This window comes from Streptomyces sp. NPDC048196, from assembly GCF_040652715.1.
Classification (GTDB): Bacteria; Actinomycetota; Actinomycetes; order Streptomycetales; family Streptomycetaceae; genus Streptomyces; species Streptomyces siderophoricus.
Genome location: NZ_JBEZMM010000036.1, coordinates 1 through 82102, shown reverse-complemented (window position 1 = coordinate 82102; position 82102 = coordinate 1). Strand labels below are relative to the sequence as shown.

At 72.2% G+C, this 82102-nt stretch carries 62 protein-coding genes, 2 tRNA genes and 1 riboswitch; of the genes, 34 read left to right on the top strand and 30 right to left on the bottom strand.

Annotation, left to right across the window (positions count from 1 at the left end; translation table 11 throughout):
- Window positions 1-601: 601 nt before the first annotated feature.
- Window positions 602-1639 (bottom strand): LacI family DNA-binding transcriptional regulator, encoded by a 1038-nt coding sequence (locus AB0E02_RS28300; RefSeq protein ID WP_362144026.1) that lies wholly within the window; start codon window positions 1637-1639, stop codon window positions 602-604.
- A 454-nt stretch (window positions 1640-2093) separates the two neighbouring features.
- Between AB0E02_RS28300 and AB0E02_RS28295 the strand changes: the two genes are divergently transcribed.
- The 4 genes from AB0E02_RS28295 to AB0E02_RS28280 all read left to right on the top strand — a co-directional run bounded on the left by AB0E02_RS28295 (window position 2094) and on the right by AB0E02_RS28280 (window position 5670).
- Window positions 2094-3062, top strand: a complete 969-nt coding sequence (locus AB0E02_RS28295) for an amidohydrolase (protein ID WP_362144023.1) — start codon at window positions 2094-2096, stop codon at window positions 3060-3062.
- The gene (locus AB0E02_RS28290) at window positions 3059-3637 is read left to right on the top strand and encodes a cysteine dioxygenase family protein (protein WP_362144020.1); all 579 of its coding nucleotides are present in this window, start codon (window positions 3059-3061) and stop codon (window positions 3635-3637) included. The genes AB0E02_RS28295 and AB0E02_RS28290 overlap by 4 nt, the downstream gene beginning before the upstream one ends.
- Window positions 3638-3782: 145 nt before the next feature.
- Window positions 3783-5204 (top strand): cytosine permease, encoded by a 1422-nt coding sequence (locus AB0E02_RS28285; RefSeq protein ID WP_362144018.1) that lies wholly within the window; start codon window positions 3783-3785, stop codon window positions 5202-5204.
- Window positions 5205-5244: 40 nt separating this feature from the next.
- Complete coding sequence (locus AB0E02_RS28280; RefSeq protein WP_362144017.1) at window positions 5245-5670, top strand: hypothetical protein; 426 nt, start codon at window positions 5245-5247, stop codon at window positions 5668-5670.
- 326 nt (window positions 5671-5996) lie between these two features.
- Here the strand turns inward: AB0E02_RS28280 and AB0E02_RS28275 are convergent, their stop codons facing one another.
- The gene (locus AB0E02_RS28275) at window positions 5997-7385 is read right to left on the bottom strand and encodes a cystathionine beta-synthase (RefSeq protein WP_351534816.1); all 1389 of its coding nucleotides are present in this window, start codon (window positions 7383-7385) and stop codon (window positions 5997-5999) included.
- 195 nt (window positions 7386-7580) lie between these two features.
- On the opposite strand from AB0E02_RS28275, the gene AB0E02_RS28270 reads away from it, so the two are divergent.
- The 3 genes from AB0E02_RS28270 to AB0E02_RS28260 all read left to right on the top strand — a co-directional run bounded on the left by AB0E02_RS28270 (window position 7581) and on the right by AB0E02_RS28260 (window position 11535).
- The gene (locus AB0E02_RS28270) at window positions 7581-8597 is read left to right on the top strand and encodes an SGNH/GDSL hydrolase family protein (RefSeq protein WP_362144014.1); all 1017 of its coding nucleotides are present in this window, start codon (window positions 7581-7583) and stop codon (window positions 8595-8597) included.
- Window positions 8598-8827: 230 nt separating this feature from the next.
- Window positions 8828-10048: an acetyl-CoA C-acetyltransferase gene (locus AB0E02_RS28265; protein ID WP_362144013.1), complete on the top strand. Its 1221-nt coding sequence runs from the start codon at window positions 8828-8830 to the stop codon at window positions 10046-10048.
- Window positions 10049-10581: 533 nt separating this feature from the next.
- Window positions 10582-11535: a hypothetical protein gene (locus AB0E02_RS28260; RefSeq protein ID WP_362144011.1), complete on the top strand. Its 954-nt coding sequence runs from the start codon at window positions 10582-10584 to the stop codon at window positions 11533-11535.
- A 373-nt stretch (window positions 11536-11908) separates the two neighbouring features.
- Here the strand turns inward: AB0E02_RS28260 and AB0E02_RS28255 are convergent, their stop codons facing one another.
- Window positions 11909-12268 carry a hypothetical protein gene (locus AB0E02_RS28255; RefSeq protein ID WP_362144008.1) on the bottom strand — a complete coding sequence of 120 codons (360 nt, stop codon included), beginning with the start codon at window positions 12266-12268 and terminating at the stop codon, window positions 11909-11911.
- A gap of 98 nt (window positions 12269-12366) precedes the next feature.
- On the opposite strand from AB0E02_RS28255, the gene AB0E02_RS28250 reads away from it, so the two are divergent.
- The gene (locus AB0E02_RS28250; protein ID WP_030414336.1) at window positions 12367-12594 is read left to right on the top strand and encodes a DUF4287 domain-containing protein; all 228 of its coding nucleotides are present in this window, start codon (window positions 12367-12369) and stop codon (window positions 12592-12594) included.
- 123 nt (window positions 12595-12717) lie between these two features.
- Here the strand turns inward: AB0E02_RS28250 and AB0E02_RS28245 are convergent, their stop codons facing one another.
- Window positions 12718-13596, bottom strand: coding sequence for a Bax inhibitor-1/YccA family protein (locus AB0E02_RS28245; protein ID WP_362144004.1), 879 nt, complete (start codon window positions 13594-13596; stop codon window positions 12718-12720).
- A 426-nt stretch (window positions 13597-14022) separates the two neighbouring features.
- Here AB0E02_RS28245 and AB0E02_RS28240 point away from each other — a divergent pair, with 426 nt between their 5' ends.
- Both AB0E02_RS28240 and AB0E02_RS28235 read left to right on the top strand, forming a co-directional pair.
- Window positions 14023-16869, top strand: a complete 2847-nt coding sequence (locus tag AB0E02_RS28240; protein WP_362144001.1) for a bifunctional glycosyltransferase family 2 protein/CDP-glycerol:glycerophosphate glycerophosphotransferase — start codon at window positions 14023-14025, stop codon at window positions 16867-16869.
- Window positions 16869-18038 carry a glycosyltransferase gene (locus AB0E02_RS28235; protein WP_362143998.1) on the top strand — a complete coding sequence of 390 codons (1170 nt, stop codon included), beginning with the start codon at window positions 16869-16871 and terminating at the stop codon, window positions 18036-18038. The genes AB0E02_RS28240 and AB0E02_RS28235 overlap by 1 nt, the downstream gene beginning before the upstream one ends.
- A 106-nt stretch (window positions 18039-18144) precedes the next feature.
- On the opposite strand, the gene AB0E02_RS28230 is transcribed toward AB0E02_RS28235, so the two are convergent.
- Window positions 18145-18226, bottom strand: a tRNA-Leu gene (locus AB0E02_RS28230).
- Window positions 18227-18703: 477 nt separating this feature from the next.
- Between AB0E02_RS28230 and AB0E02_RS28225 the strand changes: the two genes are divergently transcribed.
- Window positions 18704-19516: an ABC transporter ATP-binding protein gene (locus AB0E02_RS28225; protein WP_362143995.1), complete on the top strand. Its 813-nt coding sequence runs from the start codon at window positions 18704-18706 to the stop codon at window positions 19514-19516.
- A 63-nt stretch (window positions 19517-19579) separates the two neighbouring features.
- On the top strand, window positions 19580-22114 hold the full coding sequence (locus AB0E02_RS28220; protein WP_362143992.1) for an ABC transporter permease: 2535 nt from the start codon (window positions 19580-19582) through the stop codon (window positions 22112-22114).
- 67 nt (window positions 22115-22181) lie between these two features.
- Here the strand turns inward: AB0E02_RS28220 and AB0E02_RS28215 are convergent, their stop codons facing one another.
- From AB0E02_RS28215 to AB0E02_RS28170, 10 genes are all read right to left on the bottom strand, one after another.
- Window positions 22182-23492 (bottom strand): cyclopropane-fatty-acyl-phospholipid synthase family protein, encoded by a 1311-nt coding sequence (locus AB0E02_RS28215; protein WP_362143989.1) that lies wholly within the window; start codon window positions 23490-23492, stop codon window positions 22182-22184.
- A gap of 219 nt (window positions 23493-23711) precedes the next feature.
- Entirely contained in the window at window positions 23712-25100 is a 1389-nt protein-coding gene (locus AB0E02_RS28210; protein ID WP_201803753.1) for an NAD(P)/FAD-dependent oxidoreductase, read from the bottom strand.
- Between the two features lie 446 nt (window positions 25101-25546).
- Window positions 25547-26518 carry a Ppx/GppA phosphatase family protein gene (locus AB0E02_RS28205; RefSeq protein ID WP_362143985.1) on the bottom strand — a complete coding sequence of 324 codons (972 nt, stop codon included), beginning with the start codon at window positions 26516-26518 and terminating at the stop codon, window positions 25547-25549.
- Window positions 26515-27129: a DUF501 domain-containing protein gene (locus AB0E02_RS28200; RefSeq protein ID WP_362143982.1), complete on the bottom strand. Its 615-nt coding sequence runs from the start codon at window positions 27127-27129 to the stop codon at window positions 26515-26517. The genes AB0E02_RS28205 and AB0E02_RS28200 overlap by 4 nt, the downstream gene beginning before the upstream one ends.
- A 160-nt stretch (window positions 27130-27289) precedes the next feature.
- Entirely contained in the window at window positions 27290-27742 is a 453-nt protein-coding gene (locus AB0E02_RS28195) for a septum formation initiator family protein (protein ID WP_265362439.1), read from the bottom strand.
- Window positions 27743-27920: 178 nt separating this feature from the next.
- Window positions 27921-29201: a phosphopyruvate hydratase gene (gene eno / locus AB0E02_RS28190; protein ID WP_310727206.1), complete on the bottom strand. Its 1281-nt coding sequence runs from the start codon at window positions 29199-29201 to the stop codon at window positions 27921-27923.
- A gap of 304 nt (window positions 29202-29505) precedes the next feature.
- Window positions 29506-30162 (bottom strand): transglycosylase family protein, encoded by a 657-nt coding sequence (locus tag AB0E02_RS28185; protein WP_201803737.1) that lies wholly within the window; start codon window positions 30160-30162, stop codon window positions 29506-29508.
- Between the two features lie 7 nt (window positions 30163-30169).
- Window positions 30170-30378, bottom strand: a riboswitch (cyclic di-AMP (ydaO/yuaA leader).
- Window positions 30379-30590: 212 nt separating this feature from the next.
- Window positions 30591-31607 carry a transglycosylase family protein gene (locus tag AB0E02_RS28180; protein ID WP_362143976.1) on the bottom strand — a complete coding sequence of 339 codons (1017 nt, stop codon included), beginning with the start codon at window positions 31605-31607 and terminating at the stop codon, window positions 30591-30593.
- A gap of 250 nt (window positions 31608-31857) precedes the next feature.
- A complete protein-coding gene (locus tag AB0E02_RS28175; RefSeq protein ID WP_362144036.1) occupies window positions 31858-33093 on the bottom strand; it encodes a cytochrome P450 in 1236 nt (411 codons plus the stop codon).
- A gap of 185 nt (window positions 33094-33278) precedes the next feature.
- Entirely contained in the window at window positions 33279-34160 is an 882-nt protein-coding gene (locus AB0E02_RS28170; RefSeq protein WP_362143973.1) for a LysR family transcriptional regulator, read from the bottom strand.
- Window positions 34161-34328: 168 nt separating this feature from the next.
- On the opposite strand from AB0E02_RS28170, the gene AB0E02_RS28165 reads away from it, so the two are divergent.
- On the top strand, window positions 34329-35609 hold the full coding sequence (locus tag AB0E02_RS28165) for an MFS transporter (protein ID WP_362143970.1): 1281 nt from the start codon (window positions 34329-34331) through the stop codon (window positions 35607-35609).
- On the opposite strand, the gene AB0E02_RS28160 is transcribed toward AB0E02_RS28165, so the two are convergent.
- The 3 genes from AB0E02_RS28160 to AB0E02_RS28150 form a co-directional block, all read right to left on the bottom strand.
- Window positions 35599-38073 (bottom strand): tetratricopeptide repeat protein, encoded by a 2475-nt coding sequence (locus tag AB0E02_RS28160; RefSeq protein ID WP_362143967.1) that lies wholly within the window; start codon window positions 38071-38073, stop codon window positions 35599-35601. The genes AB0E02_RS28165 and AB0E02_RS28160 overlap by 11 nt on opposite strands.
- Window positions 38074-38154: 81 nt before the next feature.
- Window positions 38155-39168, bottom strand: coding sequence for a nucleoside triphosphate pyrophosphohydrolase (locus tag AB0E02_RS28155; protein WP_362143964.1), 1014 nt, complete (start codon window positions 39166-39168; stop codon window positions 38155-38157).
- Between the two features lie 72 nt (window positions 39169-39240).
- Window positions 39241-39879 (bottom strand): SurA N-terminal domain-containing protein, encoded by a 639-nt coding sequence (locus AB0E02_RS28150; RefSeq protein WP_030414317.1) that lies wholly within the window; start codon window positions 39877-39879, stop codon window positions 39241-39243.
- Between the two features lie 278 nt (window positions 39880-40157).
- On the opposite strand from AB0E02_RS28150, the gene AB0E02_RS28145 reads away from it, so the two are divergent.
- From AB0E02_RS28145 to AB0E02_RS28125, 5 genes are all read left to right on the top strand, one after another.
- A complete protein-coding gene (locus tag AB0E02_RS28145) occupies window positions 40158-40388 on the top strand; it encodes an acyl carrier protein (protein ID WP_030414316.1) in 231 nt (76 codons plus the stop codon).
- 77 nt (window positions 40389-40465) lie between these two features.
- On the top strand, window positions 40466-41674 hold the full coding sequence (locus AB0E02_RS28140) for a beta-ketoacyl-[acyl-carrier-protein] synthase family protein (RefSeq protein WP_362144034.1): 1209 nt from the start codon (window positions 40466-40468) through the stop codon (window positions 41672-41674).
- A 43-nt stretch (window positions 41675-41717) separates the two neighbouring features.
- Window positions 41718-42593 carry an alpha/beta fold hydrolase gene (locus AB0E02_RS28135; RefSeq protein ID WP_201803710.1) on the top strand — a complete coding sequence of 292 codons (876 nt, stop codon included), beginning with the start codon at window positions 41718-41720 and terminating at the stop codon, window positions 42591-42593.
- Window positions 42594-42677: 84 nt separating this feature from the next.
- Window positions 42678-43343 carry a CatB-related O-acetyltransferase gene (locus tag AB0E02_RS28130; protein WP_362143960.1) on the top strand — a complete coding sequence of 222 codons (666 nt, stop codon included), beginning with the start codon at window positions 42678-42680 and terminating at the stop codon, window positions 43341-43343.
- A 94-nt stretch (window positions 43344-43437) separates the two neighbouring features.
- Window positions 43438-43887, top strand: coding sequence for a hypothetical protein (locus tag AB0E02_RS28125; RefSeq protein WP_362143957.1), 450 nt, complete (start codon window positions 43438-43440; stop codon window positions 43885-43887).
- 49 nt (window positions 43888-43936) lie between these two features.
- Here the strand turns inward: AB0E02_RS28125 and AB0E02_RS28120 are convergent, their stop codons facing one another.
- From AB0E02_RS28120 to AB0E02_RS28110, 3 genes are all read right to left on the bottom strand, one after another.
- Window positions 43937-45679: a serine/threonine-protein kinase gene (locus AB0E02_RS28120; RefSeq protein WP_362143954.1), complete on the bottom strand. Its 1743-nt coding sequence runs from the start codon at window positions 45677-45679 to the stop codon at window positions 43937-43939.
- Window positions 45676-46371 (bottom strand): hypothetical protein, encoded by a 696-nt coding sequence (locus AB0E02_RS28115; RefSeq protein ID WP_362143951.1) that lies wholly within the window; start codon window positions 46369-46371, stop codon window positions 45676-45678. Before AB0E02_RS28115 ends, AB0E02_RS28120 begins: the two co-directional genes overlap by 4 nt.
- A gap of 306 nt (window positions 46372-46677) precedes the next feature.
- A complete protein-coding gene (locus AB0E02_RS28110) occupies window positions 46678-48828 on the bottom strand; it encodes an N-6 DNA methylase (RefSeq protein ID WP_362143948.1) in 2151 nt (716 codons plus the stop codon).
- A gap of 193 nt (window positions 48829-49021) precedes the next feature.
- On the opposite strand from AB0E02_RS28110, the gene AB0E02_RS28105 reads away from it, so the two are divergent.
- Together AB0E02_RS28105 and AB0E02_RS28100 are read left to right on the top strand one after the other, a co-directional pair.
- Window positions 49022-49789 carry a DUF4190 domain-containing protein gene (locus AB0E02_RS28105; protein WP_362143946.1) on the top strand — a complete coding sequence of 256 codons (768 nt, stop codon included), beginning with the start codon at window positions 49022-49024 and terminating at the stop codon, window positions 49787-49789.
- Between the two features lie 193 nt (window positions 49790-49982).
- On the top strand, window positions 49983-51509 hold the full coding sequence (locus AB0E02_RS28100; RefSeq protein ID WP_362143943.1) for a DUF2079 domain-containing protein: 1527 nt from the start codon (window positions 49983-49985) through the stop codon (window positions 51507-51509).
- A gap of 187 nt (window positions 51510-51696) precedes the next feature.
- On the opposite strand, the gene mfd is transcribed toward AB0E02_RS28100, so the two are convergent.
- Window positions 51697-55245, bottom strand: a complete 3549-nt coding sequence (gene mfd, locus AB0E02_RS28095; RefSeq protein ID WP_362143940.1) for a transcription-repair coupling factor — start codon at window positions 55243-55245, stop codon at window positions 51697-51699.
- Window positions 55246-55600: 355 nt separating this feature from the next.
- Between mfd and AB0E02_RS28090 the strand changes: the two genes are divergently transcribed.
- Window positions 55601-57106 (top strand): MFS transporter, encoded by a 1506-nt coding sequence (locus AB0E02_RS28090; RefSeq protein WP_362144031.1) that lies wholly within the window; start codon window positions 55601-55603, stop codon window positions 57104-57106.
- Between the two features lie 22 nt (window positions 57107-57128).
- On the opposite strand, the gene AB0E02_RS28085 is transcribed toward AB0E02_RS28090, so the two are convergent.
- From AB0E02_RS28085 to AB0E02_RS28070, 4 genes are all read right to left on the bottom strand, one after another.
- Window positions 57129-58097 carry a cellulose-binding protein gene (locus AB0E02_RS28085; protein ID WP_362143937.1) on the bottom strand — a complete coding sequence of 323 codons (969 nt, stop codon included), beginning with the start codon at window positions 58095-58097 and terminating at the stop codon, window positions 57129-57131.
- Between the two features lie 98 nt (window positions 58098-58195).
- Complete coding sequence (locus AB0E02_RS28080; protein ID WP_362143934.1) at window positions 58196-59323, bottom strand: LCP family protein; 1128 nt, start codon at window positions 59321-59323, stop codon at window positions 58196-58198.
- 68 nt (window positions 59324-59391) lie between these two features.
- Window positions 59392-62073, bottom strand: a complete 2682-nt coding sequence (locus AB0E02_RS28075; protein ID WP_362143932.1) for an SUKH-4 family immunity protein — start codon at window positions 62071-62073, stop codon at window positions 59392-59394.
- 5 nt (window positions 62074-62078) lie between these two features.
- Complete coding sequence (locus tag AB0E02_RS28070; protein ID WP_362143929.1) at window positions 62079-63086, bottom strand: SMI1/KNR4 family protein; 1008 nt, start codon at window positions 63084-63086, stop codon at window positions 62079-62081.
- 372 nt (window positions 63087-63458) lie between these two features.
- Between AB0E02_RS28070 and AB0E02_RS28065 the strand changes: the two genes are divergently transcribed.
- Both AB0E02_RS28065 and AB0E02_RS28060 read left to right on the top strand, forming a co-directional pair.
- The gene (locus AB0E02_RS28065; RefSeq protein ID WP_362143926.1) at window positions 63459-63983 is read left to right on the top strand and encodes a YwqJ-related putative deaminase; all 525 of its coding nucleotides are present in this window, start codon (window positions 63459-63461) and stop codon (window positions 63981-63983) included.
- An 8-nt stretch (window positions 63984-63991) separates the two neighbouring features.
- The gene (locus AB0E02_RS28060) at window positions 63992-64564 is read left to right on the top strand and encodes an SUKH-3 domain-containing protein (RefSeq protein ID WP_362143924.1); all 573 of its coding nucleotides are present in this window, start codon (window positions 63992-63994) and stop codon (window positions 64562-64564) included.
- Window positions 64565-64757: 193 nt separating this feature from the next.
- On the opposite strand, the gene AB0E02_RS28055 is transcribed toward AB0E02_RS28060, so the two are convergent.
- Complete coding sequence (locus AB0E02_RS28055; RefSeq protein WP_362143921.1) at window positions 64758-66203, bottom strand: histidine kinase; 1446 nt, start codon at window positions 66201-66203, stop codon at window positions 64758-64760.
- A 154-nt stretch (window positions 66204-66357) separates the two neighbouring features.
- Here AB0E02_RS28055 and AB0E02_RS28050 point away from each other — a divergent pair, with 154 nt between their 5' ends.
- From AB0E02_RS28050 to pth, 6 genes are all read left to right on the top strand, one after another.
- Window positions 66358-67236, top strand: a complete 879-nt coding sequence (locus tag AB0E02_RS28050) for a hypothetical protein (protein ID WP_362143918.1) — start codon at window positions 66358-66360, stop codon at window positions 67234-67236.
- Window positions 67237-67244: 8 nt separating this feature from the next.
- Window positions 67245-67315 (top strand) — tRNA-Gln (locus tag AB0E02_RS28045).
- 121 nt (window positions 67316-67436) lie between these two features.
- Window positions 67437-68894, top strand: a complete 1458-nt coding sequence (glmU, locus tag AB0E02_RS28040) for a bifunctional UDP-N-acetylglucosamine diphosphorylase/glucosamine-1-phosphate N-acetyltransferase GlmU (protein ID WP_362143915.1) — start codon at window positions 67437-67439, stop codon at window positions 68892-68894.
- 73 nt (window positions 68895-68967) lie between these two features.
- A complete protein-coding gene (locus tag AB0E02_RS28035; protein ID WP_362143912.1) occupies window positions 68968-69942 on the top strand; it encodes a ribose-phosphate diphosphokinase in 975 nt (324 codons plus the stop codon).
- Between the two features lie 216 nt (window positions 69943-70158).
- Window positions 70159-70752: a 50S ribosomal protein L25/general stress protein Ctc gene (locus AB0E02_RS28030; protein WP_362143909.1), complete on the top strand. Its 594-nt coding sequence runs from the start codon at window positions 70159-70161 to the stop codon at window positions 70750-70752.
- Between the two features lie 99 nt (window positions 70753-70851).
- A complete protein-coding gene (gene pth, locus AB0E02_RS28025; protein ID WP_362143906.1) occupies window positions 70852-71442 on the top strand; it encodes an aminoacyl-tRNA hydrolase in 591 nt (196 codons plus the stop codon).
- Window positions 71443-71601: 159 nt separating this feature from the next.
- On the opposite strand, the gene AB0E02_RS28020 is transcribed toward pth, so the two are convergent.
- Both AB0E02_RS28020 and ppc read right to left on the bottom strand, forming a co-directional pair.
- Window positions 71602-72063, bottom strand: coding sequence for a hypothetical protein (locus tag AB0E02_RS28020; RefSeq protein WP_362143904.1), 462 nt, complete (start codon window positions 72061-72063; stop codon window positions 71602-71604).
- A 101-nt stretch (window positions 72064-72164) separates the two neighbouring features.
- On the bottom strand, window positions 72165-74921 hold the full coding sequence (ppc, locus tag AB0E02_RS28015; protein WP_362143901.1) for a phosphoenolpyruvate carboxylase: 2757 nt from the start codon (window positions 74919-74921) through the stop codon (window positions 72165-72167).
- Window positions 74922-75223: 302 nt separating this feature from the next.
- On the opposite strand from ppc, the gene AB0E02_RS28010 reads away from it, so the two are divergent.
- On the top strand, window positions 75224-76219 hold the full coding sequence (locus AB0E02_RS28010; protein ID WP_362144028.1) for a fatty acid desaturase: 996 nt from the start codon (window positions 75224-75226) through the stop codon (window positions 76217-76219).
- A gap of 35 nt (window positions 76220-76254) precedes the next feature.
- Complete coding sequence (locus AB0E02_RS28005) at window positions 76255-76944, top strand: TetR/AcrR family transcriptional regulator (protein ID WP_362143898.1); 690 nt, start codon at window positions 76255-76257, stop codon at window positions 76942-76944.
- 209 nt (window positions 76945-77153) lie between these two features.
- On the opposite strand, the gene AB0E02_RS28000 is transcribed toward AB0E02_RS28005, so the two are convergent.
- Entirely contained in the window at window positions 77154-77975 is an 822-nt protein-coding gene (locus AB0E02_RS28000; protein WP_362143895.1) for a trans-aconitate 2-methyltransferase, read from the bottom strand.
- Between the two features lie 177 nt (window positions 77976-78152).
- Between AB0E02_RS28000 and AB0E02_RS27995 the strand changes: the two genes are divergently transcribed.
- The 3 genes from AB0E02_RS27995 to AB0E02_RS27985 all read left to right on the top strand — a co-directional run bounded on the left by AB0E02_RS27995 (window position 78153) and on the right by AB0E02_RS27985 (window position 81819).
- Window positions 78153-78650 (top strand): MarR family transcriptional regulator, encoded by a 498-nt coding sequence (locus tag AB0E02_RS27995; protein ID WP_030413445.1) that lies wholly within the window; start codon window positions 78153-78155, stop codon window positions 78648-78650.
- A 305-nt stretch (window positions 78651-78955) separates the two neighbouring features.
- Entirely contained in the window at window positions 78956-79750 is a 795-nt protein-coding gene (locus tag AB0E02_RS27990) for an SDR family oxidoreductase (RefSeq protein ID WP_362143892.1), read from the top strand.
- A 71-nt stretch (window positions 79751-79821) separates the two neighbouring features.
- Entirely contained in the window at window positions 79822-81819 is a 1998-nt protein-coding gene (locus AB0E02_RS27985; protein WP_362143889.1) for a beta-galactosidase, read from the top strand.
- Window positions 81820-82102 lie beyond the last annotated feature (283 nt).

Sequence of the window (82102 nt, the reverse complement as noted above, 5' to 3'; positions counted from 1 at the left end):
GCCGGTTGTGTGGACTGCTGACGCTTTACGTCCACACAACCGGCCCCTCCGGCCCGTCCCCTCCCGTTGAGGGATGGGAAGAAGGCGGGTGGGGGCGGGCGTTGGGGATACAAGGGGCCCTTGGGACCCGTAGGGGTCGGTCGAACAGAACCCGTAAGGGTCACGAAGGCCCCCTGCGGGGCCACAACTCGGCGCACCGGGCGAGCTATTCCCACTGACCCGCAACACCAGGTGCATCCTCCACAACGCGCGCCCCCACCCACCCGCACACTCCCCCAACGGGAGGGGACAGGCCGGAGGGGCCTTGTTCGTGGACGTAAAGCGACAGCAGTCCACGAACAAGGCCCCGCAGGCCAGTCACCGCACCCAACAACAACCCAGCCCGCCGCAGGCGCAACGGCCAGACGCCCCGCGGCGGGACAGACGAGTACGTGCGCGGCGCCGCAAAGCGCACAACGGCGACCAAGCCCCGCGGCGGGACAACCAGGTACGTGCGGGGGCGCCGCAAAGCACAACGACGAGCAACCCCCACGGCGGGACAGCCAAGTACGTGGGCGGAAAACCAAGCGCGCAACGGCGAGCCCCGCGGCGGGAGAGACGGCTACGTGGGGCGAGTCGCCGAACCCCGTTCGGCAAGGCGCGGGGCGCACAGGATGCGCTTTCGGCGGACGCGGCGGCCCTCTATCGCCGCGACCGCCAGGCGGGCGGCCTCCTTGGCGATTTCGCCGAGGCCCCAGTCGACGGTGGTCAGCGGTGGGGTGAGGACGCGGGAGACCGGGTGGTCGTCGAAGCCGACGACGGACAGGTCCCGGCCGACGGTCAGTCCGGCCTCGGCGGCGGCCGCGTAGACGCCGTAGGCGATGGAGTCGGAGAAGCAGAAGACCGCGGCGGGCGGCGGGAGCGCGCCGGCCGGGCGGCGGCCGTCGGGGGTGTTGGTGAGCACCCGCCGGGCCACCGCGGTCGCCTCGCCCAGTTCCTGGGGGCAGGGCAGGACCTGGGCGTCGATACCGAGGCGGTCGGCGGCCTCGCGGACGTAGACGTCGGCGGGGCGGTCGGGGGTGGAGGGGCCGGTGGGGGTGAGGACGGTGACCTGGCGGTGGCCCAGGCCGCGGAGGTAGTCCAGGACCGCGTCGATGCCGGCGCGGTTGTCGAAGAGCACCTCGCCCGCCGTACGGGCCCGGCTCAGCGCGTCTCCGATGGAGACCACCGGCACCGCCTCGGCGATCGCCGCCCAGCCCTCGGCCGAGGGGTCGACCGGCGAGACCAGCAGACCGTCCACCCGCTGGTCGCGCAGTTGCTTGGCGAGGACCAGTTCCCGCTCGGGGTCGCCACCGGCGTCGAGGATCAGCGCATAGCGGTCGCCGGCCAGCAGTTCGCGCCCTATGGCGGCCATCAGCTGCTGCTGCCAGAGGTCCTGGAGGTCGCCGGCGAGCACCCCGACGGTGCTCGTGCGGCCGCTGGCGAGGGCGCGGGCGATCGGGTCGGCCTCGTAACCGAGTTCGGCGGCGGCCTTGCGCACCCGCTCCTCGGTCTCCTTGGAGACGTGCTTGCCGCGCAGTGCGTAGGAGACGGCTGCGGTGGAGAGTCCGGTGGCCTCGGCCACCTCGCGGAGGGTGGTGCGTTTGTTGGGCCTGGCCATGCCGGAAGCCTACCCAAGGCGGGCGGGTCGGCCGGGCCCCAAGGCCACACGCCCGGAGGGGCCCACGGCCCCACGCCCGGACGGACCCCGCCGCCCCACGCCCGGACGGGCCCCGCCCCACGCCCCGACGGGCCCCGCCCCACGCCCCGACGGCGTCCGCGCCCTGACGGCGCCCAAGCCCTGACGGCGCCCGCGGACCGGGCGTGGGGCCGGTGGGTCCCCGGGCAGCGCTCCGGGCTCCAGCCTCCGGGCCCCGGGCTCCAGGCCCGGGCTCCAACCCCCGGGCCCCAGGCCCCAAGCTCCAACCCCCGGTCTCCAGCCTCCGCGCTCCAGGCCTCGCCCTCCAGACCCCGCGCTCCAGCGCCAGGACCTTGACACCCCACGCAGTTAAGCGCTTCACTTAAACGCATCAGTTAATCGGTTAAGTGAAGCGGTTGAGGAGGCTCCGGCCACCGTGCCCACCGATGTCCATCAGCACCTCTGGCCGCCCGCGTTCGTGGCGTTGCTGCGGGAGCGCGGTGCGCCGCCGCGGCTGGACGGCTGGACGCTGGAGCTGCCCGGTGAGCCGCCGTATCCCGTCGATCCGGCCGACCACGACATCGCGGCCCGGGTCCGGCTCGCCCGGGCGGACGGGCTGGACCGGGCGCTGGTCTCGCTCTCCAGTCCGCTCGGCATCGAATACCTGCCGCCCGAGGAGGCCGCACCGCTGCTCGCCGCGTTCCACGAGGGGGCGCTGGCGCTGCCCGCCCCCTTCGGCGTCTGGGCCTCGGTCCGCCTCGCCGTGCCCGAACCGGACACCGAGGGGCTCCGCCGCGAGCTGCGGCGCGGCTGTGTGGGCCTCCAACTGCCCGCCACCGCCCTGCTCGACGCCGCCGGCTGGGCCCGCTGCGCGCCGCTGCTGGACGTCCTCGCCGCGCTGGACAAGCCGCTGTTCGTGCACCCCGGCGCGGCCCCGCCCGCCGAGGGCGCGGCGCCCGCCTGGTGGCCGGCGCTGGTCCCGTACGTCCAGCAGATGCACGCCTCCTGGTTCGCGTTCCGGGCCTTCGGCCGGCCGCGCCACCCGGGGCTGCGGGTCTGCTTCGCGGCGCTGGCGGGTCTGGCGCCGCTGCACGGGGAGCGGCTGGTGGCGCGGGGCGGGGGCGGGGAGCGGGGCCGGGTGGACCCCGACGCGTTCTACGAGACGTCCTCGTACGGGACCCGGGCGGTGGATGCGCTGGTACGGGCCGTCGGCATCGACGTCGTCGTCAGCGGCAGCGACCGCCCCTACGCCCGTCCCGTCGTCCGCCACCACCCTCCACGGGAAGGGCTGCGCGCTGCACCCCTCGACATGATCCCCGACCTCGGTGCCGAGGCCGCCGTGCATGCCCTGCGCACCGTCAATCCGGCCCGTCTGCTGGGCCCGTCGAAAGGAGTCCGACCATGACGCACGCCGCCTCCCGGACCGAGGCCTCCGCCATGGCTGCCGCCGGTCCGGTCGTGGACGCCGGGCAGCCGTTCGCCGCGCTGCCCGAGCGCAATCTCGGGAAGCGTGAACTGCGGGCGCTGGTCGATGAGTTGGCGGACCGTCCGGACCTGTGGCGCGGGCAGGTCGCGTTCTCCGACGCCGAGCGGCACTACGCGTCGCTGTACCGCGACGAGTTCGTCGACGTCTGGCTGCTGTGCTGGACCCGGCAGAACGACACCGGCTGGCACGACCACGACCTCTCCTCCGGTGCCGTCCGGGTCGTGCAGGGGGTGCTGACCGAGTCCAATCCGCGGATCGGCGGGGAGCATGTGGCCACCGCCGTAGGCGCCGGGTCGTCGTTCTGCTTCGGTCCGGACCATATCCACCGGCTCACCGGGGCGACCGATGACGCGGTGTCGGTGCATGCCTATTCGCCGCCGTTGTGGCGGCTGGGCCAGTACGACATCACCGAGGACGGGGTGATGCGCCGGGTCTCGGTGTCGTATGCGGACGAGCTGCGGCCGATGGGCGAGCCGGGGTCGCCGGTCGCGTGAGCCGTCGACCGGCCCGACCGTTCCCACCGGCTCCGTCACCGGGGATTCCGCGGATTCCGCGCTTTCCCGCTCCCACCTATTGACCTTCCATTCACCTACCCGGATCCTGCATGAATCCATACAGGCAACGACCCGGGGCGGATGCATGGCAGGTGTGGTGGAACGGCACTCGATCGACGTGGTCCCCGACGACGAACGGCACGGCAGCCCGGTCAGTCAGTTCACGCTCTGGCTGGGCGCGAACCTCCAGATCACCGCCGTGGTCACCGGCGCGCTGGCGGTCGTCTTCGGGGCGAACGCCTTCTGGGCGGTGATCGGGCTGCTGCTCGGCAACCTCCTCGGCGGGGCGGTGATGGCGCTGCACTCCGCCCAGGGCCCGCGGCTGGGTCTGCCGCAGATGATCACCTCACGGGCCCAGTTCGGGGTGCGCGGGGCGGTGGTCCCGCTGGCGCTGGTCATCGTGATGTACATCGGGTTCTTCGCCAGTGGCAGCGTGCTGGCCGGGCAGGCGGTCGGTGAGCTGACGCATCTGGGCGAGACGCCGGGGATCGTGCTGTTCGCGGCCGTCACCGCGCTCGCCGCGGCCGTCGGCTACCGCCTCATCCACGCCCTGGGGCGGATCGCCGGCCTGGTGTGCGCGCTGGCCTTCGTCTATCTGGGCGTCCGGCTCCTGCAGCGCGCCGACCTGGGCACGCTGCTGCACGACCACCGCTTCGGGCTGCCGGTGTTCCTGCTCGCCGTCTCGCTCTCGGCCTCCTGGCAGCTGGCGTTCGGCCCGTACGTCGCCGACTACTCGCGCTATCTGCCCCGGCACACCTCGGCCCGCGCCACGTTCTGGTGGACGCTGTCCGGCTCGGTGCTCGGCGCGCAGTGGTCGATGACCTTCGGTGCGCTGGCCGCCGCCGCGGCGCCGGACGCGTTCGTCGGGCACGAGGTGGGTTATGTCGTCGGCCTGGGCGGCGCCGGGCTGATCGCCTCGTTCCTGTACTTCGTCATCGCGCTCGGCAAGCTGACCATCAACGTCCTCAACACCTACGGCGGGTTCATGTCGCTGGTCACCAGCGTCAGCGGGTTCCGGGGGCAGCGGGTGCTGTCGCCGCGCGGCCGGGCCGGGTACATCGCCGGGATCATGCTGGCCGGGACGGCCGTGGCTCTCCTGGGCAAGGACTCGTTCCTGACGTCCTTCAAGGACTTCCTGCTGTTCCTGCTGACCTTCTTCACGCCCTGGTCGGCGATCAACCTCACGGACTACTACCTGATCTCCAAGGAGCGGTACGACATCGCCGCGCTCAGCGACCCGGCCGGCCGTTACGGCGCCTGGAACGCCCGGGCGCTGACCGTCTACGTCCTCGGCGTGCTCGCCCAACTCCCCTTCCTGGCCACGCACTTCTACACGGGCCCGCTGGTGGCCCCGCTCGGCGGTGCCGACGTCTCCTGGCTCGTCGGCCTCGCCGTACCGGCGGTCCTGTACGGGCTGGTCGCCCGCCGCGGCGCCGCGGCCGTCCCGCATCCCGAAGCGGCCCCGGGCGAGCAGGGGCGGCAGAGCCCGGCCGGATTCGGGGGTTAGCCCTACCGTGCCGCGTTGCGGTGGTCCGTACGCTCGCACCATGGCGACACACGACCCCGATCTGCGCAAGGAACTCGACGCGACGCTCCAGACGCGCAAGGAGCTCGGGACCGAGTACGAGGCGGAGCTGGTGGAGTCCTTCCTGGAGAAGCTGGACCACACCGTCGACCGCAGGGTGCGGCGGCAGCTCGCCGAGCAGCAGGTCCAGGTGGCGCGCGGCGGCCGCCCGCCGCGCCCCGAGGGCGGCGGACGCGGCTTCTGGGAGCGGTTCGGGGTCGCCGCCCTCTTCCTGGTGCTGGCCGTCCCGCTGACCGCGATCGGCGTGGTCAACGCCGGGATCCCGGGGCTGCTGGTGTGCTGGGCCGGCATCGTCGGCGTCAACGCCGTGCACAGCGTGGGCGTGCGGAAGCTGCTTCTGGGCGGGCGCGGGGAGCACCGTGACGGGGAGTGGGACCGAGTCCGGTAAGGGAGTTGTGGCGGGGACCGCCGCACCCCGGACGGGCCGGGGGCGGGACGACGGCGGTCCCCGCCAGGGACGCGATCCGGGTCAGGGCCGGCCGTCGCGTCCGGGTGGCGATCTGGGAGGTCCGGGAGCCGCTCCGGAGGTCCGTATCGCCGTGCACATCAATGTGCCGGACGAGTGTTAAGCCCGTGCTGCCAGCACATGACGCACACGTACACCTTGCGCCGACGGACCGTTTCCTGACGGCGACTTGACACCGCGAAGGGCACGGCGTGACGGGCACGGCGTGACGCGGCGGCCGCCACCGGGGGCGGCCGCCGCGGCCGGTGCTACTTGCCGGCCTCGCGGGCCAGGAAGGCCAGCAGGTCCTGCCGGCTGACCACGCCCTTCGGCTTGCCCTCGACGAGGACGATCGCCGCGTCGGCGCTCTCCAGGACGGCCATCAGGTCGGAGACCGACTCACCGGAGCCGACCTGCGGCAGCGGCGGGCACATGTGCTTCTCCAGCGGGTCGGTCAGCGACGCCCGCTGGGTGAACAGCGCGTCCAGCAGCTCCCGTTCGACGACGGAGCCGACGACCTCGGCGGCCATCACGTCCGGGTGGCCGGCGCCCGGCTTGACGATCGGCATCTGCGAGACGCCGTACTCGCGCAGCACGTCGATCGCCTCGCCGACGGTCTCCTCCGGGTGCATGTGGACCAGCGAGGGCAGCGCGCCCTCCTTGTGCTCCAGGACGTCGACGACCCGGGCGGCGGTGCCGCCCTCCTCCAGGAAGCCGTAGTCGGCCATCCACTCGTCGTTGAAGATCTTGGAGAGGTAGCCGCGGCCGCTGTCCGGCAGCAGGACCACGACCACGTCGTCCGGTCCGAGCCGGGAGGCGACCTCCAGCGCGGCGACCACGGCCATGCCGCAGGAGCCGCCGACCAGCAGGCCCTCCTCCTTGGCCAGCCGCCGGGTCATCTGGAAGGCGTCCTTGTCCGACACCGCGACGATCTCGTCGGCGACCGTGCGGTCGTACGCGGTCGGCCAGAAGTCCTCGCCGACGCCCTCGATCAGGTACGGGCGCCCGGAGCCGCCGCTGTACACCGAGCCCTCCGGGTCGGCGCCGATGACCTTGACCCGGCCCTCGCTGGCGTCCTTGAGGTAGCGGCCGGTGCCGCTGATCGTGCCGCCGGTGCCGACGCCCGCCACGAAGTGCGTGAGCCGGCCGTCCGTCTGGGCCCACAGTTCCGGACCGGTGGTCTCGTAGTGGGAGCGCGGGTTGTTCGGGTTGCTGTACTGGTCGGGCTTCCAGGCGCCCGGCGTCTCGCGCACCAGCCGGTCCGAGACGTTGTAGTACGAGTCCGGGTGCTCGGGGTCCACCGCGGTCGGGCAGACCACGACCTCGGCGCCGTACGCCCGCAGCACGTTGATCTTGTCCGTGGACACCTTGTCCGGGCAGACGAAGATGCACTTGTAACCCTTTTGCTGGGCCACGATCGCCAGGCCCACCCCGGTGTTCCCTGAGGTGGGCTCGACGATCGTGCCGCCCGGCTGCAGCTCACCCGACTGCTCGGCGGCCTCGATCATCCGCACGGCGATCCGGTCCTTCACCGAACCGCCGGGGTTGAAGTACTCGACCTTGGCCAGGACGGTGGCCTGGATGCCCTTGGTCACGTTGTTGAGCCGCACGAGCGGGGTGTTGCCGACGAGCTCAATCATCGAATCGTAAAACTGCACGGTGGTCTCCGCGGTCGGGGGCACGCTCTCCTGCGCCCGTGCCGCCAGCCTATTGCCCGGGTGGCGCGGAGGGAGGACGCGTTGCGTTCCGTGCGGGAACGGGCAACACCCTGTTGTAGGAGTTCTTGTCGATTCAAGAGCGCGTCGGCCCCCGGGTCCGGCGCGCCCCGCACTGCACGGGGAGGTGCCCGGCCCATGCCGATGACGATGTCCAGGGCGAGGGTGGCACGGCGGATCGCGACCGCCGCCGCGGTCGGCGGCGGCGGCGTCGGGCTGCTCGGCGTCGCCACCGTCGGTGTGCTGCTGACCGAGGTCCGGCTGGCCCGCCGCACGGTCGGCGGCTCCAGCGACATCCCGCCGTGCGCCGACGGCCGCTACGGCGCCGCCTTCGCGCACCGCACCGACCGCCCGCCGCTCCGCCTGGGCTTCCTCGGCGACTCCACCGCCGCCGGCCAGGGCGTGCACCGCGTCTCGCAGACCCCGGGCGCGCTGCTCGCCTCGGGCCTCGCCGCGGTCGCCGAACTCCCCGTGGACTTCCGCAACGTGGCGCTGCCCGGGGCGCAGTCGGACGATCTGGCGCGCCAGGTGGAGCTGATGCTCGCGGACGGCGCGCAGACCCCCGACGTCTGCGTGATCATGATCGGGGCGAACGACGTCACCCACCGGATGCCGCCCGCGCAGTCGGTCCGCCACCTCTCGGAGGCGGTCCGCCGGCTGCGCGCCGCGGGCTGCGAGGTGGTGGTGGGCACCTGCCCGGATCTGGGCACGATCGAGCCGGTCTACCAGCCGCTGCGGTGGGTGGCCCGGCGGCTCTCCCGGCAGCTCGCGGCCGCGCAGACGATCGGGGCGGTCGAGAGCGGCGGCCGCACGGTCTCGCTGGGCGACCTGCTGGGCCCCGAGTTCGAGGCGCATCCGCGGGAGCTGTTCGGGCCGGACAACTACCACCCGTCGGCGGAGGGGTACGCCACCGCCGCGATGGCCGTGCTGCCGACGCTGTGCGCCGCGCTGGGCCTGTGGCCGGACGAGGAGCGGCCGGAGCCCGCCCGGGGCGAGGGCATCCTCCCGGTCGAGCAGGCGGCTGCCGAGGCGGCTTCCGAGGGCGGTACGGAGGTCACCGCCTCCCGCGCGCCCTGGGCGCTGCTCAAGCACCGCCGGCGGCGCCAGCTGCCGGACGCGGAGGAGTCGGCGGACCGGCCGTCGGTGCCGCGCTGAAGGGGCCCGCAGTTGGCCGAACGGGCAGGGGGTCGCGGGGAATACCCGGCGGCCCCTTGCCGTTCCATAAGCGCTCGCTTAGAAAAGAGGTCCGCATCACAACGCGGACCCCGTGACCTCAGCAGTACGTGCAGGTAACTTCCCTCACAGTCCAGCACCTTCTCCCGCCCGTCGCCCGACCACCGCCCCTCAACGAGGCGCAGGGCGCCACTTGATTTCCTGGAGCCGTGATGCCCGAAGCCGTGATCGTCTCAGCCGCCCGCTCCCCGATCGGCCGCGCCTTCAAGGGCTCGCTGAAGGACCTGCGCCCGGACGACCTGACCGCGAAGATCATCGAGACCGCCCTGGCCAAGGTCCCCGAGCTGGACCCCAAGGACATCGACGACCTGATGCTGGGCTGCGGCCTCCCCGGTGGCGAGCAGGGCCACAACCTGGGCCGCATCGTGGCCGTCCAGATGGGGATGGACCACCTCCCGGGCTGCACCGTCACCCGTTACTGTTCCTCGTCGCTCCAGACGACGCGGATGGCGCTGCACGCCATCAAGGCCGGCGAGGGCGACGTCTTCATCTCGGCCGGCGTGGAGACGGTCTCGCGCAGCGTGAAGGGCACCTCCGACGGCCTGCCCGACACCCACAACCCGCTCTTCGCCGACGCCGAGGCCCGTACGGCCGCGCGCGCCGAGCAGGAGGGCGCCGACTGGCACGACCCGCGCGAGGACGGCCTGGTCCCGGACGCGTACATCGCGATGGGCCAGACCGCGGAGAACCTCGCCCGCCTCAAGGGCGTCACCCGCCAGGACATGGACGAGTTCGGCGTCCGGTCGCAGAACCTCGCCGAGAAGGCGATCAAGGACGGCTTCTGGGAGCGGGAGATCACCCCGGTGACGCTGCCCGACGGCACGGTCGTCTCGCAGGACGACGGCCCGCGCGCCGGCGTCACGCTGGAGGGCGTGCAGGGCCTCAAGCCGGTCTTCCGCCCCGACGGCCTGGTGACGGCCGCCAACTGCTGCCCGCTCAACGACGGTGCCGCGGCGCTGGTCATCATGTCCGACACCAAGGCCCGCGAGCTGGGCCTGACTCCGCTCGCCCGGATCGTCTCCACCGGCGTCTCGGGCCTGTCCCCCGAGATCATGGGCTACGGCCCGGTCGAGGCCAGCAAGCAGGCGCTCCGCCGCGCCGGCCTCACCATCTCCGACATCGACCTGGTCGAGATCAACGAGGCGTTCGCCGCCCAGGTGATCCCCTCCTACCGCGACCTGGACATCCCGCTGGACAAGCTGAACGTCAACGGTGGCGCGATCGCCGTCGGCCACCCCTTCGGCATGACCGGCGCCCGCATCACCACCACGCTCATCAACTCCCTCCAGTGGCACGACAAGCAGTTCGGCCTGGAGACCATGTGCGTGGGCGGCGGCCAGGGCATGGCGATGGTCATCGAGCGGCTGAGCTGAGCTGTAGCCAACCGGAAGCGAGGTTCAGCGCGACCATGGGCACGCGCGGCTGAGCTGACGAGTTGACCCGAGGGTCTCCCCGGAAGTCCTTGAGGGTGTGTGCGCGGCGGAACAGACCAACTCCCGCCCCGCGCACACCCTTCGCTGTTGAACGGACACGGGCGGCGACGGCGCGTGACCTGCCTCACTCGTTAACAAGATCGCGACCCAATCTCCCCCAGGATTGTGATGAACGTCCTGGGGGAGAAGCGTCGTTGCAGGTCAGCATGGGTTCACCGCACCACAGGAGGCCCATGGGCCCTAGCATTTCGGGACATAGCGCCCTGTGAGCGGTCGCCGACCCCCGGCAGGCTGATGTAGGAAGTCGGAGAACATTCTGCTAACGGGAGTACGCCGGTGAGCGAGCCGCCACCATTGGTGACCTCCGTGAGCGGCGCATCAAGGGGGTCGCCCCGGCCGACGGCCGGGGGAAGTCCATGTACCGATGCACGGCCCGTGGGAAGTGGGCCGCCGAACGAAGTGGAGGTCGGCGCATGAGCGTCACCACCCTCGTCCTGCTCGTGGCCGCGGCCGTCGCCGTGGCGCTGGGCGCCGTCGCGCTGGGCACCGCCCGTGCGCTGCGCCGCCAGCTCGCCGAGCTGCACGGTGAGCTCGTCGCCGCCCGCCGGGACGCCGCGGCGCGCGCGGAGGCGGCCGAGGCTGCCGCCGCGACCATCCCCGCCGCCCGCACCAGCCCGGCCGAGGCGACCCCGCTCGCGGACATACGCGCCGCCGTCGCCGACGCGCTCGCCGAGGAGCGCGAGCGCGAACTGGCCGAGGCCCGGGCGTTCTGGGCCGCACAGGAGGCCAGGGACGCCGCGGACGCCCCCTCCCTGCTCGGCCTCGGCGACGACCACCCGCTGGACGGCCGCGAGGGCCGGCTGACCCGCGACGGGCGGCCGGACTCCGAACGGTTCGACCTCCAGCCGTTCGTGCCCCGCCAGGCGGACCTGGCCGGCCTGGAGCCGCTGCTGGGCCCGGACGCCCTGGAGGCGATGGACACCCTGGAGTCCGTGGAGGCGCTGGAGGCCCTGGACGCGCCGGAGTTGGAGCCCGTCGAGGGCACCGAGTCCGCCGAACTGGCCGCCGCCCGCCGCCGGCACCCCTCGCACCCGGACTTCTCACCGTCCCCGGTGATCAGCGACTACGAGCGCACCGTGGCGCGCCTGGAGGAGCTGGCGCGGGAGGCCACCGCGGTCGCGGACGTCCGCCCGGGCCCGCTGGGCACTCTGGACGTGTACGTCTTCGCCGACGGCACCACGCTCTGTCTGACCCCCGGCCAGCGCGAGGCCGCGGACCGGGTCGCGGACGCGCTGCACGCCGGGCGCACCCCGGTGCTGCTGGGCGGCTCCGGCATCTCCGGCGCGTACGCCCTGACCTTCTCCTGGGGCGAGACCCGCGAGGACAGCGTCTACATCCTCGCCGACCGCGTCATCGCCTCGCTCTGACGACCGTTCCCCCGAGGCTCCGACCGCCGTTCCGCCCAAGGCTCCGACCGCGGTTCCCTCCGAGGCTCCCACCGCCGTTCCACCCGAGCCGGTAGCCGCCGTTCCGCCCGGGACTCTGCTCACCCTTCCGCCCGGGACTCTGCTCACCGTTCCGCCCGAGCCGGTGGCCGCCGTTCCGCCGGGGTCGTGGCCGAAATTCTGACCGGAATGCCGCCCGCGCCAGCACGTCCGGAATACCCCCCACCCCCGCCACGTTGTGGCCCCGCAGGGGGCCCACGCACCCCCTAGGGAATCCGTTCGACCGCCCCCTAAGGGCCGCCGCCCCGGGCCCCAAGGCCCACCCGCCGGACTCCTCGCCGGCAGGCAGCCGCCCCTAGCAGCGTGCCGCTGTCGCCCGTACGCAGCGCACGGCCTCCGCCAGTTCTTCGGCGGGGGCCACTTTCGCGTCAGGGTCGGGTCCGGTGCCGGCCGGGCCGGCGGCCGCGGCCCGGAGTGCCTCGACGAGGTCGTGCCCGGCCACCGCGAGCTGGTCGCCGACCGCGAACATCCCGGCGTCCGGGAACGGGCGCGGCGCCTCCGTGGGCCGTTCGATCAGCTGCGCACGGGTCGCCAACTCCCGTGCCAGCGCGAGCCCCTCGGCCGCCGCGCCCTGGCTGAGCCGGCTCTGCGACAGCGCTCGGAGGCGGTCGGCGAGGGCGTCCACCGCGGTCTGCAAAGGGGTCACGTCAAGCACGTCGTGAGCCTATGCGCCACTCCCGGGTGGTTGCCAACGGCGGAAGCCTCAGGCACGGTGTGCTGAAGAACCAGCATCGACCGCGTCCGGAGGCGCCGATGTCTCAGCTCTTCTCCGAAGAGACCCACCGGAACATGCTCTCCCGCATCCCCGAGTGCACGGGCCGGGAAATCTCCGAATGGCTCCGCACCGTTGACGAAGGCCCCGCTCTCTTCCGCTTCGACGAAAAGGTCAGCTGGCTCCGTGGCGAGCACAACCTCGCCCACGGGCACGCCAAGGCGATCGTTCACGAACACGACCTCAGGCGCGCCGCGCGGAAGTTCTGATCCGCGATGAGGCGCCGTCCTCAACCCCGAAGGGCCCGCAGGCTGCTGCCTGCGGGCCCTTCGTCACGGTGCCGCTCACGCAGCTCACGCAGCTCACGGAGCTGCTTATGCTGCGGGGTCCGGTCAGTCGCCCCGGAGGATGGAGATCAGCCGCAGCATCTCCATGTAGATCCAGACCAGCGTCAGGGTCAGGCCGAACGCCGCCAGCCAGGACTCCTCGCGCGGCGCGCCGTAGGCGATGCCGTCCTCGACCTGCTTGAAGTCCAGGGCGAGGAACAGCGCGCCGAGCACCACGCCGACGATGCCGAAGAGGATGCCCAGGCCGCCACTGCGGAAGCCGAGGCCGTCCCCGCCGCCGAAGACCATGAACAGCACGTTGACCAGCGACAGCAGGACGAAGCCCATCGCCGCGATCAGCACGAAGCGGGTGAAGCGGGCGGTGACCCGGACGATCCGCGTCTTGTAGGCGATCAGCATGGTGACGAACACCGCCATCGTGCCCAGCACCGCCTGCATGGGGGCGCCGGCCATCTTCGGCAGGCCGTTGAGGAAGCCGCTGAGCGCGCCGAGGAAGACGCCCTCCAGGGCCGCGTACGCGAGGATCAGCGCGGGCGACGGCCGGCGCTTGAAGGACTGGACGAAGCCCAGCACCATCGCGACCAGACCCGCGCCGACGGCGAAGCCGAGGTTCTGGGTCAGGAACAGCCAGCCGACGGTGGCACCGGCGATGACCGTGCCGAGCGTCAGGCCGGTGCGCGTGACGACGTCGTCCATCGTCATCGGCCGGGTCTGCGGCGCGTGCTGCGGCGGTGCCTGGGTGACGGGCTGACCCTGGGCGTACGGGTCGGTGGGGGCCTGCGCGTAGGGGTTGCCGCCCTGTGCGTAGGGGTTGGTGCCGGCGTACGGGTTCGCGGTGGGGCCCCCGGCCTGCGCGTTGAAGCCCGCGTAGCCGGTGTCGCGGCTGAACCCCCGTCGCGAGAAGACCGGGTTGCTGCTCCTCATCTCACTCCTCCATGGCCGCCCTGCGCGGCCTTGACGGCAAGCGTAATGGCTTGGCAAAGACACGTCGCTCGTTCTTGGGCAGGATCTTTCCCCCTGCCCGGCGCTTCACGTCCTCCAGGAGGAGGACGTCCGGGACGCCGTGGAGGTGCCCGGAGACCGCCACCGATCCGTGAAGCCGGCGCAACGGACGTCACATCCGAGCAGGCAACCGATTCACCGGAGCGGCCGTCTTTCCTTCCGGCCGGAAGTGCCCTGCTGGGCGGATCGGCGGAGATGACACCTGGTCATGGTCCGTATGCCGGAGCGCCCCTTCCCCACGCCCCGGCAGCTCACTGTGTGTAGTGCCATGGGCGCGATTCGTGGTAATCGGGGGGACAGACGGGGCTATTCTGGCGGCAAACAGCAGCGAAAGAGGTTGAGGTCCCTGTGCCTGACGTCTCCGTAGTCGTCATCGTCTACAACGACGCCGACCGGTTGCCGACCGCGGTCCAGTCCGTACTGGACCAAACGCTCCGGGACGTCGAGGTGGTGATCGTCGACGACTGCAGCACCGACCGTTCCTTCGAAGTGGCGCAGCAGCTCGCCGCCACGCACCCGGAGAGGGTCAGAGCCTTCCAGCTGCCGGAGAACAGCGGGGCGGGCGGCGAGCCGCGCAATGCCGGCATTCAGCACACCCGCGGCCGTTACGTCATGTTCCTGGACAGCGATGACGTCCTGGAGGTCAATGCCTGCCGGAACATGCTGGAGGCCGCCGAGGAAACCGGCTCGGACATCGTTTCCGGTCTGTGCGTCCGGCTGCACAAGGACACCCGCAATCAGAAGCGGGACGAATGGTATTCCTGGCTGTATGCCACGACCCGGACCCTGGAGTCGGTCACGGAATTGCCGGACCTTTTCGTCTGGGACACCCTCTCCACCAACAAGTGCTATCGCCGCGATTTCCTCATCGAACATGACCTGCGATTCCCGAAGGGCATGTTCTACGAGGACCTGATGTTCATCGCCGATGCCTATCTCGCGGCGAAGCGCATCACGCTGATTCCCAATCAGGTGTATTACTGGCACGTATTCGAGCGGGCCGCCGTGAAATCGGTGACGAACCGGCGGCACGAAATGACGAACTATGCGCACCGGCTGGAGATCCACCGGCGCATCGACGCATTGCTGGCCGAGCGCGGGCTGAGCGAGATGAAGCTCGCCAAGGACGTCAAATTCCTCAAGCACGACCTGGTGCTGCATCTGCGTGATCTGCCGTTCCGGGACGAGTCCTACCGCCGCGAGTTCGCCGAACTCTCCCGGGAATACCTCGCCGGCATCTCCCCCGAGGCGTACGAGCGGGTACCGGCCATCCAGGCCATCTGCGCGTACCTGCTCCAGCGGGGTGACTGGGACAATCTGATCCCGGCCGTGGACACGCTGATCAACCGCGACAAGGTCTCCTCGCCGCTGGCCGAGCACGACGGCCGGATCTACTGGTGCGGGGGCCACTTCGACGACGCCTTCGGCCGCTCCGTGCTGGACGTCACCGACATCGGCTACCACGAGAAGCCGGTCAACCAGCTGTTCCTGCGCAACCAGCTCACCCGTTACCAGGACTCCGGCCATGCCGTCTCCCTGGCGGGGCGGATCACCAACCCGCTGGGCGTCGTCCCGCCCGGTGCGCGGCTGGCCGGCGAGCTGGAGTTCAGCGCCCGGCGGCGCAGCCTGCAGTCCTTCCGCTTCCCGGTCGGGGAGCTGCGCCACGAGGGTGACACGATCCACTGGGCGGCCACCGTGGACCTCACCGCCGGGCTGCGTCCGCTGGGGATCGTCGACTCCATCTGGGACGTACGGCTGCGGCTGGACGTGGACGGGGTGCGGACCACGACCCGGCTCACCGTCGCCGACACCGGGCTGACCGGGTCACTGCCGGTCCGCCCGCGGCTGACGCGGATGGTCGCGGACCGTCTGCAGCCGCATGCCTCGGCCAAGGGGCATCTGGCGTTCCGGCTGGTCAGCGAGGGTGCGAGCGCCGAGCGGATGCAGGAGCTGATCACCCGCGGGGTGCGCGGGAAGCCGGGCACGCTCGCGAAGACGGGCTACCGCAAGGCGAAGGAGCTGCGCAGGAAGGTCGTCTCCGGCGACAACAAGCTGCGCGTGTACCACGAGGTGTTCTGCCGGCTGCCCGTCAAGAAGCGCACGGTGGTCTTCGAGAGCCACCTGGGCAAGCAGTACAGCGACAGTCCGCGGGCGATCTACGAGGAGATGCGCCGACAGGGCCTGGAGTTCGAGGCGATCTGGTCGTACGCCGGCTCGCCGAAGGACTTCCCGAAGGGCGTCACGCTGGTCAAGCGCTGGTCGCTGCCGTACCTCAAGGCGCTGGCGCAGGCGGAGTTCTGGGTGGACAACCAGAGCTACCCGCTCAAGCTCACCAAGCGTCCCGAGACCACATACCTCCAGACCTGGCACGGCTCGGCGCTGAAGAAGATGGGCTTCGACCAGCCCGCCCTCAAGGCGCAGACCCGGCAGCAGCAGGAGGAGCAGCAGAGTTCGCTGGACCGCTTCGACCGCTTCCTGGTCCGTTCCGAGCACGATGTGCACACCCTGGCCAAGGCGTTCCGACTCAAGGAGAAGACGCTGCTGCGGGTCGGGTACCCGCGCAACGACGCGCTGGTGCGCGCCCGGCAGCGCGAGGAGGAGCTGGGGCGGCGGGAACGCGGGCCGCTGGCCGCGGAGTTGGGGATTCCCGAGGACAAGACGGTGCTGCTGTACGCGCCGACGTTCCGCAAGGCGGGCGGCCGGCACGGGCGCTTCGAATTGCCCTTCGACGTCGAGCGGTTCGCGGAGCAGTTCGGCGACCGCTACGTCCTGCTGGTGCGCTCGCACTATCTCAATCACGTGGTGCTGCCCCCGACGGTGCAGGGCCGGGTCATCGACGTGTCGGCGCGTCATGACGTGACGCCGCTGCTGGCGCTGGCCGACGGGCTGATCACCGACTATTCGTCGGTGATGTTCGACTACGCGCTGCTGGACCGGCCGTTGGTGTTCTTCGCCTACGACTACGACGAATACGTCCACGAGGGCCGGGGCACCTACTTCGATCTGCTGGCGCACGCGCCGGGCCCGGTGGTCCGTACCGAGGACGATTTCCACGAGACGATCAAGTCGTTCGAGACGCAGTCGCTGGAATACGCCCGCAAGCGCGCGGAATTCGTCGCCAAGTTCGGGGAATACGACCGGGGCGACGCCGCCCGGAGCATTGTCGATCAGTTCTTTGCGCAGTGGAGCCGTTGATGACCAAGTCGTACGCAGCCGGGCCGCGGGACATCTTCTTCGTCTCCAACAGCGTCAACGAGATGGGCGGCATCACCAGTTGGTCGCACCAGATGGCGCGCCTGTTCAGCGAGCGGGGCCACCGGGTGCACCTCATCGGTATCGTGCCGGCGCCCGAGGGGCGCGCCCATGAGCTGGCCGACGACGTGCCGTTCAAGGCCACCACGCTGTACCGCGACCACCCGCCGACGGTCCGTCCGGTGCGCGGGCTGAAGGACCGGCTGAACGTCGCCGAGCAGCGCCGCCGGGCCGCCCGGGAGGCCGGGATGCGGGAGCAGGCGGCGAAGATGAGCGCGCTGTTCCGGGCGGCGAAGCCGGGCGGGGTGGTGATCGTCACCCAGGTGTGGGCGATGGAGTGGGTCGCGCTGGCCGACACCGCCGGGCTGACGGTGGTCGGAATGAGCCATGAGTCGTTCGAGACCTGCCGCAAGTCGTCCCGCTTCGGCCGGGTCAAGCGGTTTTACGCGGACGTCGACCGGATGCTGACGCTCACCCGCGAGGACGCCGACCGCTGGATCCGTCAGCGGATGGACAACGTCGGCTTCATGCCCAACCCGTTGCCGTTCTTCCCCGACGTCCCGTCGGACCGCTCTCGCAGGTGCGTGGTCAGCATCGGCCGGCTGCACGAGGAGAAGGGCGTCGACCTGCTGCTGGAGGCGTGGGCGCAGGTCGCCCCGGAGCATCCGGACTGGACGCTGCGGATCTACGGGTCCGGTGAGGAGGCCGAGGCGCTGCGCAAGCTGGCGGCGGAGTTGGGGGTGGCCTCGTCCGTCGAGTGGATGGGGCGTACCTCCGACGTTCCGGGGGCGCTGCGGGAGAGTGCGGTGTTCGCGCTCAGCTCGCGGGGTGAGGGCTTTCCGCTGGCGCCGATGGAGGCGATGGCGACGGCCGTGCCGTGTGTGGCGTTCGATGTGGCGCCGGGCGTCCACGAGATCATCACGGACGGCGAGGACGGTTTCCTTGCTCCGCCGGGCAATATCACCGAATTCGCCCGGCATCTGGACACCCTGATGTCCGACAAGGAGCTCCGGGACGCGATGGGCGAGGCCGCCCGGGAGAACATTCAGCGGTTCTCCACCGACGAGATTGTCGGGCGCTGGGAGAACCTCTTCGCTCTCCTGGAGCGCTGAGCCCGCCGAACAAAGCACGAGGGCCGCCGGCTTGCCCCGGCGGCCCTTCTCGTTGAAAATTCAGGTAAGCACCCGACTTCGAACCCCGCCTTGGTCACGTGCGGAGTGCCCGGAGCCGGACTTGAACCGGCACGGCCCGTAGGCCAGCGAGGTTTAAGCTCGCCGTGTCTGCATTCCACCATCCGGGCCTGGGGATCCCCCATGCCACCCCAAAGAGGGCAGCACGAGCGTAGCCCGCAGCGCACGACGCAGATCGGCCGCTCATCCCGAGGTTGTCTTATTTTATTGGCAACTGAGGGTGCATCAGCGCTGGGTACAGGCCGTAGGCACATGCCGGGTGCCTCCCTTTGCCACGCCCCGCCGCGGCGCAAATCAGTACCCGAATTGACGGAAACTCGACGCCCGCCCGCCACCCCCGTCACCCGGCCGGGGACGCCCCTCGCGCCGCCCGGGACGCCGCCCCCGCCTCAGGGTTCGTCTCCTCCTCTGGGATGACCGGACGGCGGGCGGGTACTGCCCAGGGGTGGTCAAGGACGGTCACAGGGGTTGACGTCCTCCCCCCTTGCGCTGACCCACGATGGAAAGCGTCCGCATGACGTCCGCGGTGCGTGCCTCCCGGCCGCGCGCGGCCCCGATGGTCCCCGTCCCGACAGGAGCTCGTTCCCGTGACCACCACCCACTCCGGTGTCCCGACCGCCGGCCGCACCACCGCGGTGGCCGCCCGCGCCACGGATCTGACCAAGGTCTACGGCCAGGGCGAGACCCAGGTGGTCGCCCTGGACGCGGTCTCCGTCGACTTCCGGCAGGCGCAGTTCACCGCGATCATGGGCCCCTCGGGGTCCGGCAAGTCCACCCTGATGCACTGCATGGCCGGACTGGACTCGATCTCCGGCGGCTCCGCCCGGATAGGCGACGTCGAACTGACCGGCCTCAAGGACAAGAAGCTCACCCAGCTGCGCCGCGACAAGATCGGCTTCGTGTTCCAGGCGTTCAACCTGCTGCCGACCCTGAACGCACTGGAGAACATCACCCTGCCCATGGACATCGCGGGCCGTAAGCCGGACCGCGCCTGGCTGGACCGCGTGGTGGAGACCGTCGGCCTGGCCGGCCGCCTCAAGCACCGCCCCAGCCAGCTCTCCGGCGGCCAGCAGCAGCGGGTCGCGGTCGCCCGCGCGCTCGCCTCCCGGCCCGAGGTCATCTTCGCCGACGAGCCCACCGGGAACCTCGACTCGCGCTCCGGCGCCGAGGTGCTGGGCTTCCTGCGCAACTCCGTGCGCGAGCTGGGCCAGACCGTGGTGATGGTCACCCACGACCCGGTCGCCGCCTCCTACGCGGACCGCGTGGTCTTCCTCGCCGACGGCCGGATCGTCGACGACATGCCGAACCCGACCGCCGACCTGGTCCTCGAACGCATGCTGCGTTTTTCCGGGGGTGCCCCCCAGGCCCCCGGCTTCGACGCCAAGGACCGCACGAGTTGATCCGCAGCAGCCGCCACCCGCACCCCGGACCTCCCGGGCCTCTCCTCCAGGACTGACCCACTCATGTTCCGTACCGCCTTGCGCAACGTGCTTGCGCACAAGGCCCGGCTGCTGATGACCGTCCTCGCCGTGATGCTCGGCGTGGCCTTCGTCTCCGGCACCCTGGTCTTCACCTCGACCATCTCCGACGCGTTCCAGGCCAGCTCCCAGAAGGGCTTCGACCGCGTCGACGTCGCCGTCCAGCCGCGGTCCGCGGGCGACCACCAGGGCGCGCCCGGCCGGACCCCGCGGCTCGACCGGAAGCTGCTCGACGCGGCCGCCAAGGTGCCCGGCGCGGCCTCCGCCACCGGCACCGTCTCCGGCTTCACCGCCATCGCCGACAAGAAGGGCGAGCTGCTCGGGGACGGCTTCTCCACCCTCGGCGGCAACTACTTCCCCGGCAAGGACGGCACCGACGCCCGCTACCCGCTGCGCGACGGCAGCGCCCCCAAGGGACCGCACGAGTTCGCCCTGGACGCGCGCACCGCGGACAAGGCCGGCTACAAGGTCGGCGACACCGTCCGGATCTCCGTCGACGGGCCGGTCCGTGAGCAGAAGCTGACCGGAGTCTTCACCACCGACGACGGGACCGTGGCGGCCGGCGGCAGCCTGGCGCTGTTCGACACCCCGACCGCCCAGAAGCTGTTCGCCGCCCCCGGCACGTTCAGCGAGATCGACGTCACCGCCGCACCCGGCACCTCCCAGACGGCCCTGAAGGCCGCGGTCGACAAGGTGCTGCCCAAGGACGGCGCGGAGGCCACCACCGGCCGTCAACTCGCCGACGAGCAGGCCAAGTCGATCGCCCGGCGCATGGACGGCATGAAGACCGGCCTGCTGGTGTTCGCCGGTATCGCGCTCTTCGTCGGCGTCTTCATCATCGCCAACACCTTCACCATGCTGGTCGCCCAGCGCACCAAGGAACTGGCCCTGCTGCGGGCGGTCGGCGCCAGCCGCCGCCAGGTCACCCGCTCGGTGCTGATCGAGGCGTTCGTGGTCGGCGCGGTCGCCGCGGTCACCGGTCTGGCCGCCGGTATCGGCATCGGCGCCGGCCTGCGCGCCCTGATGAGCAGCACCGGCGCCACCGTCCCCGACGGGCCCCTGGTGGTCTCGCCGACGACGGTGGGGACCTCGCTGCTGGTCGGCATCGTCATCACCGTCCTGGCCGCCTGGCTGCCCGGCCGGCGGGCCGCGAAGATCCCGCCGGTCGCCGCGATGAACAGCGTGCACGCCACCGCCACCACCAAGTCGCTGGTGGTCCGCAACATCCTCGGTGCGCTGTTCGCGGGCGCCGGTGCGGCCGGGGTGCTGGTCGCCACCGGGATGTCCGACGGCAAGGCCGTCATGGCCGGCGGTGCGGTGCTGCTGCTGATCGGCGTGTTCATCCTGACGCCGCTGCTGTCCCGCCCGCTGATCGCGCTGGCCGCGCCCGTGCTGCGCGCCTTCGGGATCTCCGGCTCCCTGGCCCGGCAGAACGCGGTCCGCAACCCGCGCCGTACGGCCGCCACGGCGTCCGCGCTGATGGTCGGGCTGACCCTGATCACCGGGATGACGGTGATCGCGGGCAGCGTGCAGAAGGGCATCGACAAGATGGCCACCGACGCCCTGAAGGCCGACTACGTCGTCTCCATGGCCGGCCGCACACCGCTCTCCCCCGACGTCGAGAAGAAGCTGAGCGGCCTGGACGAGGTCACCGCGATCAGTCCGCTGCGCAACTCCCCGGCCCGGATCGGCGGCGGCATCGACTACCTGACCGGCGTGAACGGCCCCGACTTCGGCAAGCTCACCCGGCTCGACTTCACCCAGGGCGCGCTGGGCGACCTGCGCGGCGACAAGGTGGTCGTGGACGACGCCACCGCCAAGGAGAAGGGCTGGAAGCCCGGCTCCCGCTTCCCGGTGACCTACGAGGACGGCAAGAAGGGCACGCTGACCGTCTCGGGCGTCTACCAGGGCAACGAGATGCTGGGCGGCGTCCTGTTGGACAACGCCACGCTGGCCCCGCACCAGAAGCAGATCACCGACATGCAGGTGATGGTCAGGACGAAGGACGGCGCCACCGACGCCACCAAGGACGCGCTGGTCGCGGCGCTCGGCAAGAACCCGGCGATCTCCGTCTCCGACAAGCAGGACGTCTCCGACGGCATCGCCAAGATGTTCAACCTGATGCTGAACATGCTCTACGGGCTGCTGGCCATGGCCGTGATCGTCGCGGTGCTCGGGGTCATCAACACCCTGGCGATGTCGGTCTTCGAACGCTCCCAGGAGATCGGCATGCTGCGGGCCATCGGCCTGGACCGCCGCGGCGTCAAGCGCATGGTGCGCCTGGAGTCGCTGGTGATCTCGCTCTTCGGCGGGGTGCTCGGCATCGGCCTGGGCGTCTTCTTCGGCTGGGCGGCCGGCGAGCTGATCTCCGGTTCGCTGGCGACGTACGAACTGGTCCTGCCCTGGGGCCGGATGGGGCTCTTCCTCGCGATGGCCGCCCTCGTCGGCGTCCTGGCCGCGCTCTGGCCGGCGCGGCGGGCGGCCCGGCTGAACATGCTGGCGTCGATCAAGGCGGAGTAGCCGCGGAAAAGCGCGTGTGCCGGGTCCCCGCGCGGGGACCCGGCACACGCGCTGTCGGCCCGGCGGGTCAGCCCGTCCAGGTCCGCGCCCGCAGCGGCAGCCCGGAGGCGCCGGGTTCCGGGGTCCGTACGGCCAGCACCTGGTTGACTCCTATCCGGTTGCGCTCGAACGACAGCGCCGAGGCGGCCATGTAGAGCCGCCACACCCTCGCCCGTCCGGGCGAGGTGAGCCGCACCGCCGCGTCCCAGTGCCGCTCCAGGTTGGCGACCCACGAACGCAGCGTCAGCGCGTAGTGCTCGCGGATCGCCTCCACGTCCCGCACCTCGAACCCGGCCTCCTCCAGCTGGGCCACGGTCCGGCCGACCGGCGCCAGCTCGCCGTCCGGGAAGACGTACCGGTCGATGAACTCGTCGACGCGGTACGCCTCCTCGTCCGCCACCGGCCGGCGGGCGATCTGGTGGTTGAGCAGCCGCCCGCCGGGCCGCAGCAGGGCGTGCAGCGCGTCCGCGTACTCCGCGTACCGGGCGCGGCCGACGTGCTCGGCCATCCCGACCGAGGAGATCGCGTCGAACGGCTCGTCCTTGATCTCGCGGTAGTCCTGCACCCGGATCTCGACCCGGTCGGCGAGCCCGGCCTCGGCGATCCGCTTGCGCGCGTAGGTCGCCTGCTCCTCGGAGAGGGTGATGCCGACCGCCCGTACGCCGTACTCGCGGGCCGCGTGCAGCACCATCGAGCCCCAGCCGCAGCCCACGTCCAGCAGCCGCTGGTCCTCCTTCAGGGCCAGCTTGCGGCAGATCAGGTCGAGCTTGTCCCGCTGGGCGTCCTCCAGCGTCGCGTCCGGTGCCGCCCAGTAGGCGCAGGAGTAGACCATGGACGGGCCGAGCACCAGCTCGTAGAAGTCGTTGCCGACGTCGTAGTGGTGGCTGATGGCTTCCTTGTCGCGCAGCAGGGTGTGCAGCGGTCCGCGGCGCCGCCGGGCCTCCTCGGCGGGTGGTGCGGGCGGGACCGGCGCGCCGGCCAGGGCCAGCAGTTGCCGGGCGGCGTGACGGATCTCCGGGCGGGCCAGGGCGCGCAGGACGGCGGCCCGCTGCGGCTTGGGGGCGTCGGTGCCGCGCTCCCAGAGCAGTCCGGCGAGGATGTCGAGTGCGTCGTAGAGGTCGCCGTCGACGTCGATGTCGCCGGCCACCCAGGCCCGGGCCAGGCCGAGTTCGCCGGGCTTGAACAGCAGCCGGCGCAGGGCGCGGCGGTTGCGGAAGACGAGTGTGGGCGCCCCCGGCGGGCCGGACTCGCTGCGGTCCCAGGCGCGGATGCGCACCGGGAGCGGGGCTCCCAGCACCTCCTCGGCGAGCTTGGTGAGCCGTCCAGCGGCGTCGGCCATGTCGCACACCTCCGTGTTGACGAGTCGGGCAAAGAAGTTTCACCCACCACGTAAACGCCAACGGGGCGTCCCGTTAGTCCCGTTCGCTGGTAAGAGAACCTCACCCGGGACGCTTTTCGCCAGAGCGGACACGTTTGCGGACATGCCGAAGGGCGTCCGCCCCACGGATGGCGGACGCCCTTCGGGCTGGTCGGAGTACTCCCGTACCCGACCGGTGAATCAGCTTGCCTTGGCCTTCGGCTTGTCGCCGGAGCCGGCCGCGGCCGGTGCGGGGGCCGGCTTGGCCGCCTCGTAGAACTCCTCGCGGGGGTTCTCCATGGCGCCGAGCGAGACCACCTCGCGCTTGAGGAACATCGCCAGCGTCCAGTCGGCGAAGACCCGGATCTTGCGGTTGAACGTCGGCATCGCCATGCCGTGGTACGCGCGGTGCATGTACCAGGCGAGACGGCCCTTGAGCTTGATCTTCATCTTGCCCATGACGATCATCGCGACGCCCTTGTGCAGGCCGAGACCGGCGACCGCACCCTTGTTGGCGTGGCTGTAGTCCTTCTGCGGGAAGCCCCGCATACCGGAGACCACGTTGTCGCCGAGGACCTTGGCCTGCCGCAGCGCGTGCTGCGCGTTCGGCGGGCACCAGGCGTTCTCGTTGCCGTTCTTGCGGCCGACCAGGTCCGGGACCTGGGCGTTGTCGCCGGCGGCCCAGATGTGGTCGGTGCCCTGCACCTGGAGGGTCGGGGCGGTGTCGACGTGACCGCGCGGGCCGAGCGGCAGGCCGAAGCGGGCCAGCGCCGGGTTGGGCTTGACGCCCGCGGTCCACACGATGGTGTTGGAGTCGACCTCAAGGCCGTTGTTCAGCTTGACGTGGCCGTCGACGCAGGAGTCCATGCCGGTCTTGAGGTAGACCTCGACGCCGCGGGACTCCAGGTGCTCCTTGCCGTACGCACCGAGCTTGGGACCGACCTCGGGGAGGATCTTGTCGGCGACGTCGACCAGCAGGAAGCGCATGTCCTCGCGCTTCACGTTGTTGTAGTACTTCGCGGCGTCGCGGGCCATGTCCTCGACCTCACCGACGGTCTCCGCACCGGCGAAGCCACCGCCGACGAAGACGAAGGTCAGCGCCTTGCGGCGGACCTCTTCGTCGGTCGTGGAGTCGGCCTTGTCCAGCTGCTCCAGGACGTGGTTGCGCAGCCCGATGGCCTCCTCGATGCCCTTCATGCCGATGCCGTTCTCGGCGAGGCCGGGGATCGGGAAGGTGCGGGAGACCGCGCCGAGCGCGATCACCAGGTAGTCGAAGGGCAGCTCGTACGCCTCGCCGACCAGCGGGGCGATCGTGGCGACCTTGCGGTCCTGATCGATGGTGGTGACCCGGCCGGTGAGGACCTCCGCCTTCGGCAGCACGCGTCGCAGCGGGACGACGACGTGCCGGGGGGAGATGCTGCCGGCGGCGGCTTCGGGGAGGAAGGGCTGATAGGTCATGTACGACCGCGGGTCGACGACCGTGACGGTCGCCTCGCCGTAGCGCATCTTCTTGAGAATGCGCCGAGCTGCGTACAGGCCTACGTACCCACCGCCTACTACGAGGATCCTGGGACGCTCCGTGGTGCTCATGCAATCGAGTATCCACCCCCAGATGGGGGGTCGCTCGTGAGCCCCTTCACAAGGACCCGAGGGGCATCTGCTACACTCCGCCGGCTTCGTGACGGACGCCATAGCGCGGGCCGGAACCACCGTAGTACGCGAGGCGTTGGAGACCCCCGTTGATCAGGCCTTGTAGGCCATCCGGGTGACCCACCACACCCTGCGGGAGCACACGGCCGAGCCGCCGGAACCCGCGCATTCTCCGGGTCGAAGGGCCCTGGAGCCTTCGAATGAGCGTCGCAGGGTCAGATTGTTCGCCCGACAGGAGGGTTTTTCATGTGAAGGATTTCACGAACTTTCTTTCACGGGACGCCCACGAAGCCCGCCGAACGCCCCCGAATCCCGCCCGGACGGCGAACCACCCGCCCAAAACACCGCACGGCAGAGGCCGTTGCCGACCCCTGCCGTCCCGTCCGTCAGACCGCCGTCCCGCCCGTCGGGCCTCGGTCCGCGATGCTCCAGGCGATGCCGTCCAGGATGTCGTGTTCGCTGACCACGACCTCCTCGGCGCCGGTGCGTTCCATGATCGCCAGCAGGACGAGGGCGCCTGCGCCGATGACGTCGACCCGGCCCGGGTGCATGACCGGGATGGCCGCGCGCTCGGCGTGGGTGGCGGTCAGCAGCCGGTCGGTGATCTCGCGGACCTTCGCCAGCGGGATGCGGGAGTGGTGGATGGCCTCGGAGTCGTAGTGGGTGAGGCCCAGGGCGATCGCGGCGACGGTGGTCACCGAGCCGGCCAGGCCCACCAGGGTGGCGGCCTCGGCCAGCGGGACGGCCTCCTCCGCGTGGTCCAGGGCCTTGGCGATGTCGGCCTTCATGGCGGCGATCCGGGCGGCGGTCGGCGGGTCGCTGATCTCGCCGTTGTGCACCAGGTGCCGTTCGGTCATCCGCACGCAGCCGACGTCGACCGAGCGGGCGGCCCGCACGGAATCATCGCCGAGGACGAACTCGGTCGAGCCGCCGCCGATGTCCACCACCAGGAACGGCCTGGCCAGATCGGGGCGGCCGGTGAGCTCCTTGGTGGCGCCGTTGAAGGAGAACTCCGCCTCCTGGTCGCCGGTGATCACCTCGGGCTCCACGCCCAGGATGTCCACCACGCCGCGCACGAAGTCCGCGCGGTTCTCCGCGTCCCGGGAGGCCGAGGTCGCCACGAAACGGACCCGCTCGGCACCCAGGCCCTTGATCACCGCGGCGTACTCCCGGCAGGCCGCGAAGGTCCGCTCCAGCGCCTCCGGTGCCAGCCGCCCGGTGCGGTCCACGTCCTGGCCCAGCCGGACGATCTGCATCCGGCGGTCGAGCTCCTTCAGCTCGCCGGTGGCGGGGTCGACGTCCGCGACCAGCAGGCGGATGGAGTTCGTACCGCAGTCGACGGCGGCGACGCGCTTCACTCGGACTCTCCCTCGTCGGTCCCGGTGGCGTGCTCGGTGACGTTCTCGGTGTCGTTCTCGGTGTCGTTCTGGCCGTTGCTCGGGCTGTGGTGCTCGCTGCACGGGCTCACGCAGGGGCCCTTCTTCCACCACTCCGGCAGCATGGCGATCGCCTCGTCACCGAGCGGGTTGACGCCCGGCCCGGCCGCCAGCGAGTGGCCGACGAGGACGTGCAGGCACTTGACCCGGTCGGGCATGCCGCCCGCGCTGGGGAAACCCGCCAGCACCTCGATGGCGTCCCGCCGCCGGATGTAGTCCTCGTGGGCCGCGCGGTAGGCGGCGGCCAGCTCCGGGTCGGTCGCCAGCCGCTCGGTCATCTCCTTCATCACGCCGTCGGCCTCCAGCGTGCCGATCGCGGAGGCCGCGCGCGGGCAGGTGAGGTAGTAGAGCGTGGGGAAGGGCGTGCCGTCCTCCAGGCGCGGCGCCGTCTCGACGACGTCCGGCTGGCCGCACGGGCAGCGGTGCGCGATGGCGCGCAGGCCGCGCGGCGGGCGGCCGAGCTGCTCCTTGAAGGCGGCGATGTCCGCGGCGGTGGGCTCGGTGGGCTCGGTCTGGGGCGGAGGGGTTTCCATGGGCGCTTTCGGTGAGGTGATGGGTGAAACGGCGGGACGACGGGACGACCGGGACGACGGGACAGCGGTACGGCGGTGCGTGCCGTCCCTGTCGACAGTACGGGGCGGCGCGCGCCGGCGGTACGGGCCGGGCACACCGGCGGCCCGGCCGGAGCCGGCGCTACCGCTTGTCGGCCGCGTCGACCGCGTGCCAGAGGTTGTCGTACCAGGGGCGCTGCGCGGCCTGCGTCCCCTTGGGGGCGGCGGCGGTGCCGGAGCCGTCCTGGACGATGTATCCGGTCTCGCCCGGCATGACGTAGTGCAGGTGCCGGCGGGCCTGTTGGCGGACGTACTCGGGGTCCTGCCAGCGGGCCTTCTGCTCGCGCAGCCGGTCCAGCTCGGCGCCCGCGTCCCGGGCCTTGCGGCGCTGGTCGGCGATGTCGGAGCGCTGGGAGACGTACTGCCTTATCGGGTACGCGAGCGCGACCACCAGCGAGCACATCACCAGGGCCAGCAGGGCGGCGCGGCCGGTGAGGCGGTTGCGGCGGGCCGGCCGGGCGCGGTAGACGCGGGCGGCGGCCTGCTCGCCGAGCGCCTTGAGTCGGGTCGCGGTCGAGAACCGGTCCGCGGGCACGTCGTCTCCCCTTCACTGACGGACGCCGGTCTGCTTCAAGCAGGTACGTCCCCGGCAACGGTACGGGACCGTCGCCGGGGACGTACGGGGCGCTGGGCGGTCGGCTCGCCCGATCAGCCCTTTCGGGCCCCGGGTCGGGCCGCCCCGGCGGAACCGCGGGGCGCCGCGCTTCGGAGCGTCAGCCCTTGAAGCGGGGGAACGCGCTGCGGCCGGCGTACACCGCGGCGTCGTCGAGGATCTCCTCGATGCGCAGCAGCTGGTTGTACTTGGCGACGCGCTCGGAGCGGGCCGGGGCGCCGGTCTTGATCTGGCCGCAGTTGGTGGCGACGGCGAGGTCGGCGATGGTGACGTCCTCGGTCTCGCCGGAGCGGTGCGACATCATGCACTTGAAGCCGTTGCGCTGGGCCAGCTCGACGGCGTCCAGGGTCTCGGTCAGCGAGCCGATCTGGTTGACCTTGACCAGAAGGGCGTTGGCGGAGCCCTCCTCGATGCCGCGGGCCAGGCGCTCGGGGTTGGTGACGAACAGGTCGTCACCGACCAGCTGGACCTTGGCGCCGAGCTTGTCGGTGATGACCTTCCAGCCGGCCCAGTCGTCCTCGAACAGCGGGTCCTCGATGGAGACCAGCGGGTACGCGTCGACGAGCTCCGCGTAGTACTCGGTCATCTGGGCGGCCGAGCGGGACTGGCCCTCGAACTGGTACGAGCCGTCCTTGTAGAACTCGGAGGCGGCGACGTCCAGGGCGAGCGCGATGTCCTGGCCGGGGGCGTAGCCGGCCTGCTTGATGGCTTCCAGGATGAGGTCGAGGGCCTCGCGGTTGGAGCCGAGGTTCGGGGCGAAGCCGCCCTCGTCGCCCAGGCCGGTCGACAGACCGCGCTCCTTCAGGACCTTCTTGAGGGTGTGGTAGACCTCGGCGCCCCAGCGCAGGGCCTCGGAGAAGGACTCCGCGCCGATCGGGGCGATCATGAACTCCTGGATGTCCACGTTGGAGTCGGCGTGCGAGCCGCCGTTCAGGATGTTCATCATCGGCACGGGCAGGACGTGCGCGTTCGGGCCGCCCAGGTAGCGGAACAGCGGGAGGTCGCTGGCCTCGGAGGCGGCGTGCGCGACGGCGAGGGAGACGCCGAGGATGGCGTTGGCGCCGAGCGAGCCCTTGTTGTCGGTGGCGTCCAGGTCGAACATGGCCTGGTCGATCAGCCGCTGCTCGGTCGCGTCGTAGCCGACGAGCTCCGGGCCGATCTGCTCGATGACGGCCAGGACGGCCTTCTCCACGCCCTTGCCGAGGTAGCGGTTGGGGTCGCCGTCGCGGAGCTCGATGGCCTCGAAGGCGCCGGTCGAGGCGCCGGACGGCACGGCGGCACGGCCGGTGCTGCCGTCGTCGAGGCCGACCTCGACCTCGACCGTGGGATTACCTCGCGAGTCGAGAATTTCGCGGGCTACGACGACGTCGATGGACGGCACGTTGTCTCCTTCATGGGTGTCTGGAGTTGCAGCACGAGCCTAACGGCCCGGGGGGCGTCCGCCTGCCCTTGGCCCGCTCCGTGGGACGGAATAACCCCACAAGCAGCGCAAAGGCCCAGCTCATGGGGCGTTTGCCGCAACGTTCGCCGAGCGGGGAAAGTCCGGCGGAACGGCCGGCCGGCGGTGGCGGGGACGGCGGTGGGAAGGACGGGGGATACGACAGAAGCCCCGCCGCGGCGCGCCGGGGGGAGGGGCGCGCCGGACGGGGCCGGTCTCACCAGGGGTGTCCCGGTGCGGGGATGGCTCAGACGTGCAGCTTCTGGCCCGGGAAGATCAGGTTGGGGTTGCCGCCGATGACGGACTTGTTGGCCGCGTAGACGGCCTTCCAGTGGGTGCCGTGCGCCTTGGCGATCTTGGCGAGGGTGTCGCCCGCCTTGACGGTGTAGTTGCCGTGGCCCTGGTTCTTCTTCGGGGCGGCCGGGGCGCTCTCGTGCTTCGGGGCGGCCGGGGTGCGCTTGACGGCGGCGTCGCTCTTCGCCGGCGCGGACTTGGCCACCGGGGCGCTGGTGTTCAGGTCGGGGGACGGACCGCCGGAGGTCAGGCCGCCGGCGCCGGCGCAGGACCAGGCACCCGGGCCCTGGAGGGCGAGGAGCTTCTCGGCGGCGGCGATCTGCTGGGACTTGGTGGCGAGGTCCGCGCGCGGCGCGTACTTGGTGCCGCCGGCGGCGGCCCAGCTGGAGTTGGAGAACTGCAGGCCACCGTAGTAGCCGTTACCGGTGTTGATCGACCAGTTGCCGCCGGACTCGCACTGGGCGACCTTGTCCCAGGTGGCGACGGAGGCGGCGGAAGCGGAGGTGGCGCCCATCAGCGGGACGGCCACGGCGGCACCGGCGACACCGGCGAGCGTGGCGACGCGGACGGCCTTGGAGGGACGACGGTGCTTGCCCTTGTTGATCAGCATGGTTCGTTCGTTTCCTCACCGACGCCTGCGAGGTGAGCTGTCGGGTTCGGACTGATGAGTCGCCCGGCCGGTGCCATGGGCACCGGGCTTCACCCCAAGCCGGCTGACCCGCTTTCACGGGCCGGGCCGGCGCCTACCTTGGTTCCCCCGCTCCTGCCTACGGCGCTTGCGCGTCAACTGCCTCCGACCACCGGCAGGATTCGGCGTGTGATCGAAGGGGCCCGCTTTGGCGAGCGGTGATGACCGTAATCAGGAATCCCCGTGGCGTTCAAACCCCCCCAACTGGACCGAGTTGACCATTTTTGATCACGGAGGGGTCGTAAACCCGCAGGTGGGGACCGGTGCGACGGCGGTGGACCCTTCGGGGCCCACCGCCCCACAACGAGACGCTTGTCTCACTTTCGCCAAAGCGGGCCAAAACCGGCGAACTACCCTGCGGACTGGCCGAGATCGAGCTGCTGACCTGGTTGGATCAGGTCCGCGTCGGAGCCGACGACGTCCTCGTTGCGGTCGTAGAGCGCCGGCCAGCCACCCGGCAGCCGGTGCGCCTGGGCGATCGCTGACAGGCTGTCACCCGGCTGCACGGTGTACCCGTCGCCGCCCGCCGGGGGCGTCCGGTGCGCGTCGTCACCGCGCGAGGCGTGCCGCCCGCCGGCCGTCCGGCCGGTGCCGTCCTCCTCGCCCGGGTCCGCGCCGCCGCGGTGCCGGCCCGAACCGCCCGGCACGCCGTCCGTCCCCGTACCGCCCTGCGACCCGTCCTGCGGCCCGTCGGAGGCCGTGCCGTCCGCGGAGCCCGTACCGCTGCCGTCGTCCGTGCCGCTGCCGTCGTCGGAGGGGCCGGGGGTGCCGGACGGGTCCTCGCCCCGGTCGCCCGGTGTCGCGTCGCCGGACGGCCCGGAGGTCCGGTCGGGGCCGGGGGACGATTCGCCGGTGCCGGCGGAGTCCGAGGGGGCGGGAGTGGACGGGGACGGCGTGGTCTGCGACGGCTCGTCACCGGCCGGCTCGTCACCCGCATCGCCACCGGGGTTGTCGGCCGTTCCGTCGTGCATCCCGGTGGAGCCGGTGGAGCCGTCGTCGTCCGAGGGGTCGGGTATCGGGGCGCTGGTGCCGCCCGGGTCGACCTGCGGCGCCCGGCCGTCCTTCGTCAGGCCGGCGTTCACCGCACAGCTCGGCCAGGCGTCCGGGCCGAGGTCGTCGAGGATCGTCTCGGCCACCGCGATCTGCTGGGCGCGGCTGGCGAGGTCGGGCCGCGAGGCGTAGGCCCCGCCGCCGTGCCGGTCCCACATGTCCTGGGTGAGCTGGAGGCCCCCGTAGAAGCCGTTGCCGGTGTCCGAGCTCCAGATGCCGCCGCTCTCGCACTGGGCGACCCGGTCCCAGGTCGCGGTGTCGGCGGCGTGCGCGCCACTGGCGGAGAGCAGGGGCAGTGCGAGTGCCGAGCCGGTCACTCCCGCCGTGACAAAGATGGCCGGTGCTTGACGGGGGCGACGGTGTCGGCCGTTCCCGGAACGCATGCGGATGCCTTTCGCGCGGCGGTTGAGTTGTCGCGATCCGGCGGCTTCCTCGGCAATGTGTTCGAGGAGCCGTCGATCGTGGATCGAAAGGTAGCCGGGGTCACGGGTAGTCACAAGTCGGTGTAGCAAAGATCACGCGCAGGTCACGTCCTGACGCTCTGTCACCACCGGCCTTCGCCGCTGGTCAGGGCCGCTCGGGCGCGAACTCCACCGGCAGCGACCGCAGTCCGCGCATGATGAGCCCGCCGCGCCAGCGCAATTCGCCCGGTTCCACCGCAAGCCGGATGTCCGGAAGCCGGGTCAGCAGCGTGGCGAGCGCGGTCTGCCCTTCGAGCCGGGCGAGCGGGGCGCCCAGGCAGTAGTGGATGCCGTGCCCGTAGCCCAGATGCTGATTGTCACGCCGGGTCAGGTCGAGCACGTCCGGCTCGGGGAAGCGCGCCGGGTCACGGTCGGCGGCGGCCAGGACGACCAGGACGGGGTCCCCCTCGGCGATCCGCTGCCCGCCCAGGGTCAGCTCCTCGGTGGCGAACCGCCAGGTCGCCAGCTCCACGGGGCCGTCGAAGCGGAGCAGCTCCTCGACGCCGGTGGTCAGCAGCTCGGTGTCGCCCGCCGCCAGCGACTTCTGCAGCAGCTCGCGCTGGGCGGGGTGGCCCAGCAGGGCGTGGAGACCGTTGCCGATGAGGTTGACGGTGGTCTCGAAACCGGCGAAGAGCAGGATGAACGCCATCGCGGCGGCCTCGTTCTCGGTGAGGTGCTCACCGTGGTCCGAGGCTCGGATCAGCCCGGAGATCAGGTCCTCACCGGGCGTCGGCACGGCCGGCAGCGCCTCCCGCTTGCGGTGGATCAGCTCGGCGAGATAGCCGCGCATCTTCTTCACCGACCGCGCGACCCCGCCGCGCGGCCCTCCCCCGTGCCGGATCATCATGCCCGCCCAGTCCCGGAAGTCGTCCTGGTCCTCGCGCGGGACGCCCAGCAGGTCACAGATCGCGTAGATCGGCAGCGGGAACGCGAACTCGTGGATCAGATCGGCCTCGCCGCGGCCGGCGAACCCGTCGATGAGGTGATCGGTCAGCTCTTGCACCCGGGGCGCGAACTCGGCCACCCGACGGGGTGTGAACGCCTTGCTGACCAGCCGGCGCAGCCGGGTGTGGTCCGGCGGGTCGATGTTGAGCAGATGCGTCATCAGGTTGGCGCTGCGCTCGCCCGGGATGCCGACCTTGCCCTTGCCGTGCGCGGACTCGCTGTGGTGCACCGGGTTCTTGGAGAGCCGGGCGTCGGCCAGCGCCTGCCGCGCCTCGGTGTAGCGGGTCACCAGCCATGCCTCGACCCCGCTGGGCAGCGCCGTGCGGTGCACCGGCGCGTACTCCCGCAGCCAGGCGTACGCCGGATACGGATCGGACGCGAACTCCCAGGTGAACAGCGCGGGCGCGGGCGGGACCGGCCGGTTTGCCGGGCAGCCCGCGGGGCGGTCCGGAGCGCTGTCGGCGGGCGCGGGGTCCGTAGGGGTGGGGTGGGGCTTGTCGTGCACCCTCTGACCGTAACCGCCCCGGAGGACGCCCGGCGCACGGACGGCGGCCCCGCCCCGGGCCACCCGGTGGTCCCCCCTCAGGACGCGCCCGGATCCACCCCCAGCCCCTCCAGAAAGGCCACCGCCGCCGGGGACGGCCCCAGGGCGCTCCACACCACCCGTTCCGTACGCTCCGGCGCCGGCCGCGCCCGCACGATGTGCAGCCCGGACAGCTCGGCGGCGATGGCCTCCGGGACCATGCCGATGCCCAGCCCGGCCCGCACCAGCTTCGCCAGGAACTCCACCGTGGTCACCTCGAAGGACACCTCCGACGACAGCCCGGCCGCCCGGAACGCCTCGTCGCGCTGGCGCCGGGCCGCCGAACCCGCCGTGAAGTCCACGAAGGTCTCCCGCGCCAGCCGCGCCAGCGTCGTCCACTCCCGCCCCGCCAGCGCATGCCCCGGCGGTACGACGGCCACCAGCTCGCCGCGGGCCAGCACCCGCTCCCGTACGCCGGACGGGCGGGCGGCGGGCACCAGCCCGACGAAGGCCACGTCCAGCGTTCCCTCCCGCACCTTCTCGATGAGCGGATCGCTCATCTCCATCTGCAGGCCGACCCGCACCCGCGGACAGCGCCGGCGGAAGTCGCCCAGCTCCCGGGCGAGATCGACGGCCGCCACGGTCGAGATCGCGCCCACCGCCAGCCGGCCGCGCACCTCCCCGGTCGCCGCCGCCACCTCGGCCCGGGCCCGCTCGGCCGCCGCCAGCGCCTGCCGCGCCACGGGGACGAACGCCTCGCCGGCGGCGGTCAGCCGGACGCTGCGGCTGGTCCGGTCGAAGAGCCGCGCCCCGAGCTCCTTCTCCAGCCGGGCGATCTGGTGGCTGAGGGCCGACTGCACGACGTGGCACCGCTCGGCGGCCCGGGTGAACCCGCCCGTTTCGGCCACCGCCACGACATAGCGCATCTGCTGGAGCTCCATGGCGACCGATCCTGCCACCGTCCGGAACAACCCATCGTCATCCGAGATCAATCGCTATTCGAGATAGGTCCGATGAAAACCATGTGTTGGACTCATCGGTGCCAGCTGCCCGACGCTGGGTGAAGCCCGCCGCCACGGTGGTCGCGGGCACGAACGGGGAGGTCAGGTATGACAGCCGAGGACGCACACCGGTCCGCGCAGGGCCGGCCGGGACGGCTGGGCCGCGGCACGCTGCTGCTGATGTCCGTCGCCACCGGTCTGTCCGTCGCGGGCAACTACTTCGCCCAGCCGCTGCTCGACGTCATCGGCCATGACCTGGGGCTTTCGGCGTCCACCGCCGCGCTGGTGGTGACCGTCGCACAGATCGGCTACGGCCTCGGGCTGCTGCTGCTCGTCCCGCTCGGGGACCTGGTGGAGCGGCGGCGGCTGGCCGTCACGCTGTGCGCCGCGACCGCCGTCTTCCTCACCGTGACGGCGAGCGCGACCAACGCCGCCGTGCTGCTGACCGGCACCGCGCTGACCGGCCTGGCCTCGGTCGCGGCGCAGGTCGTCATGCCGTACGCGGCCACTCTCGCCGCCCCCGAGGAGCGCGGCCGGACCGTCGGCACCCTCATGACCGGTCTGCTGCTCGGCATCCTGCTCGCCCGTACGGCCTCCGGGACCCTCGCCGAGCTGGGCGGCTGGCGCACCGCGTACTGGGTCAACGCCGGGCTGATGGCGCTGATGGCCGTCCTGCTGCGGCTCCGGCTGCCGGCCCTGCGCACCACGGCCGGACTGCGTTACCCGGCGCTGCTGCGCTCCACCCTCGCGCTGTTCGCCCAGGAGCCGGTGCTGCGGTGGCGAGCGGTGCTGGGCGCGCTGACCTTCGCGGGCTTCAGCGCGCTGTGGACGGCGCTGGCGTTCCTGATGTCGGGACCGGCCTACGGCTGGCAGGAGTCCGCCATCGGTCTGCTGGGGCTGGTCGGCGCGGCCGGCTCGCTCTCCGCGTCCGCCGCCGGCCGGCTGGCGGACCGCGGACTGGTCCACCACGTCGCCGGCGCCGCGGCGTTCCTGCTGCTCGGCTCCTGGGGGCTGCTGGCGCTGGGCGGCGCGGGCGGCACCTGGTCGCTGGCGGCGCTGCTGGCCGGGGTGATCGTGCTGGACCTCGCCGCCCAGGGCATGCACGTCAGCAACCAGAACCTGATCTACGGCGTTCGCCCCGAGGCCCGTAACCGCCTCAACTCCGCCTACATGACCAGCTACTTCGCGGGCGGCGCGGTCGGCTCGGCACTGACCTCGGTGGTGTGGTCCGCCGGGGGCTGGTCCTGGGTGTGCGCCATGGGGGCCGGGCTGGCGGCGGCCGCGGTGGCGGTGTGGCTGCTGGACCGGCTGGCGCGCCGCCGTGCCCGGCCGGACGGGGCTGCACGGGAGCAGGAGCCGGCCGCGGTGACGGTATCGGTCACCCGATGACGGTGTCCCCGCTCCCGTCTTCGCCCGGGCCCTCGTCGAGGGCCCGCTCGGCACCGGGGTGGCCCAGGGCGGCGGCCTTGCGGTACCAGGCCCGGGCCTCGGCGGGCTCGTCGGCCGTCTTGTGCAGCTCGGCGAGGCGGAAGGCGCCGTGGGGGTCGCCGGATTCGTAGGCCTTCTCGTACCAGGGGCGGGCCTCTTCCGGGCGGCCCCGGCACTCCAGGAAGATGCCGAAGTTGGCGGCGGCGAGGGGTTTGCCCTCGTCGGCGTCCTCCCGGAGTTCCAGGTCGATGCTGTAGGGCGATACCGCATCGAAGTGGTCGCGCAGCCGCTGCGCCGCCTGCTTGTCGCCGGAGTCCGCCGCGCGCCGCAACCACACTTCGGCGGTTCCGCGGTCGTTCCACAGCAGGAGCAGGCTCGCCCAGCGCCCAGCGGCTTCGGTGCAACCGGCCCGGATCGCGTCGTAGTAGCTCTCGAAGGCGCCGTTGTCGTCCCCGGCGGCCAGCCGCAGATCGCCCCATAGACACGCCGCTTCCATATTCCCGCCCTCCCTTCCGACGCCCAGCCAGCGCTCCGCACGCTCCCGCAGCAGCTTCCCCAGCAGCGTGGCCGCCTCCGCGTCCCCCAACTCCGCGGCGAGCTCCAGATACGGTTCGGCGGCCTTGCCCTCGCCCCGGTCGGCCAGCATCCGGCCCAGCCGCCCCGCGGACTCCGGCCGCCCCGCATCCGCCGCGCGCCGGAACCACTCCTCGGCCTCCGCCCGCTCCCCCAGCGACTCGGCCACCAACCCGAGGTTGTGCAGCGCGGTGTCGTCGCCCGCCTCGGCGGCCCGCCGGAACGCCTCGCGGGCGGTGGCCGCGACGCTCGGGTAGTCGTACGTGTCGTCCGTCCGCGCCACAGCCAGGGCGAAGCGCCAGATCCGGCCGTCCACCGGCGGCAGGGTGTCCTGCCGCTCGGCCGCCTCCAGGAGGAAGGGCGCGATCCGCCAGGTGTCGCCGGTGCCGCGCACCAGGAACCGCAGCAGACCGTGGCGGCGTTCCCTCGCCCAGGCCTGGGCGTCCGGCACCGCCTCCCGGTCCATACCGGTCACGTCCGCATAGCCCTCGTGCACCTTGACCAGCAGGTCCATCGGCAGCGGGCCCCGCAGCCCGCAGCGGGCCAGGTCGAGGGCGGCCCGGACCAGGGCGTGGCCGCGCGGATGGCGGTCGGCGCGGCGGGCCCGCCACCACTCGTCCCAGAGCAGCGGCCCGAGCGTCAGATAGGCGGCCGCGCCTTCCGGTCCGCTGGAACAGAGCGCGTCGACCAGCCGCCGGTCCCCCGTCCGTCCGGCACGCTGCGCCAGCCGTGCCCGCTCGGCCGGGCTCCACCCGCGGGCCAGCTCGACCACGGTCGCCAGGTCCAGTACCCGGCCGTGCGGGGTGTGCCGGTGCTCGTCGTAGGCGTCCTCACGCATCGTGGCGAGCACGGTCACGCCCAGCGCGGTCAGCCGGGCCAGCAGCCTCGGCTCCAGACCACCGCCCCCGCCCCCGCCCGCGGCGTCGCCGAGGTGCCCGTCGAGGTCGTCCAGCCAGAGGACGTACCGGCCAGGACGCCCCTGTAACAGGGCGGGCAGACCGCGCAGGTCGGCGCCGCGCGCGGGCGCGAACACCCGGAATCCGGCGAGCCCTTGGGCCATCGCCTCCAGCGCGGTACGCGACTTGCCGGCGAACGGCTCCCCGAGCACCAGGACCAGGCCGCCGGCCTCCCGGGCCCGGGTGACCGCCGCGATGAGGGCGTCGTCGCGGTCCCGGAGGACGTACGGCGGCAGCGGCGGGAGGGCCGGGATCCGGTGCGTGGGGCGCACGCCCAGGGCGACCGGGTCGACGTCCTCGGCCCGCGGCCAGCCGTCGGGGTCGGGCAGCGCGCTCTGAAGCGAACTGGCGTGGAACGTCAGCGAGTTGATGGAGGCGGCCTGGATGACGTGGCCCTGAAGGCCACCGGTCACGGAGTTGCGCACCGGCGGGACGGGGTGGCCGTCCGGCCCGGCGGCCAACTCACCGGCCACCTCCCCGGCCGACTCGCCGACCACCCCCTCGGTCAGCTTCCCGGCCGCCTCGCCGGTCAACTCCTCGCAGAGGGACCGGAGTTCGACCGCGGCCTCCGGATACTGCTCCAGCAGGCCGCGCAGACTGGCCTGCCAGCGCGCGGTCACCTCGTCCGACGACTCCGACGACCCCGACGTCTCGGGCGGCGCAGCGGGAGACGGCTCTTCCACCGGCCGCGGCGGGGCGGGCGTCTCCGCCGCGTCCGCCGCCTCGGCGGGCGTTTCGGCAGGGGCTTCGGCAGCAGCCTCGGCGGGGGCGTCGGCCTCCACGCGCCGGAAAAGCTCCGCGACCCTCAGCCGGACGTCCGCCCAGGCGTCCGTCGCCATGGCCTGCACCACCGCGGTCGCGCCCATGCTCGCCAGCTCCGCGATCTCCGCTCCCACCGTGCCCCCTCACCCCGCGTGCCCCGCAACCCACCCTGCGCCCAAGGTACTCAGAAGCCCTGCCGGATCAGCAGGAAACCGCTAAGCGGCCCCGCCCTCCGCCGCCAGCACCGCGTCACGGTAGGCGCGGGCCGCCGCGCGGAGCGCCGCCTCCGGGTCGGTGCCCTCCGCCTCGGCGCGGAGCGCCATGGCCAGGAGCTCGTACCCGATGCCGCGGCCGGCCGGCAGCGGCACGTCCAGGCCCGCCGTGCGCACCCGCGACGCCAGCTTCGCCGCCAGGGCCAGGCCGGGCTGGGCCAGCGGCACGCCCTCGGTCACCGAGCCGCGCTGCTTCTCGACGGCCTTGGTGCGTATCCAGTGCGCCTTGACGTCCTCCGGGGTCGCCGCCTCGGCCTCCCCGAAGACATGCGGATGGCGGTGGATCAGCTTCTCCACGATCGTGCCCGCCACGTCGTCGATGGAGAACGGCTCCTCCGGGTCGTCCTGCGCGATCCGGGCGTGGAAGACGACCTGGAGGAGCACGTCCCCCAGCTCCTCGCGCAGCTCGACCCGGTCGCCGGCCTCGATGGCCTCGACCATCTCGTACGCCTCCTCCAGGCCGTACTTGGCGAGGTCCTGGTGGGTCCGGATGCTGCTCCAGGGGCACTCGGCGCGGATCTGGTCCATGACCTGGACGAGGTCGAGCAGCCGGGCGCCGGGCAGGTCGTACGAGCCGGGCAGCAGCTCCAGGTCGGGCATGGTCTCGCGGCCGGAGCCGGCCAGCCGGGCCAGTCCGTCGGTGAGCGCGCTCTCGCCCTCCGCCGAGGTCAGCACGACGGCCGTACGGTCCTCGGGGACGCAGAAGTCGACCAGCTCACGGGCGGTCGGGGCGGCGGTCTCCACCGCGATGCCGGCCTCGCGCAGATACGGCAGCTGCGGATGGTCCGGATCGGCGCACAGCACCCGCTCGGCGGCGCGCAGGACCTGCCACGCGGGCCAGGACAGCAGCCCGGGGGCGACCCGGTGGCTGGTGGTGAGCAGGACCAGGCGTCCGGTGCCGGGGCCCTCGGGGCGGGCGGCGGCGCCGGCGTCGGCGGCGGAGGCGTCAGCGTTCACCCATCGAAAGTAACGCACCCCACCGACAACCCCACCGGCACCGCCCGGCGCCCGCGCCGCCGCCCGCCCGGATCAGGTCTGCTGCCGCACCGGTGCGGCGGCGATCCACGGGTCCTTGGTCTCGCCGAGGATGACCTGCCGGTCGTCCCACTTGCCGAAGCGCGGATTGACGTCGATCCCCATCGACCGGGACGTCCGGGCCAGCGACCGGGCGAGCTTCTGCTGGCCCTGCGGCTTGCCGCGGTCCGCGCCGAGGTGCCGGGCGATGCCGTCGAGCAGCAGCTGGTTGCGGACCGTGCCGTCGACCTCGTCGGGGGCGATGCCCTGCTGCAGCCACATCGCCTGCAGCCGCTCGGCCCCGCCGGCCTGCTTCTCGGCCTTGCCGCGCCACGCCTGGACGTCCTTGCGGCTGACCGTCACCCCGGCGTCCTTCGCGCCGCGCGCCAGCACCTCGTCGAAGATCATGCCGTTGAGCGTGGCCAGGCTGAGCCGGCCGGTGTTCATGATCAGCTGGCCGCCCTGCGGGGACCTGGCCTGCGCGGCCCGTACGTCCCGGACCTTCGCCTGCAGCTGGGCGACGGTGATCCGCTTGCCGTCCACGATGGCGGCGGCACCGGGGTGCGCCTGGCCCCCGCAGGCGGTGAGCAGCGGTGTCGCGGCCAGCAGAGCGGCGGTGGCGGATACGGAGAGCGCTGTCCTACGGCGGAACACTTGGCCTCCCGGCAGATCGTGCGACGGAGTCTCGACCTTGAGTGATCGATGCTATGAAGTCGGCGTGGCCCAGGCCACTGCTTCGGCCAACGATCTGCGCCGTGGTCGGTTTCTGCGCCCCGCACCCGGCCCGCACGGTCCGCCCGGCCGCCCGGGCGGTCCTCGGCCCGCCCCGCACGGCGCACCGCACGAACGCCGGGCGTGGCGTGACTCAACGGGCGTCTGTGGCGTTGTCCCCATAGTCCGGCGGGCCCCAACCGGTGAGAAAGGTGGCTGGAGTGGACATCGCGGAACAGGTGCGGACCCTGTTGACGACGAAATTCGGGGTGGATCCCCTCTCCGTGAACCCGGAGGTCCCGTTGCGGAAGCTGGGGGTCGACTCGCTGGCGCTGGAGGAGCTGCGGCTGCTCATCGAGGACGGTCTCCAGGTGGATCTGGAGGACGTCGAGCTGACGCCCCGGGACAGTTACGGCCAGTTGCTGGCGGCCGTGCACGTGGCGGCCGCGTGAGCCGCCCGGGCCGGGAGCCCCGCCCGGTCCCGGGCGGGTACGCGACCGGCCCCGCGCAGCAGCCGTACGCGGCTGCCGTGACCGGTCTGGGCATGCTGACCGCCGCCGGCGCCGGGGCGGGCGCGAGTTGGCGGGAGATCACCCGCGCCACCACACCGTCCGGGGTGCGCCGGCCGGCCGAACTGCAGGACCTGCCCACGGACTTCATGTACCTGGTCGACGGCCTGGACATCGAGGAGGCCCTGGACGTGGCCTCCCGCCGCCTGATGGACCGTTTCTCCCAACTGGCGGTGCTGGCCGCCCGCGAGGCCGTGGCCGACGCCGGGCTGGACCCCGCCGAGTGGGACGGCGACCGGGTCGCGGTCCTCATCGGGACCGCCAACGGCGGGCTCCCCGCCTACGACGAGCAGCACACCGTCCTCCTGGAGCGCGGGCCGCGCCGGGTCTCCCCCGTGCTGGCCGCCCTCACCACCGGCAACAGCGCCGCGGCGAGCGTCTGCCGCGATCTGGCCGCCCGCGGTCCGAGCCTCGCGGTGAACACCACCTGTGCCTCCGGTACCGACGCCATCGGCCTGGCCCGTCAGCTGCTGCGGGCCGGCATGTGCGACATCGCCCTCGCCGGCGGCGCCGAATCGGCCTGCTCCCGGCTGCTGGTGGCGAGCATGTGCAAGATGAAGGGCCTCTCCACCCGGCGGGACGATCCGGCCGCGGCCTGCCGCCCGTTCGACGCCGACCGGAACGGCTTCGTCCTGGGCGAGGGCGCCGGGCTGCTCGTCCTGGAGCGGCCCGAGCACGCCCGGGCGCGGGGCGCCCGGATCAGGGCCGAGATCACCGGCTACGGCTCGTCCAACGACGCCTACGCCCCGGTCGCCCCGCATCCCGACGGTGCCGGCGCGGAACGCGCGCTGCGCGCCGCGCTGGCCGACGCCGGCGCGGACCCGGCCGACATCGGGCACGTCAACGCGCACGGCACCTCGACGGCCCTCAACGATCTGATCGAGGGCACCATGCTGCGCCGGGTGCTCGGCGAACACCCCCTGGTCACCTCGACCAAAGCCATGACCGGCCACACCCTCGGCGCGGCCGGCGCCATCGAGACCGCGTTCACCGTGCTGGCGGTGCAGCACCAACTGGTGCCGCCGACGGCGAACCTCGTATCGCCCGACCCCGACATCCCCGTCGAGGTGGTGGCCAAGGAAGCCCGGCCGGCGCGGCTGGACTGCGCGGTGAAGACCTCACTGGGGTTCGGCGGGCACAACGCCGCCCTGGTCGTCAGCCGCGGGTGAGCCCACCGCCGGTCCCGGCGTGGCACCCGCGCGAAGGAGACGCATGAGCAACGAAGCGGTCCACGCCCTGAGGGTGGACGGGCTGTCCTACTCCTACCGGCTGGTGCGGCAGCCGGCGCCCCGGACCGAACCGGTGCTGGTGCTGGGCGGCGCGCTGCAGGACAAATACGGCTGGCAGCACCTCGACGAGCCGGTGTCGCCGCTGGCGAGCCTGATCACCATCGACCTGCCGGGCTCCGGCAACGCCGATCCGCTCCGCCCCGACCAGGGCCTCGCGACCATGTGCCGGGCGGTCGAGCACGTCCTCGACGACCTCGGGGTGGCCCGGGTCAACCTCTTCGGGTACTCGTTCGGTTCGGCGATCGCCTTCGCCTTCGCGCAGCGCCGGCCGCACCGGATCGCGCGGCTGCTGCTGGGCGGCGTGCCGGCGCACATCACCCACGCCCAGCTGTCGTTGTGGCGTCAGGCCGCGGCCCGGATGGCGGCCGGTGAGCCGGAGGAGTTCGTCGACCTGGCGCTGAAACTGTGGCTGTGCCAGGACGAGAGCCGCTTCGTACGCCACCGCAAGCTGGTGCACCGCTACGTCAAGCGCCTGATCATGCATGCCGTCACGCACATCCCGCACGGCTTCACGGTCCTGGACCGCTCGGCCACCGAGGAGCTCAACCCGTCGGGCGGGCTGACCGGGGTGCCCGCGCTGGTCTTCTGCGGTGAGCACGACACGGTGTCCTCGCCCGAGAAGCAGCGGGAGTTCGCGGCCACCATCGAGGACAGCCACTTTCTGACCATTGCCGAGTCCGACCACTGGGTCGCCCTCGAACGCGCCCAGGCGGTGGTCGACCTGGTCGTCAGGTTCTTCACCGACCAGCCCCTGGACACCGCGGACTACCTGGTCACCTGCGAGCCGGCCGGACTCTGAAAACTCACGGGCGTCCGGCACCGAAGCCAGCGATCATGGCCCGCGCGAGGAATCGCGTGAGAAGTCGTCCGAGGAGTGATGTCCATGACCGCTGTCCCCGACGGGCCCGCCGGGGTGCCCGCCGATCCGACCGTCCTCCACCCGATGCCGGGGCAGCCCCGGGTCGTCCTGCTGAAGCCGCTGGTCACCTCGCCGCTGATCGAGGTCGGCGACTTCACGTACTACGACGACCCGGACGACCCGACCGCGTTCGAGACCCGCAACGTCCTCTACCACTACGGGCCGGAGCGGCTGGTCATCGGGAAGTTCTGCGCGCTGGGCGAGGGCGTGCGGTTCCTGATGAACGGCGCCAACCACCGCATGGACGGCCCGTCGACCTTCCCGTTCCCCATCATGGGCGGCTCCTGGAGCGAGCACTTCGACCTGATCACGGGGTTGCCGGGGCGCGGTGACACGGTGGTCGGCAACGACGTCTGGTTCGGCCACCGGTCGATGGTGATGGCCGGCGTCCGGATCGGCCACGGCGCGGTCATCGCGGCCGGCTCCGTGGTCGTCGACGACGTCCCCGACTACGCGATCGTCGGCGGCAATCCGGCCCGCGTCATCCGCCACCGCTACGACGCCGCGGACATCGCCCGCCTCCTGGACCTGGCCTGGTGGGACTGGCCGGTCGACCACCTCACCGCGCATCTGCGCACGGTCATGTCGGGCACCGTCGACGCGCTGGAGGCGGCGGCCCCGAAGCCGTAGCCCGCGCCGGGCGGGGCCGGTTGTCGGTGGGTCGGTTGTCGGTGGGCCGGTTGTCGGTGGGCCGGTTGTCAGTGGCGGCTGCCATGCTCGACGTATGGGAGTGCTCTACGGCTATTACGCCGCCGCCGACGACGAAGAGGCCGCCCGGGCCGTGCTCCGGGACGGCGACCGGCCGACCGAAGGTGACTACGACGAACTGGTCGTCAAGGGCGTCGATCCGGCGGACGACCTGCTGCTCGCCGAGTCCCTCATCACGGGCACCGCGGCGAAGGCGCTGCTGACCACGCCCCGCCGGTGCTCCCTGATACCCGTGCGCGGCGAGGGCGAGGTGGTCGCGGTCACCCTCACCGACGACTTCCGCGACGCCCTGGCCTCCTTCGACGCCGCACTGCTGCCCGACGTCGCCCAGGGCTGGGCCGCCGCCGGCGACTTCTTCACCCCGCCCGACCCGGATTCCCTGGCCCATTTCCTCACCGGCCTCGCCGCCTTGGCGAGGCGCGCCGTCAGCCGCGGGCAGCACCTCTACTGCTGGATATGCCCGTAGCGGACACCCGCACGGCGGACTCCGCCACGAGCGCTCTCGGCGGGCGCCGCTAGCCCTGCACCTGGCTCAGCCAGTACAGGGTGCGGCGGAGTTCGGTGGGGAAGGCGTGGTGGGGGCCGTGGAGGCGCTCGGCGTCGTAGAGGAGGCGGGAGAGGGTCTCCTGGGCGGCGCCGCGTTCGCCCTGGGCGAGGAGCAGGTGACCGATGGAGCGGCGGATCTCCAGGGGGCGGAGGGGGTCGTCGGCGTAGTGCTCGAAGTAGGGGAGCAGGGCGCGGAACTCCTCCAGGGCCTGGGCGACCTCACCGAGTTGTTCGAGGCACTGGGCGGCCTCGTAGTGGAACTGGAGGGCCTGGCGAGTGGCGCCGGCGCCGGATTCCTTGGCGTACTCCTCGGCCAGCAGCCGGAGTTCGGGCAGTGCGCGGCGGTACTGGCCGTCGTCCATGAGGGTCGCGGCGTACTGCTTGCGCAGGGTGCGGACGACCGGGGAGTGGGCGCCGTGCCGCTCGGCGGCGGCCGGGAGGATGTTGCCGAGGATGTCCACGGCGTGGGTGATCCGGCCCTGGTCGAGCAGGTTCTTGACCTCGTCGACGGCGGCGGCGACGTCCGGTCCGGTGGAGGGGGGAGACGAGGGGGGCGGGGGCACCAGGGGGGTGGCGGCGGAGGTCCAGGCGCCGGGCGGGCGGGAGGTGCCGGTCGCCGCTGGTGGCGGCGGGCCCGGTGCGTTCGGGGCGGAGTTCACGGCCCCACCGGACGTCAGCGCACCCGAGAGGGCGGAGACGCGGGGGTCGGCCGGGGCAGCGGGCGGGGGCGGTGTCGGGGCCTGGGGGGTGGAGAGGGCGGTGGGGGTCGGCTGGGGGGACGAGCGGAGGGGCCAGGGGGCCTGGGGGTGGCGGAAGGGACGGGTGGGGTCCATGGGGGCGAGCGGTGCGGGCGGGGTCGCCGGGGAGCCCACGGTGGCGGTGGGCAGGAGGGGGGCCAGGGCCTGGTAGACCTCCTGCGCGTCGGCGGGGCGGGCCTGCGGGTCCTTGCGGAGGAGGTGCAGCACGAGGGCTTCGAGGGCCTCGGGGACGTCGGGGCGGAGCTTCCGCACCGGCACGGGCTCCTCGTGGAGGTGGCGGTGGAGCACGCCGAGGGCCGTCGACCCGGCGAACGGGACCTCGCCGCTGAGGAGTTCGTGCAGCAGGACACCCAGCGCGTAGAGGTCGGTGTACGGGCCGACCGCGCCGCCCATGGCCTGCTCGGGGGCCATGTAGGCGGGGCTGCCGATGGGCGAGCCGGTGTGCGTGAGGCGGGTGGTGTCGGTGTCCAGCGCGGAGGCGATGCCGAGGTCGAGGACGACCAGGGAACCGTCCGGGCGGATCATGACGTTCCGCGGCTTGAGGTCGCGGTGGACGATCGGCACCGCGTGGACGGAGGCGAGCACGGCGCAGAGCTGGGCGGCGACCGAGACCGCCCAGGGCCAGGGGTAGGGATCGTGCTCGGCGAGGTGGTCGGAGAGGTCGGCGCCCTCGACGTACTGCATGACCAGGTAGAGGTCCTCGCCGTCGCTGCCGGCGTCGTGGACGGTGACCAGCCCGGGGTGGTCGACCTGTGCGGTGACCCGGCACTCGCGGACGAAGCGGCGCCGCATCTCCTCGCCGTCGGGGGTGCCGGCCACCCGGTCCGGGCGCAGCAGCTTGACGCCGACCCGGCGGTCCAGCCGGCGGTCGTAGCCGATCCAGACCTGGCCCATCCCGCCCTGGCCGAGCAGTGCGGAGAGTTCGTAACGGTCGCCGATGACCCGGCCGTTCACCGCCCTTCCTCCTTGCGGAGGTAGTCGCTGAGCTCGTCGAGTTCGGCCCGCACCCGGTCGATGCGCTGCGGCTGCGGACGCTCCTGGGGCGCGGGCGCGGGGAGGTACGGGGCGGGCGCGGGGTGGTGGCCGGGCGGCGGCGGGGGCAGCCGGGTCTCGGTGACGGCGTACGGGTTGGCCGGGCGGGGCCCCTGGTACGGCTGGGTCTCCCGGCTGTGGAAGACGCCCGGTGCGGGCGGCTGCGGCGGGCCGTAGGGCTGCGCGAGGGGCGGGGTGCCGGGGATGCCGGCGAGGGGCGGGGTGCCCGGCATGCCCGCGAGGCCCGGGTAGGCCGCCGGGACGTGGCCGGTGCCGGGGGCGGCGGTGCGCCGGGCACGGGTGTCGACGACGAGGTAGTAGGCCACGGCCGCGGCGATCTGCATCAGCAGCAGGCCCACGCCGACGTTGGTGCGCCAGTCCGTCTCGGCGTAGCTGGTGATCAGCACGCAGGCGCCGATGACCGCCACCAGGTCGCCGCCGAACAGCCACCAGCCCAGCTGCCCGCGCTGCACGATCGCGGCCCGCAACATCGGCACCCAGGCCAGCAGCCCCAGGCTGAGCACCGCGGTGGCCACGAACACCACCCGCAGCAGGATGACCGTGCCCTGCGCGGGGGGACGGTGCGGCGGGTGGGCCGGGACGGGGCCGTGCATCACTGCTCCTGACGGATCGGTTCGTGGCCGGTGGGGCCGTGCTGACACGGCGGCCTGGCACGCCGACGGTGGTGCGCCCATCACCGCACGTGCCTAGCGAGCGTATATACGACACCGGGCGCGTGTGCGGGGTTGTACGGAATGGACCGGGCGATGTGCCGGGCCCATTCTGCGACCTGGTGTGGGGCGCGGGCCGCCCCAGGTCCCGCCCTTCTGCCGGTCCGTCCGCTATACCCGATCCGTCCGTCGGTGGGAGGCGCTCGGTGCCGGAGGAACGACCGCGGCGCGCCCCCTCCGGCCCCCCCGTCAGTCCGGTGTGACCGACCCGTCCGTCAGTCCGTCGTAGAGGCCCTGCACCAGCTGTTCGCCGAGCCGGGTGGCCTGGCGCAGGGTGCTTTCGAAGGTGGCCAGGTCGCTGAACCGGCTGCCGTAGCGGCGCTGTTCGGCCAGTGGGAGCCGGGGCAGCTGGAGGCGGCGGACGTCGAGCCGGGTGGCGGTGGAGGCGTAGCTGCTGGCCTGGCGGTTGTTGGCGGTGCCGCGCAGGAAGCCGGCGAGGAACCACGGGTCCAGGGCGGCCGGGTCGGGGCGCAGCAGGGTGAGGTTGCGGCCGAGGGCGGCGCCGGCGGTGGCCGCGTCGACGACCCGGGCGATGGCGCCGCCGCCGAGGACCGGGACGACGACGTCGCCCTCGCGGAGCAGGACGGGTTCCTCGGCCGGCCCGGAGGCGGGCGCCTCGGGCAGGGCGCCGGAGGGGGCGCCGCCGGCGATGACGTCGTGGTCGGTGAGGACCGGGGGCGCGTCCGGCCCCTCGGCCGGTGCGGTGCCGGGGCCGCCGGTGCGCAGCACCAGGGCGCCGGAGCGGGCGAGTTCGCCGACGGTGGTCAGCGGCCAGCGGGCCGGTCCGGTGTCGGCGTCGGCGGGCCGGGGGGTGAGCTGGGTGGTCCGGGCGAGGGTTTCGGTCAGCCGGTCGTGCACCTCGGCGAGTGCGGCGGGGCCGCCGGGCGCGGCGGGCGGCGGGAGGTGCCGGGCCGGGGCCAGGTCGACGTCGTCGTCGAGGAGGTCGATGGCGGCCAGCGAGCGCCGGACGCCGGGCCGTTCCTCGATGCCGCCGTCGCGGTCGAAGGCCCGCCAGGCCTCCACGGCGGTGTCCCGGACGGTCTGCCAGTCGGGCCGGTCCCGGCCGGCGGCGGCGCCGGCGGCGAGGTCGGCGGTGTCGACGACGAGGAGCTGCGGGGTGGGCGGGGTGGTGCCGCCGGGCTTGCGCAGCACCCACAGGTGCAGCGGGACGCCGTTGGGCGGGGCGGCGCCGGCCGGCAGTGCGATGACCGCGCGCAGTGCGCCGCGGCGCAGCAGGTCGGCGCGGATCCGGCGGCCGGAGCGGCGGGACGCGGCGGCGGGCGGCATCAGCACGACGGCGGTGCCGCCCTCGCGCAGCCGGGCCAGGGCGTGCTGGACCCAGGCGAGTTCGGATTCGGTGCGGGCCGGGAAGCCGTACTCCCAGCGCGGGTCGTAGGCGAGTTCGTCGTGGCCCCAGTTGCGTTCGTTGAACGGCGGGTGGACGAGCACGGCGTCCGCGGTGAGGTCGGGGAAGGCGTCGGCGCGCAGGGTGTCCGCGGCGCGCACCCGGACCTCGGCGGCGGGGGTGCCGAGGGCGAGGCGGAGCGCGGTGAGCGCGGCGAGGTCGGGGTCCGACTCCTGGCCGTGGAGGGTGACGGTGGTGCCGTCGGTCCCGTCGGCGGTGCGCTCGCGGGCGGCGGCGAGCAGCGCGCCGGCGCCGCAGGCCGGGTCGAGGACGGTGGTCAACGGGCCTGCCACGGCGGCGAGTTCGGCCATCAGCGCGGCGGGCCCCGGCGGGGTGAGGGTGTACTGCCGGGGGTTGGCGTCCAGATGGCGGCCGAGCAGGAACGCGTACGCCTCGGGGGCGCCGTCCAGGGTCGCGAGCTCGCCGGTGGAGCGTACGAGTGCGGCGGAGGGGGCGAGCGCCTCGCGGGTGAGGCCGCGGACGGGGTGGCCGGGGCCGAGCCGGGCGGCGAGCACGGAGTCGAGCATCGCGGGCAGCACGCCGGTGAGCTCGGTGTCGTCGGCGGCGCCGCGCAACTGCTGCCAGGCGGCGGGCCGGTCGTGGGCGAGCAGCAGGACGGCGCCGGCCTGGCGGAGCGCTGCGGCGGCGCCCGCGGGGTGTCCGACGAGCTGCTGCCAGACCCGCTCACGCAGCGGGACCTCGGCGAGTTTGCCCTGGTCGCGCAGCCATTGCTCGATGTCGCGGAGGGCGAAGGCGGGGCTGGTCTCGGTGCCGCCGACGGGCTTGGGGAAGTCGGCGTGGCGGCGCCGCCAGTTGCTGACCGCGGCCCGGCCGACGCCGGCGAGCCGGGCGATGCCGGCGGCGGTCACCTCGGTCGGGCGGCTGTCCGCCCCCTGGTCCGCTGACGCGTTGTGCGGCACCTGGCTGACTCCCATTCCGTGAACCCCCGACCTCCTGTGACCCCCGACGCTGTGTCGGCCAGCATACCCATCCGCCAGGATTCTCCCCCTTCACAGCGTGAACCAATCCTCTTCTCACATTCATGTTGACTCGGTTCACAGGCTCTGCTGTTATTGACCCATCACCGCAACGGTCTTCGATCCACCAGCCCGGAAGGGGCTCCCACGCATGTCCCAGCAGATGCACTTCCAGCCCGCCCCGCAGGGGCCCGCCGCCCCGCAGCAGGCCCGTAACGGTCTCGGCGTCGCCGCCCTGATCCTCGGCATCATCGGCGCCCTCAGCGGCATCCCGATGATCCTGTTCTGGCTGGCCGGGCCCCTGGGCATCCTGGCCCTGATCTTCGGCCTGGTGGGCATGAGCCGGGCCAAGAAGGGCCAGGCCACCAACAAGGGCGTGGCGATCACCGGCACGATCCTCGGCGCGCTCTCGATCATCCTCGCGGTCGTTGGGGTCATCGTCACGCTGATGGCCGTCAACAAGGCCGTCGACGAGGTGCACAAGGAGTACGAGAAGCAGTCGGGCAGCAGCAGCAACATCAAGGACCTGGGCGCGGGTGAGGCCGCGAAGTACAACAACGGCCTTGAGGTGTCCGTCTCCAAGCCGACCCCCTACACCGTCGACAAGAACACCCTCATCGACGGCCACACCGAGGGCAACAAGGCCTGGAAGGTCACCGTCACCCTCAAGAACACCGCCTCCAAGCCCTACACCAACCCGCTGATGACCACCGACGCGGAGGCCGACGGCAAGAAGTCCGAGGAGGTCGCCGACGACAAGCACGGCATCCTGCACCACGACTTCGAGAAGACGCTCAGCCCCAACGAGTCCTCCAAGGTGGACATGGTCTTCGACGCCCCGCCGACCGCCAAGGAGCTCGAACTCAAGATCACGCCGGACCTGCTGCTCGACCCGGCGAACTGGAAGCTGGCGCTCTGACGCACCGGGGCCCCGCCCCCTCCTCGCCCTCCCGGCCCGGCACCGCGACCCGCGGTGCCGGGCCGGGCGCCGTCCGGCCGGCGGGAACGGACCGCGCCGGCGCGGCGTCTGACTCACTGCCCGACGGGCGCCTGGTCCCCGGGCCGGCCGCGTCAGGTACCTTTCCGGCAGTTGAGAGTGAGTGAGGACCCTGATGGACACGGCCGCCGCAACGGCCGGGGGTGCCCCCGGACGGGACCTGGGGCAGGACGGCCGCACCGTGCCGCCGCCCCGGACCGCCGCCGACCCGGCCGCGACCACCGCCCCCGGGCCGCCCGCCGGTCCCCTCCGGCACACCGCCCGCCGCCTGTGGGAGCGGGCGGCCCCGCTGCATGTGCCCCGCCTCGACCCGTACTGGGCCGCCCTCCTCTTCTTCCTCGCCTTCGCGCTGCTGGCCCTGCACCGCTTCCGGACCCTGTCCACGTCCTCCTGGGACCTGGGCATCTTCGAACAGGCGATACGCGGCTACGCCCACTTCCGGGCGCCGATCGTCGACCTCAAGGGCCCCGGCACCAACATCCTCGGCGACCACTTCAGCCCCGTACTGGTCCTGCTCGCCCCCTTCTACCGCGTCTTCCCGTCCTCACTGACCCTGCTGATAGCCCAGGCCGCGCTGTTCGCGGTGTCCGTCATACCGGTCACCCGCGCCGCGGCCCGCGCCCTCGGCCGCCTCCCCGGCCTCGCCCTCGGCATCGCGTACGGCACCTCCTGGGGCCTGCAGAAGGCCGTCGACTTCGACTTCCACGAGATCGCGTTCGCCCTGCCGCTGCTGGCCTTCGCCCTCGAAGCGGTGCTCCGCGGCCGCTGGACGGCGGCGGTGTGCTGGGCGGCGCCGCTGGTCCTGGTCAAGGAGGACCTGGGCGTCACCGCCGCCGCCATCGGGGCCCTCGCCCTGATACGCACCCGGAGGGCGAGCCCCCTCCCCATCGCCCTGGTCGGCTTCGGCCTCGGCGCCGCCGCCCTCACCCTCGGCGTCCTCATCCCGTCCTTCAACGGGTCCGGCTCGTACGACTACTGGGCCAAGTTCGGCGCCGACGGCGGCGGCGCGACGATCCCCCTCGACACGGCGCTGCGCACCACCCTGTGGGTGCTGCTCCCCACCACCGGCCTGCTCGCCCTGCGCTCCCCCCTCATCCTGGTCGCGCTGCCCACCCTGGGCTGGCGGTTCCTCTCCCACGAACCCCACTACTGGGGCATCGACTGGCACTACAACGCGGTCCTGATGCCGGTGGTCTTCCTCGCCCTGGCCGACGCGCTCCCCCGGGCCCGGGTCTCCGCCCGCCCCTGGCTGCGCTCCTACGCCCACCACCTGCCGGCCGCAGTCCTCGCCGCGGCCCTCGCGCTGACCGCCAACCTGCCGCTGGCGCGGCTCACGGAGTCCGCGACGTACCGCACCCCGCCGGACGTCGCCGCCGCGGCGCGGCTGCTCTCCCGGATCCCCGACGGCGCCACCGTCGAATCCGACATCCGCCCCCTGAGCCGGCTCACCGACCACACGCGCGTCTTCTGGCTCGGCAACACGGGGGGCTTGGCGCCCGGCTACATCGCGGTCCAGCTACGGGACGGGCACACGGTGCGCCAGGCGGTCGCGGATGCCGTTGCCCGGCATCCGCGGGCGCACTACGTCGTTCTCGGCGGGGCCGCGGATGTCCTTGTTCTCCGGAGGACTTCGGCCGGCTGACCCGTACGACGGCTCGCTGACCCGTACGTTGTCGGCTGGCCCGCCGTGGGGGTTGCTGTTCTTCCGCCTTCGGCGGACGTGGGGGGTTGGGCCGGGGGCCCTAAACCCCACCCCGCCGAAGGCGGGAAAGACAGCAACGCCCACGGCGGGAAAGCCGAAAACGTGGGAGGCAGTCAAAAACGTACGGCTACGACAACACCGTCGTCAGGAACTCGCCCACCCAGGCGAGAAGCTGACGCCCCACCACCGGCTTGCCGCCGATCTTGGCCGTCGTGGGCCGCGGAACCAGAATCTGGTGAGCGGCCGGCTTCAGGACCGTACGCGGGTACAACCGCTTCAGGCGGAGTTCCTGGGACTCGCGGAGTTCGACCGGGCCGAAGCGGATGTTGGCGCCCTGGAGGGTGATGTCCGAGACGCCGCAGGAACGGGCCAGCATGCGCAGGCCGGCGACGAGCAGGAGGTTCTCGACCGGCTCGGGCAGCTTGCCGTAGCGGTCGGTGAGCTCCTCGCGGACCGCGGCGATGTCCTCCTCGGAGTTCGCGGAGGCGATCGCGCGGTAGGCCTGGAGGCGGAGCCGCTCGCCGGGGGCGTAGTCGTGCGGGACGTGCGCGTCGACGGGGAGCTCGATCTTGACCTCCAGAGGCGGCTCCTCCTCGACCCCGCCCTCCAGGGAGGCCCGGTAGTCGGCGACGGCCTCGCCGACCATGCGGACGTAGAGGTCGAAGCCGACGCCGGCGATGTGGCCGGACTGTTCGCCGCCGAGGAGGTTGCCGGCGCCGCGGATCTCCAGGTCCTTCATGGCGACGTACATGCCGGCGCCCATCTCGGTGTGCTGGGCGATGGTGGCGAGGCGCTCGTGGGCGGTCTCGGTCAGCGGCTTCTCGGGCGGGTAGAGGAAGTACGCGTAGCCGCGTTCGCGGCCGCGGCCGACCCGGCCGCGGAGCTGGTGCAACTGCGACAGGCCGAAGTTGTCGCCGCGCTCCACGATCAGCGTGTTGGCGTTGGAGATGTCGATGCCGGACTCGACGATCGTGGTCGAGACCAGGACGTCGAACTTCTTCTCCCAGAAGTCGACGACGACCTGTTCGAGGGCCGACTCGGACATCTGGCCGTGCGCGGTGGCGATCCGGGCCTCGGGGACGATCTCGCGCAGGCGCGCGGCGGCGCGGTCGATGGACTCGACGCGGTTGTGGATGTAGAAGACCTGGCCCTCGCGGAGCAGTTCGCGGCGGATGGCGGCGCCGATCTGCTTCTGCTCGTAGGGGCCGACGAAGGTCAGGACCGGGTGCCGCTCCTCCGGCGGGGTGGTGATCGTGGACATCTCGCGGATGCCGGTGACCGCCATCTCCAGGGTGCGGGGGATCGGGGTCGCGGACATGGTCAGCACGTCGACGTTGGCGCGGAGCTTCTTCAGCTGCTCCTTGTGCTCGACGCCGAAGCGCTGCTCCTCGTCGACGATGACCAGGCCCAGGTCCTTGAACTTGGTCTCGGAGGAGAACAGGCGGTGGGTGCCGATGACGATGTCGACGGCGCCCTCCCGCAGGCCCTCCAGGGTCGCCTTGGCCTCGGTGTCGGTCTGGAAGCGGGACAGCGCCTTGACGCTGACCGGGAACTGGCCGTACCGCTCGGTGAAGGTGCCGTAGTGCTGCTGGACCAGCAGCGTGGTCGGGACCAGGACCGCGACCTGCTTGCCGTCCTGCACCGCCTTGAAGGCCGCTCTCACAGCAATTTCAGTTTTACCGTAGCCGACGTCGCCGCAGATCAGCCGGTCCATCGGAACCGACTTCTCCATGTCCTCCTTGACCTCGGCGATGGTGGTGAGCTGGTCGGGCGTCTCCACGTACGGGAAGGCGTCCTCCAGTTCGCGCTGCCAGGGGGTGTCCGGGCCGAAGGTGTGGCCGGGGGCCGCCATCCGGGCCGAGTACAGCTTGATCAGGTCGGCGGCGATCTCCTTGACGGCCTTCTTGGCGCGCGCCTTGGTCTTGGTCCAGTCGGCGCCGCCGAGCCGGTGCAGGGTCGGGGCCTCGCCGCCCACGTACTTGGTGACCTGCTCCAGCTGGTCGGTGGGGATGTACAGGCGGTCGCCGGGCTGGCCGCGCTTGGCGGGCGCGTACTCGACGAGGAGGTACTCGCGGGTCGCGCCCTGGACCGTGCGCTGCACCATCTCGATGTAGCGGCCCACGCCGTGCTGCTCGTGGACGATGTAGTCGCCCGCTTCGAGGGTGAGCGGGTCGATGGTCTTGCGGCGCCGGGCCGGCATCCGCTGGCCGTCCTTGCCGGCCGCCTTCTGGCCGGACAGGTCGGTCTCGGTCAGCACGGCCAGCTGGAGCTGCGGAGCGATGAAGCCGTTGTCCAGGGAGCCGCAGGCGACGTGGACGAGGGCGGGCGAGATCTCGGGGAGGTCGGCGTCGAGGCGGGCGGCGATGCCCTCGCCGCCGAGGACCTCGACCGTACGGGCCGCGGGGCCGTGCGCCTCGGTGACGTAGACGGTGCGCCAGCCGTCGGCGAGCCACTGCTTGGTGTCGGCCAGCGCCCGCTGGGTGTCACCGCGGTACGTCTCGGGGGCCTGCAGGCCCAGCTTGAGGGTGTCGCCGTCGTCCTCGGCGTCCGGGTCCTCCCCGGAGGCGAACGGCGTGACCGACCACCACATCATGTCCAGCTCACGGGCCCGGTCGCGGACGTCCGCGATGCCCCACAGGGACGCCGCGCCGACGTCGATGGGCGCGTCCCCGCCGCCCGCCGTCGCGGCCCAGCTCGCCTGCAGGAACTCCTGGCTGGTCGCCACCAGGTCGGCGGACCGGGTGCGCACCCGCTCCGGGTCGCAGACCACGGCCATGGAGCCCTTGGGCAGGACGTCGAGCAGCAGCTCCATCTCGTCGACGAGGACCGGTGCGAGCGACTCCATGCCTTCGACCGCGATGCCCTCGGCGATCTTGCCGAGGAGTTCGCCCAGCTCCGGGTGCTGCTCGGCGAGGGCGGCGGCGCGGTTGCGGACGTCGTCGGTGAGCAGCAGCTCACGGCAGGGCGGCGCCCACAGGCCGTGCTCGGCGATCTCCAGGGAGCGCTGGTCGGCGACCTTGAAGTAGCGGATCTCCTCGACGTCGTCGCCCCAGAACTCGATCCGGAGCGGGTGCTCCTCGGTGGGCGGGAAGACGTCCAGGATGCCGCCGCGGACCGCGAACTCGCCGCGCTTCTCGACCAGTTCGACGCGGGCGTAGGCGGCCGCCGCCAGGCCGTCGACGATCTCCTCCAGGTCGGCGGTCTGCCCCGTGCGCAGACTGACCGGCTCCAGGTCGCCCAGGCCCTTGACCTGCGGCTGGAGCACCGAGCGGATCGGCGCGACGACGACCGAGACGGGGCCCGCGGTGGGGTCGTCCGGGCTGGGGTGGGTGAGCCGGCGGAGCACCGCCAGGCGCCGGCCGACGGTGTCCGAGCGCGGGGAGAGCCGCTCGTGCGGCAGCGTCTCCCAGGAGGGGAACTCGACGACGGAGTTGTCCTCGCCGGCCGGCATCAGGCTGCGCAGCGCGGCGGCGAGGTCCTCGGCCTCCCGGCCGGTGGCGGTGACCGCCAGCACCGGGCGCTGTGCCTCGCGGGCGAGCGCGGCGATCACGAACGGGCGGGCGGCCGGCGGGCCCACGAGATCCACGTGCGGGCGGCGTCCGTCGGCCGCGGCCCGGACCGCTTCGGCGAGCGCCGGGTCCCGTACGACGGCGTCGAGCAGACCAGTCAGGCTCATGAAAGGCTTCCGTCCCAGCAAGCGAGGCGAACAACGCGAACAGCCCGCGACGTCACACGGGCGGGGGTTGCCCACGATACGCCCGACCGCCGACAAACCGCCGCCCGAGCAGACCGGGCCCGGGCGGGGGCGGGCCGCCCGGTCCCGTTCCGGATCCCGGTCCGGCATGGAAGGCTGGGGCGGGAACGGTGCCCGTTACACACAACGGTGGCAGGCAAGCGGAGGGGGACCCATGAGCCGCACGACCAGGGGCAGCGACAGCCCCACGGACCGGGGCACGGGCGGCCCGCGGACGCCGGCGCCGGAGCCCGGCAGCGCCCGCGGCGAGCGGCGCGGCCCGGTCGTCGCCGCCCTGATGCTCGGCATGGCACTGGCCGCGCTGGACTCCACGATCATCGCCACCGCCGTCCCCCAGATCGTCGGCGACCTCGGCGGCTTCGCGGTCTTCTCCTGGCTGTTCTCCGGCTACCTGCTGGCCGTCACCGTCACCCTGCCCGTCTACGGCAAGCTCTCCGACACCTTCGGCCGCAAGCCCATCCTGATCACCGGCATCGTGCTCTTCCTCGCCGGCTCACTGGCCTGCGCCGCCGCCTGGAACATGGCGTCGCTGATCGCCTTCCGGGTACTGCAGGGCCTGGGCGGCGGCGCCCTCCAGGGCACCGTGCAGACCATCGCCGCCGACCTCTACCCGATGAAGGAACGCCCCAAGATCCAGGCCAGGCTCTCCGGCGTCTGGGCCACCTCGGCGATCGCCGGGCCGGCGCTCGGCGGACTGCTCGCCGCCTACGCGGACTGGCGGTGGATCTTCCTGGTCAATGTGCCGGTGGGCGCGGTGGCGCTGTGGCTGGTCGGGCGGCACTTCACCGAGCCGCGGCGCGCCACCGGCCGTGGTGGCGACCGGGCCGGCCGGCCCCGGGTGGACTGGCCCGGCGCGCTGGCGATCTTCGCCTGCGGCGGGCTGCTGCTGACCGCCCTGGTCCAGGGCGGCGTCGCCTGGGCCTGGCTCTCCACCCCGTCCCTGTTGCTGTTCGCCGGCAGCGCGGGGTGCGGCGCGGCCACCGTCCTGATCGAACGGCGCGCCGCCGAGCCGATCATCCCCGGCTGGGTGTGGCGCCGCCGCACCATCTCCGCGGTCAACCTCGCCCTGGGCGCACTCGGCCTGCTGATGGTCGCCCCCACCGTCTTCCTGCCCACCTACGCCCAGTCGGTGCTGGGCCTGGGCCCGATCGCGGCCGGTTTCGTACTGTCCGTGATGACCCTGAGCTGGCCGGTGTCGGCGGCCCTGAGCAGCCACGTCTACAACCGCCTCGGCATCCGCAACTGCGCCCTGCTGGGCATCGGCGCGGCCGGGCTGATCCTGCTCGCCTTCCCGCTGCTGCCCTATCCCGGCGCGGCCTGGCAGCCCGCGCTGATCATGCTGGCGCTGGGCGCCGCCCTCGGCCTCTTCCAGCTGCCGCTGATCATCGGCGTGCAGTCCTCCGTCGGCTACGCCGAGCGCGGCACCGCCACCGCGTCCATACTCTTCTGCCGCCAGGTCGGCCAGTCCGTCGGCGCCGCCCTCTTCGGCGCCGTCGCCAACACCACCCTCAAGGACCGCCTGGCCCACGCCCCGGCCGACATCCGCCCCGGCCTGCCCGGCGACCTCGACGCGGTCTCGCACGCCCTGGAGCACGCCGGCACGCTGACCGCGCACGCCACCGATTACCTGCGCCGCGCGGTCGCCGCCACCGTCGGCCACGTCTACCTCGGCGCCGCCACGGCCGCCGCGCTCGCCGTGCTCGCCCTGCTCCTGCTCGCCCCGCGGCGCTTCCCGGTGCACGCGGACGCCCGTACGGCGGAGGCCGAGCCCGGCGGGACGTAGCCGGGCCGGAGCCTTCGCGGGGTCAGCCGCCCGCCCGGCGCGGCACCTGGGTCTCCACGGTGTCCTCCTCGTCGGCACCGGCGGGACCGGCGGCCGGGCCGTCGTCCTCCGGCGCCGGGGCCTTGCCGGTCAACGCCGCCAGGCTGTTGCGGACGTGCGCCATGTGCGAACGCAGCTCCTCGCGCTCCTCGTCGTGCTCCCGCAGCGCCCGCTCCGTGGCCCGCTCGATGCGTTCCGCCGCGACCCGGGCCTGCGCCAGCAGTTCGGCGGCCTGGTCCTCGGCGGCCTCCTGGTGGTGCCGGGCGGCCTCCTCGGCCTGGGCGTAGCGCCGCCGCTCGTCGGCGAGCAGCACCTCGCCCCGCTCGTCCAGCTCCACCACCAGCCGCTCCAGCGCCGCCTCCCGCTCGGCGATCTCCCGCCCGCCCGCGTCCCACTCCTCCGCGTGCCGCTTCTCCTGGTCGCTGAGCAGCTGGTCGGTGCGCCGCACCACGTTCGCCAGCGCCTCGGCGGCCTCCGCGCGCAGCTGCCCGGCCTCCCGGGACGCCGCCGTCACCAGCTTCGTGGCGTTGTCCCGGGCCACCTCCTCGGTGTGCCGGGCCCGTTCGTCGGCGTCGGTGCGCAGCGCGGACGCCGCCTTGTCCGCCGACTCCCGGACCCTCTTGGCGTGCGTTTCGGCCCCGTCCCGCTCCTCCTCGGCGAACTCCTCGGCCTCCGTGCGCAGCCGCGCCGCCTCGGACTCCGCCGTGGTCAGGATCAACCGGGCCTCGCTGCCGAGGGATTCGTACGTCTGCGGGGGCAGCTTCGCCAGATAGAGCCGCAGTTCGGCGAGTTCGGCCTCCATCTCGTTGCACAGGACGGTGAGCCGCGCGGCCCGCTCCCAGCAGGAGTCACGGTCGATGGAGAGCCCCTCGAAGCGGCGGTCCACATCCTCCGGCCGGTACCCACGGCCCCGTACGATCTCGAACCCGTGAGGCGAAACCGATGCACTCATCCCTCAAGCCCCTCTGTGCAGTTGCGCGCACTTCTCCTCGGACCGGCCGGCGGCGGCGCCCTCGCGACCCTCCGGCCGACCCACTGCACCAGGATGCGTTATTTATCGACAGAAGTCGGAATTGGATCATCGTGGCGCAACGCCCGGAACAACCGGCTCGCCCCGTTTTCGTCCCACAGCAGTACCGACCCGGCCCCGGCCACCATCACCCCCGGCTGCCGCACCGGCACCGTCGTCGCCACCCCGCCCCCGCCCGAGATCTGCTTCATCGCCCAGCCCATGTCCAGCAACTGCGCCATTCCGGCCTGCTGATCCACCCTCAGCGCCGCCACCGACACGTCCAGCACCCGCCGCAACCGGAACGGATCGAGCAGCACCCGCGAGTCGGTCATCCCGTCCGCCAGCGCACCGATCAGCCGGCGCTGCCGCTTCACCCGTCCGAGGTCCCCCTGTGGGTCGGCATACCGCGCCCGGACGTACGCCAGCGCCTCCGTGCCGTTCATCCGCCGGCAGCCCGCCGGGAAGTCCGCCCCCGACCTCTCGTCCCGCAACGGCCGCTCCAGACACAGCCGCACCCCGTCCGGCAACGCGTCCACCACCTGCACCAGCCCCAGGAAACTGACCTCCGCGTAACGGTCGATCCGCAACCCCGTCACCTGCTCCACCGTCCGGGTGAGCAGCCGCGGGCCACCGTCCGCATACGCCTCGTTGATCTTCCGGCTGCCGTACCCCGGCACCGGGACGTAACTGTCGCGCGGCAGGCTCACCAGGGTAGGGCCGTGGTCGCCGTAGTGCAGCACCATGATCGTGTCGGTGTTCCGCACCTGGTTGTTGCCGACGTGCAGCTCCTTGCGCTGCTCCGGGGTCAGCTCGGCCCGGCTGTCCGAACCGACCAGCAGCCAGTTCGTGCCCCGGCCCGCGGCCGGCCGCCCCGCGTAGTCACCCAGCGCATCGACGTGCTGCAACTGCTGCCCCGCCCGCACATACAGCCCCACCCCGCCCGCCACCACCAGCAGGACCAGCACCACCAGCGCCACCAGCAGCCACTTCAGCCAGGCCAGCCGGGACGGCCCGGAACCCGTCCCTCGGCGCCGCGGCGGGCGCCGCCCCGGCAGCGAACGGGCGATCCGCCGCCGGTGCCACCACGGCGGCCGCCGCGCCCGGTACAGCGTCGTCGACGGGCCGGGCCACGGCGACGACCACGACGGGGGTATCGGACGGCCCATACAGGCATGGTCAGGGCGCCCGGCCCGGCTCGCAGGTCGAGCGCCCCCGTCCTAGCCCGGAGAGCCCCTCACAGCAGGCCGTCCCACATCTGCTCCAGCAGCACCGACCACCAGGTCTCCGGCGAACCGAGCGCCGGCGGATCCAGCGCCACCAGCTGCGCCTGGAAGTCCACCGTCCAGCGGCCCGCCTGCTCCGGCGTGAGCCCGTACCGCAGCCGCCACATCCGGCCCAGCATCGCCAGACAGCGCACGAACTCCGGCAGCCCGGAATTCACGAACTGCGGCGCGGCCGGCTGACCGCCCGGACCGTCCCCCATGGCCTGAACGGCATGGGAGGTGCCCCCACCCATCGGCACCGCCACGATGTTCGCGGTCCCGTACTGGACGCACAGCTGACGCCCGAAGTCGTTGCCCATCACCAGGTACGACCCGGCGTCCGACGCCGGCTGCACCCCGCGCTCCGCCGCCAGCTCCGCCAGCGTCGGCACCGGACGGCCCGGCTGCGCCTGCGCCCAGAAGAACGGCCCGAAGTCCACCGGCAGCCCGGCCCACACCAGCATCTGCGCCACCACGTCCGGCACACCGTGCCGGGAGACCGCCCGCTGGTCGAACCGGAAGATCCCCTGCGGCCCGAAGGACTGCTCCAGCTCCTGCCCGATCACCTGCGGCGGAACCGGCGGCACCGGCTGCACCTGCGACGGATGCGGCAACGGCACCCGCACCGGCGCCGGCCGCGCCGGACCGTCCGCGACCTGGTGCAACTCGCCCTGGTGCTCGACAAGATGGCGCACGCCCTGCTGACGCGAGGCGTGGTCCCGGCCGTACGCGGCGGTGTGGCTGATCCGCACCTGCGGCCAGTTGTCCCGGATCATCCGCGCGCAGTAGCCGCCCGGCAGATCACAGCACTCCAGCTCGGTGTGCAGCTCCAGCACCTGCTGCGGCGGCACGTTCATCCCGCGCAGCTCGTGCAACAGCTGCCACTCCGGATGCGGCGTACCCGGCGCCGAACGGCGCACGATCTTCTGCTCCGAACCGTCCGGGGCGCGATAGCTCAGCACCGCCATGTAGCCCGGACCGACCGTCGGCTGACCACTGGGCGCCGGCGGATAGCCGTACGCACCGGGAGCCGCAGCGCCGGGGCCCGGCACACCGGGCTGCGGGCCGGGCGGGGCGGGCTGCCCCTGCGGCGGGCCCGGCACACCGGGCGGCGGCACACCGGGACCGGCGCCCGGCGGCACACCGGGCGCACCCGGACCACCGGGGCCACCCTGCAGCGCCGCGCCACTGGCCAGCATCGTCGCCGCGGCGTGCACCCCACCACCGGAGCCACCGCCCGTGGCGGGCACCGGCGGGGGCGGCGGCGGACCGCCCGGCGCACCCTGGCCGCCCTGACTGCCGTGCGCGCCCTGACTGCTGTGCGCGCCCTGGCCGGGCCGCCCCGGCGGGCCGGGCGGCTTCGGCGCCCCGGGTACGCCCGGCGGCGCGGGCGGCGGCGGCACACCCGGACCCGCACCCGCACCCCCCGGACCACCGGCAGCCACCAGATCCTGCAGCGACGCCCCGTCGGCGAGCATCGTCGCCGCGGCGTGCACCCCACCACCGGGACCGCCGGCACCCGGCGCACCCGTACCGCCGGAGCCACCCGCGTCACCACCGGGTCCACCGGCGCCGCCCGGCCCGTCCACCGCACTCAGATCGAGACCGTCCGCATCCAACTGCGACACCAGCTGCGTCGGCACATAACCACCGGCCGGCCCACCGGACGCACCCGCGGCCGGGGCTTTTGCGCTCTGCGGGGCGGACGGCGGCGTGGCGGGGCCGGGAGCGCCCGGCCCGGCGACACCGGGCGGCGGCGGGACGTCCGCGACCGGCGGCCCCGACGGCGGCGGCAGATCCGGCAACCCCACAGCGGCCGGCGGCGCGGACGGCATCGGCGGCAGCGGCGCCCCACCGGGACCGCCGGCCCCGTCGGACGGCAGATCCAGCGCGGGCGCGACCTGGGTACGCGGCAACTGGCTGCCGCCCTGCAGCAGTTCGGTCTTGGCGTCCGGCCGCGCCCGCGGCGCCACCGGCGCGTCCTCCTCGTCGTAACCGGCCAGCGGCGGCGCGAAGACCGTCGCGGGCAGGCCCACCGAACGGTCCCCGGCCCCCGCATCGGAATGCGTCGTGTCCGCCGCCGCCCAGGGGGTGTCGTCGGCAGCACCCGAAGCGGGCGCGGGGGCAGGCGCGGGTGCGGGCATCGCGGACTGCTGTGGCGCGGCGGCCTGTTGCGGCACCGACGGGGCAGCCGGACCGGAACCCGCACCGGGTCCCTCCTGCGCACTCCCCGCACTCCCCGCGCCACCGGCCGCCCCCGCACCGCCACTCCGGTCCGGGATGCCGATCGCGTCCGCCGCCTCCTGCAGCCACTCCGGCGGCGTCAGCAGGAACGACGTGGCCTCCAGATCGATCCGCTGCGGCGGCTCGGCAGCGCCGTACCCGCCGTCCACCGGCGTGCCGTACTCCTCCTCGTAACGACGGATCACCTCGCCCACCGGCAACCCCGGCCACAGCGTGGTCTCCCCGCTGTCCCGCGCGATCACCATCCGGGCCCGGCCGCCCTCCGCCGCCGCACCCCCCTCACGGTCCTCCGCCCAGGCCACGAAGCCCAGGTCGAACTCCCGCACCCGCACCTCACGGTGGAGCTCCGCCGGCACCTCGCCGTTCACCCACCGCTCGGCGCGCTCCTGCGCCTGCGCGAACGTCACCACCGCGATCAGCCCCCCACCACTACGGCCTGCGCGAAACCGCCGTCCACCATCAGGTTCGCCACCGTCTCCAGCTCCGGCGGATTACCCGCCAGCCGCTGCAGAAACTCGTCAAAATCCGCCCCGCACGGCAACAACAGCCGCTCCACCCGCTCCTGCACCGTCCAGCCGTCCCGGTCCCGCGCATCGTCGTACGGGCAGAACCACACCGAGCCCCGCCCCTCACCGCGCACCTTCACCGCGACCACACCACCCTGCGCGAACGCCACCCCCAGATAGTCCTTGGTGAAGTGGTCCCGCAGGCACTTGTTCACGTACACCAGGTCGTTGACCGCCGCGTCGTCCCGCACCGTGAAGAACGGCTGGTCCACCAGCAGCCCCAACTCCGCGTCCAGCGCCGCACCCACCGGCGCACACCCGCCCGCCGCCTTCACGAACGACCGGTACGCACCCGGCAACCGGTACCCCAGCGCCTCCTCGGCCTGGACCACCTGCTCCTCACCCACCGACAGATCACGGTGCGGCAACCCGAAATGCGCCGGCCGGGTCTCCTGCAACGGCCGCGTCCCGCGCTTGTCGTGCGCCACCGCTGCCGTCGCCAGCCCACCGTGATGCCGCAACAGCGCCTTCACCTCGACCGGGATCAGCTCCATCCGCCGCGTACCCGCCACGTGATGCCAGGTCCAGCCGTGCGGCGTCGCCACCGCGGGCACATCTATCCACAGCTCGTGCCCCTGCGCGTGCAGCGCCGCGTTCGCCGACACATAGTCCGTCAGCCTCAGCTCGTCGACCCCGAAACCCTCCGGCGGCTCGGCGATCTCCGCCGCGGCCCGGGCGTACGGCGCGAAATCCGGGAAGCCCCGCCCGTCCATCCGCACCCCCGCCGGATACCGCGCGGCACGCACCGGATCCGGAAAATGCACGACCTGTCCGGCATAGGCCGCATTCGGTGGCGCGGTATGTCCCGCCGCCTGGGGGCCGGGTGGAACCCCCAGCCCTGGCCGACCTGTCGTCATCGCGGTTGCCCCCTGGCTGAAGCTGGCTTTGGGGCACAGCCTATGCCGTACCGCAACACCCCCCGCCGCCCCCGCCCCGCACGTCAGCGGCACCCCCCGGCCCGGCGACGCACCGCCTCCCACCCGGCGGAACCCCCGCCTCCGCCCGCGCGCCCCCACCCGTCAGCCCCGCGACACACCGGCGTCACCCGCCGGCCCACCACCCCCGAACCCCGCACACCACCCCGCCCACCAGCCCCGTTGACCCCCGGCCGACACCCCGTCAGCCCCTCGTGATCACCGCGACAGGCCGTCCGACTACCGGAACACCCAGCACATTTGGCAGGCTGACCCCCGCAACCGGGGGGTTTGCAGGGAGGGAAAGCACCACGGATGAGCACCACCGCACGCCACAGCACCGGCACCGGCACCGGCACCGGCGACCCTCGCATCGGCTGGAGCGGCACCGCCGACACCCACCGCCCGCCCACGCTCCACCACCGCCGCGACGGCATCCTCCCCACCATCGGCGCCGCCCTGTCCGTACGCGGCCACACCCTCACCTGCACCGCCAGCAAGGCCGAACAGCCCCCGCCGCTCCACCCCCTCGTCCAGGACTTCCTCGACGCCCTCCCCACCGCACAACGCGAACGCTTCACCGGACGCTGCCCCGAAGCCGTCCTGCTCTCCCGCCACCTCACCGCCGTCGAGACCAACCGCGGCAAACGCGCCTCCCGCAAGCCCCTCACCAACGGCGAAGCCCGCCGCTCCCTGAAACACTCCAAGATCACCGCACGCCACATCCGCGAGGACGGCGACCCCCAGCACGGCAGCTACGCCCCACCCTGCCGCTCCTGCGACGCCCTCCTCGCCCACTTCGGCGTCATGCCGATCGGCGCGACGCCCACAGGGAGCTGACCGCCACCATGCCGCCCACCACCCCCGGCCCCCGCGACGCCACCCACGACCGCACCCCCGGCCCCGGCCGCACCGACTCCACCCGATTCCCCGCCGCCGTCGACGTCGCCCTCCAGGAAGCCGGCTGGCAACCCGGCCGCTGGGACATAAAGCAGGCCGAACACTGGGCCGACACCCTCCGCGCCCACACCTCCCCCGCCGGCCACCGCCACACCGTCTTCCCCGCCGCCGTCGAAGCCTGGGCCGAATTCGGCGGCCTGCGCATCACCGGCCCCGGACCCGGCCGCCACCTCGCCCCCACCCCCTTCGTCATCGACCCCCTGCACGGCCTCCACCTCGCCCGCACCCTCGGCGACCTCGGCCGCGCCCTCGCCACCGACGTCGCCCCCCTCGGCCGCGAGGAACTCACCACCCACGACGGCCTCCACCCCCAGGCCACCCTCGCCATCGACGCCGAAGGCCGCGTCTACAGCCTCGACCACACCGGCGACTGGTACCTCGGCGCAGACCTCGACACCGCACTGGGCACCCTGGTCCTCGGCACCCGACCGAGCCGACTCTCGCCCCACGGCACCGACTGACCCGAAGGCACGACCCGACAACACCCCCGCCGGCACAGCACCCCCGCCCCGCGGACCGTCGGACAAGAATCCGGCGGACCATCGGAAAGAACCCGGCGGACCGCCGGAAAGGAAACGACGGACCGTCGGAAGGAACCCGGCGGACCGTCGAAAAGGAAACGACGGACCGTCGGAAGGAAAACGCCGACCCGGGTCAGCCCACCACGCGCGGAGCCGGCCGCGGCGCCGGCAGAACCGCCGAAACCCGGAAACCACCACCGTCCGTCGGGCCCGAGACAAAGACCCCACCCAGGGCCGTCACCCGCTCCCGCATCCCCACCAGACCATTGCCCCCGCTCGGCAGCCCCGCATCCGCCGCCCCGCCGTCACACGGACCGTTCTCCACCTGCACCGCCAGCTCACCCTCACGATGCGCCAGACGCACCCGCGCCCGGGCACCCGGCGCATGCTTGTGGACGTTCGTCAACGCCTCCTGAACCACCCGGTACACCGCCCGCTCCACCCGCGCCCCATACCGCGGACGGACCGACTCCCCCTCACCACCGGCCACCGACAGCTCCACCACCATCCCGGCCGCCCGGGACTGCCCCACCAGATCCCCCAGATCATCCAGACCCGGCCCGTCCGGACCCCCCTCCCCCGACGACACCTCCACAACGGAACGCCCCCGATCCAGATCCCGGCCCTGATCCCCAGCCAGGCCCCGATCCCCCTCGGCAGCCTCCCGCGCCCGCACCCCCGACGCCACCGCCGCCAGCCGCTCCGGCACATCCGCCCCCGCAACACCCCGCGCCGCCGACCCCTCGGCCGTCCGCAGCACCCCCAGCATCTCCCGCAACTCCGTCAGCGCCTGCCGACCCATGTCCCCCACCAGAGCCGCGTTCTTCGACGCCTTCTCCGGATCCTTCAACGCCACCGCCTGCAGCGCCGCCGCATGCACCACCATCAAACTGACCCGGTGCGCGACCACGTCATGCATCTCCCGCGCGATCCGCGTCCGCTCCTCGTTACGGGCCCACTCCGCCCGCTCCTCGGCCCGGTCCGCCAACAGCGACAGCTCCCGCTCCAGACCGTCCGCACGCTCCCGCAGACTCTCCACCAACCGCCGCCGCGCACCGACGTACAAACCCCACAACACCGGCGGCGCCGTCAACACCACACCCAGCGCCAACGCCATCACCGGCACCAGCCACACCGGCGGATTGAAGTCCGGCTGCGACGCGATGTCCTGCCGCATGCTGAGGAACGTCGTCACCAACGTCCCCGTCACCGTCATACCGGCCAGCAACGCCGTGATCCGCCGCGGCACATCCGACGCGGCGAGCGTGTACAGCCCCACCACACTCAGCAGCCCGCCCATCTCCGCAGGCATCACCGCTATCGAAACCAGCACCACCACCACGGGCCACCGGCGACGCACCAGCAGCACCGGCCCCACCAGCACACCGAGCAGCGCACCCAGCAGCTCCGGCAGATGCGCCCCATGCGCAAAACTCACGCCCTCGAGCAGGCACTCCACCGTCGAAGCAGCCGCCAACGACGCGTCCAGAACGGCACTGCGCCGCCGCGCCCACCACCACGGCCCACCTATCGGCGCACCCCGCGCGCCCACACCTTCACTTGCCCCCGTCGCGGTCATACCGACCAGCCTACGGGGGCCTCCACCAGTTCCTCCGCCCACTTATGGACGCCCGTTCGCCCGGATACCAGCCTTACCCTCGGTTATCCCTCGAACTGTTGAATCGCCCACGTTTTCGATGCTCTGGCGTGTCGTGTCCCGCCACCCTGTTCCCATGCCGAACACCCAACGGACGCCGCACGACTACGAAGCGTTACGCCACCACGCCCTCACCCTCCGCCGCGCCGGCCTCAGCCGCCGCCAGATCCGCGACCGGCTGCACGTCCACAACAACGACATCCTCAACCGCCTCCTGGAGGGCGCGCCGGTCCCGGAATGGACCAAGCGTCCGAACGCGAAGGACGACCTGCGGGCCAAGGCGCGTGAGCTGCGCAAACAGGGCAGGACCTACGACCAGATCCAGGTCGAGCTGGGCTGCTCGAAGAGCTCGATCTCGCTCTGGGTGCGGGACCTGCCGAAGCCGGAGCGCAAGCGCACCCGCGAAGAGGCCTCGGCCATCGCCCGACGAGGCTGGGAGGCGACGCTCAGGCGGCGCGAGGAGGAGCGGCGGCGAACCAAGGACGAGGCACGACGGGAGATCGGGGAACTCTCCGACCGCGATCTACTCATCGCCGGGGTCGCCCTTTACTGGGCAGAAGGCAGCAAGGACAAGCCCTACGCCCGTCGGGAGCACGCCCTGTTCGTCAACAGCGACCCGGGTGTGATCCGCCTGTACCTGGCGTGGCTGCAGCTGCTCGGCGTGAAGCCGGAGCACATTGGCTACCGCGTGATGATCCACGCAACCGCCGACGTGTCGGCCGCCGAACGCTATTGGGCAGATCTCGTCGGCGTCGACGTCGCCACCTTCCAGAAGACGACCATCAAGAAGCACAACCCCAAGACGGTGCGGAAGAACACCGGAGACGACTATCACGGCTGCCTGGTCATCCGGGTGTTGCAAAGCGCAGAGCTATACCGTCGCATCGAGGGCTGGTGGTACGGCATAGTGTTGGGTGCCAAAGCGGTCGTTCCGAGCGAGGTTCGGCCGTCTTGACAGTACCCTCCCCCATGGTGTAAGGGCAGCACAACGTCTTTTGGTGTCGTCGGTCGAGGTTCGAATCCTCGTGGGGGAGCAAGCAAAGTTCGGGTCCTGATCGGCAAGATCAGGACCCGCCGTCGTTTCGCCCGCAATACGCCCCGGTATCCTTCGGGTGACCACCACCCGAAGTAGCCAAGAAGCCGAAGGGCATCCCCGTGAGCGCCAACCGCCCGGCAGCCGTCGTCGTTCTCGCAGCGGGTGAAGGTACCCGCATGAAGTCGGCGACCCCCAAGGTCCTGCACGCACTCTGCGGCCGCTCCCTCGTCGGCCATGTCGTCGCCGCCTCCCGTGAGCTGGACCCCGAGCACCTCGTCGTGGTCGTCGGCCATGCCCGTGAGCAGGTGCGGGCGCATCTCTCCGAGGTCGATCCGGGGGTGCGGACCGCCGTCCAGCACGAGCAGCGCGGCACCGGGCATGCGGTCCGTACGGCGCTGGAGGAGCTGGGCGACAGCGGTGTCGTGCTCGACGGCACGGTGATCGTGGTCTGCGGTGACACGCCACTGTTGACCGGGGAGACGCTGCGGCGGCTCGGTGAGACGCACGCGGCGGACGGGAATGCCGTGACGGTGCTGTCGGCGGAGGTGCCGGACGCGACGGGTTACGGGCGCATCGTGCGGGATGCGGCGTCGGGTGCGGTGACCGCGATTGTGGAGCACAAGGACGCCACGGACGCCCAGCGGGCGATCCGGGAGATCAACTCCGGCGTGTTCGCCTTCGATGCCCGGCTGCTGGTGGATGCGCTGGGGAAGGTGCGGACGGACAACAGTCAGGGTGAGGAGTACCTGACTGATGTGCTGGGGATCGTGCGTGCGGCGGGGCATCGGGTGGGGGCGGCGGTGGCCGCTGATCACCGGGAGATTCTGGGGATCAACAACCGTGTGCAGTTGGCGGAGGCGCGGCGGCTGCTGAATGAGCGGTTGCTGGAGCGGGCGATGCTGGCGGGTGTGACGGTGGTGGATCCGGCGTCGACGTTCGTGGATGTGTCGGTGTCGTTCGAGCAGGACGTGACGGTGCACCCGGGGACGCAGCTGTTGGGTGCGACGCATGTGGCGTCGGGTGCCGAGGTGGGTCCGCATTCCCGGCTGACGGATTCGTCGGTGGGTGAGGGTGCGGTGGTGTCGTTCACGGTTGCTGAGGGTGCGCGTATCGGTGTGGGTGCGAATGTGGGCCCGTATGCGTATCTGCGGCCGGGGACGGATCTTGGTCCGCGGTCAAAGGCCGGCGCGTATGTGGAGATGAAGAACGCGTCGGTGGGTGAGGGCACGAAGGTGCCGCATCTTTCGTATGTGGGGGATGCGACCATTGGTGAGTTCACCAATATCGGTGCGGCGAGTGTCTTCGTGAACTATGACGGTGAGGCGAAGCACCACACGACCGTTGGTTCGCATTGCAGGACGGGGTCGGACAACATGTTTGTGGCTCCGGTCACGATCGGGGACGGCGCTTATACGGCGGCGGGCTCGGTCATCACCAAGGATGTGCCCCCGGGTTCGTTGGCGGTCGCGCGTGGCCAGCAGCGGAATATCGAGGGTTGGGTCGCGCGTAAGCGGCCCGGAAGTGCCGCCGCGCAGGCTGCTGCGGCTGCTCGTCTGGAGTCGGAAGGCGAGCGGTGATCGTGCAACCGGGTGCGCCGTGCGGGGCGTACCGTGATGAGCGCACGCAAACTGTGATTCGAGGAGATTTGCTGTGACCGGGATCAAGACGACCGGCGAGAAGAAGCTGATGCTCTTCTCCGGCCGCGCCCACCCCGAGCTGGCGGAGGAGGTCGCGCATCAGCTGGGTGTCGGCCTGGTCCCGACGAAGGCTTTTGACTTCGCCAACGGTGAGATCTATGTCCGCTATCAGGAGTCTGCGCGTGGTGCTGATTGCTTTTTGATTCAGAGCCACACGGCTCCGATCAATAAGTGGATCATGGAGCAGCTGATCATGATTGATGCGTTGAAGCGGGCGTCGGCCCGTAGCATCACGGTGATCGTGCCGTTCTACGGTTATGCGCGTCAGGACAAGAAGCACCGTGGTCGTGAGCCGATTTCGGCGCGGCTGATCGCGGATTTGATGAAGACCGCGGGTGCGGACCGTGTGGTGACGGTGGATCTGCACACGGATCAGATCATGGGTTTCTTCGACGGTCCGGTGGATCATCTTTTTGCGCTGCCGGTGCTGGCGGATTACGTCGGCGCGAAGGTGGACCGGGACAAGCTGACGGTGGTGTCGCCGGATGCCGGCCGGGTGCGGGTGGCGGACCGTTGGTGTGACCGTCTGGGTGCGCCGTTGGCGATCGTGCACAAGCGGCGGGACAAGGACGTGGCGAATCAGGTCACGGTGCACGAGGTGGTCGGTGATGTGGAGGGCCGGGTGTGTGTCCTGGTCGACGACATGATCGACACCGGTGGCACGATTTGTGCGGCGGCGGATGCGTTGTTCGCGAATGGTGCGTCGGATGTAATCGTGACGGCGACGCATGGTGTGCTGTCGGGTCCGGCGGCGGATCGGCTGAAGAATTCGAAGGTGAGTGAGTTCGTGTTCACGAATACGCTGCCGACGCCTTCGGAGCTGGAGCTGGACAAGATCACGGTGTTGTCGATGGCGCCGACGATCGCCCGGGCGATCCGTGAGGTGTTCGAGGACGGTTCGGTGACGAGCCTGTTCGAGGAGCAGTGATCGTCGGGGTCCGTGGGGCGGGGTAGGGGCCCGCGTCCGCCGGGCGCTTGAGATCCATTTTGGGGCGGCCTTCCTGCCGGGTAGACTCGTGGAGTTGCTCGGCGAGGGAGGCCGCCTTTTTGGGTGGTTGTCCGTTATCGACGCGCTCTTCGTAGCAGGTCTGTCGTGGGCCGGGTGACGCCCACCGGATGTTTCTGAGATACGAGGAGTGCTGTCATGGCTGAGGTGAAGCTTTCCGCTGAGGTGCGGGACGACTTCGGTAAGGGTGCGGCCCGCCGTCTGCGTCGTGAGGCGAAGGTTCCGGGTGTTATCTACGGTCACGGTGCGGAGCCGCAGCACGTGGCGATCGACAGCCACGCGCTGATGATGGCGCTGAAGACGCCGAACGCGCTGCTGCGTCTGGAGTTCAACGGCAAGAGCGAGCTGGTCATCCCCAAGGATGTGCAGCGTGAGGCGATCCGCCGGTTCCTGGTGCACGTGGACTTCCTGGCCGTGAAGAAGGGCGAGAAGGTCACGGTCGAGCTGCCGATCCAGACCGAGGGTGAGCTGGCTCCGGGTGGCAACCTGCTGGAGCACGTGCTGAACACGCTGCCGGTCGAGGCCGAGGCGACGCACATCCCGGAGTCGGTGACGGTGTCGATCGCCGGTCTGGACGCGGGTACGTCGGTGCTGGCCAAGGACATCGCGCTCCCGTCGGGTGTGTCGCTGGCGGTGGAGGACGAGGCCGTCGTCCTGCAGGTCGTGTCGGCGCAGGCCGAGGCTCCGGCCGAGGAAGGTGCCGAGGGCGAGGCCGAGGGCGCCGAGGCCTGATTCGCTTCCGGGGCCGGTGTGCCCTGGTGATTCTTTTGGTGACCGTCGTCCCGTGCTGTTGGCGCGGGGCGGCGGTCGTGCCGTTGGAGGAGGGTGCAGATGGCGGATGCGGACAGCCCGTGGCTGGTGGTGGGTCTCGGTAATCCGGGTGCGGAGTACGCGGGTAATCGGCACAACGTCGGCTTCATGGTGGCGGATCTTTTGGCGGAGCGGTTGGGGGGCCGTTTCAAGTCGCACAAGGCGCGGGCTCAGGTGGTGGAGGGCCGGCTGGGTGCGCCGGGGTTGTCGAGCCGCCGGGTGGTGGTGGCGAAGCCGTTGTCGTTCATGAATCTGTCGGGTGGGCCGACGACCGCGTTGCGGGATTTCTTCAAGGTGCCGGTGGCGCATGTGGTGGCGGTTCATGATGAGTTGGACATTGATTTCGGTGCGCTGCGGCTGAAGCTGGGCGGTGGTGACAACGGTCACAACGGCCTGAAGTCGATCACGAAGTCGTTGGGTGCGGATTATCACCGGGTGCGGTTCGGGATCGGGCGTCCGCCGGGTCGTATGCCGGTGGCGGATTTTGTGCTGCGGGACTTTTCGTCGGCGGAGCGGCGGGAGTTGGACTATTTCGTGGATCGTGCGGCGGATGCGGTGGAGTCGTTGATCGTGGATGGTTTGGAGCGGGCGCAGAGCACGTACAACACGTGATCGGGTGCTTTAAGGGGACGGGTCGGGGCAGGGTCTGACGAATTGTTGTCGGAGGTTGACGGGTGCTGGTGGATGGCCAAGGATCGCGGCCATGCCCAAGAGCAGTACGCGCACCCGTTCGGTCAGACGCAGTCGTTGGCGACGGCTCGGTGAGAGTGCCTATGGGGTGGTGCTGGTCGCCCGGACGGGGTTGATGGGGCTGCTGGCGTTGCTGTTGCTGGTGGCGGGGGTGTGGACGTCGTGGAGTACGGCGAAGTACGCGATGCTGGTCAAGGGCCGGGAGCGCGGGGTGTTGACGGTGTCGGCGTGTGCGGGTGAGCGGTGTTCGGGTCCGTATGTGCCGGTGGCGGGGACGGGTCGGCCGCGGGCTCGGGTGTCGATCGCGCAGGCGGCGGCGCCGGAGAAGGGTGAGCGGGTCGATGTGGTGCTGAAGCCGGGGACGTCGCGTGCGGTGCGGGCGGGGGCGGCGGGGGTGCTGCATGCGTGGGTGCCGTTCGCGGGGGCGTTGTTGCTGGCGGCGCTGGTGGTGGCCGGGGGGATGCGGTTGCGGCGTACGGCGTGGGGGATGGGGTTGTTGGGGGCGGCGTTGTTGGGGGCGGCGTTCGCGGCGATGTAGCGCACGTGGTCATTGCATGGAAGTGATGCGGCGGAATTGATACGGCGGCGGCCGGCTCCTTCGGTGAAGGGGCCGGCCGCCGCCGTTTGTGTGGGGGTGTGTCGGGTCAGCCGGTGTTGCGGAGGCCGGCGGCGACGCCGTTGACGGTGAGGAGCAGGGCGCGGGCGAGGACCGGGTCGGGCTCTTCGCCGCGTTCGGCGGCGGTGCGCTGGCGGTGGAGGAGGGAGACCTGGAGGTAGGAGATCGGGTCGAGATAGGCGTCGCGGATGTGGAAGGTCTGCTTGAGGACGGGGCTGGCGTCGAGGAGTTCCTTTTCGCCGGTGATGCGCAGGACCTCGGCGACGGTGAGTTCGTGTTCGGCCTTGATGACGTCGAAGACGTGCTTCAGTTCGTCGGGGACGAGGGTGTCGACGTAGTGCTGGGCGATCCGCAGGTCGGTCTTGGCCAGCGTCATTTCGACGTTGGAGAGGAAGTTGCGGAAGAAGTGCCAGTGGTCGTGCATTTCGTCGAGGACGGTGTCGAGGCCGGCTTCGCGGGCGGCCTTGAGGCCGGTGCCGACGCCGTACCAACCGGGGACGATCTGCCGGGACTGGGTCCAGCCGAAGACCCACGGGATGGCGCGGAGGCCGTCGAGGCCGGCGCCGGAGTCGGGGCGGCGGGAGGGCCGGGAGCCGAGGTGGAGTTCGGCGAGCTGGTCGACGGGGGTGGAGGCGAAGAAGTACGCCGGGAGGTCGGGGTCCTCGACGAGGCGGCGGTAGGCGCCGTGGGCGGCTTCGGAGACGGTTTCCATGGCCGCGTCCCAGCGGGCGAGGGCCTCGTCGGACTGGCGGGGTGCGGTGTGCAGGGCGGAGGCCTGGAGGGTGGCGGCGACGGTCAGTTCGAGGTTTTCCCGGGCGAGGGACGGGATGAGGTACTTGTCGGAGATGACTTCGCCCTGTTCGGTGACCTTGATCTCGCCTTCGAGGGTGCCGTAGGGCTGGGCGAGGATCGCGTCGTGGGAGGGGCCGCCGCCGCGGCCGACGGTGCCGCCGCGGCCGTGGAAGAGGCGGAGGCGTACGCCGTGCCGGTGGGCGACGTCGCGGAGGAGTCGCTGGGCGCGGTGGATCTCCCACTGGGAGGTGGTGATGCCGCCGAACTTGGAGGAGTCGGAGTAGCCGAGCATGACTTCCTGGACGTCGCCGCGGAGGGCGACCAGGCGTCGGTAGGAGGGGTCGGCGAGCATTTCGTCGAGGAGCTGGTCGGCGATCTTGAGCTCGTCGGTGGTTTCGAGGAGCGGGACGATGCCGATCTTGGCCCAGCCGGCGTGCAGGTCGATGAGGCCGGCCTCGCGGGCGAGGACGGCGGCGGCGAAGACGTCGTCGGAGCCCTGGCACATGGAGATGATGTAGGACTCGGTGACCTCGGCGCCGAAGGTTTCCTTGGCCTTGAGGATGGTGCGGAAGACGCCGAGGGTCTTGGCGCCGGCTTCGTCGAGGGGGGCCGGGGTGGGGGCGAGCGGGCGCCGGGAGCGGAGTTCCTTGGCGAGGAGCTTGCGGCGGTAGTCGCGCGGCATGTCGGCGTAGCGCCAGGATTCCTCACCGAGGCGGTCGAAGAGCTGGCCGAGTGCGTGGTGGTGGGCGTCGGCGTGCTCGCGGATGTCGATGGTGGCGAGCTGGAGGCCGAAGGCGCCGATGGTGCGGATGGTGCGTTCGAGGTGGCCGTCGGCGACCAGGCCGCCGCGGTGTTCGCGCAGGGAGGTCTGGAGGAGGGTGAGGTCGTCGAGGAGCTCGGTGGTGCCGAGGTAGTCGCGGCCGGGGACGTGGGGGGTGTCGCCGGCGAGCCGCTCGCGGGTGTTGACGAGCTTCTGGCGGATGCAGGTGGCCTTGAGGCGGTAGGGCTCTTCGGCGTTGAGGCGCTTGTAGCGGGGGCTGATCTCGGGGAGGACGTCGAGGTCGCGCTGGAGGGATTCCAGCAGCTCGTCGGTGGCGCCGCAGTTGCGGATGGAGTTGGACAGGGCGCCGCGGAGCTCATCGACGTGTTCGAGGGCGTCGGTGATGCCGTGCTCGTGCTGGAGGATCAGCACGTCCCAGGTGACCTGGGGGGTGACGTTGGGGTTGCCGTCGCGGTCGCCGCCGATCCAGGTGCCGAAGGTGAGCGGGCGGGTGCCGGGGGGCAGCGGGGAGCCGGCGCGTTCGAGCTCGGCGGCGAGGTCTTCGAGGACGTCGCCGACGGCGCCGCGGGCGAGCTCGTCGAGGTAGTAGATGGCGTTGCGGGCCTCGTCGGTGGGCTCGGGGCGGGCGACGCGGAGTTCGTCGGTCTGCCAGATGAGGTCGATACTCTCGGCGAGGCGGAGGTCGGTGCGGCGGCGTTCGGTGGCGTCGGTCCGGTCGAGCAGCTCGGCGACCTTGCGGAGCTTGGTGAGGACGGAGCGGCGGGCGGCCTCGGTGGGGTGGGCGGTGAAGACGGGGCGTACGCCGAGGTTGCGGGCGGTGTTCCGCAGGTGCTCGGGGTCGGCGTCCTTGAGCATGTCGGCGGTGCGGGCGAGGATGCTGCCCTCGGCGGCGCGCTTGGCGCGCAGCTCGCGGCCGCGGTGGACCTGCTCGGTGACGTTGGCGAGGTGGAAGTACGTCGAGAAGGCGCGGACGAGCTTGGCGGCGGTGGCCAGGTCGGTGTCGCCGAGGAGGCGGGCCGCGGCCTCGCCGTCGGAGCGGGTCAGGGCGCGTACCTGCTCGACGAGGTCGAGGAGCTCGGGGCCTTCCTGCCGGACGAGGGTCTCGCCGAGGAGGTCGCCGAGGCGGCGGATGTCGGCGCGCAGGGCGACGCCGGCGGCCTCGGAGGGCTCGGTGGTCGCGGTCTCGACGGGGGTGTTGTCGGCACTGCTCACTGGTGCTCCTTGCGGCGATCAGGGGCGTCGCTCCGCGGCTCGCTGGGAGGGGTGGTGGGGCGCGACGCGTGGGCAAGTCTGATGCGGGCGGGTTGCGGACCGCGCTGTCCGACGTCCCCAGGATAGGACTGCCCACTGTCGGCGGATCACACCGTCCGATGGGTGGGCATCCGTGGCGGGAGGTGGTGGTGTGGGCCCTGTCACGGCCTTGCCCGTGGCGGTGTCGCTGCCATACTTACGAGACCGTAGGTTACGGTTCCGTAGGCCGTAGCCGTGCCCCCGAGCCCCCGACGAGGGACATCATGACCGCAGGTCCTGAAGCCGTAGAAGATCCTTTGCTTTCTTCCGATGCGTCCGGGCGGGCCGGTGCTCCGTTGCCGTCCGCGACGCTGGGTGGTGAGCAGCGCCGGTCGGTCGAACAGATCACGCTGCTGTTGTTCATCACCGTTCCGTTCGTGGCGCTGGTGGCGTCGGTTCCGCTGGCCTGGGGCTGGGGGGTGAGCTGGCTGGACCTGGCGCTGATGACGGCGATGTATTTCATCGGTTGCCACGGCATCACGATCGGTTTCCACCGTTATTTCACCCATGGTTCCTTCAAGGCGAAGCGTCCGCTGCGGATCGCGCTGGCGATCATGGGGTCGCTGGCGGTGGAGGGTCCGCTGGTCCGCTGGGTGGCGGATCACCGCAAGCACCACAAGTTCTCCGATGCGGAGGGGGATCCGCACTCTCCGTGGCGGTTCGGTGAGACGGTGCCGGCCCTGATGAAGGGCCTGTGGTGGGCGCACATCGGCTGGATGTTCGACGAGGAGCAGACGCCGCAGCACAAGTACGCGCCGGATCTGATCAAGGACGAGGCGATCCGGACGATCTCGCGGCAGTTCGTGCTGTGGACGACGGTGTCGCTGCTGATCCCGCCGGTGGTGGGCGGGCTGGTGACGTGGTCGTGGCAGGGTGCGGCCACCGCGTTCTTCTGGGGCTCGCTGGTCCGGGTGGCGTTGCTGCATCACGTCACGTGGTCGATCAACTCCATCTGCCACGCGGTGGGCAAGCGCCCGTTCAAGTCCCGCGACCGCTCGGGCAACGTGTGGTGGCTGGCGGTGCTGTCCTGCGGGGAGTCCTGGCACAACCTGCACCACGCGGATCCGACGTCCGCCCGGCACGGCGTGATGAAGGGGCAGGTGGATTCCAGTGCCCGGTTGATCCGCTGGTTCGAGAAGGCGGGCTGGGCGTATGACGTCCGCTGGCCGAACGCGTCGCGCATCGAGGCCCGGCGCAAGGAGACCGCCGCTGCGGGGTAGCCCGCGGCGGTGACGGGGGAAGGCATCATTGACGAGTGGCGATCGACGACAGCAGCAGTACGAGCAGCAGCAAGAGCAAGCCTCCCGCCGCCGCGGGCACGCGGCGGGCGCGCAGGGTCCGGATGACCGGCGCGGAGCGCCGTGAGCAGCTGCTGGACATCGGTCGCACGCTCTTCGCCGAGCGCGGCTTCGAGGGCACGTCGGTGGAGGAGATCGCCGCGAAGGCCGGGGTTTCCAAGCCGGTGGTCTACGAGCACTTCGGCGGCAAGGAGGGGCTGTACGCGGTGGTGGTGGACCGCGAGATGCGTCAGCTGCTGGACATGGTGACCGGCGCGCTGACCGCCGGCCATCCCCGCGAGCTCCTCGAACAGGCCGCGTTCGCGCTGCTCGACTACATCGAGACGTACACCGACGGTTTCCGCATCCTGGTCCGGGATTCGCCGGTCGCCCAGTCGACGGGCACGTTCGCGTCGCTGATCAGCGATATCGCCACCCAGGTCGAGGACATCCTCGGCCTGGAGTTCAAGAACCGCGGTTTCGACCAGAAACTGGCCCCGCTCTACGCCCAGGCGCTGGTCGGCATGGTCGCGCTGACCGGCCAGTGGTGGCTCGACGTCCGCAAGCCGAAGAAGGCCGAGGTCGCCGCCCACCTGGTCAACCTGGCCTGGCACGGCCTGGACGGCCTGGAGCAGAAGCCGCGGTTGATAGGGCACCGGAAGAATTGAGCCCGTTGCCTACGGGCTCGAGATCCGCCGCCTGCGCGTCGGCAACTACCGCGTGCTCTACGTGATCGACGACAGCGTGATCCGCGTCTTGGTCACGAACCCGGGCCGTACCCCGTAAACCGTGCCGGCCTCGAACCAGCGGGCTTGCCGTGCCTCCCCAGGCAGGCGGGCGAGCTGGTGTGTCCGAGGCCGGTGTGCACGGGCCGGGGTCAGGCCGCCGGTTTCCGGGCGATGGCGAAGATGCGGCGGAAGGGGAAGACGGTGCCGTGGGGGCCGGTGGGATAGGCCTTGCGGAGGGCGTCGCGGTATTCGGCGAGGAATGCCTCGCGGGCCGTCGGGTCGTCCTCCAGGGCGGTCAGGACGGGGCGCAGGGCGGTGCCCTTGACCCAGTCGAGGACCGGGTCGTCACCCTGCAGGAGCTGGACGTAGGTGGTTTCCCAGACGTCGGCCTCGCAGCCGAGGTCGGTGAGGCGTTCGAGGTAGGCGGCGGGTTCGAGGATGTGGATGAAGCGCCTGCCGTGGGCGGTGAGGCGTTCGCGCCACTGGGGGGCGTCGCACAGCTCGCCGAGGAGGGCGTGGCTGGGCGAGGTGAAGTTGCCGGGTACCTGGAAGGCGAGGGTGCCGCCGGGCGTGAGGGCGTCGATCCAGCGCGGCAGGGACTCGGGATGGTTGGGCACCCATTGCAGCGCCGCGTTGGAGACGATCAGGTCGAAGGGCTCGTCGGGGGTCCAGTCGGTGGCGTCGGCCGGGGCGAAGTCGAGGTGGCCGCCGCCCGGGGTGGGGCCGGCGTGGGTCTCGGCCTCCTTGAGCATCTCGGGGGAGTTGTCGTATCCGGTGATGTGCGCGTCGGGCCAGCGGACGGTGAGCTGGGCGGTGACGTTGCCTGGGCCGCAGCCGAGGTCGGCGATGCGGGCGGGGCGGTCCCGGCGGGGCAGTTCCGGTATCCGGGCGAGCAGGTCGAGGAAGGGACGGGTGCGGTGCCCGGAGTGGCGGAGGTACTGCTGCGGATCCCAGGTTGGTGCGTCGTGCATGTTCATAACCCTTTCGTCGTGCAGGGCTGGCACAAGGCTGGCGCGGTCGGGTGGGCAGGTCCGGTTCGGGCCGTGGCGGCCGGAAACCGAGCCTCCGCCGACGATGCCCCATAGTCCAGCCAAATATATCTCGACGTCAAGAGACTTCATGTCGACAGACCCTCTACACTGATCGTCATGGAGGACGAGGTCGACCGACTGGTCGCAGCATGGCGCCGGGAGCGCCCGGACCTCGACGTGGAACCGCTTGAGGTCCTCAGCCGCGTCTCCAGGCTGGCCAGACATCTCGACCGGGCCCGGCGCATCGCGTTCGCCGAGGTGGGCCTGGAACCCTGGGAGTTCGACGTCCTGACGGCGCTGCGCCGGGCCGGGGCGCCGTATCAGCTCTCCCCCGGAGCGCTGCTGACGCAGACGCTGGTCACCTCGGGGACGATGACCAACCGCATCGACCGGCTCGCCAAGAAGAACCTCGTCGAGCGGCTGCCCGACCCCAGTGACCGGCGGGGAGTGCTGGTCAGGCTGACTCCGGAGGGCCGCGACAAGGCCGACCAGTCACTGGCCGGTCTGCTGGTGCAGGAACGCGCCATCCTGGCCGAACTCTCCCGTCAGCAGCGTGGCGAACTGGCCGGGCTGCTACGGAAGCTGACCGGGCCGTTCGACAACATCCCCGGATAGCCGGCCGCCGACCCGGCCGTGAGCCCGCCCGGCCCCCGACGGCGGCCCGCCGCCCCGCCCGCGTCGACTTTTCGGGGCGGAGGAGGGGCGCGCACTCCCGGGGCAGCGGCGCGGGCGCTGTCGCCGGAGGTCGCAGGGGCGAAGGCACAGCCGCGGAAACACACCGTCAGCCCGCGCGCGACGCAGTGCCGCACACCGCAATTGGGGGCGCGTAAGCCAGCTTTATGCGCCCACTGATTCGACGCGCGCCCCCTCGCGACCCCGTCCCCTTGCCCGCGGCTCCCGTTGTGCACTTGGATCGCGCCATGAGCCAGCAGCGCACACCGCACCGGCCCCGCGGCCCGTACGGCCGGCGGTTCGAGGACCGTACGGTCGTGGTGTCCGGGGCCGCCGCCGGCATCGGGGCGGCCACCGCCGACCGGCTGGCCGCCGAGGGCGCGGGCGTGCTGCTGCTGGACCTCGACGACGACCGCGGCGAGCACCTCGCCCGACGGATCCGCGCGGCCGGCGGCCGGGCCTCGTTCGAGCACGGCGACGTGGCGGCCGAGGCGGACTGGCAGCGGGCCGTCGAGGCCGCGCGGCGGCGCTACGGCCCGGTGGACGGGCTGGTGAGCAACGCCTACCTGCCGTACGTCGCGCCGGCCGACCGCACCCCGCTCGCCGACTGGGAGCGGCAGCTCGCGGTGAACCTGACCGGCTCGTTCCTCGGCGTGCGGGCCGCCCTCACCGACCTGCGGGAGCGGCACGGCGCAGTGGTGCTGACCTCGTCCGTGCACGCCCTGGTGGGACTTCCGGGCCGGCCCGCCTACGCGGCGGCGAAGGCCGGGCTGACCGGGCTGGGTCGCCAGCTGGCCGTCGAATACGGCCCGGAGGTACGGGTCAACAGCGTGCTGCCGGGCCCCGTACTGACCGCGGCCTGGGACGGGATCGGCGAGGAGGAACGGCAGGCCGCCGCCGCGGAGACGGCCGCCCGGCGGCTGGGGCGGCCCGAGGAGATCGCCGCCGCGATCACCTTCCTGCTCTCCCCCGAGGCGTCCTTCATCACCGGCGCGAGCCTCGTCGTGGACGGCGGCTGGAGCGTGTACAAGAACTCGTCGTGACCGGGACGCGGGTCCCGGGCGCCCGCGGGCCGCGGACCGGCCCGCCCGAGCTTCGACCCCTGGGGGGACCGATGGGCATCCATTTCGGCGGCGACTACAACCCCGAGCAGTGGCCCGAGGAGGTGTGGGCCGAGGACCTGGAGCTGATGAAGGCGGCCCACGTCACCATGGTCACCGCCGGGATCTTCTCCTGGGCGAAGGTCGAACCCCGGCCCGGGCAATGGGACTTCGGATGGTTCGACCGGGTCATGGACGGGCTGGCCGGCGTCGGCATCGCCGTCTGTCTGGCGACGATGACCGCCTCGCCACCCCCCTGGCTGTCCCGCGCGCACCCCGAGATCCTGCCCGAGGGCCCGGACGGGCAGCGCCGCTGGCCCGGCGGCCGGCAGCACTACTGCCCCTCCAGCCCCGTCTACCGCACCCACGCCGTACGCCTCGCCGAGCAGCTCGCCACCCGTTACGCGGGCCATCCGGCGCTGGCCATGTGGCACGTCGGCAACGAGTACGGCTGCCACACCCCGCAGTGCTTCTGCGACGTGTCGGCCGCGGACTTCCGGCACTGGCTGCGCACCCGCTACGGCAGCATCGACGCGCTCAACGCGGCCTGGTCGACGGCCTTCTGGTCGCAGGGCTACGGCGACTTCGACGAGGTGCTGCCGCCGCGCACCGCCCCCACCTTCCCCAACCCCGCCCAGCAGCTGGACTACCTGCGCTTCGGCGACGAGGCGCTCCGCGCCTGCTACCTGGCCGAAAAAGCGGTCCTGAACCGGCTGACCCCCCACGTTCCGGTCACCACCAACCTGATGCCGCAGCACAAACCGGTGAACGCGTTCGCCTGGGCGCCCCATATGGACGCGATGGCGCTGGACTTCTACCAGGACCCGTACGCCGCCGACGACCACGTCCGGGCCGGTTACGTCTTCGACCTGATGCGGTCCGCGCGGTCCGGGCAGCCCTGGCTGCTGCTGGAGCAGGCGCCGAGCGCGGTCAACTGGCGGCCCCGCAACGGCCCGAAGCCGCCCGGTGCGATGCGGCTGTGGAGCTGGCAGGCCGTCGCGCAGGGCGCGGACGCGGTGCTGTTCTTCCAGTGGCGGCAGTCGCTGGGCGGCGCGGAGAAGTTCCACTCCGCGATGGTCCCGCACGGCGGCACCGGCACCCGGATCTTCCGCGAGATCACCGAACTCGGCCGGGAACTGGCGGCCGTCCCCGGCATCGAGGGCACCCGTTCCCGGGCCGAAGTGGCGCTGCTGGCGGACTGGCACAGCTGGTGGGCACTGGAGCTGGACTCCAAACCGTCCACCGCGCTGGACCACTCCCGTATCGCGCTGGACCACTACCGTCCGCTCTTCGAGGCCGGCGTGCCCTGCGACGTCCTCCCGCCCCAACGCGACCTGACCGGCTACCGCCTGGTGGTGGTGCCCAACCTCTACCTGCTGACCGAACAGGACGCGGAGCGGCTGGCCGACCACGTACGCGCCGGCGGCCACCTCCTGGTCTCCTTCTTCTCCGGCATCGTCGACGCCCACGACCGCGTCCACCCCGGCGGATACCCGGCCCCCCTCCGCGAGCTGCTGGGCCTGCACGTGGAGGAATTCTGGCCACTGGCCGAGGACCGCTCCGTAGGCGTCGGCGACGGCGCGTACACCGGCCGGGCAGACCTGTGGTCGGAAGCCGTCCACCTCGAAGGAGCCGAGGCACTGGCCCGGTTCACCGACGGCGACCTCACCGGGCGCCCCGCCGTCACCCGCCACACCTACGGCCGGGGCACCGCCTGGTACGTCGCGACCCGGCTCGCCCCCGCACTCCTGCGGACCCTGCTCGACGGCGTACGGGCGGAGGCAGGCGTGACCCCCGTCCTCCCGAACCTCCCGCCCGGCGTCCAGGCCACCGTCCGCGAGGGCACCGACGTGCGGTACGTCTTCCTCCTCAACCACGGCGCGGAGGCCGCGGAAGTCGTCCTTCCGCGGCCCCTCCGGGACGCGATGGCCGCCGACGGCCCGGCCGTCACACGGGTCACGCTCCCGCGGCGGGGCGTAGCGGTGCTGGCGGCGCCCCAGCCTCCCACGTAGTTGTCTGCGGCGCCGTGGTGGTTGCTCGCGGTTGCGCTTTGCGGCGCCCCGCACGTAGCCGGCTGTCCCGCCGCGGTGGTTGCTCGCCGTTGCGCGCTTTGCGGCGCCCCGCACGTACCTGTCTGTCCCGGCGCGGGGCGTCTCGTCGTTGCGCTTTGCGGCGCCCCGCACGTACCCGTCTGCTGCGCCGCGGGGCGTCTCGTCGTTGCGCTTTGCGGCGCCGCCGCACGTTGCTGTCTGCTGCGCCGCGGGTGTTGTTCGCCGTTGCGCCTGCGGCGGGCTG

Coding starts and splice junctions, on each gene's coding strand:
- AB0E02_RS28030 (WP_362143909.1), top strand. CDS start 70,159: ATGGCTGAGGTGAAGCTTTCCGCTGAGGTGCGGGACGACTTCGGTAAG.
- AB0E02_RS28280 (WP_362144017.1), top strand. CDS start 5,245: ATGGCGACACACGACCCCGATCTGCGCAAGGAACTCGACGCGACGCTC.
- AB0E02_RS28055 (WP_362143921.1), bottom strand. CDS start 66,203: ATGACCGCGACGGGGGCAAGTGAAGGTGTGGGCGCGCGGGGTGCGCCG.
- AB0E02_RS28250 (WP_030414336.1), top strand. CDS start 12,367: ATGTCTCAGCTCTTCTCCGAAGAGACCCACCGGAACATGCTCTCCCGC.
- AB0E02_RS28235 (WP_362143998.1), top strand. CDS start 16,869: ATGACCAAGTCGTACGCAGCCGGGCCGCGGGACATCTTCTTCGTCTCC.
- AB0E02_RS28105 (WP_362143946.1), top strand. CDS start 49,022: ATGTCCCAGCAGATGCACTTCCAGCCCGCCCCGCAGGGGCCCGCCGCC.
- pth (WP_362143906.1), top strand. CDS start 70,852: ATGGCGGATGCGGACAGCCCGTGGCTGGTGGTGGGTCTCGGTAATCCG.
- AB0E02_RS28185 (WP_201803737.1), bottom strand. CDS start 30,162: ATGCTGATCAACAAGGGCAAGCACCGTCGTCCCTCCAAGGCCGTCCGC.
- AB0E02_RS28300 (WP_362144026.1), bottom strand. CDS start 1,639: ATGGCCAGGCCCAACAAACGCACCACCCTCCGCGAGGTGGCCGAGGCC.
- AB0E02_RS27985 (WP_362143889.1), top strand. CDS start 79,822: ATGGGCATCCATTTCGGCGGCGACTACAACCCCGAGCAGTGGCCCGAG.
- AB0E02_RS28115 (WP_362143951.1), bottom strand. CDS start 46,371: ATGCACGGCCCCGTCCCGGCCCACCCGCCGCACCGTCCCCCCGCGCAG.
- AB0E02_RS28000 (WP_362143895.1), bottom strand. CDS start 77,975: ATGCACGACGCACCAACCTGGGATCCGCAGCAGTACCTCCGCCACTCC.
- AB0E02_RS28200 (WP_362143982.1), bottom strand. CDS start 27,129: ATGGAAACCCCTCCGCCCCAGACCGAGCCCACCGAGCCCACCGCCGCG.
- AB0E02_RS27995 (WP_030413445.1), top strand. CDS start 78,153: ATGGAGGACGAGGTCGACCGACTGGTCGCAGCATGGCGCCGGGAGCGC.
- AB0E02_RS28165 (WP_362143970.1), top strand. CDS start 34,329: ATGACAGCCGAGGACGCACACCGGTCCGCGCAGGGCCGGCCGGGACGG.
- AB0E02_RS28130 (WP_362143960.1), top strand. CDS start 42,678: ATGACCGCTGTCCCCGACGGGCCCGCCGGGGTGCCCGCCGATCCGACC.
- AB0E02_RS27990 (WP_362143892.1), top strand. CDS start 78,956: ATGAGCCAGCAGCGCACACCGCACCGGCCCCGCGGCCCGTACGGCCGG.
- AB0E02_RS28085 (WP_362143937.1), bottom strand. CDS start 58,097: ATGAGTGCATCGGTTTCGCCTCACGGGTTCGAGATCGTACGGGGCCGT.
- AB0E02_RS28100 (WP_362143943.1), top strand. CDS start 49,983: ATGGACACGGCCGCCGCAACGGCCGGGGGTGCCCCCGGACGGGACCTG.
- AB0E02_RS28050 (WP_362143918.1), top strand. CDS start 66,358: ATGCCGAACACCCAACGGACGCCGCACGACTACGAAGCGTTACGCCAC.
- AB0E02_RS28125 (WP_362143957.1), top strand. CDS start 43,438: ATGGGAGTGCTCTACGGCTATTACGCCGCCGCCGACGACGAAGAGGCC.
- AB0E02_RS28065 (WP_362143926.1), top strand. CDS start 63,459: ATGAGCACCACCGCACGCCACAGCACCGGCACCGGCACCGGCACCGGC.
- AB0E02_RS28215 (WP_362143989.1), bottom strand. CDS start 23,492: ATGGCCGACGCCGCTGGACGGCTCACCAAGCTCGCCGAGGAGGTGCTG.
- AB0E02_RS28080 (WP_362143934.1), bottom strand. CDS start 59,323: ATGGGCCGTCCGATACCCCCGTCGTGGTCGTCGCCGTGGCCCGGCCCG.
- AB0E02_RS28060 (WP_362143924.1), top strand. CDS start 63,992: ATGCCGCCCACCACCCCCGGCCCCCGCGACGCCACCCACGACCGCACC.
- AB0E02_RS28110 (WP_362143948.1), bottom strand. CDS start 48,828: ATGGGAGTCAGCCAGGTGCCGCACAACGCGTCAGCGGACCAGGGGGCG.
- AB0E02_RS28220 (WP_362143992.1), top strand. CDS start 19,580: ATGTTCCGTACCGCCTTGCGCAACGTGCTTGCGCACAAGGCCCGGCTG.
- AB0E02_RS28285 (WP_362144018.1), top strand. CDS start 3,783: ATGGCAGGTGTGGTGGAACGGCACTCGATCGACGTGGTCCCCGACGAC.
- AB0E02_RS28210 (WP_201803753.1), bottom strand. CDS start 25,100: ATGAGCACCACGGAGCGTCCCAGGATCCTCGTAGTAGGCGGTGGGTAC.
- AB0E02_RS28010 (WP_362144028.1), top strand. CDS start 75,224: ATGACCGCAGGTCCTGAAGCCGTAGAAGATCCTTTGCTTTCTTCCGAT.
- AB0E02_RS28265 (WP_362144013.1), top strand. CDS start 8,828: ATGCCCGAAGCCGTGATCGTCTCAGCCGCCCGCTCCCCGATCGGCCGC.
- AB0E02_RS28090 (WP_362144031.1), top strand. CDS start 55,601: ATGCTCGGCATGGCACTGGCCGCGCTGGACTCCACGATCATCGCCACC.
- AB0E02_RS28170 (WP_362143973.1), bottom strand. CDS start 34,160: ATGGAGCTCCAGCAGATGCGCTATGTCGTGGCGGTGGCCGAAACGGGC.
- AB0E02_RS28270 (WP_362144014.1), top strand. CDS start 7,581: ATGCCGATGACGATGTCCAGGGCGAGGGTGGCACGGCGGATCGCGACC.
- AB0E02_RS28135 (WP_201803710.1), top strand. CDS start 41,718: ATGAGCAACGAAGCGGTCCACGCCCTGAGGGTGGACGGGCTGTCCTAC.
- AB0E02_RS28290 (WP_362144020.1), top strand. CDS start 3,059: ATGACGCACGCCGCCTCCCGGACCGAGGCCTCCGCCATGGCTGCCGCC.
- AB0E02_RS28260 (WP_362144011.1), top strand. CDS start 10,582: ATGAGCGTCACCACCCTCGTCCTGCTCGTGGCCGCGGCCGTCGCCGTG.
- AB0E02_RS28245 (WP_362144004.1), bottom strand. CDS start 13,596: ATGAGGAGCAGCAACCCGGTCTTCTCGCGACGGGGGTTCAGCCGCGAC.
- AB0E02_RS28070 (WP_362143929.1), bottom strand. CDS start 63,086: ATGACGACAGGTCGGCCAGGGCTGGGGGTTCCACCCGGCCCCCAGGCG.
- mfd (WP_362143940.1), bottom strand. CDS start 55,245: ATGAGCCTGACTGGTCTGCTCGACGCCGTCGTACGGGACCCGGCGCTC.